This window comes from Halostella pelagica, from assembly GCF_004762015.1.
GTDB classification, from domain to species: Archaea; Halobacteriota; Halobacteria; order Halobacteriales; family Natronoarchaeaceae; genus Halostella; species Halostella pelagica.
Genome location: NZ_SJES01000007.1, coordinates 1 through 115,343, shown reverse-complemented (window position 1 = coordinate 115,343; position 115,343 = coordinate 1). Strand labels below are relative to the sequence as shown.

Annotated in this window: 106 protein-coding genes and 3 tRNA genes; 73 read left to right on the top strand and 36 right to left on the bottom strand. The window is 59.3% G+C overall.

Annotated elements, in window-relative coordinates; genetic code table 11:
* Positions 1-245: 245 nt before the first annotated feature.
* Positions 246-330: transfer RNA gene (locus EYW42_RS15555), tRNA-Leu, on the bottom strand.
* 219 nt (positions 331-549) lie between these two features.
* On the opposite strand from EYW42_RS15555, the gene EYW42_RS15550 reads away from it, so the two are divergent.
* The 5 genes from EYW42_RS15550 (at position 550) to EYW42_RS20440 (ending at position 6,744) form a co-directional block, all read left to right on the top strand.
* Positions 550-2,136, top strand: coding sequence for an ABC transporter substrate-binding protein (locus EYW42_RS15550; RefSeq protein WP_135536220.1), 1,587 nt, complete (start codon positions 550-552; stop codon positions 2,134-2,136).
* Between the two features lie 95 nt (positions 2,137-2,231).
* The gene (locus EYW42_RS15545) at positions 2,232-3,230 is read left to right on the top strand and encodes an ABC transporter permease (RefSeq protein ID WP_202613921.1); all 999 of its coding nucleotides are present in this window, start codon (positions 2,232-2,234) and stop codon (positions 3,228-3,230) included.
* Positions 3,231-3,279: 49 nt separating this feature from the next.
* Positions 3,280-4,317, top strand: a complete 1,038-nt coding sequence (locus EYW42_RS15540; protein WP_135536218.1) for an ABC transporter permease — start codon at positions 3,280-3,282, stop codon at positions 4,315-4,317.
* The gene (locus EYW42_RS15535) at positions 4,317-5,447 is read left to right on the top strand and encodes an ABC transporter ATP-binding protein (RefSeq protein WP_135536217.1); all 1,131 of its coding nucleotides are present in this window, start codon (positions 4,317-4,319) and stop codon (positions 5,445-5,447) included. Before EYW42_RS15540 ends, EYW42_RS15535 begins: the two co-directional genes overlap by 1 nt.
* Positions 5,440-6,744, top strand: coding sequence for an ABC transporter ATP-binding protein (locus EYW42_RS20440; protein ID WP_135536216.1), 1,305 nt, complete (start codon positions 5,440-5,442; stop codon positions 6,742-6,744). Before EYW42_RS15535 ends, EYW42_RS20440 begins: the two co-directional genes overlap by 8 nt.
* 73 nt (positions 6,745-6,817) lie before the next feature.
* On the opposite strand, the gene EYW42_RS15525 is transcribed toward EYW42_RS20440, so the two are convergent.
* Positions 6,818-7,294 carry a hypothetical protein gene (locus EYW42_RS15525; protein ID WP_135536215.1) on the bottom strand — a complete coding sequence of 159 codons (477 nt, stop codon included), beginning with the start codon at positions 7,292-7,294 and terminating at the stop codon, positions 6,818-6,820.
* Positions 7,295-7,296: 2 nt separating this feature from the next.
* A complete protein-coding gene (locus tag EYW42_RS15520) occupies positions 7,297-7,638 on the bottom strand; it encodes a ferredoxin (RefSeq protein ID WP_135536214.1) in 342 nt (113 codons plus the stop codon).
* Positions 7,639-7,806: 168 nt separating this feature from the next.
* Between EYW42_RS15520 and EYW42_RS15515 the strand changes: the two genes are divergently transcribed.
* Both EYW42_RS15515 and EYW42_RS15510 read left to right on the top strand, forming a co-directional pair.
* Positions 7,807-8,235 carry a CopG family ribbon-helix-helix protein gene (locus EYW42_RS15515; RefSeq protein WP_135536213.1) on the top strand — a complete coding sequence of 143 codons (429 nt, stop codon included), beginning with the start codon at positions 7,807-7,809 and terminating at the stop codon, positions 8,233-8,235.
* Positions 8,236-8,368: 133 nt separating this feature from the next.
* The gene (locus EYW42_RS15510; RefSeq protein WP_135536212.1) at positions 8,369-9,157 is read left to right on the top strand and encodes a formate/nitrite transporter family protein; all 789 of its coding nucleotides are present in this window, start codon (positions 8,369-8,371) and stop codon (positions 9,155-9,157) included.
* A gap of 80 nt (positions 9,158-9,237) precedes the next feature.
* Here EYW42_RS15510 and EYW42_RS15505 read toward each other — a convergent pair whose 3' ends face one another.
* Positions 9,238-9,786: a peptidylprolyl isomerase gene (locus tag EYW42_RS15505; RefSeq protein WP_135536211.1), complete on the bottom strand. Its 549-nt coding sequence runs from the start codon at positions 9,784-9,786 to the stop codon at positions 9,238-9,240.
* Between the two features lie 147 nt (positions 9,787-9,933).
* On the opposite strand from EYW42_RS15505, the gene EYW42_RS15500 reads away from it, so the two are divergent.
* On the top strand, positions 9,934-10,893 hold the full coding sequence (locus EYW42_RS15500; protein WP_135536210.1) for a succinylglutamate desuccinylase/aspartoacylase family protein: 960 nt from the start codon (positions 9,934-9,936) through the stop codon (positions 10,891-10,893).
* An 81-nt stretch (positions 10,894-10,974) separates the two neighbouring features.
* Complete coding sequence (locus tag EYW42_RS15495) at positions 10,975-12,093, top strand: PAS domain-containing sensor histidine kinase (RefSeq protein ID WP_135536209.1); 1,119 nt, start codon at positions 10,975-10,977, stop codon at positions 12,091-12,093.
* A 30-nt stretch (positions 12,094-12,123) separates the two neighbouring features.
* Here EYW42_RS15495 and EYW42_RS15490 read toward each other — a convergent pair whose 3' ends face one another.
* Complete coding sequence (locus tag EYW42_RS15490) at positions 12,124-13,188, bottom strand: anthranilate phosphoribosyltransferase (RefSeq protein WP_135536208.1); 1,065 nt, start codon at positions 13,186-13,188, stop codon at positions 12,124-12,126.
* A gap of 243 nt (positions 13,189-13,431) precedes the next feature.
* Between EYW42_RS15490 and EYW42_RS15485 the strand changes: the two genes are divergently transcribed.
* A complete protein-coding gene (locus EYW42_RS15485; protein ID WP_135536207.1) occupies positions 13,432-14,190 on the top strand; it encodes a methyltransferase domain-containing protein in 759 nt (252 codons plus the stop codon).
* 131 nt (positions 14,191-14,321) lie between these two features.
* Here EYW42_RS15485 and EYW42_RS15480 read toward each other — a convergent pair whose 3' ends face one another.
* Complete coding sequence (locus tag EYW42_RS15480) at positions 14,322-15,209, bottom strand: SDR family NAD(P)-dependent oxidoreductase (RefSeq protein WP_135536206.1); 888 nt, start codon at positions 15,207-15,209, stop codon at positions 14,322-14,324.
* Positions 15,210-15,309: 100 nt separating this feature from the next.
* Here EYW42_RS15480 and ahbB point away from each other — a divergent pair, with 100 nt between their 5' ends.
* On the top strand, positions 15,310-16,392 hold the full coding sequence (gene ahbB / locus EYW42_RS15475; RefSeq protein ID WP_135536205.1) for a siroheme decarboxylase subunit beta: 1,083 nt from the start codon (positions 15,310-15,312) through the stop codon (positions 16,390-16,392).
* On the opposite strand, the gene EYW42_RS15470 is transcribed toward ahbB, so the two are convergent.
* Positions 16,389-17,528 (bottom strand): thiolase family protein, encoded by a 1,140-nt coding sequence (locus EYW42_RS15470; RefSeq protein WP_135536204.1) that lies wholly within the window; start codon positions 17,526-17,528, stop codon positions 16,389-16,391. The genes ahbB and EYW42_RS15470 overlap by 4 nt on opposite strands.
* A gap of 434 nt (positions 17,529-17,962) precedes the next feature.
* Between EYW42_RS15470 and EYW42_RS15465 the strand changes: the two genes are divergently transcribed.
* The 5 genes from EYW42_RS15465 (at position 17,963) to EYW42_RS15445 (ending at position 23,257) form a co-directional block, all read left to right on the top strand.
* The gene (locus EYW42_RS15465; RefSeq protein ID WP_161972967.1) at positions 17,963-19,798 is read left to right on the top strand and encodes a flippase activity-associated protein Agl23; all 1,836 of its coding nucleotides are present in this window, start codon (positions 17,963-17,965) and stop codon (positions 19,796-19,798) included.
* 202 nt (positions 19,799-20,000) lie between these two features.
* A complete protein-coding gene (locus EYW42_RS15460; RefSeq protein WP_135536202.1) occupies positions 20,001-21,371 on the top strand; it encodes an ATP-binding protein in 1,371 nt (456 codons plus the stop codon).
* Positions 21,371-22,195 (top strand): MBL fold metallo-hydrolase, encoded by an 825-nt coding sequence (locus EYW42_RS15455; protein WP_135536201.1) that lies wholly within the window; start codon positions 21,371-21,373, stop codon positions 22,193-22,195. Before EYW42_RS15460 ends, EYW42_RS15455 begins: the two co-directional genes overlap by 1 nt.
* Positions 22,192-22,383 (top strand): hypothetical protein, encoded by a 192-nt coding sequence (locus EYW42_RS15450; RefSeq protein WP_135536200.1) that lies wholly within the window; start codon positions 22,192-22,194, stop codon positions 22,381-22,383. Before EYW42_RS15455 ends, EYW42_RS15450 begins: the two co-directional genes overlap by 4 nt.
* 97 nt (positions 22,384-22,480) lie before the next feature.
* On the top strand, positions 22,481-23,257 hold the full coding sequence (locus tag EYW42_RS15445; protein WP_135536199.1) for a DUF7537 family lipoprotein: 777 nt from the start codon (positions 22,481-22,483) through the stop codon (positions 23,255-23,257).
* Positions 23,258-23,311: 54 nt separating this feature from the next.
* Here EYW42_RS15445 and EYW42_RS15440 read toward each other — a convergent pair whose 3' ends face one another.
* From EYW42_RS15440 to EYW42_RS15420, 5 genes are all read right to left on the bottom strand, one after another.
* Positions 23,312-24,277 (bottom strand): DUF5787 family protein, encoded by a 966-nt coding sequence (locus EYW42_RS15440; protein WP_135536198.1) that lies wholly within the window; start codon positions 24,275-24,277, stop codon positions 23,312-23,314.
* Positions 24,278-24,347: 70 nt separating this feature from the next.
* Positions 24,348-25,571: a ZIP family metal transporter gene (locus EYW42_RS15435; RefSeq protein ID WP_135536197.1), complete on the bottom strand. Its 1,224-nt coding sequence runs from the start codon at positions 25,569-25,571 to the stop codon at positions 24,348-24,350.
* Positions 25,572-26,822: a multicopper oxidase domain-containing protein gene (locus tag EYW42_RS15430; protein WP_135536196.1), complete on the bottom strand. Its 1,251-nt coding sequence runs from the start codon at positions 26,820-26,822 to the stop codon at positions 25,572-25,574.
* Between the two features lie 225 nt (positions 26,823-27,047).
* Entirely contained in the window at positions 27,048-27,347 is a 300-nt protein-coding gene (locus EYW42_RS15425; protein ID WP_135536195.1) for a hypothetical protein, read from the bottom strand.
* Positions 27,348-27,441: 94 nt separating this feature from the next.
* Complete coding sequence (locus EYW42_RS15420) at positions 27,442-28,413, bottom strand: ArsR/SmtB family transcription factor (protein ID WP_135536194.1); 972 nt, start codon at positions 28,411-28,413, stop codon at positions 27,442-27,444.
* Positions 28,414-28,682: 269 nt separating this feature from the next.
* On the opposite strand from EYW42_RS15420, the gene EYW42_RS15415 reads away from it, so the two are divergent.
* The 14 genes from EYW42_RS15415 (at position 28,683) to EYW42_RS15355 (ending at position 40,290) form a co-directional block, all read left to right on the top strand.
* Complete coding sequence (locus tag EYW42_RS15415; protein WP_135536193.1) at positions 28,683-29,921, top strand: translation initiation factor IF-2 subunit gamma; 1,239 nt, start codon at positions 28,683-28,685, stop codon at positions 29,919-29,921.
* On the top strand, positions 29,922-30,305 hold the full coding sequence (locus EYW42_RS15410) for a PIN domain-containing protein (RefSeq protein WP_135536192.1): 384 nt from the start codon (positions 29,922-29,924) through the stop codon (positions 30,303-30,305). It abuts the gene before it with no gap.
* A 3-nt stretch (positions 30,306-30,308) separates the two neighbouring features.
* Positions 30,309-30,878, top strand: coding sequence for a DNA-directed RNA polymerase (locus tag EYW42_RS15405; protein ID WP_135536191.1), 570 nt, complete (start codon positions 30,309-30,311; stop codon positions 30,876-30,878).
* Between the two features lie 2 nt (positions 30,879-30,880).
* Positions 30,881-31,078: a transcription elongation factor subunit Spt4 gene (gene spt4 / locus EYW42_RS15400; RefSeq protein ID WP_135536190.1), complete on the top strand. Its 198-nt coding sequence runs from the start codon at positions 30,881-30,883 to the stop codon at positions 31,076-31,078.
* Between the two features lie 4 nt (positions 31,079-31,082).
* Positions 31,083-31,628 (top strand): GTP-dependent dephospho-CoA kinase family protein, encoded by a 546-nt coding sequence (locus EYW42_RS15395; protein ID WP_202613920.1) that lies wholly within the window; start codon positions 31,083-31,085, stop codon positions 31,626-31,628.
* A gap of 81 nt (positions 31,629-31,709) precedes the next feature.
* Entirely contained in the window at positions 31,710-31,874 is a 165-nt protein-coding gene (locus EYW42_RS19920; RefSeq protein ID WP_168192993.1) for a hypothetical protein, read from the top strand.
* A 220-nt stretch (positions 31,875-32,094) separates the two neighbouring features.
* Positions 32,095-32,409 carry a 30S ribosomal protein S24e gene (locus EYW42_RS15390; protein ID WP_135536188.1) on the top strand — a complete coding sequence of 105 codons (315 nt, stop codon included), beginning with the start codon at positions 32,095-32,097 and terminating at the stop codon, positions 32,407-32,409.
* Position 32,410: 1 nt separating this feature from the next.
* Positions 32,411-32,545 (top strand): 30S ribosomal protein S27ae, encoded by a 135-nt coding sequence (locus EYW42_RS15385; RefSeq protein WP_135536187.1) that lies wholly within the window; start codon positions 32,411-32,413, stop codon positions 32,543-32,545.
* Between the two features lie 64 nt (positions 32,546-32,609).
* Positions 32,610-34,193 carry a bifunctional N(6)-L-threonylcarbamoyladenine synthase/serine/threonine protein kinase gene (locus tag EYW42_RS15380; RefSeq protein WP_135536186.1) on the top strand — a complete coding sequence of 528 codons (1,584 nt, stop codon included), beginning with the start codon at positions 32,610-32,612 and terminating at the stop codon, positions 34,191-34,193.
* 69 nt (positions 34,194-34,262) lie between these two features.
* A complete protein-coding gene (locus tag EYW42_RS15375) occupies positions 34,263-34,532 on the top strand; it encodes a DUF5808 domain-containing protein (RefSeq protein ID WP_135536185.1) in 270 nt (89 codons plus the stop codon).
* 1,862 nt (positions 34,533-36,394) lie between these two features.
* Positions 36,395-36,691, top strand: a complete 297-nt coding sequence (locus tag EYW42_RS15370) for an ArsR family transcriptional regulator (protein WP_135536184.1) — start codon at positions 36,395-36,397, stop codon at positions 36,689-36,691.
* Between the two features lie 60 nt (positions 36,692-36,751).
* On the top strand, positions 36,752-37,873 hold the full coding sequence (locus tag EYW42_RS15365; RefSeq protein WP_135536183.1) for a pyridoxal phosphate-dependent aminotransferase: 1,122 nt from the start codon (positions 36,752-36,754) through the stop codon (positions 37,871-37,873).
* Positions 37,874-38,001: 128 nt separating this feature from the next.
* Positions 38,002-39,429, top strand: coding sequence for a sodium-dependent transporter (locus tag EYW42_RS15360; protein ID WP_135536182.1), 1,428 nt, complete (start codon positions 38,002-38,004; stop codon positions 39,427-39,429).
* An 81-nt stretch (positions 39,430-39,510) separates the two neighbouring features.
* On the top strand, positions 39,511-40,290 hold the full coding sequence (locus EYW42_RS15355) for an IclR family transcriptional regulator (protein ID WP_135536181.1): 780 nt from the start codon (positions 39,511-39,513) through the stop codon (positions 40,288-40,290).
* Between the two features lie 127 nt (positions 40,291-40,417).
* On the opposite strand, the gene EYW42_RS15350 is transcribed toward EYW42_RS15355, so the two are convergent.
* Positions 40,418-41,392, bottom strand: a complete 975-nt coding sequence (locus EYW42_RS15350) for an NAD-dependent epimerase/dehydratase family protein (protein ID WP_135536180.1) — start codon at positions 41,390-41,392, stop codon at positions 40,418-40,420.
* A 113-nt stretch (positions 41,393-41,505) separates the two neighbouring features.
* Positions 41,506-43,203 (bottom strand): thiamine pyrophosphate-binding protein, encoded by a 1,698-nt coding sequence (locus tag EYW42_RS15345; RefSeq protein ID WP_135536179.1) that lies wholly within the window; start codon positions 43,201-43,203, stop codon positions 41,506-41,508.
* A gap of 746 nt (positions 43,204-43,949) precedes the next feature.
* On the opposite strand from EYW42_RS15345, the gene pdhA reads away from it, so the two are divergent.
* Together pdhA and EYW42_RS15335 are read left to right on the top strand one after the other, a co-directional pair.
* Positions 43,950-45,098, top strand: a complete 1,149-nt coding sequence (pdhA, locus tag EYW42_RS15340) for a pyruvate dehydrogenase (acetyl-transferring) E1 component subunit alpha (RefSeq protein WP_135536178.1) — start codon at positions 43,950-43,952, stop codon at positions 45,096-45,098.
* A complete protein-coding gene (locus EYW42_RS15335) occupies positions 45,095-46,111 on the top strand; it encodes an alpha-ketoacid dehydrogenase subunit beta (protein WP_135536177.1) in 1,017 nt (338 codons plus the stop codon). Before pdhA ends, EYW42_RS15335 begins: the two co-directional genes overlap by 4 nt.
* A 508-nt stretch (positions 46,112-46,619) precedes the next feature.
* Here the strand turns inward: EYW42_RS15335 and EYW42_RS15330 are convergent.
* A complete protein-coding gene (locus EYW42_RS15330; protein ID WP_135536176.1) occupies positions 46,620-46,832 on the bottom strand; it encodes a DUF7576 family protein in 213 nt (70 codons plus the stop codon).
* 544 nt (positions 46,833-47,376) lie between these two features.
* Between EYW42_RS15330 and dgoD the strand changes: the two genes are divergently transcribed.
* The 6 genes from dgoD to EYW42_RS15305 all read left to right on the top strand — a co-directional run bounded on the left by dgoD (position 47,377) and on the right by EYW42_RS15305 (position 52,666).
* A complete protein-coding gene (gene dgoD / locus EYW42_RS15325) occupies positions 47,377-48,528 on the top strand; it encodes a galactonate dehydratase (protein WP_135536175.1) in 1,152 nt (383 codons plus the stop codon).
* A 32-nt stretch (positions 48,529-48,560) separates the two neighbouring features.
* Complete coding sequence (locus EYW42_RS19545; RefSeq protein WP_161972966.1) at positions 48,561-48,707, top strand: hypothetical protein; 147 nt, start codon at positions 48,561-48,563, stop codon at positions 48,705-48,707.
* A 351-nt stretch (positions 48,708-49,058) separates the two neighbouring features.
* Complete coding sequence (locus EYW42_RS15320) at positions 49,059-49,757, top strand: PIG-L deacetylase family protein (protein ID WP_135536174.1); 699 nt, start codon at positions 49,059-49,061, stop codon at positions 49,755-49,757.
* Between the two features lie 130 nt (positions 49,758-49,887).
* A complete protein-coding gene (locus EYW42_RS15315; RefSeq protein WP_135536173.1) occupies positions 49,888-51,009 on the top strand; it encodes an ABC transporter ATP-binding protein in 1,122 nt (373 codons plus the stop codon).
* 7 nt (positions 51,010-51,016) lie between these two features.
* A complete protein-coding gene (locus tag EYW42_RS15310; RefSeq protein ID WP_135536172.1) occupies positions 51,017-51,391 on the top strand; it encodes a Rid family detoxifying hydrolase in 375 nt (124 codons plus the stop codon).
* Between the two features lie 78 nt (positions 51,392-51,469).
* Positions 51,470-52,666 (top strand): aminotransferase class V-fold PLP-dependent enzyme, encoded by a 1,197-nt coding sequence (locus EYW42_RS15305; protein ID WP_135536171.1) that lies wholly within the window; start codon positions 51,470-51,472, stop codon positions 52,664-52,666.
* Between the two features lie 162 nt (positions 52,667-52,828).
* Here EYW42_RS15305 and EYW42_RS15300 read toward each other — a convergent pair whose 3' ends face one another.
* A complete protein-coding gene (locus EYW42_RS15300) occupies positions 52,829-53,848 on the bottom strand; it encodes a zinc-dependent alcohol dehydrogenase (RefSeq protein WP_135536170.1) in 1,020 nt (339 codons plus the stop codon).
* Positions 53,849-54,157: 309 nt separating this feature from the next.
* On the opposite strand from EYW42_RS15300, the gene EYW42_RS15295 reads away from it, so the two are divergent.
* The 5 genes from EYW42_RS15295 (at position 54,158) to EYW42_RS15275 (ending at position 59,256) form a co-directional block, all read left to right on the top strand.
* Positions 54,158-55,480 (top strand): ABC transporter substrate-binding protein, encoded by a 1,323-nt coding sequence (locus EYW42_RS15295; RefSeq protein ID WP_135536169.1) that lies wholly within the window; start codon positions 54,158-54,160, stop codon positions 55,478-55,480.
* Positions 55,477-56,490 carry a carbohydrate ABC transporter permease gene (locus EYW42_RS15290; protein WP_237561352.1) on the top strand — a complete coding sequence of 338 codons (1,014 nt, stop codon included), beginning with the start codon at positions 55,477-55,479 and terminating at the stop codon, positions 56,488-56,490. Before EYW42_RS15295 ends, EYW42_RS15290 begins: the two co-directional genes overlap by 4 nt.
* On the top strand, positions 56,487-57,347 hold the full coding sequence (locus EYW42_RS15285; RefSeq protein ID WP_135536168.1) for a carbohydrate ABC transporter permease: 861 nt from the start codon (positions 56,487-56,489) through the stop codon (positions 57,345-57,347). The genes EYW42_RS15290 and EYW42_RS15285 overlap by 4 nt, the downstream gene beginning before the upstream one ends.
* Positions 57,348-57,395: 48 nt before the next feature.
* Positions 57,396-58,391, top strand: a complete 996-nt coding sequence (locus tag EYW42_RS15280) for a hypothetical protein (RefSeq protein ID WP_135536167.1) — start codon at positions 57,396-57,398, stop codon at positions 58,389-58,391.
* Between the two features lie 82 nt (positions 58,392-58,473).
* Entirely contained in the window at positions 58,474-59,256 is a 783-nt protein-coding gene (locus tag EYW42_RS15275; RefSeq protein WP_135536166.1) for an IclR family transcriptional regulator, read from the top strand.
* A 48-nt stretch (positions 59,257-59,304) separates the two neighbouring features.
* Here the strand turns inward: EYW42_RS15275 and EYW42_RS15270 are convergent, their stop codons facing one another.
* From EYW42_RS15270 to EYW42_RS15260, 3 genes are all read right to left on the bottom strand, one after another.
* Positions 59,305-59,781: a hypothetical protein gene (locus EYW42_RS15270; RefSeq protein ID WP_135536165.1), complete on the bottom strand. Its 477-nt coding sequence runs from the start codon at positions 59,779-59,781 to the stop codon at positions 59,305-59,307.
* 201 nt (positions 59,782-59,982) lie between these two features.
* On the bottom strand, positions 59,983-61,974 hold the full coding sequence (locus tag EYW42_RS15265) for a hypothetical protein (RefSeq protein ID WP_135536164.1): 1,992 nt from the start codon (positions 61,972-61,974) through the stop codon (positions 59,983-59,985).
* Between the two features lies 1 nt (position 61,975).
* Complete coding sequence (locus EYW42_RS15260; protein WP_135536163.1) at positions 61,976-64,255, bottom strand: ATP-binding protein; 2,280 nt, start codon at positions 64,253-64,255, stop codon at positions 61,976-61,978.
* 203 nt (positions 64,256-64,458) lie between these two features.
* Between EYW42_RS15260 and EYW42_RS15255 the strand changes: the two genes are divergently transcribed.
* Together EYW42_RS15255 and hpt are read left to right on the top strand one after the other, a co-directional pair.
* A complete protein-coding gene (locus EYW42_RS15255; protein WP_135536162.1) occupies positions 64,459-64,998 on the top strand; it encodes an XTP/dITP diphosphatase in 540 nt (179 codons plus the stop codon).
* A gap of 184 nt (positions 64,999-65,182) precedes the next feature.
* A complete protein-coding gene (gene hpt, locus EYW42_RS15250) occupies positions 65,183-65,761 on the top strand; it encodes a hypoxanthine/guanine phosphoribosyltransferase (protein WP_135536161.1) in 579 nt (192 codons plus the stop codon).
* Here the strand turns inward: hpt and EYW42_RS15245 are convergent.
* The 4 genes from EYW42_RS15245 to EYW42_RS15230 all read right to left on the bottom strand — a co-directional run bounded on the left by EYW42_RS15245 (position 65,758) and on the right by EYW42_RS15230 (position 69,077).
* Positions 65,758-66,228: a DUF7384 family protein gene (locus EYW42_RS15245; RefSeq protein WP_135536160.1), complete on the bottom strand. Its 471-nt coding sequence runs from the start codon at positions 66,226-66,228 to the stop codon at positions 65,758-65,760. The two genes, hpt and EYW42_RS15245, sit on opposite strands and share 4 nt — an antisense overlap.
* 131 nt (positions 66,229-66,359) lie before the next feature.
* On the bottom strand, positions 66,360-67,439 hold the full coding sequence (locus tag EYW42_RS15240) for a putative sulfate/molybdate transporter (RefSeq protein WP_135536159.1): 1,080 nt from the start codon (positions 67,437-67,439) through the stop codon (positions 66,360-66,362).
* Positions 67,440-67,839: 400 nt separating this feature from the next.
* Positions 67,840-68,496 carry a potassium channel family protein gene (locus EYW42_RS15235; RefSeq protein WP_135536158.1) on the bottom strand — a complete coding sequence of 219 codons (657 nt, stop codon included), beginning with the start codon at positions 68,494-68,496 and terminating at the stop codon, positions 67,840-67,842.
* A gap of 35 nt (positions 68,497-68,531) precedes the next feature.
* Complete coding sequence (locus EYW42_RS15230; protein WP_135536157.1) at positions 68,532-69,077, bottom strand: thermonuclease family protein; 546 nt, start codon at positions 69,075-69,077, stop codon at positions 68,532-68,534.
* A 278-nt stretch (positions 69,078-69,355) separates the two neighbouring features.
* Here EYW42_RS15230 and EYW42_RS19540 point away from each other — a divergent pair, with 278 nt between their 5' ends.
* Positions 69,356-69,829, top strand: coding sequence for a hypothetical protein (locus EYW42_RS19540; protein WP_161972965.1), 474 nt, complete (start codon positions 69,356-69,358; stop codon positions 69,827-69,829).
* Between the two features lie 137 nt (positions 69,830-69,966).
* On the opposite strand, the gene EYW42_RS15220 is transcribed toward EYW42_RS19540, so the two are convergent.
* Complete coding sequence (locus tag EYW42_RS15220) at positions 69,967-71,457, bottom strand: Hvo_1808 family surface protein (RefSeq protein WP_135536155.1); 1,491 nt, start codon at positions 71,455-71,457, stop codon at positions 69,967-69,969.
* A gap of 194 nt (positions 71,458-71,651) precedes the next feature.
* Between EYW42_RS15220 and EYW42_RS15215 the strand changes: the two genes are divergently transcribed.
* Positions 71,652-72,422: a YihY/virulence factor BrkB family protein gene (locus EYW42_RS15215; RefSeq protein ID WP_135536154.1), complete on the top strand. Its 771-nt coding sequence runs from the start codon at positions 71,652-71,654 to the stop codon at positions 72,420-72,422.
* 1,689 nt (positions 72,423-74,111) lie between these two features.
* Here the strand turns inward: EYW42_RS15215 and EYW42_RS15210 are convergent.
* Positions 74,112-74,183: transfer RNA gene (locus EYW42_RS15210), tRNA-Thr, on the bottom strand.
* 50 nt (positions 74,184-74,233) lie between these two features.
* Complete coding sequence (locus EYW42_RS15205) at positions 74,234-74,905, bottom strand: DUF7114 family protein (RefSeq protein ID WP_135536153.1); 672 nt, start codon at positions 74,903-74,905, stop codon at positions 74,234-74,236.
* A 60-nt stretch (positions 74,906-74,965) separates the two neighbouring features.
* Between EYW42_RS15205 and EYW42_RS15200 the strand changes: the two genes are divergently transcribed.
* Complete coding sequence (locus EYW42_RS15200; RefSeq protein ID WP_135536152.1) at positions 74,966-75,652, top strand: enoyl-CoA hydratase/isomerase family protein; 687 nt, start codon at positions 74,966-74,968, stop codon at positions 75,650-75,652.
* Between the two features lie 26 nt (positions 75,653-75,678).
* Entirely contained in the window at positions 75,679-76,290 is a 612-nt protein-coding gene (locus EYW42_RS15195) for a hypothetical protein (RefSeq protein ID WP_135536151.1), read from the top strand.
* A gap of 30 nt (positions 76,291-76,320) precedes the next feature.
* Here the strand turns inward: EYW42_RS15195 and EYW42_RS15190 are convergent, their stop codons facing one another.
* The gene (locus EYW42_RS15190) at positions 76,321-77,118 is read right to left on the bottom strand and encodes an NAD+ synthase (protein WP_135536150.1); all 798 of its coding nucleotides are present in this window, start codon (positions 77,116-77,118) and stop codon (positions 76,321-76,323) included.
* Positions 77,119-77,352: 234 nt separating this feature from the next.
* Here EYW42_RS15190 and EYW42_RS15185 point away from each other — a divergent pair.
* Positions 77,353-77,423: transfer RNA gene (locus EYW42_RS15185), tRNA-Gly, on the top strand.
* 188 nt (positions 77,424-77,611) lie between these two features.
* On the top strand, positions 77,612-78,730 hold the full coding sequence (locus tag EYW42_RS15180) for a tyrosine-type recombinase/integrase (protein WP_135536149.1): 1,119 nt from the start codon (positions 77,612-77,614) through the stop codon (positions 78,728-78,730).
* A 117-nt stretch (positions 78,731-78,847) separates the two neighbouring features.
* Here EYW42_RS15180 and EYW42_RS15175 read toward each other — a convergent pair whose 3' ends face one another.
* Positions 78,848-79,297, bottom strand: a complete 450-nt coding sequence (locus tag EYW42_RS15175; RefSeq protein ID WP_135536148.1) for a hypothetical protein — start codon at positions 79,295-79,297, stop codon at positions 78,848-78,850.
* 99 nt (positions 79,298-79,396) lie between these two features.
* On the bottom strand, positions 79,397-80,113 hold the full coding sequence (locus tag EYW42_RS15170; protein WP_135536147.1) for a rhomboid family intramembrane serine protease: 717 nt from the start codon (positions 80,111-80,113) through the stop codon (positions 79,397-79,399).
* 194 nt (positions 80,114-80,307) lie between these two features.
* On the opposite strand from EYW42_RS15170, the gene EYW42_RS15165 reads away from it, so the two are divergent.
* From EYW42_RS15165 to EYW42_RS15135, 7 genes are all read left to right on the top strand, one after another.
* A complete protein-coding gene (locus tag EYW42_RS15165; protein ID WP_135536146.1) occupies positions 80,308-80,658 on the top strand; it encodes a hypothetical protein in 351 nt (116 codons plus the stop codon).
* A 336-nt stretch (positions 80,659-80,994) separates the two neighbouring features.
* The gene (locus tag EYW42_RS15160; protein WP_135536145.1) at positions 80,995-81,471 is read left to right on the top strand and encodes a hypothetical protein; all 477 of its coding nucleotides are present in this window, start codon (positions 80,995-80,997) and stop codon (positions 81,469-81,471) included.
* Positions 81,464-81,889, top strand: coding sequence for a hypothetical protein (locus EYW42_RS15155; protein ID WP_135536144.1), 426 nt, complete (start codon positions 81,464-81,466; stop codon positions 81,887-81,889). The genes EYW42_RS15160 and EYW42_RS15155 overlap by 8 nt, the downstream gene beginning before the upstream one ends.
* A complete protein-coding gene (locus tag EYW42_RS15150) occupies positions 81,886-83,304 on the top strand; it encodes a 7-cyano-7-deazaguanine synthase (protein WP_135536143.1) in 1,419 nt (472 codons plus the stop codon). The genes EYW42_RS15155 and EYW42_RS15150 overlap by 4 nt, the downstream gene beginning before the upstream one ends.
* A gap of 91 nt (positions 83,305-83,395) precedes the next feature.
* A complete protein-coding gene (locus EYW42_RS15145; protein ID WP_135536142.1) occupies positions 83,396-83,617 on the top strand; it encodes a hypothetical protein in 222 nt (73 codons plus the stop codon).
* A gap of 12 nt (positions 83,618-83,629) precedes the next feature.
* Positions 83,630-84,604, top strand: coding sequence for an MvdC/MvdD family ATP grasp protein (locus EYW42_RS15140; protein WP_135536141.1), 975 nt, complete (start codon positions 83,630-83,632; stop codon positions 84,602-84,604).
* Positions 84,605-84,606: 2 nt separating this feature from the next.
* Positions 84,607-85,257, top strand: coding sequence for a hypothetical protein (locus EYW42_RS15135; RefSeq protein ID WP_135536140.1), 651 nt, complete (start codon positions 84,607-84,609; stop codon positions 85,255-85,257).
* Positions 85,258-85,526: 269 nt separating this feature from the next.
* Here the strand turns inward: EYW42_RS15135 and EYW42_RS15130 are convergent, their stop codons facing one another.
* The 6 genes from EYW42_RS15130 to EYW42_RS15105 all read right to left on the bottom strand — a co-directional run bounded on the left by EYW42_RS15130 (position 85,527) and on the right by EYW42_RS15105 (position 93,510).
* A complete protein-coding gene (locus EYW42_RS15130; RefSeq protein WP_135536139.1) occupies positions 85,527-86,330 on the bottom strand; it encodes a hypothetical protein in 804 nt (267 codons plus the stop codon).
* 62 nt (positions 86,331-86,392) lie between these two features.
* Positions 86,393-87,013 carry a hypothetical protein gene (locus tag EYW42_RS15125; protein WP_135536138.1) on the bottom strand — a complete coding sequence of 207 codons (621 nt, stop codon included), beginning with the start codon at positions 87,011-87,013 and terminating at the stop codon, positions 86,393-86,395.
* Positions 87,014-87,073: 60 nt separating this feature from the next.
* Positions 87,074-89,173 carry a TraM recognition domain-containing protein gene (locus tag EYW42_RS15120; RefSeq protein ID WP_135536137.1) on the bottom strand — a complete coding sequence of 700 codons (2,100 nt, stop codon included), beginning with the start codon at positions 89,171-89,173 and terminating at the stop codon, positions 87,074-87,076.
* Positions 89,170-90,111 carry a hypothetical protein gene (locus EYW42_RS15115; protein ID WP_135536136.1) on the bottom strand — a complete coding sequence of 314 codons (942 nt, stop codon included), beginning with the start codon at positions 90,109-90,111 and terminating at the stop codon, positions 89,170-89,172. Before EYW42_RS15115 ends, EYW42_RS15120 begins: the two co-directional genes overlap by 4 nt.
* A 42-nt stretch (positions 90,112-90,153) precedes the next feature.
* Positions 90,154-92,511: a helicase HerA domain-containing protein gene (locus EYW42_RS15110; protein WP_135536135.1), complete on the bottom strand. Its 2,358-nt coding sequence runs from the start codon at positions 92,509-92,511 to the stop codon at positions 90,154-90,156.
* Between the two features lie 3 nt (positions 92,512-92,514).
* Positions 92,515-93,510 carry a hypothetical protein gene (locus EYW42_RS15105; RefSeq protein WP_135536134.1) on the bottom strand — a complete coding sequence of 332 codons (996 nt, stop codon included), beginning with the start codon at positions 93,508-93,510 and terminating at the stop codon, positions 92,515-92,517.
* A gap of 513 nt (positions 93,511-94,023) precedes the next feature.
* Between EYW42_RS15105 and EYW42_RS15100 the strand changes: the two genes are divergently transcribed.
* The 15 genes from EYW42_RS15100 to EYW42_RS15035 all read left to right on the top strand — a co-directional run bounded on the left by EYW42_RS15100 (position 94,024) and on the right by EYW42_RS15035 (position 114,008).
* Positions 94,024-94,575, top strand: coding sequence for a hypothetical protein (locus EYW42_RS15100; protein WP_135536133.1), 552 nt, complete (start codon positions 94,024-94,026; stop codon positions 94,573-94,575).
* A 293-nt stretch (positions 94,576-94,868) separates the two neighbouring features.
* Entirely contained in the window at positions 94,869-95,699 is an 831-nt protein-coding gene (locus EYW42_RS15095) for a DUF932 domain-containing protein (protein ID WP_237561351.1), read from the top strand.
* A complete protein-coding gene (locus tag EYW42_RS19535; RefSeq protein WP_161972963.1) occupies positions 95,699-95,854 on the top strand; it encodes a hypothetical protein in 156 nt (51 codons plus the stop codon). Before EYW42_RS15095 ends, EYW42_RS19535 begins: the two co-directional genes overlap by 1 nt.
* A gap of 9 nt (positions 95,855-95,863) precedes the next feature.
* Positions 95,864-96,646: a deazapurine DNA modification protein DpdA family protein gene (locus EYW42_RS20165; protein WP_135536131.1), complete on the top strand. Its 783-nt coding sequence runs from the start codon at positions 95,864-95,866 to the stop codon at positions 96,644-96,646.
* Positions 96,647-97,211: 565 nt separating this feature from the next.
* On the top strand, positions 97,212-97,973 hold the full coding sequence (locus tag EYW42_RS15085; RefSeq protein WP_135536130.1) for a hypothetical protein: 762 nt from the start codon (positions 97,212-97,214) through the stop codon (positions 97,971-97,973).
* Positions 97,966-98,547 carry a hypothetical protein gene (locus EYW42_RS15080; RefSeq protein WP_135536129.1) on the top strand — a complete coding sequence of 194 codons (582 nt, stop codon included), beginning with the start codon at positions 97,966-97,968 and terminating at the stop codon, positions 98,545-98,547. The genes EYW42_RS15085 and EYW42_RS15080 overlap by 8 nt, the downstream gene beginning before the upstream one ends.
* A gap of 1 nt (position 98,548) precedes the next feature.
* Complete coding sequence (locus EYW42_RS15075) at positions 98,549-99,460, top strand: hypothetical protein (RefSeq protein ID WP_135536128.1); 912 nt, start codon at positions 98,549-98,551, stop codon at positions 99,458-99,460.
* A complete protein-coding gene (locus EYW42_RS15070; RefSeq protein WP_135536127.1) occupies positions 99,453-101,510 on the top strand; it encodes an AAA family ATPase in 2,058 nt (685 codons plus the stop codon). Before EYW42_RS15075 ends, EYW42_RS15070 begins: the two co-directional genes overlap by 8 nt.
* Before the next feature lie 882 nt (positions 101,511-102,392).
* Complete coding sequence (locus EYW42_RS15065; protein WP_237561350.1) at positions 102,393-104,141, top strand: ATP-binding protein; 1,749 nt, start codon at positions 102,393-102,395, stop codon at positions 104,139-104,141.
* A gap of 403 nt (positions 104,142-104,544) precedes the next feature.
* Positions 104,545-106,095 carry a hypothetical protein gene (locus EYW42_RS15060; protein ID WP_135536126.1) on the top strand — a complete coding sequence of 517 codons (1,551 nt, stop codon included), beginning with the start codon at positions 104,545-104,547 and terminating at the stop codon, positions 106,093-106,095.
* Between the two features lie 200 nt (positions 106,096-106,295).
* The gene (locus EYW42_RS15055) at positions 106,296-107,852 is read left to right on the top strand and encodes a hypothetical protein (RefSeq protein WP_135536125.1); all 1,557 of its coding nucleotides are present in this window, start codon (positions 106,296-106,298) and stop codon (positions 107,850-107,852) included.
* A 203-nt stretch (positions 107,853-108,055) separates the two neighbouring features.
* Positions 108,056-109,603, top strand: a complete 1,548-nt coding sequence (locus tag EYW42_RS15050) for a hypothetical protein (protein ID WP_135536124.1) — start codon at positions 108,056-108,058, stop codon at positions 109,601-109,603.
* A 343-nt stretch (positions 109,604-109,946) separates the two neighbouring features.
* Positions 109,947-111,485 (top strand): hypothetical protein, encoded by a 1,539-nt coding sequence (locus EYW42_RS15045; protein ID WP_135536123.1) that lies wholly within the window; start codon positions 109,947-109,949, stop codon positions 111,483-111,485.
* Between the two features lie 350 nt (positions 111,486-111,835).
* Positions 111,836-113,089 (top strand): tyrosine-type recombinase/integrase, encoded by a 1,254-nt coding sequence (locus tag EYW42_RS15040; RefSeq protein ID WP_135536122.1) that lies wholly within the window; start codon positions 111,836-111,838, stop codon positions 113,087-113,089.
* 478 nt (positions 113,090-113,567) lie between these two features.
* Positions 113,568-114,008: a hypothetical protein gene (locus EYW42_RS15035; RefSeq protein ID WP_135536121.1), complete on the top strand. Its 441-nt coding sequence runs from the start codon at positions 113,568-113,570 to the stop codon at positions 114,006-114,008.
* On the opposite strand, the gene EYW42_RS15030 is transcribed toward EYW42_RS15035, so the two are convergent.
* On the bottom strand, positions 113,991-115,052 hold the full coding sequence (locus tag EYW42_RS15030) for a Cdc6/Cdc18 family protein (RefSeq protein WP_135536120.1): 1,062 nt from the start codon (positions 115,050-115,052) through the stop codon (positions 113,991-113,993). The genes EYW42_RS15035 and EYW42_RS15030 overlap by 18 nt on opposite strands.
* Between the last annotated feature and the right edge of the window lie 291 nt (positions 115,053-115,343).

Genomic DNA, 115,343 nt, shown 5'->3' with positions numbered 1-115,343 from the left:
CCGCCTCAATGAACTAACGGCGGTATTAGTAGTCAGGAAACGGTTTACACGCTGATCGAATCGCTGTCAAGCGATCCGGTGCACATTGGGTTTCAGTGACTACTATACCACCGGTTCGATGGGATAAGTGGACGGACCACTCCCGGGTCACGTCGGACGGTTTCGCGATCCGTCGAACGGGACCCTAACCTATCTGTCGTCGGTGTTTTTCAGCCGAGAAACCTGGCCGAGTGTGCCAGAGAGAGTGCGAGGGATGCGATTCGAACGCATGAACCCCTACGGGAGCGGGTCTTAAGCCCGCCGCCTTTGGCCTAGCTCAGCCACCCTCGCGCACCTGTATCTTCCCGTCTGCAGTGAAGTTGTTTACGGTCCGTCAGTCCGACACGGTCGACCGGCCGGCAAAAATCCAATGAGAAATATTATATTATAAGCGGATGCAAAACAATATCGTAGAATAATCTCCCCATACTATAATTAATCGTTTTGTATAGTCGGTAGTTTTTTGGACGCGTGTGTAATATTGAGATCAACCCTGGGTGGGGTTCACTAATGACAGAACGTACGCTTTCGGGCCTGAGCCGACGACGGTTTCTTGAGAGCATCGGTGCGGTAGGTGCGCTCGGTCTGGCCGGCTGTTCCGGTCTGGGTGGTGGGCCGGGCGGAAACGGGGGCGACGGGAATCGCCTGACAATGGCGCAGGTGAAATCACCGATCGAGTTCGACCCGATCGTCCTCAACGACGTCCCATCCGATCAGATAACGAGTCAGGTAGTCGAGGGGCTGTACACCTACAACCAGGAGGGGACCGACATCGTTCCCGAACTCGCAGCGGGCGATCCCGAGCAAAACGACGACGGAACGCAGTGGACGGTCGAGCTAGACGAGAACGCGACGTTCCAGAACGGCGACCCGGTCACGGCGGAAGACGTGAAGTACTCCTTCGAAGCGCCGGTCAAAGAGGAGACGGAAAACGCCGCGGAACTGAACATGATAGACAACGTCGAGGTCGTCGACGAGCGGACGGCCAGGTTCAACCTCTCCTTTCCCTTCGCGCCGTTCAAACAAGTGCTGACCTGGTACGTCATCCCGAAGGCGGTACGGGAGGACGATCCGGACGAATTCAACCAGAACCCGGTCGGCTCCGGGCCGTTCGAGTTCGACGATTGGCAGGAGGGTGATTTCGCGCGGATCACGAGATGGGACGACTACTGGGGCGACCCGCAACCGAACCTCGAACAGGTGGAGTTCGTCCCGGTCGAAGAACCGACGACGCGGGTGACGAGCATCACGACCGGCGAGAACGACGTGATAGAGGAGATCCCGCCGAAGCTCTGGGACCAGGTCGAAGGCGAGGACAACATCTCTATCGAGGAAGTCAACGCGATGGGGTACTTCTATCTCGCGTTCAACTGTAACGAAGGGCCGACCACGGACCGGGAGGTCCGCGAGGCGATAGATTACACCTTCTCGATGGACCAGGCGGTCGAGAACTTCGTCGAGCCGACCGGCGTGCGCCAGTACAGTCCGCTCCCGGACACCGTTGCCAAGGACTGGGACATGCCGATAGAGGAGTGGCAGGGCATTCCGCACGACAAGGACATCGACCAGGCGAAAGACCTCCTCGACGGCAACGACAACGTGCCCGACGACTGGACCGCCAGAATCATCGTCCCGCCGGACGACAAGCGCGAACAGCTCGGAATCACGGTCGCAAACGGTATCGAGGAAGCCGGATACAGCGCCAACGTCCAGCGCCTCGACTGGGGCGCGTTCCTCGACCAGTACATCAGCGGGGACCCCAGCGACTACAACATGTACACGCTCGGGTGGTCGGCGGCTATCGACCCCGACGACTACCTCTACTACTTCTTCGCCGAGGAGTCCCACGGCGTCACGGACGGGACGTTCTACAACGAGATCAGCGACCAGGTGATCGAAGCCCGCCGGACGCCGGACCGGGACGAGCGCAAGCAGATGTACGAGGAGGCGATAACGACGATGTTGGAGGACAGGCCGCACCTGCCGTCGTACAACCTGAAAAACAGCTTCGGCGTCAGGGACTACGTCAGCGATTTCGCGGCGCATCCGATCAACAGCTTCAGTCTGGTGAGTGACTGGAACAACGTCTCGCTGTAGCAGTGACGCTCACCAGCTTTCGTATCGGGTTCGATCGGTGGGAACCAGTCGTCCGTCACGCGCGACGCGGACGCCGTAGAGCGAGGTGATCCCCCGTGGGAATGCTCCGGTACACGGTCCGACGACTACTGCAGGCGATCCCGGTACTGCTCGGCATCGTCACTATCACGTTCCTGCTAACTGACGCCATCCCGGGCGACCCGGTGAGCATCATGCTCGGGCCGTCACCCAACGCCGAGCAGGCGGCCGCGATCCGGGCGAAGTACGGCCTCGACCGGCCGCTGTACGTGCGATATCTCAACTACGTCGCCGACGTCGTTCAGGGCGACCTGGGTCACAGCCTCTACTACGGGGTGCCGGTCACCCAGAAGATAGCGGAACGGATGCCGGTGACGCTACTGCTTCTCGTATCGAGTTTCACGTTCGCTATCCTGACGGCGGTCCCGCTGGGTGTCATCTCCGCGAAGCGACGGAACCAGCCGACCGACCACGTCTCGCGGGTCGTCGCTCTGATCGGCGTGAGCACGCCGTCGTTCTGGATCGGCCTGTTGCTCATCATCGTCTTCTCGTTTCACCTGAACCTGCTTCCGGCGACGAACCTGATCATGCCGTGGGCGGACCCGGTGAACGTCGACGGGGCCGGTTCGCGCCTCGACGTACTCATGATGGCGGGAGAACACCTGCTCATGCCGACGATAACGCTCGGAACGCTCCAGATGGCGGCGATCACCCGCATCGAACGCTCCGCCATGCTGGAAGTGCTGTCCGAGGAGTACGTCAAACTCGCCCGCGCCTACGGCGTTCCCGAAGGAACGATCCTCCGGAAGCACGCGTTCCGAAACGCGCAGCTACCGGTTATCACCGTCGTCGGCCTCCAGTTGACGGCCGCACTCGGTGGCGCGGTGCTGACGGAGACGGTGTTCAGCATCAACGGGATGGGCCGGTTGATCATTACGGCGATCAACAACCAGGATTACGAGCTCGTGATGGGGACGACCCTGTTTTTCGGGCTCACGTTCGTCATCGGCGTGATACTGACCGACCTCTCGTACGCGTACATCGACCCGCGAGTGACCTACGGAGAACGAGAATGATGGCGAGACAACCACGACCGATACGACCGAGACGCGGGGGAGACGACTAATGGCAACGACGAGCGACACGCAATCAGACGAGATGCTCTCGTCGGGGCGCGAAGAGGGCGGCGTCGAGGAAGAGGAGATCGAATCGCGAGTCGGCATCAGCTACACGCTGTGGCAGATCCGGCGCGACCCGACGGCGCTGGCCGGGCTGGCGATCATCTCCGTGATGACGGCTATCGCGGTGTTCGCCTACATCGACGCAGTCATTTTCGACCGCCTCTCGGACTACGCTTTCTTTGCCAACATGGGCGTCGAACAGTACTGGTTCGCGAACAACTACTGGGTAAACCCCGAACACGACCCGGCGAGCGTCCGGAGTCTCCTCCCGCCGGCGTGGATGGAGAACACGTTCGGCCAGGGGACCTGGGACCACCCGCTCGGCACCGACCACCGCGGCCGCGACATCCTCGTCCGCCTGTTCTACGGCACCCGGATCGCCATCCAGGTCGGGTTCATCTCGACTGCGATCGGGATGGTCGGCGGGACGCTGGTCGGAGCCGTTTCCGGCTACTACGGCGGGTGGATCGACGACGCGCTGATGCGGGCCGTCGAGACGCTGTACGCCATCCCGTTTCTGGTGCTCGTCATCGCGTTCATGACCGCGTTCGGCCGCGACCTGACCTACGCGATGATCGGCGTCGGGATCACGACGATCCCGGTGTTCGCCCGACTCATCCGCTCGCGAGTCGTCAGCGTCCGCGAGGAGGATTACGTCGAGGCTGCCCGCGCGGCCGGCGTCCGCGACCGGAACATCATCCTCAGACACGTCATCCCGAACAGCTTCGCGCCCGTTCTCGTTCAGGCGACCCTGCAGATCGGCGTGAGCATCCTCATCGTCGCCGGTCTCTCCTTTCTCGGGTTCGGCGTCCAGCCGCCGAAACCGTCGTGGGGGCAGATGCTCTCGCAGTCACGCGGGTACATGTTGCCGAACCCCTGGTTCAGCGTCTGGCCGGGAGTGGCGATACTGATCACCGTCGTCGGCTTCAACCTGCTCGGCGACGGCCTCCGAGACGCGCTCGACCCGAGGGTGAACAACTGATGAGCGGAACCGACCCGCTGCTCGAAGTCCGCGATCTGAAGACGCAGTTTTTCACGGCGGAGGGGACCGTCAGAGCGGTCGACGGCATCTCCTTCACCGTCGAGGAGGGTGAGATAGTCGGCATCGTCGGCGAGTCCGGAGCCGGGAAAAGCGTCGCCGCGAGTTCGATACTGCGACTCATCGAAAACCCCGGAGAGATAGTCGGCGGCGAAGTCCGGTACAGAGGCGAGACCCTCGTCGGGTTCGAGCAACGCGACGGCGAACTCCGTGAGCGCGACGACATGCTCTCGAACGAGGCGGTCCGAAAGCGGATCCGGGGACGGGAGATAGCGATCATCTTCCAGGACCCGATGGAGAGCCTGAACCCGGTGTTTACCGTCGGCGGACAGCTTCGGGAGTTCATCGAGATCAACCGCGACCTCCCCGAATCCGAGGCGCGCGAGGAGGCAGTCGACATGCTCCGCGAGGTCGGCATCCCGGAGCCGGTGAAACGGTTCGACGACTACCCGCACCAGTTCTCCGGCGGGATGCGCCAGCGCGTCCTCATCGCCATGGCGCTCGCGTGCGAACCGAGTCTGATCATCGCGGACGAGCCGACGACGGCGCTCGACGTGACGGTCGAGGGCCAGATCTTGGACCTCGTCGAGGACTTACAGCAGAAGTACGGGACGAGTTTCATCTGGGTCACACACGACATGGGCGTCGTCGCGGAGATCTGCGACCGCGTCAACGTAATGTACCTCGGCGAGATAGTCGAACAGGCGTCCGTCGACGACCTCTTTCACGAGACGAAACACCCCTACACCGCGGCGTTGCTCGACTCGATGCCCCGCCCAGACGAAACCGTCGAGGAACTGAACCCGATAGAAGGCGTGATGCCCGAGGCGATCAACCCGCCGAGCGGGTGCCGGTTCCATCCGCGCTGTCCCGACGCCCGGGAGGTGTGTGTCAACGTCCACCCGGAGAATCGCGCCGTCGCGGAGGGTGAGAGCCACCCGCACCGGGCGGCCTGTCTGCAACACGAGGAGGTGTTCAGGGCCGGCTACTGGGAGAGCCAACCGCTCGACGACGCGGAACGGGCACAGAGACACCGGGAACTGACCGCCGACGGAGGTGGCGCGGATGAGTGACGCGGACGACGTGGCGTTCGGTGACACGCTGCTGTCGGTCGACGGCCTCACGAAGCATTTCACCGACGACGGCGGATTTCTCGGAGGGCTGACGATCGACATGGACGACGGGTTCTCGGTCGCGTACGACCGCGATTCCGTGCGGGCCGTCGAGGAGGTGAGCTTCGATATCCGGAAAGGCGAGACGCTCGGGCTCGTCGGGGAGTCCGGCTGCGGCAAATCGACGCTTGCCCGGACCATCCTCCGTCTCCTCGAACCGACCGACGGAAACGTCTACTTCAAGGGGCGAAACCTCGCGGAGATCGGCGGTGAGGAGCTGCGCAGCCAGCGAAAGGACATGCAGATGATCTTCCAGGACCCGCAGTCGTCGCTGGATCCGCGCATGAAGGTGGGGCGCATCGTCGAGGAGCCCATGAAGGCCCACGGGCTGTACGGCGACGCCGAAGGCCGCGAGGAGCGGGCAAAGGAACTGCTTGAGAAGGTCGGACTCGACCCGCAACACTACAACCGCTATCCGCACGCGTTCTCCGGCGGTCAGCGTCAGCGTGTCAACCTGGCCCGGGCGCTGTCTGTCAACCCCGACTTCATCGTCTGTGACGAACCCGTCTCGGCGCTCGACGTCTCCATCCAGGCGCAGGTGCTCAATACGATGAACGAACTGCAGGCGGAGTTCGGTCTGACCTACCTCTTCATCGCTCACGACCTCTCGGTCATCCGCCACATCAGCGACCGCGTCGCGGTGATGTATCTCGGCCAACTCGTCGAACTGGCCGACAAGGAGGAACTGTTCGAGAACCCGCAACATCCCTACACCCGCGCCCTGCTGTCGTCGATACCGGTTCCGGACCCGCGGGCGAAGGGGACGCGGGGCGTCCTCGAAGGTGACGTTCCGAGTCCCATCGACCCGCCCAGCGGCTGCCGGTTCCGGACGCGATGCCCGGAACTCATCGCGCCGCCGGAGTACGACCTCACGCCCGCCGAGTGGGAGAATATTCGGACGTTCACCCGCGCCGTCGACCGGCGGGCGTTCGAGGCGGCGAGCGTCGACGCCGTGCGCGAGCGGTTTTTCGACGACGCCGTCCCGTACGGCGAGGCGGGGACCGTCGTCGACGAAGCTATCGGTCTGGTCTGTACCGACGACTGGGAGTCGGCGGCGACGCTCCTTCGGGAACGGTTCGCCGAACAGAGCATCTGCGCCCGGGAGGAACCCGCCTACGAAGTGCCGACGGAACACGGCGACAGTCGGCATTTCGCGGCCTGTCACCTCCACAAGACGGACCTCGACGAGGTTCACTGATCCGCGTCATCGAGCGAACCGTCGCGGACAGCGGACACTTCGTGCATCACGCACCGACGCGAACGCCGCGCTCCTACTCGATTCGGACGGTCGTGGAGTCGGCCGGGCGGTCGCCGTCGATAGCGAGGAACGCACCTATCTCGTACTCACCGGGGTCCGCGGGAACCCATCGGGTCCGGTCGTCGACTCGCTTGAAGCGACCGTCCCACGTCCGGGTTATCTCCTTTCGCTCCCGGGGGGAAAACGCGAGGCTCCCCCCATCGGAACTGCGTCGCCGGGGTTCGTCGCTGGCTTCGAGTTCGCCGTCGACGGTCCACCCCCAGAGGCGCTTCCCCGGCGTCCGGACCGTGAGGGGGACGGGGAGACGGTTCCGAAACTCGACCGTGATCGGGATCCGGTCACCGACGGTGTACCGGTCTGCATCGGTGGTCACGCTGACGGCGACAGCGCGGCGCGCGACCGGTTGTGGGACGAACGACCCGAAAAGTCGACGCAGGTGGTCCCGGGTGTCGTCGAGGCCGTGTCTGTGCTCGCGTTCGTCCCGCGGCATCGTCACCAGTCGACAGAAAGCGTCCCGTCGTCCTGCGGGTCCGGCGCAATCTCCTCGTCCGTGCGCCGGTCCACGACGTGGATACAGCCATCCCCCTTCTTCGCCGGGCACACCTCCGCAGCCCGGACGTTCTCGTCGACCTCGTCCTCGTCTAAGAAGTACGACTGCGGTTTCGCCATCCCGCTTTTCAGATCCATCTCCCAGTTGGTCGCCACCTCGGCGCACTTGCCCGCGCCGAAGCACTTGTTCGCCTCGAAGATGATCTTGTACGGTTTCTCTGCCATCGGCGGGGCGTCGCTCTCGCCGACGTCGCTCGCCGCGAGGACCTCGTCCGAATCGCTCATTACCAGAACTCTCGGTACGGACGGACTTTCGGCTTACGGTTCCCGGCACCGGCGTTTCACCCGACGGCCTGTTATCCGCGACGGTTCTCGGGATCGGAATAGCAACTCCCGCCGCCACAGAGCGCTTGAATAATAACTCTTAATACGAAACTCCCCGCCGGTTAATACATGACAGTCGTCAGCGTTTCGATGCCCGAAGCCCTGCTCGAACGAATAGACAGGTTCTCCGAGGAACACGGCTACACCGGACGAAGCGAAGTCATCCGCGAGGCCAGCAGGAACCTGCTCGGCGAGTTCGAGGACAAGCGTCTGGAGGACCGCGAACTGATGGGCGTCGTCACCGTGCTGTTCGACTTCGAGACGACGAGCGTCGAGGAGAAGATGATGCACCTCCGGCACGAACACGAAGACGTCGTCGCGTCGAACTTCCACAGTCACGTCGGCGGCCGCCACTGCATGGAGCTGTTCGTCCTGGAGGGCACCCTCGAAGAGATATCCGCGTTCGTCGGCCAGATCCGCGCGACGAAGGACACGCTGAACATCGATTACTCGGTCATTCCTGTCGACGACTTCACCGCGCTCGCCGACACGGAGTGACGGCTGGGTTCGGTCGAGTACCGGACGTCTGGATCCCGGAACTCGGGACCGCTCTTTACCTCAGATCTGCCGCCTAAGTCGTGTGAGGGCGCTTATGAGCGTGCTTTTCACCGCTCCCGTTGACGCTCGACACATGGGTGCAGCTCCGTCCCCGTCCGAGATCTTCGACCGCGCGGCAGCGGAGGGACAACGACGACTCGACCAGTCGACGCTTGAACTCGCCTCGACCAGTGTCATCGCCGGGTTCACGATCGTGTTCGGCCACATCGCACTCGGGATCGTGGAGGGACTCGTGGAACCGGAGTTCGGCGAGGTCGGCAAAATCGCGGGCGCACTGGCGTTCGGGTTCGGGCTGGTGTTTCTGGTCGTCGGCCGGGCGGAACTGTTCAACGAGAACTTCTTCGACCCGGTCGCAGCGGCGGTCGAACAGTCGGGGTCGTGGCTGGTCTCACCGATCCTCCGTCTCTGGGCCGTGACGTTCGCCTTGAACCTGGTCGGGGGCCTCCCCTTCGTGCTTCTCCTGTCGGTCGAGGGCGCGCTACCGCCGAGCGCAGCGACGGTATTAAGCGAGACGGCCGTAGAACTCGTCCACCGGACGGCCGTCGGCGAGTTCGCGAAAGCGTTCACGGGCGGCGCGCTCGTCGCCCTCTTGTCGTATCTCCTGCAGGGCGTCGACAGCGTCGGAAGCCGGATCGTCCTCGCCTACATCGTCGGCGTACTGCTGGCGCTCGGGCCGTTCGACCACGTCATCGTCACCGTGTTGCACGTCGTGTTCGGCCTCTTCCTCGGGGCGGAGGTCGGCCTCGCGGCGTTAGCCGAGACGACGGCCGTGACTACGGCTGGTAACCTCGTCGGCGGACTCGGTCTGGTCACGCTCACCCACGTCGCGCAGTGGAAAGGAGCGAATGAGACGAACGGGTAACCGCCACGAACTCGGTAGTTCGTGGCCGTTGCGACGGCGAGGCTCACCGCCTCGTTTGCGGCGAGAGGACGCTCACCGCCTCAGTCGCGGTGGACGGTCACCGACTCCAGTACGACCTCTTCTTTCGGCTGGTCGTTCGGACCGGTTTCGACGGAGCCGATCTCCTCAACCACGTCCATTCCTTCGGTCACCTTCCCGAAGACGGCGTGGCGGTCGTCGAGGTGGGGCTGAGCGTCCAGCGTGATGAAGAACTGCGAACCGTTCGTGTCGGGGCCGGAGTTGGCCATCGAGAGGATTCCGGCGTCGTCGTGGCGGAGTTCGTCGTGGAATTCGTCCTCGAACTCGTAGCCGGGACCGCCCCGCCCCGACTCCGTCGGGTCGCCGCCCTGGATCATGAAGTCCTCGATGACGCGGTGGAACGCGACGTCGTCGTACAGCGCGTCGCCGCGCGTTTCGCCGCTCTCGGGGTCCGACCAGGTGACGGTGTCGGGCGCGGGGTCGGCGTCCGCGGCGGGGTCGTGTTCGGCCAGGTTGACGAAGTTCTCGACCGTTCGGGGGGCGCGGTCGTCGAACAGTTCTACGTCGATATCGCCTTCGCTCGTGTGCAGCGTCGCAGTCAGATTACTCATACGCTTACTGGGAGCGCCCGGGTGAAAACCCTGCTGACATTCCTCGAGTCGGAAAGAGGTGTCCGCCGACGCACGACCCCGACACCGAACGAACACGAGACCGTACACACCGCACGTACAAGGGACCGCGCACCCACCACTGAGTATATGCACACTGCCGAGCGCGTCACGCTCGCTCGTCTCCCGTCCGGCGTCGCGGTGACGACGACGGTACACACCTACGAGGGATCGGCGGACGGTCCGACGGTCTACCTGCAGGCGGCACAGCACGGCCGCGAGGTAAACGGGACGGAGGTACTCCGGCGCGTTCACGACACGCTCGCCGACGCCGACCTCGCCGGCCGCGTCATCGCCGTCCCGGTTGCGAACCCGCTCACGTTCGACCGCGTCTCCTACACCACGCCGGAGCAACTCGACAGCGTCCACTCGAACATGAACCGCGTGTGGCCGGGCAACCCGACGGGCACGCTTCACGAACGGCTAGCGGCCGGCCTGTGGGAGTTCGCGAGCGACGCCGACGCCGTCGTCGACCTGCACACGGGGAGCCCCGACATGCACACACACGTCGTTTTCAAAGACGGGGACGAGCAGTGCCGCGAACTGGCGGCGGCGTTCGGAACCGATCTGCTGCTGGCGGAGCCCGCAGGCGACGACGCGAGCGAGGAGTGGAAACGGCGGAACTTCTCCGGGAAGTTCCGCGTCGCCGCCGCCGAAGAGGGCATCCCGTCGATCACGCCGGAACTCGCCCACAGCAAGCAGATAGTCGAGGAAGCGGTCGAGACCGGCGTTTCGGGCGTGCTGAACGTCCTCCGGTATCTCGGCGCACTGGGCGGGACGCCGGACCGCGACGGCGAACCAACGGTGGCCCGGAACCACCTCGGCCGGGTCAACGCAGCGGAATCCGGCCTCTTCAGACCGAACCCGGACCGCGCCCTCGGGGAGCGGGTCGCGGCGGGGACGCCCCTCGGAACGGTGTACGACCCGACGACGTACGAAGTCCTGCAGGAACCGACCGTCGAGCGGAGCGGGATCCTCTATTCGCTCACCCGCGAAGCGACCGTCGTCGGCGGGGACAAACTGGCGAACGTGGCTATCCCGCGGGACTGAGACGGGCGTCGGTATCGAACCGCTCTCGCAACGACCAGAACTGGCCGAACGTATCATAAACCTGAATCGCTAATACGGTGTATGAACCGATCCGTCTCGCTCGAAGGAGTCGCCCTCGTCGCTTTCCCCTCTCAGGTAGCGATCCTGGACGCGGACGGCACCATCGTCTACACGAATCAGGCCTGGGAGGAGTTCGGCGCGGAGAACGGTATGCAGACGGATTCCATCGGGATGAACTACCTGAACGTCTGCGACAGCGACGAGGAAACCCGCGAAGCAGGCAACGGGATACGGGCCGTTATCTCGGGCGAGCGCGAGTCGTTCGAACACGAGTACCCCTGTCACTCTCCGAACGAGCGCCGCTGGTTCATGATGCGTGCGGTCCCGTTCGACCGCGGTGACACCGCATATGTTCTCGTGATGCATATGGACATCACCGAGAGGAAATTGGCCGAAGAAGCCGTTGCCGACCGCAACGAGCGCCTGAAAACGGTCGCCAGCGTCCTCTCGCACGATATCAGAAACCCGCTAACCGTGGCGATAGGAGAGTTGGACCTGCTGGCGACGGAGAACGACTCCACCCACGTGTCATCACTCCGACACTCTCTCGATCGGATCGGATCCATCGTCGAGGACTCGCTCGTGTTCCTCCGCCGCAACGAGATCGACCTGGGACCGGTCGACCTGGGTGCGGCGGTACGAACAGCGTGGGCCGCCGTCGACACCGAGGATGCGACCCTCGCCATCGACGACGCGCCGACCGCTCGGGCGGACTCCGCAGTGGTTTCTCATCTACTTGAAAACCTCATCAGCAACGCGGTCCAACACGGCGGCGACGACGTCACTGTTCGCGTCGGACGGATAGACGAAGCCGACGGGACGAACGGGTTCTTCGTTGCCGACGACGGCCCCGGGATCCCCGAGAGCGAGCGAGACAAGGTGTTCGACTACGGCTACACCACCGCCGGCTCGGGTCTCGGTCTCGCTATCGTCGACCGGACGGCCAAGATGCACGACTGGTCGGTCAGCGTGACGGAGAGCGAAAGCGACGGCAACTCGGCGGTAGAGGAGAGAGCCGGTGACTCAGCGAAGGGTAGGAATGACGGCGAGACGGGAGAGAGCGGAGGGTCCGAGTCTCGCCGGGACGACAGGTCCGGCGGCGCGCGGTTCGAGGTGACGGACGTAGAGATGCTCGAATGAGCCGGAATCCGGCGGGAAAGTCCGACAGTGTCAGAACGCGCGGAGGTCGTCGAGGACCGCCGCGGCGCTCCCGTCGTCGATGGCCTCGCGAGCTAGGTCGAGACCGTCCTCCAGCGTCTCCGCGTCGCCGCGGGCGTAGATCCGGAATGCGGCGTTGACGGCGATGGCGTCGGCGAAGTGGTCCTCACGGTCGCCGGCGACGACCGCCTCGGTGATGCGTGCGGAGTCGGCAGGCACGTCGTCGACTTCGAGGTCCTCCTCTTCGAACTCCATGCCGTACTCGGGAGTCTCTATCTCGTAGTCCTCGAAGTCGCCGTCGCGCCATTCGGCAACTTTCGTGTACCCCGGCCGGATGTCGTCGTACCCTTCCATCCCCTGAAACATGATGACGCGGTCGGGGCTCTCCGTCTCCATCTCGGCGAACGTATCAGTCACCTTCTTGGCGAACGCGAGGTGGTAGAAACTGCCGAGGTGGACGTTCGCGTTCGCCGGGTTCGCAAGCGTCTCGACGGTGTTGACGAACGTGCGTACGCCCATCTGGTCGCGGCGCTCGTACAGATCCTGAATGCCGGCGTTGAACTCGGGCTGGTAGTAGAACCCGAACCCGGTCGCGTCGACCATGTCCGCGCTCTCGGCGCGGTCGAGTTCCGTTCGGACGCCGAGTTCGTCGAGGACGTGTTTGTACGCGCAGGCCTTGTGCGTCGGCACTCGGTCGCCGCTGTGGGCGACAACGGGGGTGCCCGCGCCGGCGGCGACGACGCCGGCGGCGACGCCGAGCAGCGCGCTGTCGTTTTTCCCGTCGTAGTTCGCGCCGCAGTCGACGGGGTCGGCGTCGGGTTCGGCCCGCTCGACGGACTCCTCGACCATCACGTCGGTGTAGGCCGCCAGTTCCTCGGGGTTGTTCCGCTTCCAGCGGTTCGCCAGCCAGAACGCCCCGAGCGTCGTCGGGTCCGGTTCGTCACCCAGGATCCGCTGGAACGCCTCGCGGGCCTGGTCGCGAGACATGTCCGCAGCGGATTTCGGCCCGGAGCCGACGACCTCAGTCATCAGACGCTTCAGGGGCCACTCGCCGTACGTCTCGGTTGCCTCGGCCATACGCCCGGGTTGGGTCGCGCCCCGCAAAAGCGTCCCGTTTCTCGGAACCGTTCAGAGGCTGTTGTGATTCGTGTCGGTGTTTCGCCGACGTGGGATGGCCGAACACCGGCACACAGTGCCACCAGTCTGGCTCTGTTGAAACTCCCGACAGTTCATCGGACGTAGTGTGATAGGTAGGGCTGCGGACTTGACAGATGGAGCGGAGACGATATGTTAAGTTCTCCCGTGACGATCTGACCTCGTATGGACGACACCGGTTCGTTCTTCGACACCTTTGCGGCGGTGCAGGACGCCAGGTTTGATCAGCAAAACGGGAATTCTCCACCGGAAGACGTCGGCTTCTATCGAGATCTCGCAACCGAGGCCGACGGTCCCGCACTCGGAGTTGGCGTGGGAACAGGTCGTGTATACCTCGAGTTGCTTGACGCTGGCCTCGATGTGGATGGGTTTGACCTCTCGGAAGGGAGTTTGAACCGTCTCCGGTCGAAAGCTACCGACCGCGGCCTCTCACCGACTGTATGGGTCGACGACGCAACCGACTTCGATGTCGACCGTGAGTACGGATTCATCTATGCGCCGGCCCGAGCATTCAATTTCACACATACGCTTGAGAAGCAAAAACAGGCACTACGAAGCATCCGAGATGCGCTCGCTCCCGAGGGCCGCTTTGCGTTAAACACGTTTGTCCCTCGGTTCGACGCCGTCGAGGAGTACGGTGAGCCTCAAACCGACGAGGTAACCATCGACGGCGAGCAGTATCGGGTCGTCCAGACTACGTACTTGGACGACGAAGTGGAACAGGTAACCAGATATCAGCGAGAGCTATACCACGATGGAGAACTCGTAGCGAAGCGGGAGACGCCATTCGCGTTGATTCCGAAGCGGCAATTCGAACTCTTGTTCGAAGTCACTGGTTACAGTGACTGGACAGTCACAGGAGATTTCGAGGGAGCCTCGCTGGACTCTGCAGAGCAGGAGATGGTGTGGATTGTCGACGCATAGGGTCGAGAATGGAGTTGGTACCGGACTACGAGTCCTACTCTCCGAACGTATCGGTTCGTTTTCCCACTGCATTGACCTCAGTCCGTTCGAACCTACGTCTCTAAGGATCTCAACGAGGCCAACGATCCGCCTCAGACCTTGCGTTGCACCGTCGGCCACGCCGGGTCGACGCCGACCAGTTCAGCGCTCCGGTCCCACAGCGCCCGACGGAGGTCGGCGTCCTCCGCGGCGGGTGCCGGGTCGGCGGGGTCGGTGCCGTCGAAGTAGTGTCCGGGTGCGTCCGCGACCTCGTCGGAACAGGCGACGTGAGCGAGCGCCAGACCGCCGTCTTCGACGCTTTGCCCGATCGGGAGGATAGAGAGAAAACGCATGACTGCACGGACCCACACCGAACTGTCGCGGTAGAGGCCGCTCGACGGGATGAACCCGGGATGGACCGCAGCGGCGGTGATATCCGTCCCGCGTAGGCGGTCGGCGAGTTCGTAGACGAACAGCACGTTCATCAGTTTCGTCCGGGCGTAGGCGTCGAACCCCTCGTACGGTCCCGTGAGGTCGAGGTCAGTCCTGTCGAGGGAGGCCCGTTCGTGGACGCCGGACGCGGTGACGACGACTCGGGAGGGCGCGCTGTCGGCGAGCAGCGGCATCAGTTCGTGAGTCAATAGGTACGGCGCGAGGTGGTTGACGGCGACCGTCGTGGGGACGTTCTCCTCCGTCCTGCTCCTGTTCCCCCGCGCTAACCCCGCATTGTTCACCAGCGCGTCGAGGCGGTCGACGCGGTCGCGAACGTCGGCCGCGAGGTCCCGAACCGCCGACTGGGTCGCCAGGTCGTACCTGAGAAACACAGCGTCGGCACCCGCCCGCCGCATCCGCTCGACCGTCGCCTCGCCGCGTTCGGCGTTCCGGCCGACCAGCAGCAGCGTCGCCCCGGCCGCACAGAGTTTCCGCGCCGCGAAGCGCCCGATGCCGCGAGTCCCGCCGGTCAAAAGCACCGTTCGTTCGGAGCAATCGGGGATGTCCATGTCCGATCCACGGGCTCACGAAACAAAGAAATCGGGGCGTGAACGGAGAGGACCGGAGCGACCCGAAAAAGGTACCTTCGCCCAACCCTCATATCGATCAATGAGCCTCCAGTCGGGCGACTGGCGCGAGCGTATCGACGACTGCGACGCCAAACTCGTCGACGGATTCCAGAGCGAGTTCCCCGTCGAGCGGCGACCGTTCAGGGCCGTCGGCGACGCTATCGGTACGGACGAGACGGACGCGCTGGCCCGCGTCGAACGCCTCGCTGAGGAGGGCATCTTCCGGCGGTTCGGCCCCGTCCTGAACCCGCCGGTGATCGGCAGTTCAACGCTCGCGGCCGTCCAGGCCCCCGAGGACCGCTTCGACGAGGTGGCCGAGACGATAAACGGGTATTCGCAGGTGAACCACAATTATCGGCGCGACCACGAGTGGAACGTGTGGTTCGTCGTCACGGCCGCTTCGCTGGATCGGCGGGACGAAATCCTCGACGAGATAGAGGAGCGGACCGGCTGTGAGGTGTTGAACCTCCCGATGTTGACGGACTACTACATCGACCTGGAGTTTCCCGTGATGAACCGCGACCGGTTCGCCAGAGAGAGCGGCGAGGAGCCGCGCTCCGCGGGATCCGCAAGCGGAGAGACTCCGCAAGCGCTCCGGGGGACGTCGGTCGACGCAACCCGGATCAGCGAGAGCGCTGCCGGCGACCTGAGCGAATTCGAGGGGAACCTCCTCCTCGAAATACAGGACGGCTTCCCGTTAACTGCGACGCCGTACGAGGACGTCGCGGACGCGCTGGACGCCGGCGTCGACGACGTTCTCGCGGCCATCGAACGCCTGCGCGATGACGGCTGTATCAAGCGGATCGGCTGCGTCGTCAACCACGTCGTCACCGGGTTCGACAGCAACTGTATGGTCGTCTGGGACGTGCCCGACGAGGACCTTGACGACCGCGGTACCGCCGTCGGCAGCCTCCCCTACGTGACGCTGTGTTATCACCGACCGCGCCGCGAGGAACAGGGGTGGCCCTACAGCGTGTTCACGATGATACACGGCCGCGACCCCGACGCCGTCGACGAGAAGATAGACGAACTCGCGGCCGAACATCTCCCCTACGACCACGAGCGCCTCTACTCGACGGAGACGCTGAAACAGACCGGGGCGCGCTACGAGGACATCGTTTAACGCTGGAACTCGATAGCAGCGCCCTGGCCGAACCCGACACAGAGCGTCGCGAGGCCGCGGTCGCCGTCGCGCCTGATGAGTTCGTGGATCAGCGTTACCGGGAGGCGCGCGCCGCTGGTCCCCAGCGGGTGACCGATGGCGATGGCACCGCCGTTGACGTTGAACTTGTCGTCCGGGACGCCGAGTTGGCGCTGGCTGTACACCGTCTGGCTGGCGAACGCCTCGTTCAGTTCGACGAGGTCGTAATCGTCGATGTCGCGGCCGGTCCGCTCCAGCAACCCTTCAGTGGCCGGAACGGGACCGACGCCCATGATCCGGGGGTCGACGCCGACGACGTTGTTCGCGCCCACTTCGGCCATGATGTCGAGGCCGTGGTCCTCTGCGAACGCCTTGCTCGTCACGAGCGTCGCCGCCGCCCCGTCGCTGATCTGGGATGCGTTGCCCGGCGTGACAGTCCCCTCGCTCTTGAACACGGTCGGGAGTTCGGCGAGTTTTTCCTTCGTCGTGCCGGGCCGCAGGCCCTCGTCCTCCTCGACCAGGCCGTCCTCGGTCTCGATGGGGATTATCTGGTCGTCGAAGCGGCCCTCCTCGGTCGCCGCGCAGGCGCGCTGCTGGCTCCGAGCGGCGTACTCGTCTTGCTCCTCGCGGGAAACGTCGAACCGCTCGGCGACTTCCTCCGCGGTCATCCCCATCTGGAGTTCGCCGACGTTGTACTCCTCGGCCATCCGGGGGTGGATGTAACTGTGGCTCGCGCCCATCTCGACGCGGGACATCGACTCGACGCCGCCGGCGATGATGGCGTCGCGCTGGCCCGCGCGGATGGCGTCGGACGCGGAGATGATAGTCTGCATCGACGACGCGCACCAGCGGTTGATCGTGGTACCGGGAACGTCCTCGCCGAGGTCCGAGAGCAACGCGATCACCCGTGCGAGGTTGTTGTCCTGTTCCTCGCGCTGCTGGGCACAGCCCCACATCAGGTCGTCTATCTCCTCCCCGGAGAGTCCGGTGTCGGCGAGTATCTCGTTGATCAGCGGGATCGACAGGTCCTCGCTCCGCACGTCGGCGAAGACGCCGTCCTCCTTGCCCTGCGGCGTTCGGTACGCCCGCACGATGACGGGCGTCGTGTCGCTTGCCATGCGCGAATCGACGTTCCTCACGAACTTAAATGGGCATAAAACCAGCAGGGTTGCGAAAGGAGTTTGACTGCCTACGGACTGTTTCGGGATCCTCCCCCGTATCTCGTCTGAGCTATCACCCACCCCACGAAGAGCAGCGTCAGCGCGATCCCCCACAACAGGTCGTGGTTCCCGGAGAGAAGTATCGCAATCGCCCACAGGGGCGACTCGAGGTCGTGAAACGTTCCCAATGACCGGAAATAGAGACGACGAAGAACGCCAGGACAGCCAACCCCCTAGAACAGACTCGGTAGATGGGTGGATTCGATCAGTACGGATCGCTTGGTGCGCGTTTTATCCAGTCCGGGAGAGCTTGTATTTTCCTTTTTCGGTGGTTCGCCGAGAGCGCATCACAACACACAAACCATTTATCCGCTACTGATCTCGGCACGATCATGACCGACCGGTTCTCGCTGCCGGACGCCCTCTCGGGTCGCCGCGGGACGGCGGTTGCCCTCCTCGCCGTGACGCTCGGCGGACTCGTCGTCCGCCTCTACGACCTCGGCGCGCGGGTCACCCATCAGGACGAGGCCCGCGTCGCCTACTGGACGGTCCGGTACGCCGTGACTGGGGTTCACGAGTACCGCCCCATCGTCCACGGGCCGTTTCTGCCGCTGGTCAACAGCAAGGTGTTCGCCGCGCTGGGGGCCAACGACTTCACGATGCGGCTCTCGACCGCGCTGATCGGGGCCTGCCTGCCGCTGTCCGCGTGGCTGTTTCGCGACCGCCTGCGCGACAGCGAAGTGGTCGCGCTGGCCGTCGTACTGGCGTTCAACCCGATCCTCCTCTACTACTCGCGGTTCATGCGGAGCGACGTTCCGCTCGCCGCGTTCACGTTCATCGCGCTGGGGCTGTTCGTCCGGTGGTACGACACGCGCAAGCACCGCTACCTGTTCGCGGCGACGGCGTCGTACGCGCTGTCGTACACCACCAAGGAGAACGCGCTGGTGTACGCGCTCTGTCTCCTCGGCGCTGCGGTCCTGCTGCTCGACCACAGGCTGTTTCTCGCCCGCGTTCGCAACCGGAACCCGTACGGCGAGTTGCGACGGTACGCCGCGGCGGCCCTGACGTTCGACCCCGTCAGCGCTCGCCGTCGTGACGACCGCGGGCGGCTACTCGCCGGACTCCCCGACGCCGTTCGCGCCCGGAAGACGAAACTCCTCCTGAGTCTCGCCGTCGTCGCCGAGTTCTTCGCGGTCGTCGTGTTCTTCTACGCGCCGCGGAAGGGGAGCTACCCGGACTATCCGACCCACATAGCGGGGGGCACCGAGGGGATAGGCCTGTACTGGTCGCTGGAGGAACTCGCCGCCGGCCGACCGGGCATGTTCGTCGCCGTCGTCGAGGACGCGCTACTCGTCAGTTGGCGGAAGTTCCAGCATCAGTGGGGGACCAGCGAGGACCACGAGTTCCTCTACTACTGGAACGACTACGTCAGCACGATGGAGGACGGCGCTGTTGTCCTCCTCGCGCTCGCAGTCGTCGGGTTCGTCGCGGACCGGTACTCGTCGCGGGGACCACGCGACGTGGTCGCCCTGGGCGGCTACATCGGCGCGGTGAGCGTCTTCGGCTACCCGATCATCACCGACATTCCCGCGCCGTGGGCGACCATCCACGCCCTCGTCCCGCTCGCTCTGCCCGCCGCGGTCGGGCTGGCACTGATCGGGCGCTGGGGCGTCGACGCGTACGCTGACGGCGACGGGGTGGGCGTCTCCGCGGCGGTCATCCTCCTGTTGCTCCTGACGGCGCAGGTCGGCGGGGCGGTGATGGAGACGAACTACCGGAACCCAACCGACCCCGACAACGAACTCGTCCAGTACGCCCAGTCGTCCTCGGACCTGAAGCCCACGCTGAACACCGTCTACGAGATAAGCCGGGAGAACGAGGGCGTCGACGTGATGTGGTACGGGTCCGAGTTCAACGCGCGGAACGAGTCCATCAACGACCAGCCCCCGGCTCGACCGAGCGGCTGGTTCGACAGGCTGCCTGTCGCGTGGTATCTCGAGGCCGAGCAGTACAACCGGGACGAGACCGACGCCGAACTCGTCGTCGAAAGCACGACGAACGCGAGCCAGTTCGACGAGGACCCGCCGCCGGTTATCATCTCGTTACGGAACGACGCCGGAGCCTACGAGCGGAAGCTAGACGGCTACCGAGCCCACCAGTTCCAGCGCTACTTACACAGTAGCCCGTTCGTGATCTTCATCGACGAGGCGTATCTCGACGAGGAGTAAAGCGGTATCGAGTACGGAAGAGAGCAGCGGACGACCGCGAGAGGGGAGAGTTTCTACCGGACGACCGCACGGAGAGAGCCGACGGACGACCGCGACGCAGGACGGGCCGACTGCTGGCGCGAACAGCCTGACGCTGTCCGGCGGTTCAGTGGCTTGCGCGCTTCGACGGCCTTAAGATTCCCCCGTCCCAACCCTTCGGGGAATGAAGGACGGGGCGCTTGACGTCGTCGAGTTCCTGTTGACGACCCGGGTGTACGACGACGAACGAAGCTTAGACGAGAACGACCTGCCGCCGCGATACCGCAAGGTGTTCTGGACCGGCGGCGACGATGAGGACGAACCGGGCGGCATCGAACGGCCGCTGTCCGTGACCAACAATACCGCGCGGTCGGCGACCGGCATCGAACGACCGTGGGACGCCGTCTCCGACCTCATGTTTACGGAACGTGACGAGTTCACCGGCTCTATCTCGCTCAGCGAGTCGGAGATGGCCGAGGAGTGGTTTCTCGACCGGGCAGACGACGCCCGGATCCGGAGTAATCCGACGCTCGCGTACTACTTCGAGGGAGCCGACGGCATCGATGTCGAGTACGAAAGCGCGCGGGAGGCCAACCGACCGATCCAGGCCGACCGCGTGTGGATAGATAGCCTGCTGGAGGAGTACTTCGACGACGAGGAAGAGGAGGAGATGTTAGACCTCGTCGACATCCGCGCGCCGGAGGAGATAGAGATGACGCTTGACGACCTGGTGCTGACGGAGGACCAGGAGGCGGAGATCAACAAGATCGTCAAAGCCATCGAACACCGCGAGTACCTCGCGAAGATCGGCCTCCGCGAGATAGGGAAACTGCTGTTCGTCGGCCCGCCGGGGACGGGGAAGACGTCGTCCGCCCGGGCGCTGGCGCACAACCTCGACCTGCCGTTCGTCGAGGTGAAACTGTCGATGATCACAAGCCAGTATCTCGGCGAGACGGCCAAGAACGTCGAGAAGGTGTTCGAGGTAGCGAAGCGGCTCTCGCCCTGTATCCTCTTCATGGACGAGTTCGACTTCGTCGCCAAAACCCGCTCGTCCGACGAACACGCCGCTATCAAGCGGGCCGTCAACACCCTGCTCAAGAGCATCGACGACATCAGTCTCATCCAGGACGACGTCTTGCTCATCGGCGCGACGAACCACCCCGACCAGTTAGACGCCGCGGCATGGCGGCGGTTCGACGAGATCGTCAACTTCCCCAAACCGGACCTCGGGATGCGGGCGGACATCCTCAGAGTGATCACCCGGGCGATGGACATCGACGAGTTCGACCCCGAGGGGATCGCCGACCTGACGGAGGGACTGACCGGCAGCGACCTCCGGATGGTGCTCCGCGAGGCGGTGCTCGACGCGCTGACCGAAGAGCGGACGACGCTCACCCAGCAGGACCTCGAAGACGCCGTCGCCGACTTCGAGGAGCGCGACACGCTGAAAAACATGGACATGATCGAGGGCGACCACGACGCGCTGGTCGCCGGCGGCGACATCGGCGGGTCGAGTGATGGAGGCAGCGGACACGACCACTCTCACGACCACTGATGCGAGTCACCCTGCTCGGCACCGGCGACACGACGGGGACGCCGACCCCCGGGTGCGACTGCGAAACGTGCGAGCAGGCCTCGGAGATGGGAGTCGAACGAACCCGGTTCTCCGTCCACGTCCGCAACGACCGAACGGGCGAGTCGCTGCTGGTCGACGCCAGTCCGGACTTTCGGCACCAGTTTCTCACACAGGACGTCGACCTGCCCGACGGTATCCTCGTTTCACACGTCCATTTCGACCACCTCGACGGACTCGGCAACGCATACCGCCTGCTCGACGACGTACCGGTGTACGCCGCCGACGAGACGGACCCGGAAACCGGCGAGAGCGTCGCGGAGACGGTCGAGCGGAAGTACGACTATCTCGACGCCGTGACAGTCGAACCGCGGTCGCCGCTGTCGACGTTTCGGGCCTGCGGCTTCGACGTGACGCTGGTTCCCGTCGACCACCCGCCGCTGGTCTGTTACGGCGTCGTCGTCGAGGACCCCGATACGGGCGCGAAGCTATCGCTCTCGGGTGATACGAACTACGCTATCCCGGACGAGTCCCGGGAGCGACTCGCGGACCCCGACCTCCTGCTCGCGGACGCTATCGTTCCCGCCAGTCTCTGCGAGCATCACCCGCTCGGCGGCCGTCACGAGGGGGCGGACGGCGTCCCGCGGACGTTCGGCACGAAACACATGACTCGCGAGGGGGCGCTGGCGCTCGCCGACGACCTGGACGCCGCCCGGACCCGACTGGTCCACCTTGCACACTTCTATCCGGCCGCGGAGGCGTTCGAGGAACCGCTCGCGGTCGACGGAGAGGTGTACGAACTGTGAGCGGCCTGCGGGAGGGATCGCGGCTGGTCGGCCTCGTCGCTGTAGTCGCCGCCGGCTACGTCCTCGGGTCGCTGTTGTCGGGCGGCGGCGTCGACTGGTTCGGCCTCGGCGTCGTCGTCACCGGTGCGGCGATGGTCCTCGCTCTGCTGTGGTACGTCAGTGAAGAGTTCGCGGCCGAAGAGACGTGAATCGTGCCGTCTCTCCCGCCGATCTGGGGCCGAGTTCGGTACGTCCGTCCGGAGGAAAAACCGTCAGTATAAAACCGGGCTAAATGCCAATCAGATTATGAAACGCTCGAAAACGCAGTCCGTTCGACGAATCCTCGCGACGCTTTTCGTCACCGTGATCGTCCTCACGGCCGGTTGTTCCGGCGTGACGGGTATCTTCGGGAACGACGACGGGGATAGCGGGGTCGAACCGTACACCGAATCCGGCGATGAACTCACCGGCGAAATGCTAAACGAGAGCCACCGCGACACGCTCCGTTCGGCCGGATCGTACACAGCCGAGGTCAACATTTCACTGACGAGCGACGAGTCCTCGATCACGCAGGACACCCGGGGGAAGGTCGACCTGGAAAACGACCGTCAGTACGTCGTCCAGTCTGCCAGCCTGTTCGGCAACCGGACTACCTACCGGTACATGGCCGATAATGTCACCTACGAGAAGGTGGTCCCCGAGGGCGGCGAAACACGGTACGAGACGACTCAGAACGCGGAGACCGCGTCTGCGTCCGTCAACACGGACAACATCGACGCCTTCGAGTGGGAACAGCGCGGCACCGAAACCCACGAGGGCGTCGGTGTCACCCGGTACGAGGCGACCGGCGTCGCCAACTACAGCGCACTGCCGACCGACGCCAGCGAGGACAACATCAGTGACCTCTCCGCGACGCTGCTCGTGACCGAAGACGGCGTGATGTACGAGTACACCGTCGATTACACCCGGGAGTCCGACTCGACCCAGGAACTCTCACTCCGTTACGCGACGCGAGACATCGGGTCGACGACGGTCGAAGAGCCGGACTGGCTCGACGAGGCACAGAGCAATAGTAGTCACTGAAACGATTTACACGCTGATCGCATTGCCGTCGTGCGATCAGGTGTGTATTGATTTTCAGTGACCACTATAAGAGAACCAGTCGAGACCCGCCTGTCGCCGCGCGACGCCGTCGGGATCGTCGACCCACGGTGACCGGTCCGCGCGTTCGGCGGCGGCGTCGACAGTGGGGCCGTCGTCGGGTGCGTACTCCGGACAGTCCGGTCCGCATTCGTTTCCCGGGTCGACGACGCGGCCGTGCCAGTCACAGCGCGGAACGCCGCCGCGCTCGACCGTGGCCCGCCGGCAGGCCGGAAACTCGTCGGGTCGCCACCCCTTGCCGTAGGCGCGTTCTGCCAGGCGGCGACGGTACTGAGATTTCTCTGCGGCGGTGACTGGCCGTATCTCGGCGCGACCTGGGTGTTCTTCGACGAGTTCGATACCGCCCGCATCGACGGGGAGCGGCGTCGGCGGTTGAACCACCTCGACGCCGTCGGGGGGGTCGAACCGCCAGACGCCGACCTCGTCGGGGATGCGGTTCAGATGCGCACGGGTGACGTGGCTCTCGGTCGCGAGGACGACTTCGTCCGCGAGAGCAAGGCTGACATCCGTCCGTAACTGGCGACGGAGCGCGCCCGGCGAGCCGAGATCGGGTTTGTTTTCGATGGCTCGGATCCGGCCGAACCAGTCCGGATACCGGGCGACCTGTCGGACGTAGTCGCGGTTGCCCCGTCGCTCTCGCTCGAAAAAGCCGACATCGACGGCGCGGTCGACCACGTCGCGGGCGCGGTCCGGGTGGCAGTCGAACGCGTCCTTCCAGTACCGGAAGCGGCCGGGCCCCACGTCGCTCTCGACGGCGAGGGCGGGGATCCGTGCCGGCGTTATCTCCGTTCGGGCGTCGAACTCCGGGCCAGGGGTCACGGTAACGACATCGAGGATACGGTTTCCGGGAGCGGCGACACCGCCGCCTAGCTGTCGGGCGACGAGCGTCTCTGGGTCCTCCAAGTGGGCACACAGCGCCAGTTCAAACCCGAACTCTCGCACGACTGGAGAGAGGGGCGCGGACGAAAAAAGGGTCGCGGTCAGTCAGCGTCGGCCTGCCGTCGAACGGCCGTCAGATCATCACTAACAGGTCAGTTGCGTACATCACGACGAGGCCGCCGAGGAACGCGATGGCGTTCGTCGCGCTACCGAGGCGACCACCTCGGTCGCGGACCATGTCGGCTATCTCCCAGACGACCTGCGCGATAGCTCCGACGCCGAGTGCGAGGAAGAAGGCACCCAGGGTCGGCGAAAAGGCGAATCCGCCGATCCAGCCGCCGAGGATGACCGGCGCACCGGCGATCGCGCCGATGGCGACGAAGTGCCCGAGCGCGGGGCGCTCGCCGCGGGCCACCGGTGCGACCACGGCCGGTCCCTCCGTGACGTTGTGGATCATGAACCCCACGACGAGGAACGCGCCGAGGGACATCCGACCGAGCGCGAACGCGCTACCGATCGCGAGTCCCTCTGCGAGGTTGTGTAGGCCGATACCGACGGCGATCATGTACGCAAGAGCGAGGCCGCTCCCTCGGTCGTCGGCGCTCCAGGCAGTAACGGATTGGACGACGAGCATCGCTCCGAGGACACCGAGGACGACCAGCAGGTGGCCCTCGTAAGCGCCGGGGATATCCTGCGCCACCTCGAACGCCTCGAAGCCGCCGTCGAAGCCGAGGAAGGCGAGGACACCCGCGGAGAAGGCGAGCACGGCGTGGAGCCAGCGGTCGCGCATACCCTGCATGAACGGGAACCAGAGCATGCCGAGCGCAACAGGGATCACGCCGACGAACAGTCCCACCAGCGCGAGCGTCCCGAGCGTTCCCGCCGTCATTCCGGGCGTCGGTTGCGGTGCTTCGATGTCGTGATGGACCGTCGTTCCGTCGGAGAGGACGAGGGCGACGTCGAGATCCCATCCCGGTTGCCAGTGGTAGGGGACCCGCACGGTCGCGCCCTGTCCGGGTGCGAGCGTTCGCGTCTCTTCGCCGCCGCTCGTCACCGTGTGTTGCCAGTACGCCTCGTCGACAAGCACCTGCGAGACCGTCACCGGTTCGGGACCGTTGTTCACGACGTGTAACACGACGGTGCCGTCGTCCGGTAGCGTCGCGTGGCTCACCGTCACGTCCGGCAGCGGTTCGCCGGACTGGACGCCGCCTAACGGCGGTGCGACCAGAAACCATCCCACGATGAGCGCCAGTAGCAGCAACGGCACCGCTGCAGCCACCCATCGGGGCAGACCGAAAGGCACGTTCACGCGGTCCGTCGCGGTGCCGCCGTCCGTGGAAGCGTCTGCGTCCGTCATTCAGACCACCTCGAAGAAGCTCATCCAGCCGAGTTCGGCGAACTCCGACTGGTGGGCGTGAAACATGTACAGACCCTGCTCGTGGTCGGAGTAGTCGAGTTCGAGTATCCCCCGCTGAGCCTGACACTGCATGACGGTGTCGACGGTGCTGTGAGTGGGTTCTAGCGTCGTCCCGTGGTCGTAGTAATCGTAGAACTGCGAGTGCGTGTGAAAGGAGTTGATCGGGTCGAACTCCGTCGCGTTGAGCAAGTACACGCGCTGGCGCTGGTTCTTGTCGATCTGGATGGGACGGATCGTTTCGCCGGCTTCCCACTCACCGTTGGCGTCGGTCGACCCGACGCCGTAGGCGAATGCGCGCGTGTTGGCGGCGTACACCTCGTTCTCGCCATCGAAGTTGGTGTCGAACCCGTTCATCACCATCACCATTTCGTCGTAGCGGGCGTTCTCGGAGTACTCGTGGTTGCGCGTTTTGGCCGTCTCGACGAGTTCCGCGGCGTATTCGTCGGAGACGGGACGGTTTCCGGAGACGTACTCGCGTGGATTTTCGCGGACCCGATCGGGGTCCGGGTCGACGACGATAACCCCGTACAGGCCTCGGTGGAAGTGTTCTTTCAGGGGGAGCGAGTGACAGTGATAGAAGTGCAGGCCTGCCGGTTGGGCCTCCCACTCGTAGGTGAATTCCTCGCCGGTTTCGAGGACGCCGGGGCCGTTCTGCGGGGTACCGTCCATCCGCGGATCGACGTTTTTCACGTGCGGATGGATGGTGTGAGCGTGTGAGCTCCCGTTGACGAACGTCACTCGGATGGTGTCGCCCTCCACGACGCGGAGCGTCGGACCGGGGACCTGCCCGTTGAACGTCCATGCGTCGAACTCGACGCCCGGCGCGATGGTGATCGTCGTGTCCACGGCGGTGAGCGTGAAGTGTCGCACCGTTTGTCCGTCCTCCTCGTAGACGCTCTCGTTCACGTTGTCCTGGCCCTCGCCGCCCGTGTTGAACGTCCGTAAGAAGTCGTGCGGGTCGAAATTCTCGTCCCCATACTCGCCGTTCGGGCCGAAGTTTCCGTGTTCATCGTCGTCGTGGTCGCCGTCCGCCGCGCCCGTTCCGGAGAGGCCGAGGGCGGCACTTCCGGCGACGCCGATACCGCCGAGAACCGACCGGCGACTGACGGTATCCGGAGCGAGCGTCGCTGTCAGGCGGTCTTCCAGCGCCGCCGTAAGCGTCTCGGCGTCGTCGTAATCGATGCCTGTCATGATCTCTCTCCACATCGAGGATCCGTTCTCGAATCGATACTGTCGTTGACAGTCCGTCGAGTCTGTGCCATGTCGAAATTAGACTGTTCTAAATATTATATTCATGAGTCCTAACTAGATGTTGCCGGTGCTCAAAACTCCGGGCTGCGCTGTGATGTAAGCGAAAACCGCATCTACCGGAACGTTGGCGAGAAAGCGCGAAAACGGCTGATATCAAGCAGGGAGTTAGCTCTGCGAGCGAGACAGCGCGGCGACGACGGCACGGACAGCGACGAACGGGACGGCGGCGATGGCGACGAACAACACGGCCGTTCCGACGACCATGGCGAACGCGCCAGCGCCCTCGAACGAGGTGATGACCGCGACGCCGCCGGCGACGGTGAGCGTGGCGACGGCGGCCCAGAACAGGCCGACCAGCGCGCGGTTCGCTCGGCGGACTATTTCGCCGACGCTGCTTACTGGAACGCCGGTTCGGACGGCTCTCGAACTGTGGTCGCGTCGTACTGAAGTGTGTTTAGCAGGCATCGGTCTTCACAGATGGATAGAGAACCCCCAACGACTAAAGTATAATCTGAAGAACATTTCTGTAGCCCGGCTTACTGAAAATCCTTTCAGTAGTTCAGGGCGTCGTCCGGACCTCGTCGCCGACCGGCGTTCGCTCGACTTCCGTGACGGTCAGGTCGTCGTCCACCGTGAGCGAGAGCGTCTCGCCGCTTCCCGAACTGGGCGCATCACGGCTGCTGGCTGGGCCTTCTTCGTCGCATTTGACCGGGACGTCGAGTCGGATCCGCCAGGGGTCCTCGGAGATGACAGTCGTGTACTCGTCGTCTGTACACCACGCGAGCGTCCAGAACGGAACCTGATTCAGATCGATGCCGTGGTCGCGGTAGAACGAGACTATCTCCGCGTGGTCGAGCAGTACCTGACCGATAGAGGTCGTCAGCTGATGTCGGCAGCGCTGGCACTCGTGGCGGACCGCCACGTCGAGTTCGAGGGTCGCGGGGTCGCGTTCGACGGTCGTCTCGACGGTGCCGCTGCACTCCGGGCAGACGCCGTCGGCCATCAGGCAGTGTAGGTGCCGGACGCGCTGGTTGAACGCGGCCATCACCTCGCCGGTCGTACGGTCGTCGAGACCGCCGGGCGGGAACGGGTAGTTGGCGTGAATTCGCCCGCACTCCTCGCAGTCGACTACGATCCGCTCGTCGTCGTAACTGGCCTGCAGTCCCGCGCCGCAGTCGACGCAGTCGCCCTCGACGCCGAACGGTTCGATGCGTGGATGCTCGTTTATCGATCCCGCCTGCACGGCGTGAATGACTGCCCAGCCGGCGTGTCGGAACCCGTAGCCGTCCTCGGTCTTTCGCACGAACTGGCCGCGGAGCTTGTCGAGGTGGTAGTTGAACTGCGCGCTGTCACGCATTCCGACGCGTTTCCGCAGGTCGGAGAACGACACCGGTCGCTCCTCGGCCGTCCAGAGGGCTTCGAGGATTTCCAGTCGCGTCTCGTTTCCGATGACGGAGAACGCCTCGGCTGGAGTCATACAGTCGTCGCAGTCCTGCAGGACAGTTTCGCTCGCTTCGCTGGCCTCGCTCATACGGGGGTGATCTACTGCCACCGCCTAAAACGTTCGCTAAATTACATTCATGTAATGCTGGTTATTGTTTCTGCCGCGTTCGACGCTCCGGAAACTGAATTCGACCGGACGGAGCCAAGACTGGATCGGCCCAGCCAGCACTGAATCGTATACGGAGGCCCGGTCGGACGTAACGGGACGGACGAACGGCCCGCCGCGACCCGCACGAGAACAGTAGGTTTATCAGTCGTTCGGGGCGAAATCACTACAAGATTACTTCAGGAGGTCACATGCCAGGAACACACCAACAACCGGAGGTGAACATCGGACTCGTCGGCCACGTCGATCACGGTAAGACGACGCTAGTCCAGGCGTTGAGCGGAGAGTGGACGGACCAGCACAGCGAAGAGATGAAGCGGGGTATCTCTATCCGTCTCGGCTACGCGGACGCGACGTTCCGCCGCTGCCCGGAAGGCGAGGAGCCGGAAGCGTTCACCGTCGAGGAGACGTGTTCGGAGCACGACGTCGAGACGGACGTACTCCGTACCGTCTCGTTCGTCGACGCGCCGGGCCACGAGACGCTGATGGCGACGATGCTATCGGGTGCCGCGATCATGGACGGGGCAGTCCTCGTCGTAAGCGCGAGCGAACCCGTCCCCCAGCCCCAGACCGCGGAACACCTGAGCGCGCTGGACATCATCGGCATCGACAACATCGTCATCGCACAGAACAAGGTCGACCTGGTCGACGCGGACCGGGCACGCGAGAACTATCAGGAGATACAGGACTTCGTCGAGGGCACCGTCGCGGAGGGCGCGCCCATCGTGCCGATCAGCGCCCAGCAGGAGGTCAACGTGGACCTCCTCATCGACGCTATCGAGGAGGAGATCCCGACGCCCGAACGGGACCCCGACGTGGACGCGCAGATGCACGTCGCGCGGAGTTTCGACATCAACCGCCCGGGAACGACCTGGGAGAAACTGTCCGGCGGCGTACTCGGTGGAAGCCTCGTCAAGGGCGGTCTGGAGAAAGGCGACGAGATCGAGGTCCGCCCCGGACGCGAGGTCGAAACGGGCGGCCAGTCGGAGTACCAGCCGATCACGACGACCATCCGCTCGCTGCAGGCGGGCGGCGAGACGGTCGACAAGGTGACTCCCGGCGGACTGCTGGGCGTCGGTACCGGTCTCGACCCGAGTCTGACGAAAGGCGACGCGCTTGCCGGGCAACTCGCCGGGCCGCCGGGTTCGCTCCCGCCGACGTGGGACTCTTTCACTATGGACGTCGACCTGCTCGACCGCATCGTCGGCGACATGGACGGCGGCGAAGTCGACGACATCAGCACCGGCGAACCGCTGATGATGACCATCGGGACGGCGACCACTGTCGGGTCGGTGACGAGCGCCCGCGGCGACGAGGCCGAGGTGCAGTTGAAACGGCCCGTCTGCGCTCAAGAGGGCGCGAAGATAGCGATCAATCGCCGTATCGGCGCGCGGTGGCGGCTGATCGGCATCGGGACGCTAACCGGGTAGATGACGACCGTCGCCCTCGATACGAACGCGCTCATGATGCCCGTCGAACTCGACGTGCGGCTGTTCGACGAACTCGATAGGCTCCTCGACAGCTACGACCCGGTTGCGCCACAAGCCGTCGCGGAGGAACTCCGGAAACTATCGGAGACGGGCGGCGAGGAGGGCATCGCCGCGAGCGTCGGACACGACCTGGCGACGGACCGCTGTCTGCTCGTCGATACGGAAGAATCGTACGCCGACGACGCCATCGTCGAACTCGCCCGAGAGGACACGACCGACTACGTCGTCACGAACGACCGGCCCCTGCGGGACCGCGTCCTCGACGCGGACGTGCCAGTAATTGGTTTAAGGGGCAAGAACAAACTTGCGATCACTCAACCATAACATATGTACAAACGGGTCAGGCTCAAGGACACCGTCGAGGTACCACCGGAAGAACTCGCAGACGTCACGCCGCGTCTCGTCAAGCGTCTCCTCCAGGAGAAACTGGAGGGGCGCATGGACGAGGACGTGGGAAGCGTCGTCAGCGTCGTCAACGTCCACGATATCGGCGAGGGGACCGTCCTCCCGAACCGTCCGGGCGTCTACTACGAGGCGGATTTCGACGCCGTCACGTACGACCCCCAGATGCAGGAGGTCGTCGACGGCAACGTCGTCGAAGTCGTCGAGTTCGGCGCGTTCGTCGGGATCGGTCCCGTCGACGGGCTACTCCACGTCTCGCAGATCTCGGACGAGTATCTGGCGTTCGACGCCGAGAACCAGCAGCTCGCGTCGAACGAGTCGAACCGCACGCTCGGCGTCGACGACGCCGTCCGAGCGCGCATCGTCACGAAGAGCATCGACGAACGCAACCCTCGGGACAGCAAGATCGGGCTGACAGCGAAGCAGGTCGGCCTCGGGAAGCACGGCTGGCTCGAAGAGGAGCGCCAGCGGCGACAGGCGACCACGGGTGAGTAACGATGGCCGAGGACCGACTCGTCTGTCGCGAGTGTCACCGCGTCGTCGAACCGAACGTGGAGACCTGCCCCTCCTGCGGGTCGAGTAGTCTCACCGAAGACTGGGCGGGGTACGTGTACATCGCCCATCCCGAAGTGAGCCAGATCGCCGAGGAGATGGAGGTCGAGGAACCGGGAGCGTACGCGCTGAAGGTCCGATAGCGTGGTGCCAGAGGAGTCCGACCCGCTCTTGCGGCTGCCGGACGAACTCCGGAGTGCGTTCAAAGACCCGCTCGGCCCCGTCGAGACAGACCCGGAGCGCATCCTCGCTGACGTGACCGGTCCGCTGGTCGCCGTCGGGGATATCGTTACCTACCACTTCGAGCGCGTCGGCCGCACGCCGGACGTCGCCGTCATCGACGGCCGCACCAAGCGCCAGGCGGTCGAACAGGAGGTCCGTGAGACGATCCGGGAAGACGAGACCGTCCACGTCACCAATCCGGCAGCGACGCTCACTGTCGACCTACTCACCGCGCTACGTGACGCCCTGGGCGACGAGCGCCGGACCACTATCGTCGTGGACGGCGAGGAGGACCTCGCCACGCTTCCGGGGGTCGTCGCCGCCCCCGACGGCGCGAGCGTCGTTTACGGTCAACCCGACGAGGGGATGGTCCACGTTCGCGTCGACGCGGAAACCCGGGCGCAGTTCCGCGACCTGCTGACGCGGATGGACGGGAACCACGTGCGGGCGCTGGAACTGCTCGACGGATAGCGTGTGGGACCCGGTTCGCGCTCGCGCCGTCGGGAGGCAGAGATAGACAGATCTATTATCACTCGCGAACGGTACGGATATATGGAAGAGCCCGCCCTCCGTCGACGGCTCGACGCCGCCCTCGCGCTGTTGGTCGCGAACTTCCTGCTCCTGCTCGCGCTCGCGTTTCGGTACGTCCCCGAAACCGCGGTCGGGCTGTTAGCGGTGACGGGATTGGTCGGCTACGGACTATTACGGGAGAGTTGACGACCCGCCGCGCTAGAACTCGATGAGCCACTCGGTCCGCGTCGGCCGTCGTAGACAGTCCTGTGGGCCGGTTTCGCCGCGACAGCGTCCGCGAGTGATCAGGTCGCGAGCCAGCGAGAAGAGAGCGGCTGGCGGAGCGGGGCTGGGGAAAACGGTCGCAGGGGTCGTTCGAAATCCTTTTACCCGTTTCGAGGAGAAGTAAGAGGTAACTGATCACACCATGGATGTCGACATTATCGACGAAGACGAGAACCCGATGTTGCACCGTACCGACGTGACCTTCGAACTCACGCACGACGAAGCCACGCCGTCCCGACTGTCCGTCCGCGACAGTCTCGCGGCGAAGCTCAACAAGGACGCCGAGGAGGTCGTCGTTCGCAACCTGGACACGAAGTTCGGGATGCGCAAGACCGTCGGCGAGGCCAAAGTGTACGAGACGGCCGACCACGCCCGCGACGTCGAGCAGGACTACATGCTCAAACGGAACAAGATTGTCGCCGACGAGGAGACCGCGGAAGAAGCGGAGGAAGCCTGAGATGGCGCGACACGAACTCTACAACGACGACGGGTCGACGGACCGCGAGATGTGCCCGCGCTGCGGCGACACGTTCCTCGCGGACCACGGCGACCGCCTGCACTGCGGCCAGTGCAGTTACACCGAGTGGGAGTAAGGGCGATGCGCCGAGCGGAAGCGAGGCGCACCGCGGACGGCCGAACGACGACCGCAGGTGAGCCGTGAGCCGCGGCACTCGCGTTCTCGGTATCGAGGGAACAGCGTGGGCCGCAAGCGCCGCAGTACACGACACGGCGACCGGCACCACGTTCATCGAAACCGACCCGTATCAGCCCGAGAGCGGCGGCATCGACCCGAGCGAAGCCGCCGAACACATGTCCAACGCGATTCCCGACGTGGTCGGGACGGCGCTGGATGAGGCGGACGGCCCGATAGACGCCGTCGCGTTCTCCCGCGGACCCGGACTCGGCCCGTGTCTCCGGACCGTCGGCACGGCGGCGCGGGCGCTTGCGCAGGCGCTCGACGTCCCCCTGATAGGCGTCAACCACATGGTCGCGCATCTGGAGATCGGCCGCCACCAGTCCGGGTTCGATTCGCCGGTCTGTCTCAACGCGAGCGGTGCGAACGCGCACGTCCTCGGCTTTCACAACGGCCGCTACCGCGTCCTCGGCGAGACGATGGACACGGGCGTGGGCAACGCTATCGACAAGTTCACTCGTCACGTCGGGTGGTCCCACCCCGGCGGGCCGAAAGTCGAAGCGCGCGCGGACGGCGGCGAGTACATCGACCTGCCGTACGTGGTCAAAGGGATGGACTTCTCCTTCTCGGGGATCATGAGCGCCGCGAAGCAGGCGTACGATTCGGGGGAAGCCATCGAGGACATCTGTTTCTCCTTACAGGAGAACGTCTTCGCGATGCTCACCGAAGTCGCCGAGCGCGCGCTGTCGCTGACGGGCAGTGACGAACTCGTACTCGGCGGCGGCGTCGGCCAGAACGACCGGCTTCGAGAGATGCTCGCGGAAATGTGCGAATCCCGGGACGCCGACTTTTACGCGCCCGACCCGCGCTTCCTGCGGGACAACGCCGGAATGATCGCGGTGCTGGGCGCGACGATGTACGGGGCCAGCGACACCGTCGCGGTCGACGAGTCCCGCGTACGCCCGGACTTCAGACCGGACCAGGTTCCAGTCACCTGGCGCGCGGGCGAGAGCGTCCGTCGGCGAGCGCCCGAGGGCCGCAAGCGCCAGGGTGCCGAGGCGGTCGTCGAGATGGGAGAGGAAACGGTGACGAAACGCCGCGTTCCCAAATCCTACCGCCATCCCCAGTTAGACGCCCGTCTGAGGCGGGATCGGACGGTGCTCGAAGCGCGCCTCACTAGTGCGGCCCGGCGGCAGGGCGTCCCGACGCCCGTCGTTCGGGACGTAGACGTTGCCGAAGGGACGATCGTTTTCGAGTACGTTGGAGACGCCGACCTTCAGACCGATCTCACCGAGATGCGAGTCCGCGACGTGGGGCGTCATCTCGCGACCATCCACGCCGCCGGGATCGTTCACGGGGATCCGACGACGCGGAACGTCCGGGTCGACGGCGACCGGACGTTCCTCATCGACTTCGGACTCGGCTACTACACGGACGACGACGAGGACTACGCGATGGACCTCCACGTGTTCGAGCGGAGTATCGAGGGCACTGCGGAGCACCCTGAACGACTCCGAGAGGCGTTCGAAGCAGCCTACATCGACACTGGTAACAAAAGCGTCCTGACCCAGTTACGCGCGGTAGAGGGTCGCGGCCGGTATCAGTGAACTGGCTCCGCCCCGTCGAACGATGAGCCACTAGTAACGTTCTTAATCCAGCCCGTCGTAACGTCTCGTATGGCCGACAAGCCGAAGTCAGGCGAACTTCTCGGCGTACCGTACAACTTCGAACGCCCCTCAGTCAGTCGCCTACTCTCCTCGTACTGGCAACCCGGTGACGGGATGTTAGTCGAGAAGCCGTTCGGGATCGGATACACGCTCAATCTGGCTAGCTGGCGTTCCTGGGTCGTTCTCGGGATCGCCGGTGTCTTGCTGTGGAACGAGCAAAGCGACGGTACCGCGGACGAGACAGACGAGGACGAACCGGTCGAAGTCGTCGTCGACTGATACTGTCGGCTGTACTCCCATGAAGAATATCGGACCCCGAGGTCCGAGCATCTTTACGAAGGTACAGCCGACAGTATGAGACAGCACGTTTTCGAGCGGTCGACTGCAACGACCGAAATATATCTGCACGGACGAGGGTGCCGACAGCGACAGGTCCGGTACGGACCGTCGGGGACGACGAATTACAACAGCGAAAGATATCTTCTGTAGAAGCGAAACTGGTGAGGGTCGATAGAAGCAAAACTGACGGAAGGCAAATGGATAGAACTTATATATAGTTTATTCTAATATATCGGTGCCAGTCATAAGAGATATAACTATTGTATAATAACAGGAAAAAACACAACGATTCCAATTCCTGACCAACTGACAACGTCTCTGGACGCAAACCGATCTCGAACTCAGAACAGCACCTTACAGCACGGCTGGAGTAAACTGGCCAATCGAGGCGAAATACAGTAGTCACGGAAACACTTCAAGCACTGATCGAATCGCTGTCGTGCGATCAGATATGGATTGGCTTTCAGTGACAACCGCCGCTCTCGGAGCCGAGGGTTTGGCGCTAATATAGCGAGAGAACCAGTATATCCGCGATGCCGGCCAGATGACCGGACCGTGGCGGGCCTGTCGTGTATCGGGAATAGTAACGCTGTATCCGTCGTCTGAGATAAGTCAGCTGAAAGAAAGAGGATTTCTTGAGAGATCCCGAGTTCGGGCTGGGAGAACATGAGTTGAAACGTCACAGGTAGTATAATAATATTGAACTGAGCGTCTAATTGTTTACTTTCATAATATCATACACTGCCATATAGTAAACACAAGAACTGTTTATCCTACAGAGCCAACTGGACAGAACTCCCGTCTCTCGTCGCCACTGGCGATCTCTGAACGCGTTCTTCCTGCCATCACAGTCCTTTACACCCATAGGCCTGTGATAGGGTGACAGATCGAAAATCCCGCCAATCGCGACGGAAAACGTATCGGGCAAGGGAGAACACGTCGACTCACTCAACAGCGGCCACGGACGTACCTGAGGAGAGGAACGGCGATAGTGGCTTGCTGAGACGGCGTACAAGTAACTCGGACAGAGATGCGATACGAACTCCTGGTTTCGAATCCACCATGGAAGACCGAACAGAGATACCAGATCTGCACCAATAGCCACTCCAACCCTCGTTTTTCCGGGTATCAAAAGTGGCGGGACGAGAATATCGGTGAAGGAACTCCTCTCGTGCCCCCCGGTCAGGCGAAGAGGCGGAGGTTCCGAGCGCGGTATCGACTGGAGTTTCCGTTGACGGAAGCGAAACAGGACCGGACCCACCCCCAGTACAGATCGATCCCGTCGAATTCCTACGTTTAGCCGGGTTTCTGTTCGTTCGGCGTCTCTCGTTATTCTTCTCAGTTCCGTTCGAGGACACCATAACCAGAGCGTTTTGTACACTACTAGTGACTGATGTGCACTACTGTACGTTGTATTCTACTAATTCGGATCTCGATTGTTATTTCGGCGGTGAAAGTGCTAATCTTAACGGTCTCGAATGTACATGATTGTTAGTCAGAGTGTGGATCTCATTCGTTTCCAGAGTACCCTCCGAGTGACGCGCTAAAACCACCGGATAACCGAACGTGTTCTGGTAGCTGGTGATTCGCAAAATCCTACTTGCTTGGATATCTGTTGCTACAATGGTCTCAAGGACGTGTTTTGCCTACCAAATCCGGTAGTTGGCGGCTGAGGCGGTCATACCACCGCGTTCTCCGAACTGCCTCGATATCTCTTTTCGGTTGCTTACGGGGACTTGCGAGTTCCACCTGTTCGATCACAACGGATTTAACCACCGAAAATGATATTAGTGCTGTACATCATGGAAGGCAATGCGCAGCAGAGAGACCAGTCGTGGGACGACGCGGCAGCACAACTGGAAGAGTATCCACCGAGCGTGAAACTCGTCGCGAAAGTGCTGGACATTCACGGCGAACTGGGCCAGCAGGCGATCATCGAGGAAACCCTGCTGCCGTCTCGTACCGTCCGCCACGCCGTCAGCCTGCTAGACGAGAACGGACATCTAAACAGCAGACATTGCTGGAAGGACGCCCGCAAACGGCTGTACAGCTTAGAGCTCGACCAGATAGAAACCGAGCAGCAGTCGATCGCACAGTGATGGCCCACCCGTTGCAGGGGTCGACAACGGACATCGATACGGATCTAACGGAGCACGAACATGAGTAAATTCGCCACGCGCGTAGAAGAGATGGATATCAGCGGGATCAGGGAAGTGTTCGAGGCGGCGAGCGAAGACGCCATCAACCTCGGAATCGGACAGCCGGACTTTCCGACGCCCGAACACGTCAGAGAGGCGGCGCTCTCCGCGATAGAGGACGAACTCGTCGACTCGTACACGTCCAATAAAGGGACACCCGAACTTCGCCAGGCCATCAGCGAGAAATACGAACGGGACAACGATATCGCCGTCGATCCGGACGACATCATCGCGACCGCCGGGGCCAGTGAGGCCCTGCACATTGCGATCGAAGCCCACGTCGGACAGGGTGACGAAGTAATCTATCCGGACCCGGGTTTCGTCGCCTACAACCAACTGATACTGCTTGCTGGTGGCACGCCCGAGCCCGTCGGGCTGAGAGACGACCTCACTCTCGATCCCGCGACGGTCGAGGACGCGATAACCGAAGACACCGCGATGTTCGTCGTCAACAGCCCTGCGAACCCGACCGGTGCTGTCCAGTCGGAAGCGGACATGCGGGAGTTCGCCCGTATCGCCGACGAGTACGACGTAGTCTGTCTGACTGACGAAGTGTACGAACACATCGTCTTCGAGGGCGAACACCGCAGTCCGATGGAGTTCGCTACCACCGACAACGTCGTTCAGGTGAACGCCTGTTCGAAGTCGTACTCGATGACCGGATGGCGGTTAGGCTGGGTAGTCGCGTCCGAGGAGCGGATCGAGCGGATGCTCCGTGTCCACCAGTACATACAGGCGTGTGCGAGCGCACCGTCACAGTACGCCGCTGAAGCCGCACTGTCGGGGCCTCAAGACCCGGTCGGCGAGATGGTAGCCGCGTTCGAGAAGCGGCGCGACGTGGTTCTCGACGGACTGAACGACATCGGGCTGGAAACACCGGAACCGAAGGGTGCCTTCTATGCGATGCCGAAAGTTCCGGATGGCTGGGCGACTGAAATGCTGGAAAACGACGTTGTCGTCGTTCCCGGTGACGCGTTCGGTGAAAACGGTGCCGGGTACGCGCGTCTCTCGTATGCAACCAGTATCGAAGAACTGAAAGAGGCGTTAGAAGTGATGAAATCTGTCACTCGGACATCCTTTTAACGGTAGAACGGCGTCGGTTTCCGCCCACGGTTCGTTTCTCCTACAGCGGTTCTTTTTTCAATCGTCCCATATCTGTTTTTGTGTCGAACAGAAAGGTTTTTATTGGATGTGATGATGGGTGGCTTTGTATGGCACGGGATACATGGACAGGTCGTATCGGCTTCATATTAGCCGCCGTCGGAAGTGCTGTCGGTCTCGGGAACATCTGGCGGTTCCCCTGGATGACTGCCGAGAACGGGGGGAGCGCGTTCTTGCTCACCTATCTCGTCATCGTTCTCGGCGTGGGCGTGCCGGGACTGGTGGCGACGTTCGTCATCGGTCGGCGTTCGAACCTGAACCCGGTCGGTGCATTCAAATCCCTTGGCGGGTCACGCGCATGGTCGTTACTCGGTGGACTGTGCGTTCTGACCTCTCTGGCACTGATCTCGTTCTACAGTGTCGTCGGAGGCTGGGTCCTCCGCTACTTCGTTGGCAGTTTCACCGGAGCGTACTTTGGTGATCCGGCAGCGTACTTCGACGCGATCAACTTCGGGCTACCGGCGTTTATGTTCCAGATCCTCTTTCTGGGGATAACCGCCCTCATCGTTGTGGCGGGTGTCAAAGACGGTATCGAGATGGCGACGAAGTTCATGATGCCTGCGATCGCCATCCTTCTCGTCGGTCTGGCGGTTTGGGCGTCACAGCAGGCGAGCGCGATGGAGGGGTATCAGTTTTACCTCTCCTTTGACGCGGATTATCTCGCTAACAACTTCCTCGAAGTCGTCGGTTCGGCCGCGGGACAGGCGCTGTTCACGCTATCGATCGGTGCCGGGACGATGCTCACGTACGCGTCGTACATCAACGACGACCGGTCGCTACCGTTCGACGCTTCGCTGATCGCCATCCTCAACCTGGCTATCGGCGTTGTTGCGGGGCTCGTCGTGTTCCCCCTGCTGTTCACGTTCGCCGACGGTCCGACCGGCGGCGGAGAAGGCGCACTCTTCGTGAGTATCGCCGGCGCGTTCGCTGATCTGCCCGCCGGGCGTCTCATCGGGATCGCATTCTTCCTGGTTGTGCTGTTGGCTGCACTGACCAGTTCGATCAGTATGCTGGAGATCCCCGTCTCCTATCTCGTCGACCAGTTCGACATCGACCGGTCGAAAGCTACCGGGGGAATGTTCTCTCTCGTCTTCGTGACGGGTGCGATTAACGCGTTCAACGCCGAGGTGTTCGCGCTCATCGCGGGTCCCATCGTGAGCCTGCTCATGATCCTGGGCCTCATGGGATTCATGTTCTACGCAGCGTGGGTTCTCGGCCCGGACGCCGTCGACGAGTATCTCTCCGGAGCGGGTCCGGTTTCCAGCGCAGTCGCCGTCCCCTGGCGGTACGCGATCGGGACGGTGTTCCCGCTGTTCCTGCTGTTCTCGTTCTACAGTGACGGCCTGAGTGTGGCCGGCTTCTCGCTGTCCACGACGGCGATACTCGGACTCACTCTCGCAACCGGCATTCCGTTCATCCTCTACCTACGCATGTCCGGCAGCGCAGTCCCCTCGGAAAGCGTCGAAACCAGCGACTAACCCCTTTCTGCGGTATTCTTCGGGCGGGGATGTGATTTTCTCACAATAAGAATTATACGGCGAATAGCTGTACTGTTCGGCATGCCCGGAGAAAATCGGAAGAATCGCCCGGTCACCACGACCGAAACCTCGCTGGAGATCCTCGAAATCGTCAAACGAAACGACGGCGTCACGCTGTCTGACCTGAACCGAGAGCTAGATGTCGCTCGCAGCACGATCCACCGACACCTCCTGACGCTCGAAGACAACGATCTGCTCGTACGGGAGGACGGTGGGTACGGTCTCGGCCTTCGATTTCTGGATTTCGGTATGCGGTCTCGAGAGCGGATCGAGTTCTACGATATCGCGCGAGACCAGGTCGACAGGCTGGCAGAGGACACTGGGGAGAAAGTCTGGCTCGTCGCGAAAGAAGGCGATTACAGCGTCCATCTGTACAAGGCCCACGGTGCAAACCCCCTCGAAACGTCGGCCAGGGTCGGTCAGTACCGGCATCTCCATCAGTTGGCCGCCGGAAAGGCGATCCTCGCGCACCTCCCGGACGACGAACTGGAGGGCATCATCGAGAGACAGGGGTTACCGGAGAAAACCGAGAACACGGTCGTCGACATGGACGACCTGTCCGAGGAGCTAAACACGATCCGGGAACGGGGTTGCGCGTTCAACCTGGGCGAGTCGATCGCGGGCCTCAACGCCGTCGGTGCGCCGCTTCGGACCGAGGACGGCTATCCGATCGGCGCTCTCAGTATCTCGGGGCCGGCGAATCGCGTGAAAGGCGACCTCCTCCGCGAGCAGTTGCTCGATAAGTTACTGGCGGCTATCGACGAGATCCAGATTCATCTCCGATACTCCTCTACCGACTAACTCCGGCCGTTGCTTCTTTCGTTTCTTTTCGCTTCTCTTTCCGTTCTGTTCACGGATTGCGACGCAGGAAGCGTCACAAAAGCTCACGAACGGTAGGCGAAGAAAAACAGCTACACTCGGGACGGATTCAGACGGGGTCGAGTCCGTTCTCCTCGCGGAGGACGTTGATGTACTCGCGGAAGCCCGTTTCGAGGTCGTACTCGGGATCGTAGCCAAGGTCTTCCTGTGCCTTCGTCATGTCGAGGCGCTGGGTCCACGGGAGTTCGCCGTCGTCGCTGACCTCGATGTCGGCGTCCGGAACGATCCCTCTGACGGCCTCGGCCGCCTCGCGGACGCTCGCGAGTTCGCCGCGGACGTTGTACACCCGTTGCGTGAGGTCGGACTCGTCGGCGAACGCCGCCTTGCGGAAGCCCTGCGCGATGTCCTTGACGTGCTGCCAGTCGATCTCCTGGTCGCCGTAGTCGACGCTGAACGACTCGCCGAGCGCGGGCTTCTCGATGATGTTGGCGAGGAACGCGCTCCCACCGGTTTCGCGGTACGGCCCGTACGCGACGGTCGGGCGGATCGCCACGTCGGAGACGCCGTACTCCTCGCGGTAGACGCGAGCCTGGTGCTCGTTGTACTCCTTGGTCGCACCGTAGAGGGTGTCGGGCGAAACGAGGTCGTCCTCGGTGACCCACCAGTCGCCGCCGTCGTCGTAGTTCTCCGGCGGGGCGTAGATAGCGGCGGAGGACGCCCACGCGACGCGTTCGACCTGGTCGTCGAGCGTGCGTGCGGCCTCGAAAATGTTGCTCGTCCCCTCGATGTTCACTTCCAGTGCGGCACGGGGGTTCGACTCAGCGGTGTTCGTCAGTAACGCCGCCAGGTGGACGATGTGAGTCGTGTCCGTCTCGGCGACGGCGCTTACGACGTCCGTCGGGTCAGTCACGTCACCGCGGCGGATCTCGACGTCGTCTTCGATCCCGAGTTTCGAGAGGATCCGGTCGTCGGTCGAGAGGTCGTAGGCGACCACGTCGTGACCGTGTTCGACGAATGACTGTGCGACGTAGGAACCGATGAATCCGGTCCCCCCGGTTACGAGAACTGTAGCGTTTTCAACCATCACGTTGACACTCGTGCGAAGAGCAAAAAAGCGTTGTGCTGTCCGCTGTACCTGACTGTTTACCCGAGATTCGTGCGCTAACACCAACTCACAGGGAGTAGAGAGGAGACGGGTTACTCGTGGAGGCCGCCGACCTCTTCGTAGAACGACGACTGGAGCGACTCGACCATGTTCTGGTCTCTGTCGATACGCACGTCGACGACTGTGGGGATATCTGCTTCCTTCGCCGCCTGAAGTTCGTCCTGAAGTTCGTCCGCGGAGTGAACGTGAACGCCCTGTGCGCCGAACCCTTCAGCGACCTGAATGAAGTCGGTGTCGTGGAACTCGACGCCGGGGATCTGGTCGTCCATCTGTCGGACCATCCCGAGACTCGTGTCGTTGAGCACGACGAACGTCGGAGCGACATCGTACTCCACGGCGGTTTCGATGCAGGTCATCGTCATCGTGAACCCGCCGTCTCCGGCGACCGCGACGACGTCTTTGTCGGTCGTGACTGCGGCAGACACGGCCGCCGGCCCGGCCCATCCCATCCCGCCGACGCCGCCGCTGCCGAAGTACGTGCGGATGTCCGGCGTCTGGAGGTAGTTCAACAGCCAGAAGCGGTTGTTTCCGGAGTCTGCGGTGACGATCGTGTCCTCGTCGACGATCTCGTTTATCTCCGCGACCGCACGCTGCGGGAGGATCGGCTCGGCGTCCGACTCGCACTCGGACACGTGGAACGATTCCCGGGCCGTTTCGGCCCGGTCGCGGGCCCAGTCGTTCCCCGGCGTGTGATCGGATGCGGCCTGGTCGAGGAGCTGTAAGGTCTGCTCCGCGTCGCCGATCAGACCGACATCGGCGGGATACACCCATCCGGCGTTCCGGGTGTCGATGTCCGCGTGGAGTATCGTCTGTTCGTCCGGTCGGATGAACGACTCCGCCTGCCAGTTCGTGTCCATGGGGTTCATCCGACAGCCGACGATGAGGAGGGCGTCCGCCTCGCTCACCATCTGGTTCGCCCCTTCGTGTCCGAACGAGCCGATGACCCCCGCGGCGAGGTCGTGGGTCTCGGGGATCGTGGATTTGCCGAGATACGAGGTCGCGACGGCCGCGTCGTACGTCTCGGCGACGGATTCGAGTTCGTCGTACGCCTGAGAAACGTGGACGCCGTTTCCGGCGATGATCACCGGTCGTTCGGCGTCCGAGAGTTCGCTTGCGGCCTGTTCGACGTCGGACGCTGTCGGGCTCGGGTCCCAGTTTTCGGTCTGTTCGGATGCCGACCAGAGCGGTGGGAACTCCTCGTCCGAAACGTCGTCCGTGACGGCCTCGCCGTCCAAGATGACCGCCGTCGGTCCCGGGCGTCCGGCGGTAGCGTGTTTGAATGCCAGTCCCAGCGTTCGGAGCGTTTCGTTCGCCGTCCGGGGGAACCACCACTCCTTGGTCACGCCGTCTAAGATCTTCGGGAGCGAGAATCCCCCGTAATCACCTCGGGCCTGCTGATACGGCGCGAGCGTGGAGTAATCCCCGCGCTCCGACGCCTCGGTGATAGCGACCATCGGAGACGATCCGAGTCGCGCTTCCATCTGGCCGATCGCTCCGATACTACCGATCCAGGGGCCCTGTCCGGTCAAGACCCCCGGTTCCTGATGCAGTCGACCGTACATCTCGGCCATCACACTGGCTTCGCGTTCGTCGCGTGGACGAACGACGGTGATGTCCGAGTGTGCGAGTTCCTCGAGGAGTTCTATCGCACGACCGCCGGGATATCCGAAGAGATACTCTACATCCAGGTCTTCTAGAGTGTGGACGAGTTCCGTACTTACCTTGGTCATAGTTATGCGCTTACTGTGTTGGCTTACACGCAGTGAATCGATCTGGCGAGCGAGTCAGGTGCCCGGGGTCAGATCTCCTGTCTGTGTGCAAGGCGTAATACCAACGACTCCTCGCGGTAACTTTGTTCTGTCGGTAGATCCGAGTGGTGCCCGGACCCGGCCACTGCTGTCGGTTTCCACGAGACACTCTCGCACTGACGAGCCCGCGGATGCCGGATCTGCGGTTCGTGACCGGATACTGTCAGCTGTTCCCGTTCGTCCGTTTTCGCGATCCGTCCATATCGCTACTAGTTGTACGCTCGCGCGCTGGCGGAAACGCCCGACGGTACAACCGGACACGTTGCAACCGATCCGACCGAAGAGGACCGAGGATTTCCGAAAATCCGACCGTCTTTCGCCGTCTGTTCCAGTTTCTTCGCCATCACTGAAACATGTGAACGGGAGCCACGCAACAACTAAGTAATGGGACGGAGTTTATTCGCTTATGGCTTCCGCCAGCAAAAGAGAGATTCGCGCGGCCACTAAGTCATCCAGGCGCAGTGGCGCCATGCGAAGCGTGATCGCTCTCTTTACATTTACACTGGCGGAACTTGCTTCTCTGCGTCTCGCCACGCGGACACGCGAGAAACACGCTCTCTGGGATTAGTCCACGGACCTCGCTACCACCGAGCCCGGGGGCGCCCAGACCGCCCGCCGCACTGCCTGCTAAACAGATAGAAGCCGACCAACGGAAAACGGAGACACCAATGAGTGCACAAGACGAAATCGAGCAACAGACTATCAGCAACACGCCGCAAGCGAACGCCGAACCCATCCGGATCTTAGACGAGAACGGCAACGTCCTTCCGAACGCGGAAGTTCCGGACCTTTCGGACGACGAGCTACTGTCCATGTACGAGGACATCAAGCTCGCACGCGAGTTCGACCAACGCGCGATCAGTTTACAGCGACAGGGACGGATCGCGACCTACGCGCCGATGACTGGACAGGAGGGCTCACAGGTCGCGACGAGCTACGCCCTCGACGACCAGGACTGGTTGTTCCCGACGTACCGCGAACACGCGGCGAAGTACGTCCACGGCGTGGACCTCGCATCGATCCTGAAGCCGCTTCGCGGATTGAGAGAAGGGTACGCGGTGCCCGACGACGTCAACGTCATGCCGGAGTACATCCCGATCGCCACACAGGTTCCGCAGGCGATGGGAATGGCCTGGGGGTTCAAGCTCCAGGGCCGGACCGACGAGGCGGTTCTGTGCCATCTCGGGGACGGAGCGACCTCGGAGGGCGACTTCCACGAGGGGCTGAACTTCGCCGGTGTCTTCGACGTCCCCGCGGTTTTCGTCTGTAACAACAACCAGTGGGCTATCTCGGTTCCCCGCGAACGCCAGACCGCAAGCGAGACGATCGCACAGAAGGCTCGCTCGTACGGCCTCGAAGGGATTCGGGTGGACGGACTCGACCCGCTCGCCGTGTACAAAGTCACGCGCGACGCCATCAACAAGGCGAAAGACCCCGCCGGAGACGAACTCCGGCCGACCTTCATCGAGTCCATCCAGTACCGGTACGGGGCGCACACGACCGCCGACGACCCGTCCGTTTATCGGGAGGAGAACGAAGCGGAGGAGTGGCGGGAAATGGACCCGATCGACCGCCTCGGGAACTATCTGCGCGGCGAAGGGATCCTTGACGACGAACTGGAAGCGACGATCGACGACCGGATCGAGGCCCACATCGACGAGGCCCTGGGCGAAGCCGAGAACGCGGAAACCGAGCCCGAGAAGATGTTCGAACACGTCTACGACGAGATGCCCGCCCGTCTGCAAGAGCAGATGGACGAACTGAACGCACTTCGCGAGAAGTACGGGGACGAAGAGTTCTCCGAGGTCTTAGAATGAGTTCAGCGACGAACCCCGAAACGGAGACCAAGACGGACCGCCTGACGCTCGTCGAGGCCGTTCGCGACGGTCTGTACACGGAGATGTCACAGGACGATAGCGTCATCGTCCTCGGTGAAGACGTCGGCAAAAACGGCGGCGTCTTCCGCGCGACCGACGGACTCCACGAGGAGTTCGGCGAGAACCGGGTCGTCGACACGCCGCTCGCCGAGGCGGGGATCGTCGGCTCCGCGATCGGCCTGGCGATGACGGGTATGAAGCCGATCCCGGAGATGCAGTTCATGGGCTTCATGTACCCTGCGTTCGACCAGATCGTCAGCCACGCCGCCCGGTTACGGAGTCGTAGCCACGGCCAGTACTCGGTTCCGATGGTCGTCCGCGCGCCGTACGGCGGCGGTATCCGCGCGCCGGAACACCACTCCGAGTCGAAGGAGGCGTTTTTCGTCCACGAGCCCGGTCTGAAGGTGGTTTCGCCGAGTACGCCGTACGACGCGAAGGGGCTTCTCACGGCGTCGATCCGGGACCCGGACCCGGTCATCTTCCTCGAACCGAAGCTCATCTACCGCGCGTTCCGGGACGACGTCCCGACCGAGTCGTACGAGGTTCCGCTGTCCGACGCCGCGATCCGTCGGGAGGGAAGCGACATCTCGGTGTACACCTGGGGCGCAATGACCCGGCCGGCGCTCATCGCAGCCGACAACCTCGCAGAGGAGAAAGGCGTCGACGTGGAAGTCGTCGACCTCCGGACGCTGTCGCCGCTCGACACCGAGACCATCGTCGACTCGTTCAAGAAGACGGGTCGGGCCGCTATCGTCCACGAAGCCCCGAAGACGGGCGGGCTAGGGGCGGAAGTGGCGTCGACAATTCAGGAGGGTGCGCTACTCCATCAGGAAGCACCGATCAAGCGGATCACTGGATTCGACGCGCCGATGCCGCTGCACTCGCTCGAAGATTACTATCTGCCGCAGGCGGTCCGGATCCAGGAAGGCATCCTCGAAACGGTCGACTTCTAACGACGACCCCACATTCGACCTGCACTGTTCTCGCGGAGATGTACGTTGGTAACAGAGCTGAATACGCAGGCAACACAACATCCAGTGCGTTCTGGCGGCAAGAACTACGTCTCGCCGAGAGTCCCATCGCTGTCCCCACGCCGTCTGATGGGCCGCTCGGAAACGCGAGCGTTCCGAACGACTCGACGGCCGGACGGTGGTTCCCTGTTTTACCCGGCTTCTACCTGATGCTGTCGGACGGCCCTGTGTGAGCTATGGTAGCCAGTGAACGTCAGTATGCACTCGATCACCTGTTATCTGGCGACCACTGTGGAAACCGTTTCACTGGCTACTACAGTTCCCAGAGAGGCCTGCGAGACGCTTCACTGACGTCGGTTCGTCATACTGACGGACGGAAGTCAGTATCAGTATCACTGGCCCCGCCACCGCTTTCCCGGAGTCGCGGTAGTCGTACCGCTAACTGGGGGCGACGACCGCGTGGTCGCCGTCCCGGGTGTAAGTGTGGGGGTTAAAATGTCTCGCCGAAGCAGTCCTCGTCGCAAAAGGAGAACTCTGTGAACCGACCGGAGGAGCCCTGAACCGTGACGTACTTGTACTGGACGCGCTGCTCAATGCTTTCACCACAGCCATCGCACGTGGTGGAGTTCTCGGTAAGCTGGATGCGGGTAGAGACGCACTCTACTCGCTCCGACTTGCTTACCTGTCGGACGTTTTCGGCCATTACGATAGCATCGTAACGCCGGGACCTATTTAATCCATGGGTTAGCGGCAGGTTCACGTAGCATCGAACGAACCGCCCGGTTATCGCGGGACGGGAGATGATTTCCGAGTAATCCGAACAACGGAAACTACCACGACGCGGACTGCGCTGACAGTCGCCGACCATCGGTCCAGGAACCAGCGGCCGCAGTACGGCGGTTTCCGCGTTTAGATTGGATTGCAGGCCTCGGGAATAGGACTCGAAACTGACGATACCGATAGATTAAGCGGGAGAAATGTCCAATTTACTCGGATGGAGAATTACGAGCATAGGCGTGTAATGCACCCGGTGGTTTTCACTGATACACCGGGTCGAACAGTACAATCCGTCACTCTGAGGGGAAAACACACAGATCGAGCCGGCAGAGACCGGTCGATTAAGGGATTCTTCACCGGAACGAACACGCGCCGCTGGAATTCACCGGGGGTGTCCGAGCCTTTCGGATATATTCGGCGCGAACTGGTGGACCCTCAACCATTATTATCTCCGGGGAGGAGATGTAACTATGAAAATCGTTAACTACGAACTGTACGAGGTTCCGCCCCGGTGGCTCTTCCTCGAAGTTACCACCAGTGACGGCCTCGTCGGCTGGGGTGAGCCGATAGTCGAGGGGCGGGCGAGTACAGTCCGCGAGGCCGTGGAGGATATCTTCGAGAACTATCTCCTTGGGAAAGACGCGTCTCGGATCGAAGACCACTGGCAGGCGATGTACCGCGGCGGGTTCTACAGGGGAGGTCCGATCCTGATGAGCGCTATCGCCGGCATCGACCAGGCGCTCTGGGACATCAAGGGGAAGCGACACGGACTGCCGGTGTACGAACTGCTCGGTGGACCGTGTCGCGACCGGGTACGCGTCTTCCAGTGGATCGGCGGCGACCGGCCGGAGAACATCGCAGAAGAGGCGGAACAGCTCGTCGACACGGGGTACACCGTCCTGAAGATGGATGCCGCGGGACTCGTCGATTTTATCGACACGCCGTCGACGGTAAACCGCATCGTCGACCGGGTAGCGGGCGTCCGCGAGGCCGTCGGCGACACGGTTGACATCTGTCTCGATTTCCGGGGCCGCATCTCGAAGGCGATGTCGAAGCGCCTCGTCGCGAAACTCGAACCGTACGACCTGATGTTCGTCGAAGAGCCGGTTCTGCCCGAGCACAACGATTCGCTGTCTGCGATCGGAAACCACACCACCACGCCGCTCGCGACGGGCGAGCGAATGTACTCGCGATGGGATTTCAAGCCGCTACTCGAGGAGGGAGCGGTCGATGTCGTCCAACCGAACCTCTCACATGCAGGGGGGATCACGGAGGTGAAGAAGATAGCGGACATGGCGGCCGCATACGACGTGGCCGTCGCACCCAACTGCCCCGTCGGACCGATAACGCTTGCCTCGTCGATCCAGATGGCGATGTCCGTACAGAACTTCCTCGTGCTTGACCACGGGTTCGATATCCAGATGTCCTCAAAGGATATGGCCTACAAGTACCTCTCCGACGCCAGCGTGTTCGACCTCGAAGACGGCTACATCGAACCGCCGGACGAACCGGGTATCGGGATCGCGATCGACGAAGAGACCATTCGGGCCCAGTCGGACAAGGAGATCAGCTGGCACAACATGATCTGGCGGCACGCCGACGGGAGCATCGCCGACTGGTGAAAGTTCACGTTGTATGAACTTCTCTGATGGCGATGGCTCGTATCGGACCGGAGAGTGAGACGCTCTCTACGTGTCCGGACGAACCTGACCGCACCGGCAGCGTTATCGACCGAAATCGGGGGCTGGAGGGGAACCCCGCGCGGGTCGCGTCGACGCCGTCCGAAGCGAACACGCAGTGAACCGGAAGACTTCCAGAGTCCGATTACAGCCATACCTCTGTAAAACACGAACCGCTGTCGCTGTTCGGGTACCACCCGATATTCACGTTGACGAAACATCGACGAACGGTACTCGCTGCGGTGGTGGACTGGGCGAACCTGGACTATCAGGATCTGTCGTGAACTATCCGCCGTCTCTCGCCGGCCGGCCGGAGGCAGGCGTTCATTCAGCATGAACAAATAGCGCTCTATCCCGGACACACGGTCCCGGGGCCAACCAGTCGCGTGAACCGTTGGACGGATCGCTATCCGCATCTTTCATCCCGTTCGTCCCACAATTTTATTACAGTCCCACCGGGAGATGGAGGTACAATGGATCTACTAGCCATTGTGGCACATCCTGACGACGCAGACATCTTCTGCGGTGGCACACTCGCAAAGCACGCTGACCGGGGCGACGACGTCGTCGTCGCCCACATGACGCGGGGGGAGTACGGCGGGTTCGACACGACCGAGTCGGATATCGCCGCGACCCGGGAGGCGGAAGCGACGGAAGCGGCGGAGGTGCTTGGCTGTGACTGTACGTTCTTGGGTTTCGAAGACGGACGGATTACGTACTCGCTTGAGAACCGACGGCGCATCGTCGAGGTGATCCGACAGTACGAACCCGCGGTCGTCCTCACGCACTACGAGGACGACATGCATCCGGACCACCGCACGACTTCTGAACTGGTTACGGACGCATACTACATGGCGTCGCTTCCGCTCGTCGAGACGGAGTCCGACCCGCACGACCCGGACAACGTCTACTTCTTCGGCAAGCCCACGTCGTCGTTCGACCCCGAGGTGTACGTCGACATCGCGGAGTATCAGGAGACGAAAGAGCGAGCGATCGAACGCCACAAGTCCCAGGTGAGTTTCCTCCAGGAACACGGCGGAATCGACGGGGAGTTCGACGACCTCGTCGACAGCACTCGTGCGGAAGCACGCGTCCTAGGAACGGAAGCCGGCGCGCAGTTCGTCGAGGGGTTCGTACCGTTACACCAGCCGACGACCGACTACCTGCGATGACAGACAGTATCCGCGTCAGATCCGCGTCAGTCGAGCGTTTCAATCCCTCTCCTGGCCACTCAGGCTTGACTGTATCGAAGTCACCTGGGGAAAATACTTATGTGGTGGGCATGGAATCAAGGGATAGGCTATGAGTACCGTATCGATCCAGGACCTGAAAAAGGTCTATCGGAGCACCGACTCCCCAATCGTCGCCGTCGAAGGACTCGACATCAGTATCGAGGACGGCGAGTTCCTCGTGTTGGTCGGCCCGTCCGGCTGTGGCAAGTCGACCACGCTCCGCTGTATCGCCGGGCTGGAGACAGTCACCGAGGGCGAGATCACCTTCGACGGGAAACCCGTCACCGACGACAAGCCGAAAGACCGGGACATCGCGATGGTATTCCAGAACTACGCGCTGTACCCGCATTTCACCGCTCGGGAAAACATGGCGTTCGGCCTCAAGATGACGACTGAGCTCTCGGACGCCCAGATCCGCCCCAAAGTGGAAGAGGTAGCACAGATGATGGGGATCGAGGACCTGCTGGAGAAACAGCCCGGCGAGCTATCGGGCGGCCAGCAACAACGGGTCGCTCTCGGTCGAGCCATCGTCCGCGACCCGAAGGTGTTCCTGATGGACGAACCGCTCAGCAACTTAGACGCAAAACTGCGCTCGGAGATGCGCACCGAGTTACAGAACCTCCAAGAGCAACTGGGCGTGACGACGGTGTACGTCACTCACGACCAGACCGAAGCGATGACCATGGGCGACCGCGTCGCGGTACTCAACGACGGCGAACTCCAGCAGATCGGCACGCCGCTCGAATGTTATCACGAACCGGAGAACATCTTCGTCGCCGGGTTCATCGGCTCGCCGGAGATGAACCGTCTGGACGTGCGCCTCGACGGCGACCGCCTCGTCGACGAGGAACTATCCTATCGGATCCTCGAAGGGACCGCGAAACGCATCAACAGCTCCGAACTGACGCTGGGAATCCGGCCCGAACACATCCGGGTGTCGGACGACCTGGCGAACGCGGACCTCACTGCGGGCGTCTCCGTCGTGGAACCGATGGGCCAGCAGACCAACCTCTATCTCGAGTTCGGCAGCGAGACGTTCACCGCAACCGTCACCGGCGAGACGATGTTCGAATCCGGCGACACCGTCGGGATCGAGTTCCCGCACGAATCGGTCCACCTGTTCGACCGCGCCACCGGCGAGGCACTGGTCCACGGGATGGAACAAGCCACTTCACCGGATCAGACGGCCTGATAACTCCATGGACTCTATCACAACTGACGACGCACCGGAAAGCATCGGACCGTTCTCCCAGGCAGTCCGGGACGACGGGACTATCTACGTCTCCGGACAGGGGCCTGTCGACCCCGACACCGGACAGATCGTCGACGGGGGAGCGGGTGACCAGACCAGACGGACTCTCGACAACGTGGCGGCCATCCTCGAAGCCGCCGACTGCGACTTCGGCGACGTGGTGAAAGTGACAGTGTACACCCGCGACATGGAGGCCTACGACGAGATCAACGACGCCTACGCCGAGTACGTCGACCCGCCGTATCCCGCCCGTTGCGCCGTCGAGGTCAGGGACCTCCCGATCGATATCGACGTCGAGATCGAGGCGATCGCCCATGGGTGAAGCGCCTCGGTCATCGGCGAGAAGAGCCAGACAACGACTGTACAGATGACCGAACCACCGACAGACGCACACACTACGATGACAACAGAGAACGTATATCAGCGACTCGGCGTGGAAGAAGTGATCAACGCGGCAGGCACCAAAACTCGCATCGGCGGAAGCCTCATTCGGCCGGAGGCGGCGGACGCGATGCGAGAAGCAGCCAACGGCTTCGCGGAGATCTCCGAACTCCAGGCACGAGCGTCGGAACTGATTCGGGACGTAACCGGCGCGGAGGCCGGATACGTGACGTCCGGAGCGAGTGCCGGACTGACGATGGCCGCTGCGGCCTGCATCGCTGGTGACGACCCCGAGAAGATGCGTCAGTTGCCGTCGACCGACGGGATCCCCGACCGGATAGTCGTGCCTCGAAGTCACCGGAGCAGTTACGACCACGCCTACCGCGTCGCCGGGGCGACGATAGCAGACGTCGGCGCGAACGACCACCGCCTCGGAACGGGCGCGGAAAACACTAAGCTCTGGGAGATCGACGCCGCGATCGACGAGGAGACGGTCGCCGTCGGCTACATGCAGAAGCCGTCCACGGACCCGCCGCTGGCGGAGGTCGTCGAGGTTGCCCACCGCCACGACGTGCCGGTCATCGTCGACGCCGCCGCCGAACTCCCGCCGGTCGAGAACCTACGGCGTTTCGTGGACGCAGGTGCCGACCTCGTTGCGTTCAGCGGCGGGAAAGCGATCCGGGGGCCACAGACTACGGGGATCCTTGCCGGTCGGAAAGACCTGATCCGGTCGACCGCGCTCCAGCATCTCGACATGCACGAACACCGGGCCATCTGGGACCCGCCGGCCGGCCTCATCGACAGCGACGCGGTGGACGGCATCCCCGGCCAGGGCGTCGGTCGCGGGATGAAAGTGAGCAAGGAGGAACTCGTCGGCCTGATCACGGCACTGGACCTGTTCGTCGAAGAGGACTTCGCCGCGTCGTCCCGCAAGTGGCGAGCGCAGGCCGAGGGGATAGTCGACGACGTGGACTCTCTCGACTGCGTATCGACGCGAGTAGACGGCGGTGACGTTGCGACCGTCGTCGTTACGGTGGACGGAGCGGCTGCCCCGGCCTCCGCGACGGACGTCGTTCGACGCCTTCGCACGGGGTCCCCGCCGATATTCGTCGGGAGCGACGACATCGAACGGGATCAGTTCACCATCAACCCGATGTGTCTCGCCGACGGGGAGGCTGACGTTCTCGTCGACCGACTCTACGAGATCCTCTCTTGACCCGGTGGCGAATCCGGCGACTGGCAACCTCTCCACACTGGCGGTCTACCGTTCAGAGCGTTCGCCGGAGTCGTCCGCGAATCGCTTCGATGACTTGCGTCCGGATGAGAGAAAAGCAGCGAACGTCAATGTCGCCCGTTGTTCACGAGAACGAAACTCCGCTCAGGGGCGGAGAACCGCTTTGATCACGCCGTCACGTCGCTCGGTCACCGTCTCGAACGCTTCCTCGTACGCCGCGAGCGGGAACTCGTGAGTGACGATGCCGTCGACGCTCAGGTCCCCTCGGCGGAACAGTTCAGCGCATTCGTCGACGGCGTGGGCGGCGGTCACACCGCCGACTACCTCCAGTTCCTTAGCGACGATGTCGTTCGGATCGACCTCCCGTAGACCGTCGAACACGCCGGTGAGAACCACCGTCCCGCGCTTTCCGGCGGCCTGCAAGCAGGTGTTCACCACGTCGCCGGCACCCGCCGCCTCGACGCAGATGTCCGCGCCGTCGCCGTCGGTGTGGTTCCGGATGGCCTCGACCGGGTCTTCCTCGCGGACGTTGACCGTCCGGACAGCGCCGTAGTCCGCTCCCACGGAGAGCCGTTCGTCGCGGGTGCCAGTGAGAACGATATCTCGGACGCCGCGGGCGCGCAGAAGCTGGACGCCGAACAGGCCGAGCGACCCGGGGCCGAGGACGACGGCGGTGTCTGTCACTGACGTTTCGACGCGTCGAAGCGCGTGCTGGGTACAGCCCGCGGAATCTATCTGCGTCGCGGCGACATCGGAGATGTCGTCCGGCAGGGGCCGAAGCGTCTCCTCGGGGAAGGCGGCGAACTCTCGGTATCCTCCGTCGATCGTAAAGCCGATCTCCTGTAAGTCGCGGCACTGGTAGTAGCGCCCGTCCCGGCAGTGGGTGCAGGTACCGCAGTAGACGAACCCGTGGAGCGAGACGCGGTCGCCGACGGAAAGCGACGTTACGTCGTCGCCCAGTTCGACCACCTCGGCACACACCTCGTGTCCGGGGACCAGCGGATACTCCGTCCACGGCGGCCCCTCGCCGTGGATCAGACCGACATCGCTGCCGCAGATGCCGACGGCACGGACCCGCACCAGAGCCTCGCCCGGTTCCGGTTCCGGCCGGTCGCGGTTCTCCTCCCAGATGGTACCACTCCCATTCGTGACTAGCGCTCGCATTGATTCGGTGTTTCCCGGGTATCAAAATAAACCTGTTGCCGCGGTCAACACTCACTCCATGGTGTCCGTCAGGAAGGCTCGCCGCCGGCCCGGACGTACTCGACTGGCCGACCAGCAGCCGGAACTGGCGGGCGAACTCAGTCGTCTGGGAGAGCAACTCAGTCGAGCAAGCGACCTCAGCCGACCGGAAGAGCGTCCGCCGGTTTGATCGGACGAACGTCGACGGTTGATTGAGCGGCAGTTACTTGCATTCGTTAAAGATTTCTTACGAAACATTTATGAACCGGCCAATGCTCGGTAATTTCTGTCATGGCAGACAGCCATAGCCAGCTAGACGTACATAGTAGTCGGAGAAGCGTTCTGAAAGCGACCGGACTGACGGGGACAGTCGGACTCGCCGGCTGTCTCGGCGTGCTGGGCGACGGCAACGACGGCGACGTAACGCTCCAGATCCGGCACATGGACGCACCGGGACTCGAAGACCAACTCGACAAACACACCGCGGATTTCGAGGACGAAACCGGGATCGCAGTGGAGTACGAACTCATGGGCTGGGGCGAGGCGTCGGAACAGCAGATGGCGAGCATCACGAGCCAGAGCGGCCCGGACGTCGAGGAGATCGCTTCTTCTTGGATACCCCAGCAGGTCGAAGCGGGCGGCTGGATGGACATGCAGGAGATAGACGGGTATCAGGAACTGGACCCGTTTTTCGACCCCGTCCAGGACGTTGCGATGTACGACGGCAAGCAGATCGGTGTCCCCTGGTACTGGGGACCGCGCGGACATCTTCAGTACGACCCGCTTCTGGAAAATGCTGGCCTCGACGGATCGCCGTCGACGTGGGACGAACTCGCCGACATGAACGAGCAGTTCCAGTCGGAGTATCCGGACAAGAACCTCTTCGGGCTGACCGGCGTCGTGCCGGACCTCGGCCACCACTTCGCGACGCTGACCTGGCAAAACGGCGGCCAACTGCTCTCGGACGATAACTCGGAAGTCACGTTCAACAGCGACGCGGCCGTCGAAGGGATGAACTACTGGGCGAGTCTGATCAGCGAACACGACGCCATCCCGTCCAGTTCCGCCGAGTGGGGACCGAACGAGATCAACAGCGCGTTCATTAACGAGCGGATCGGAAGCCTCTGGGGGTCGCTGACTGCCGTCGAGCGCTTCGAAGAGGAGCGAGACGACGTCTCCCGCGAGGACTTCTCGATCCACGAACTCCCCGCCGGACCGAACGGCGACAGCGCGACGTTTTTCGGCCTCGAACTCGTCGGAATTCACCCCTGGACGGACCACCCCACGGAGGCCGCCAAGTGGGTGAGTTACCTCTCAAAACAGCAGGTCAACGGCGAACTCTCCAAATCCGTCGGATTCCTACCGACTCGCGAGGACAGTTTCGAACTGGACATCTACGAGGGACACCTGTATGACAGTTTCCAGGAGGAGATCCTCCCGACCGGGAAAACCTTCCCCGCCGTCCTCGGCTGGGGGCAGGTCGAAGAGTCTATCAACAACGCAGTCGGCGAGATCCTCACGTCCGTCGCCACCGACAACTGGGACGAGAGCGTCACTCGTGAGGAACTCGACGACGCGGCCCAACAGGCCCAGAACGCCCTAGACAATCAATGAGCGAGGGCCCCTCCGACACGACATCGGGACACGCCGTCGGCGATCCGGAAAGCCGTGATACCCACGGGGTGAGCGGATGGATCCGACAACGGACTCGCCTGACCGAGGAGAACAGGTACGCCTACAAGCTCATCCTCCCGGCGATCGCCATGATGTTCATCATCCACTTCGTTCCGATCGTCTGGGGGTTCGCGATCAGCTTCATGGAACTCGACGCGCTGTACATCGCTCGGTGGACGGAAGCGCCGTTCGCCGGCCTCAGCAACTACACGCGGGTACTCGACCCGGCGACGATAGTCGGCCAGCGCTACTGGTTCTCGCTCCGCCAGACGCTCATCTTTACCGTCGGGAGCGTCGGCGGTGCCTACGTTCTTGGACTGATCACGGCGCTGATCCTGAACCGCGGGTTCCGGGGGAGCAAGGTGGCCCGAACGCTGATCCTCCTTCCCTGGATATCCCCGATCGTCGTCGTGTTGCTGACTTGGCGGATGATGCTCCTCTCGGACACGGGGATCATCAACCACCTGCTACAGACGGCGGGGATCATCGACGAACCGATCCTCTGGCTGCTCGGAAGCAAGACGATCATCTCGGTGACGCTCACCAACGTCTGGATCTACTTCCCGTGGGCCACGATCATGCTGTTTGCGGGGCTGAAATCGATCCCCAACCAGTTGTACGAGGCGGCATCGATCGACGGTGCCGGTCGGTGGGGGAAGTTCCGCTACGTAACGCTCCCGCAGTTGAAACCGGTGTCGGCCGTCGTCGTGCTGTTGATGGTGCTCTGGTCGATGATCAACTTCACAGTGCCGTTCGTGCTCACCGGTGGCGGGTCTGGCCGACACGGTGAAGTGCTGATGCTGTTCATCTACAACTACGCGTTCCAGAACTACGAGTTCGGGCTGGGTGCGGCGATGAGCGTCGCTCTCTTCCTGGTCGCGATGGTGTTAGCGATGGTTTACTACCGGAGAGTTATCGACGACAGCTTCGGCGGAGGTATCGGCGGATGAAGATGAAAGACGAACACCGGGACATGCTGTTCGACCTGCTGGCCAAGTCGGTACTCGTCTGTATCCTCATCTTCGCGTTGTTCCCGATCTACTGGATGGTCATCACCAGCTTCCGTACCTGGTCGGACGTGACCCAGACCGACCCCAGCCTGCTACCCACGTCGTTTTACTATCAGAACTATCTGGACATGTGGGACCGCTTCCCGCTGATCGACTACTTCGTGAACAGCCTCGTCATCTCGCTGACGACGACGGCGCTCGCGCTGTTCATCGGGAGCCTCGCCGCGTACGCGTTCTCCCGTTACGACTTCCCCGGCAAACAGCTGTTCGGCGGCGCGATCCTCGGGACCCAGATGATCCCCGGCGTGTTGATCCTGTTGCCGATGTATCTGCTGTTCGTCTGGGTCCAGACGAACGTCGGGATCCCGCTACGGAACACGTATCACGGAATGATCTTCGTGTACACGACGTTTACCGTTCCGTTCGCGATCTGGATGCTTCGAGGCTTCTTCGACACGATCCCCGCGGCACTGGAAGACGCCGCGCGTATCGACGGCTGTACGCGTTTCCAGGCGCTGATACGGATCGTGTTCCCGCTTGCGGCACCGGGTATCGCCGCCACCGGGATGTTCGTGTTCATCGCCGCCTTCAACGAGGTGTTGTTCGCGTCCATCCTGGCGTCCAGCGACGTGACGCCGTTCGCGATCGGGATCACTCGGTTCGAGGCCCGTTCCCAGACCTTCTGGGGACAGATGATGGCCGCTTCGACGGTGGCGACGATCCCGCTGTTGGCGCTTTTCATCCTCTTCCAGCGCCCGATCGTCGAGGGACTGACGTCGGGGAGCGTGAAGCAGTAGCACACACCGAAAGTTCCTTATCCTCTCTTTGCGTGGCTACTGTTACCGATGGTCGAGACTGGCACTAGTTACTTCGGCGTCCGGAGCGAGAGCCACGTCCGGGAAGACCTGGACCGGTTCCGCGAGCGCGGCCTCGACGCCGTCTTACACACGTTCAGCGAACGCGACCGGGAGTACTATCAGGAGACGATGGCGGATATCGTCTCGGCGAGTCACGAGCGAGGGTTCCGGGTGTACGTCAACCCGTGGGGCGTCGGACGCGTCTTCGGCGGCGAGGCGCTCTCGGAGTTCATCGGTCGTCACCCGGAGGCCTGCCAACAACTATCGACGGGACAACGCCTTCCAGCGGCGTGTTTCAACCACCCCGAGTTCCGGGAGTACATGCGAGAGTGGTCCCGCGATGCGGTCGCGACCGGCGCTGATGTCGTCTTCTGGGACGAGCCACACTGGTACATTCCCGAATGGCACGGCGACGAGATACCCCAGGGTGCCTGGACCTGCCGGTGTTCCGCCTGCCAGGACCGATATGAACAGGAGTACGGCGAGGAGATGCCCGCCGAGCGGACCGACTCGGTCGACGAGTTCCGGGAGGAGTCCCTGCTCGATTTCTTCGAGGAGATGACCGGCGTCGTGGCCGCCGAAGGGGCCGAAAACGCCGTCTGCGTTCTCCCCAGCGACGACTGGGACCACGGCCTCTCGGACTGGGACCGACTCGCGGGCCTCGAAGCCCTCGACGTGTTCGCGACCGACCCGTACTGGGCGATCCACGACCACGACTGTGCGGAGTTCGTGGCCGACAGCACGGCACGCGTCACCGACCTCGCGGACCGGCACGACCTCGAAAGTCAGATCTGGGTGCAGGGCTTTCGGCTCGACGACGAGGCGGCGACGGTCGAGGACGTGGCGACCGCGACGCGGGCCGCCCTCGACGGCGACGCCGACAGCGTGTTTATGTGGGGGTACGATGCCTGTGAGTCCATCTCAAGTATCGCCTGCGAGGACCCCGAGGCCGTCTGGGAGTCGTATCTGATGGCGCTGCCCTGACTGGATACCGGCCCGTGAGCCCGATAGGTGGTCCTGACGGGGGTGGGCAAACTATATTTATTCGGCCGCCGACTGCACTGGTATGAACGATTCGCGCGGCGAGACGGTCGACGCGACGCGGACGGCGTTCGACATCGTCGAGACGCTCGCGGCGGTAGACGGCGCGCGACTGACCGACATCGTACAGGAACTCGACCTCCCGAAAAGCACGTGCTACAAGCACCTTCAGACGCTTCGGTCGCTCAACTACGTCTACCGTGACGGCTACGTGTACCACGTCTCCCCCCGTTTCGTCGAGATCGGAAACGCCGTCACGTCGAATCGGCAGGTACCCGAGTTCCGCTCGGAGATAGACCGCCTGGCGGAGATCACACAGGAAGTCGCCGGTGTGTACGTCGAGGTCGGCGGTCTCGGCACCGACGTCTACCAGACCGTCGGAGAGAGCGCCGTGGAGGATATCGGCGAAGTCACGAACAGTGCGTATCTCCACTGCACGGCCCCGGGAAAAGCGATCCTCTCCGGACTCGACGAGGACCGAGTGTCCGAAATAGTCGAGGGACACGGAACGCCGACGTACACCCAAAACACCATCGCGGACGCGGAGGAACTGTTCGACGAACTGTCCCGCATTCGCGAACGCGGCATCGCCTTCGAGCGCGGAGAGCAAGACGAGGCGGTCCGGAGTCTCGCGATGACCGTTCCGGACGCCGTGACCGATAGCAACGTCGCGGTGTACGTGGCCGGGCCGGCAGACCGTATCACCGGCAAGCGCTTCGAGCAGGATTACCCGGGCATCCTCGCCGACATGCTGAACCAGATCGAACGCGACTACGCCGATGAGCAGTTCCCGTCGAGCACTCAGTGAGTCGTCACACGTTCAATCGACGACCGCGGTAGGGGCGAACGCCCCGTTTCAGTCGGGGGTAGAGAGGTCGAATCCAGACGCAAGGTCGTCCGCATAATCGGGGTTTAGCCGGTACTCGTTCTGTTCGCCGGTCCAACGCTGCTCGTCGACGTCGAACTCGCCGCTGTACTTGCGAGTGAATCCCGCGCGGATCCCGGAAATGCCCTGCGGTCCGCCCGTTTCGACGCCGTACTCGTCGGCCATCCGCTCGCGTACCGCCGCGTTCGTCAGCCAACCGTCGCCGTCGAGCAGGGTTCTGACGTACGCGTCCTGCTTTCGGCTGAGGCGGTCGAAAAAGTTGCCCGGAAGCTCCACAGCGTTTCTACGGTCCGTATCGTCCGCCGCGTCGGGCACATCGACTTCCCGATCACTGTCGGATTCGGCATCACCGGTCAGAGCGATAGAGACGATTTTAGCCGCCTTCTCCTCCGAAACCTCGCGTTCGAACTCTATCCCTGTTCCAGTTATCGTCACCGTTATGGTCATGTCCAACTATTGTCCCTCAAGCTCTTAAAACGTTACGAGAACTCCAGAGTTTCTACAGCCCGTACGCGGAACGTCGCGCCTGGGCATGTCTCCGCACGGCGTTTCGGCGGATGCCTGATACTGTCGGATAGTGGTCCACGAGAACTGTCAGCACACCGAGGTCTCGACTCTCGTCAGGACGGTCCGTCCGACAGTATGCGCTCAAGTGATCGGATAGAGGGCACTGGTTTCGTGAGGTGAGTAGACCCCATCGTCGAGGATCAGAAACGTCTGTTCGTTCGCCAGTAGCCGCTGAAGTTCGGACGCGTTGACGATGAACTCCAGGGTCGTCCCGACCAGCTTTTGGGCCGGATCGGAGATGTCCGGCGACCACAGAAACCCGTTGTCGGGGAGGACCGGATGGCCGGTAACCTTGAACCGGTGCCCGTCGATCGGTTCGATCTCGTAGCCGATGGGGTATATCCCGTCCATCGTCGCGAACGGGGTCAGTCCGTCACCGACGACGATAGGCCCCGTTCCGGACCCTCCGTACCGTCGGGCGTACTGGGCCGCCTGTTCGACTGCCGCGCCGCCGCCGAGGAGTTTGAGGAACGCCTCGCGCCCCGCCGTATCCAACGTCTCCCCGTCGTCGTATCGCCCGACCACCGCGGCGGATCCTCGCTGGACGAGCAAGTCACACGCCTCGACGGACCCGTTCGCGTCCGCGAAGACGATCCGGACGTTCGACTCGGGGATCTCGTCGGGAGCGAGCGTTCCGTCCGCGCAGACGAACCCGTCGTCGTACTCGCCGACGTAGTGGAGGAGGTTAGCGGACGCGGCAAACCGGTCACGGAGTTCCGCCGTCGAGAGGTCGCTGGCGACCGAAACCTCCAGCGACTTGGTGGAACACGTCCGGAGGATATCGCTGAGCCGATCCGCCTGTGAGCCCGAATCTGAGGAGTTGTCGACTACGACGGCCCGAGCGGTATCCTCCGCGCTGACGCCGTATTCGAGCGCGTTCTCGAACCCCTGTCGCCGGGCGCGGAAGGCGTTTGTCGGCGGGTCGTCGTCCGCCCATCCGACAAACGGGAAAGACTCGGTGTCGCGGTCGCGCGCTCCCTCGGACGAGCGCGGCGCAGCGTCCGAGAGCATTACCTGTCCCATGTGGGCGGTCACGTACGGCAGGAGTCGCGCGTTGCGGACCGTCGGGTCGAGATACGCGCAGTAGTGCCACGGCGGCAGGACCGGTTCGAGTCGCTCGTACGGCAGCGACAGGTACGTCCGGAGGCGCTCGTCGATATCCGCACGATACACTCGGTCGAAATCCGGCGGCAGTGACCGCAACACGTCTAACTCGCTGAGTCCGGCCCCCTCGTGCTTGAACTTGACCAGCGTGTCGAGCAGGAACACCCGGCGAAGGAGATCAGCCACCTCGAACTGGAACGTCGGCATCGGCTCGAACTCGTGTGTGAGGTCCACGTCCGGCGCACGCAGGATCGGGGATCCCCGCTCCTCGATAGTCACCTCGGCGTCGAGGTAGTACGCGAGCGGTGCGACGGGGAGTAACGATTCGATACTGTCCGGAACGCGGATCGCTACGCTCGTGTCAGGAGCGCTCTCGCGAACTGACTCGGGGATCGCGGTCTCGTCGCCGAACTCGACCCGCGGTGGATGCCGTCGGCTCATCGGACTCGTCACCGTCACACCGCCGGAGGGGTGAGAGACCGAGAGGGCGCTGATAGCCGTCGCGACGCCCGCCGTCGTCCGGGGGACGGTGACAGTCTCGGTCGGGTACCTCGTCATCGACTGGAGGCCAACAGTGACCGCTGTCGGATGCTCGAAGGAGAGGACCGTCCGATTGGCAGAGTCACGGTGGACCGTTGCGGACCCCTCGAAATTGACGAACACGCGCATGTCCAGGTCGAACAGCACGTTGTACCGACCCCGGTCGAGCGAGATCGATTCCTGGTCGTTGGTGAACTTCTGTCCCTCTATCGGTATCTCGTCGTCCCCGAGTTCCGAGATCCAGGTGTGAGTCCACGGGGGGAAAACGAGCTGGCGCGTCCGGCCCGAGACGGCGGCGTCGACCGGCCGCTCGAACTCGGTCTCGGGGGCCGGCTGGTCCCAGCCGAACAGGTCGACTTCGACCTCGTTACCGCTGACATCCACGCCCCGGATCGTCGTCCCGACCACTGACAGTTCGACTAGATCCACGTCAGATCTCGCCCCCGGACTCGGTGTGGAACTCCAGGCGCGCGCCGCCGGACTCGGATTCGGTTACGCTCGCCGACCAGTCGTGGGCGTTCGCTATCTCCTCGACGATGGCGAGTCCGAACCCAGTGCCGCTGTTCGCGGTGGAATAGCCGTACTCGAACACGGTCTCGCGCTCCGCTTCGGGGATGCCGGGACCGTCGTCCGCGACGTAAAATCCCGCCGTCCCGTCCAGTCCACCGACAGTTACCGTTAGTGTCTCGCCGGCGTGGTCGTCCCCGTCGGCGGAAGGGGAGCCGTCGTCAGCCGCTGTCTGACCGCTCGCGGACCCGTGTTCCACGCTGTTTCTGAAGCAGTTCTCGAACAGTTCCGAGAGTCGGTCCGAGTTGGCCTCAATCGACGGGAGGTCGTCCAGTTGCAGGTCCGCACCCTCAGTCTCGACGTGCGTCCAGGCCTCGGTCGCAACAGCGCCCACGTCGACCGTCTCCGTTTGACCGATGATCTCCCCCTCACGGGCGAGCGTGAGCAGTTCGCTGACCATCCGGTCCATCCGGTCGAGTTCCTCCGCTGTCTCCTCGGCGTAGGTCATCTCGCCCGAATCCAGCATCGTCTCGACGTAGCCCGTGGCGATGGACAGTGGGTTGCGAAGGTCGTGACTGACGATGCTCGTGAACCGTTCGAGCCGCTCGTTTTTCCGCTCGAGGAGCTGCTCTCGCTCCTTCAGGTCCGCGATATCCGTGTAAATGAGATACCCTTCAGTGCTGTCGGCATCGCTGAACGGGACGTTACGGAGCAGGAAGGGGCGGCTACCGTCCACCGTCAGCCGTTCGACTTCGCGGTCGAGTTGAGCGCCGGCAGCGATCGATTGGTACTGCTCTGCGGCGCTCTCACTTTCGCTGTCAGGAACGAGTAGGGACTCGACGGGTCGGCCTATCGCGTCGTCCGGGTCGTACCCGAACAGCCTGACGAACGCCGCGTTCACGGCTTCGATCCGGGGAACTCCATCCTCGAGGACGTACCGGACGGCCGCGTCGGGGACGTTCTCGAACAGCGCGGCGAACCGGTCCCGTTCCTGGGTGAGAAGCGATTCGAACTCGACGCGTTCGACGGCGTGCTGGACGTGCGTACAGAGCAACTCCGCCAGTTCGCGGTCCGTCTCGGTGAAGGCACCGACGTTCGTCGAGATGGCCTGAAAGACGTTGTCGTCGCCCAGCGGGATAGACAGCACCGACTGATAGCTGTCCTCGGTCGGCCGCGCCTCCGGATGGTCGCCGATGTCGTCGACGAGAAACGTCCGGCCCTCGCGTATCGTGCGACCGGCGATCCCGTCGCCCTCGTCCAGCACCTCCGCACCGACCTGGATGTCGGACGTCGCCGCCGCCCGCAGAACGATGCGGCCGTCCGACCGCTCCGAGATCGAACAGGCGTCGAACTGTAGGACGCGGTTAGCCGAATCAACCGCGAGTTCGAGGATCTCTGTCACCGAATCGAGGGTGTCTAACTCCGAGGTGATGTCGTGAAGCCGTTCGACCTTCTCGTTGGTTTCCGCCTCGGACGGTGTCGTCTCCGACACGCGTTCGAGTTCGGTAAACCGGACGAGTCCACCAACGGTGCGCCCGTCTCCCGCGAGTGGCGTCGTGTCGATCCGGTAGAGAGTGTCCTCGATAGAGCGCTGTCGCGACCGCGATTCGCCGTCGAGCGTAGCGCGGTAATCCGATTCGAGGTAGGCTCCGGCCGCCCCGCCGGGGATATCGGTCACCCGCTCGCCCTCCATCAGGACGCTCTCGCCCGCCACGAACGTGTGTCGAAAGTCCTCGTCGAAAACCGCGACGGCGTCGGACTCGTCGAGTCCAGTCAGTGCGCGTAGCGCCGTCGAGCCGTGTCGGTCGACGTGGGGTTCCTCGGCAGAAACGAGAGCATCGATGCGCCGGGCGAGCAGTCGATACGCGTCGTCGGTTCGCTCGTCCCGGCCAGTGACGACGTCGTCAGCGCCGGCGTCGAGCGCTGCTTCGACGGACGTATCACCGTCAGAAAATAACACGACCGGCGTTGTCGGTGCAGTCGACCGGAGGTCCGCAACCAGTTCGAGTTCGTCGGACTCGGACCCTCCACTTCCGCAGACGACGCACCCGACGTTCGGTTCTCGTTCGACCGTCGCCCGGGCGTCAGCGACTGTATCAACCGGTATGACCTCCCCGTATCCCAGTTCACCTGTAACGCGCGTCGTCGCGGGGACTGTGATTGCTGGTTCGTCGACGATAACTATCACCGGCGGATCCGTCATTGTGTGTTAATAACACCTCAGAGTAATTATACTGTTGGCTGTGGTGGTACGTTCCGGTAGACTCGCCGAAAGATCCCTGCGAACGTTCAGCGGTGACAGCGCGGTAGCAGGCGTCCGGCTATTTGCCGGCGTGGTGGCGAGCATCCGGCGGCCACGGGAACCGTACCGACGCCTATTTTCCCGCGGGGTTCGCCTCTCGAAGTATGATCCGGTTCGTCACTGGAAACGAGGGGAAAGTCCACGAGGCGCGCGAGTACCTCGACGAGAGCGTCGAACAGGTCGACTACGACTACACGGAGATCCAGGGAGAACTGAAAGATATCGCCCTATACGGTTCACGGGAGACGTTCGCGGAGACGCCCGGCGACGGGCCGGTTCTGGTCGACGACACGGGACTGTTCGTCGAGGCGCTGTCGGGGTTTCCCGGCCCGTACTCTGCGTTCGTCGAGGACACGCTGGGGATCGAGCGGGTCTGGGAGATCGCACAGCGGGAGGAGAACCGCCGTGCGACGTTCCGAACGGTACTTGCCTACTACGACGGCGAGACGGCCGAGACGTTCGAAGGGAGCGTTCGCGGCCGGATCGTCGCCCCGCGCGGCGACGACGGCTTCGGTTACGACCCCATCTTCGCACACGACGGCCGGACGTTCGCGGAGATGAGTACGGCGGAGAAAAACGCAATCAGCCACCGTGGGCGGGCGTTGGCGAAGTTCGCGGACTGGCTCGCCGAGCGGAACGAGTGATACTGACGGACGGAAGTCAGTGACGAATTTCGCGGGGACGTTCCCGCGAAATATCGGAAAACAGGGACGTCCGACAGTATGAGTCCGGCGCGTCGACGGTCTGCGCTCTGAGTTCTCCGCTGTTGTCCTGCTCCGCGCGGTGCAGGGATCAGTACCTTTTTTTCCGCTGTCGAGTACACTCGGCATGGAAAAACTCCGAGAATCCCTCCACGACGCCCCGATCATCGAGAAGGAGGGCGGCTACGAGTACCTCGTTCATCCTATCAGCAACTGCGTTCCGATGCTCGAACCCGGACTGCTCCGGGAAGTCGTCAACGAGATCATCCAGAAGGCGGACCTGGAAGACGTAGACAAGATCGTCACCCCCGCAGCGATGGGGATCCACATCAGCACGGCGGTGTCGCTGATGACAGACATCCCACTCGTCGTCATTCGCAAGCGCCAGTACGGCCTGGACGGCGAAGTGGCGCTGTTTCAGGAGACGGGGTACAGCGAGAGCGAGATGTACATCAACGACGTCGACGAGGGCGACCGCGTGCTGTTGCTCGACGATATGCTCTCGACTGGCGGCACGCTCAAGGCGATCATCGAGGCGCTCGACGATATCGGCGCTGACCTCGTCGACACGGTGGTCGTGATGAAGAAAGTCGGCGGCGAGAACGCGCTGGCCGACGGCGACCACGAGGTCAAGACACTCGTCAACCTGCGGGTAGAGGACGGCAGCGTAACTCTCGTCGACGAGCAGTCAGTGACGCCGACCTAGGCTCGCGGGTCGCGGTCCGGTCCCGGGTACTCGCCCTCCTGTGTGGCGTCGTAGAGGCTCTCGGCGTCGAACACGGTGGCGAAGGCGTCGGGCGTGCGAACGGACAGTCCCTGATACGGCTGGATAGAGAGGCCCGTCTTCGCGGAGCGAAGCGTCTCGTCGAACGAGAGCATGTGCGCCGCTCCGGACTGGTAGGCGCTGGCGAGGCCGGGGTGGTCGTCCGGCGGGTGGTCGACGGCGACGCGCTCGTCCTCGATCCGTTCACGCCAGTCGCTCGCCAGACCGTCGTCGGCGAGCGCCGCTATCGCGGCTTCGGCGTCGGCGAGCAGGGCGTCGCTGGCGACGAGATCGACCCACGAGTGCCGGCGGACGTGGTCCAGCGCCTCGCGGGCGGGACCGCCGACCAGGAGATCCGCGACGAGTACGTCCGCGTCCGCGACGACGTGGGTCGGGTCGGGGTCAGTCATCGCGGCGCTCACCGAGCGTGTCACGGATAGCTTCGACGTCGGCGTCCGTCCGGTCGGCGCGGTCGAACAGGTCGGCCCAGGTGTGACTCATACGAGACAGCAGGGACCGACGAGCAAAAAACCGGTCGACGCTACCGCAGGTAGCGGTAGGCGAGCGCGCCGGCGACGAACGCGACGCCGACGTTGACGAGGAGGCCCGCGACGCCGACGGCGGCCGTCAGGAGCGCGTCGTCGGTGTCGGCCGCTGCCCGGCCGAGTTGGACGGCGACGACGGCGAGCAAGACGCCGAGCAGTGCGGTCGGAAAGGCCATTACGAGACCGCCACCGGCCACCAGCGCCACCGCGGCGTACAGCACGCCGAGAATCAGGTTCGCGCCGCCGGTTCGCGCGCCGAACGCGTACTTGCCAGCGAGGCCGCCGCTTCCGTGACACATCGGGAGGCCGCCGAGCGGGACCGCGGCCAGCGTCATCGCGCCCATGCTCGTCGAGAGGTCGTCGGGGGACACGTCGCGGTCGAACAGGTCAGCACAGAGAACGGCCGTCGCGACGGCGGCGTTGCCGACGGTCATCGCAAGTTGCGCGACCGCCCCCTCGACGACCGCGACCGAGAGCGTCGGCGCGCCGCTGGGAAACGCCGTGAGCGCGGGAACCGCCGGCGACGGGACCCCGGTTTCGGCGACGGCGAGGCCCGCCCCCACCGCCAGCACGACCAGCGCGCTCGCCTGTCCGCGGCGCGCGAGCACCGCCGCGGCGGCGACTCCCACCCCGAGAGCGGCGAGCGCGACGTTCGCCTCGCCGAGCGAGATGCCGGTTTCCAGCAGCAACAGGGCCACCGCGAACTGGACGCCCCGAACGACCGGTCGGCCGACGACCGACTCGACCCGGTCGAGCGCGCCGAGTGCGCCCATTGCGAGGAGGACAACGCCGGCGAGCAACCCCGCCGCGGCGAGTTCACCGGCGGTGAGCGCGCCCGCTATCGCCAGCCCCGCGAGCGCCTTCATCGGTTCGACGGACAGCGGTAAGCCGTAGGCCACGCCCCAGACCACCTGAAAGACGCCGAACAGAAACAGGACGTGCGGGAGCGACACCGCCGTCGTCGCCCCTAGTGCGACGACTATCGGTAGCACCGTAACCGAATCCCCTAACGCGCCGGTCAGCTCTCCCGCGGAGAACGACAGTCGGGCGCGGAGCGACTGCACCGCCGTGGCCATTTAACCACCGTACTGCGTGAAGGCTCATTACCGTTCGGAGAAATCAGAATCGGTGGCGCGAATACGTTCGGGTAACTATTACTGATTTCCCCTCACCGCCACAGATTTCCTCGTCATTCCGTGCAGGTCGTCGTCGAACGGTGTCGGCAGTGACACGCCGGTGCCGTCCGAACGGCGTCGAGGACGGCGACGAACAGGGTGTACGCGACACGGGTAGAACGGAGCAGAGACTCGGAACACGGAGTCATGCGTCCGTCTGACGGGTGTTTATGCCCGCACGGTCACGAGATACCGCCGGGCGCGCCGCAAGGCCTCAGTTCCCATCCTCCCGACAGCGCGCCCGGCACACCGCTATCTCCCACCCGCACCTTTTGCGCCCGTTACCCGTCGCGAGACGGACTTACGACGGTAGGACGGACGTTCGAACCTCTTCGACGGCCTCGGACTGAACGATGACGGCGATCCGGTCGTCCGCCTCGATCCGCGTCCCGGGAAGCGGGATCGTCAGCGATTCGTGTGCGCGACCGTGCGCGTAGATGCGAGCGGTCGAGGGCAGGTCGACGCTGCTGATCCGCTCGCCGATGAGCGGTGACCCGTCGCGAATGGTAAACACAGTCAACTGGAGTTGTTCGGTGAGGTCAGACACGACGTTGAAGTCCCCGCCCAGCAGCGCGGTTTTCGCGCCGGCCGCACCGAGCCGCTCGGGGTAGATTATCTCGTCAACGTCGTCCGCGTACTTCTTGTATATCTCTTCGCGGTAGTCCTCGTCGATGCGCAGGACGGTCCGACAGCCGTAATGCTTGCCCACCATGCAGGCCGCGAAGTTGACGTTCAGGTCGCCGGTCAGTCCACCGATGGCGTCCGCGGTGTCGAGCCCGGCCTGTTCGAGAACCTCCTCCTCGGACCCGTCGCCTTCGACCGTTTCGAACCCGTCAGTTATTGCGCGTTCGGCCTTTTCCGGGTCGTTTTCGACGACTATCACGTCGTGGCCCTCCTCCCGGAGGATACGAGCGGTCCGGATACCGACCCGGCCGTACCCGACGATGACGAACTTCATAAGGAGTCATACGAAACCGGGGGTGAAAATAGTGACTACGAACCGTCGGCACACGACCAGAGGCCCGTCCCGTTCGCCCGGGCCCGTCGCTCCGCGTCGGCGTACTGGTCGCGGTCCGCGAACTCGGTGTCGTAGAGGCGCGCGTACCCCCGGTCGACGAGTTGCCGGTTGAAGCGGCCGCCGTCGTACTCGACGTACGCGAGCAGTCGGCCGTACCCGCCGCGGCGGTCGGACTCGGGGTCGACGACGAGCGTTACTTTCTCGCCCGCCAGTTCGGTTCGGGCGAACTCGCTGGACCGGTGACCCCAGTCTCGCAAGCAGTCCCGTCCTGCCTCGGTGTCCGGGACGCCCTCGAACTCCGACGGGTCGTTCTCTGCGTGGACTTCCGGCGTGTCGACGCCGAGTAACCGCACTGTCTCGCGCGTGCCGTTCGGATACTCGACCTCGACAGTGTCACCGTCGACCACCTCAACGACCGTCACGTCGTGACGTTCGGTCGTCCGCGGGTCGTCTCCGACGACTCCGCCCAGACAGCCGGCGAGCAACAGAACGAACAGACACGACAGGAGGACGCGGCGCATCGGTGTCTCATGAGAGCGGACGCCACTTCATAGTCCCGGGACCGGACGAACGGGCGAGCAGACACTGACGGATGTGCGTCAGTGTGGTAGCGTGTGCAACTGTTTACACACCTGATCGCACTCGCCTAGGATTCCAGATATGTGATAGCTTTCAAACGCTACTGTATTTTGACCCGAGTAAACTCGGCTGAACCGTCGCTAACTACCGGGGAAATCGGGTGAATCCGGTGTGACGCTCTCGACGGTTGAAGTGGGTGTACCTGCCAGAACCGAGTGCAATGCGCCTAACCAAGATCGCGGCACTCGGACTCGCGGTACTGCTGCTGACCACTGGGGTCGCGGCGGCCGCGTCCGGCAGTGCCTCCGTCGACGTACAGCCCGCGAACGAGAGCGACTCCGCACAGGGTCCGCCCGCGAACGCGGGGAACGGAACGGCGTCCGACGCCGACGGCGAGCGCGGCCCCCCAGTGGAGCTCCCGGACCAAGTTCCTGACCACGTGAGTGACATCCACCAGGCGATACACGGGTTCTTCGACGGGACGATCGACTCCCTCGGCGACGCGGTCAGCGACCTGACGCCGGGCGAGGAGAACGACAGTGAGGCTGAAAACGCCGACGACGATGCCGAGAACACCGACGGCGATACCGAGAACACCGACGACGATGCCGAGAGCGACGCCGACGAGGACGCTGACGGTAGTTCCGAGAACGACGCCGACAGCGATACCGAGCGTCGGGACGGCGGCCGATAACCGGTGTTCCGATAGACCGACTTCCCGCTGAATCGCAACGGCTCTCCGCCGCACTCGCGGACGGATTTTTCCTTCGTTTTACAGTCCGGCTTCGAACCGGTACATCTCCGACCGGAACTTCGCCTCCCACCGGCGTCTCAAGCGGAGGGAAGCGGCGCCGCGGGCTTCCGCTTCCCCGCCGCGCCGTCTCCGCGCACGTCCGTCGGGATGGCACCGGTCGCCGGCGGATGCAGTGTCACCAGACCGTCCGCCGACGGCGCGCTCGCGATAGTGACCGTATCGCCGTTCCGCTCGACGTAGTACGCGTCGGCGAACGGTCCGTCGTCGAGGACCCAGTGGCCCGCGCGTCGCTCCGCGCCGTGGTACGACAGCAGTCGCTCGTACCCGTCGACGAAGGTGCTCGCGTTGTCCGCGTCGTCCCAGCGGATCTGCCAGACGTAGCCGGCGTCGTCTCCGTTCTCGTAGGCGTACAGCCGGTCGTTGCCCCAGCCGTTCGAGTAGTTGAGGTCGTAGTCGAGCGCCGCGCCCCCGCCGCGCTCGCGGACGAACGCCTCGCTGTCTATCACGGACCCCTCCCGGTCGTCGTACAGCGTGTACGCGAACATCGTCGCCAGACCGGCCTCGCCGACGGTCACCGTTCCGGACCCGTCGCTCCGGCGGACCCGCTCCCAGTCGTCAGTGCTATGGTCCCGGCTGTCAAGCGGGAGCGGCCCCGCAACGTCCGGTCCGTGGATGATCTGCTCGGTGCTGACGGGCGGGTCGTCGTACTGGTCGGAGACCCCCTCCCATCCCTCTCGGCTCCGCACCGATTCGACGTAGGACTGTCCTTCGGCGTACGGGAAGTACGACAGGATGTACAGCCCCATGTGGATGTCGGGGGCGGCGACGTCGGCGTCGCCGCCGGTCCCGCCGGTTGCCCGCGGCCGAAAGCAGTCCCACTCGGCCTCGCAACGGGCCTCGTACTCGCCGTCGACGAGGTTCGCATCACCCTCGATCAGCGAGAGCAACGCTGTCACGCGGTCGTCCGACGCCGAGGGCGGCGCTCGGATCTCCACGCCGTTTCCGTACCGGAACTGGTAGGCGTGATACAGTTCCTGCGAGAGCGTGATCTCGTCGATACTGGGCTGTTCGGAGTCCGAGACGATCACGATACGGTCCTCGGGAATGCTGTAATAACCCAGGACGGACGACTCGCTGTTTTGCTGTGCGACGGATGCGGAGTCCGCGTCGTCGCCGACCAGAAACAACGCGCGGTGGTGCACGTTCTCGTACACGCGGTCCCCGCCCGCGGCGGTCTCACCAGGCGTCTCGTTTCGATACTCGTCCCGCCTGACGACGGTTACGTCGACGTCTTCCCGGAACTCGACCCCGCGGATACGTTCGACGCGAGCCATTGACCGGGCCACCACGGCGTCCAGTTCGCTGTTGTTCAGTCCGTCGTCGGAGTCGACTGACAACGAGGCGTTGTACCAGTGGCCGTTCTCCCACCCCTGAACGTCGGTCCGTGATTCGTTCGAATGAGTTGTGGGATCGTCGGTGTCGGCAGGACCGAACCCCGTGGGAGCGGCACAACCGGCGAGGGCAACGAGAAGGAGGACGAGTAACAGTGACGGACGAGACGGTCGCATCCCCCGAGTGTACGGTCGCCGAGAAAAAAAGCCACCGGGAAACGCGGCGTTCCACGATCACCGCCCGGCCGACGGATCGTCGGCCGCCGTCGCCCGGCCCACCCGATCGGCAGTCGTCACACACGGACGCCCGGGTAACTGATACTCGGGCGACAGATATCGAGCGTTTTGGTGCTGATAGCCGTATATCCCCTATGGCGCGACTGGCCAGGGTACTCGACGTCGTGATCACCGTAGTCAGGTCAAGCTACGAACACGACGTGAGATATCCGGCGGCGGCGCTCGCGTACTACGCCTTCGTCTCGTTCGTCCCGGTCCTCCTGCTGGCGTTTGCGGTCGTCGGCGAGCAGTTCGCCGCGGAGATCGAACGGGCAGCGCCGCAGTTTCTCACGCTGGAAGCCCGCCGGTTGATCTCTCAGGCGACGACGACCGCGTCGGGACAGACCGGCGCATCGGTGCTCGCTATCGCCGTGATCGGCTGGAGCGGGGCGAACGTCGCCATGGACTTCCAAACAGTCGTCGAACGCATCGAAGGCGTCGAGGAGCAGCCGTTGCGACAGCAGTTCCGCAACTCGGTCGCCGTCCTCGGGTCGCTCGGGCTGGCGATACTCGCGGTGCTTTTCACGAGCACGCTCTTTACCCTCCCGCCGGCGGGGTCGTACGCCGGTCTCGTCATGCTGTTTATCGTGCTGACGGTCGCGTTCATCCCGCTGTATTACGTGCCGTCCACCGTTCTCCCGACGCCGTCGTCGGCGCTTCCCGGCGCGCTGACGGCCGCGTTGGGGTGGACGACGATCCACACGGGCATCCTCTTCTACGCCGCAAACGCCGGTAAGTACGCTATCTACGGCGTTCTAAGCGGGATCATAATCATCCTCACGAGTCTCTACATCGCCGCCGTCGTGCTCCTGACCGGGGTCATCGTCAACGTGACGCTGGTGGAGAAGGGGTACGTCATCGCGTAGCGAGTCGGTCAACGAACTGGCCCGACAGCGCACCCAAGCAGTAGCCGCCCGGACGACAGCGCGTCCCCGATGACGGAATCGGGAAAGCAAAAAGAGGATCTGTCCGTACTCCCGGCCAAGTACTCGTGAACGGGGCGTTATGGGCGAAAAGGAGCCGTTAGCGTTTCCGATTCTCTTTCCGAGGGGAGACGGTTCACGCTCGAACCGCGCGAATTACTCCGCTGTTGAAACTCCAAGACCAGCGACCGCAAGAAGAGCCTAGGCCGGAATTTGAATCCGGGCTCTCGTCGGCATTCGTTGACCAATCTGCGCGGGCTTTTGCTCCAGATGGAGACGAGCCTATTGAGCGTGTCTGGTATGAATGGTTCCGCCATTTCGATGATGACATCAGTGATTTACTGCTACAGAATCTCCAAGAGTATTATCAATGGTGTAAATCAAACTCGAATTCTCTACAGTATTCTAAAGAAGATATAAAAGATCACCAAGACAAAGCAGAACAGTATCTGTCAGATTAAGTCCTATCGCTGTCCTTTGCATGAAAGGACTGAGGTGAGTTTACTGTCCTTTAGGCCCTCAGAGCAACGAATTATAGCTCACTAAACAAACCCCATGAAGTTACTGCTGCGGCTGTGGTAGGAAAACCGACAGCACATAACAGCAATAAGCTCCCGACCCCAACAGCATGCCTCCCCTGGATATCAAGGGTTGGCGAGAACTTAGGTAGTGGTTCAAAGGCAGTAAGAGCAAAGAAGAGAATCATGAATAGGATAATACAAAGGAAACTTCCGAGAACCGCGAGATACGAGGCCCTGGCGTGCTTCTTGGCTCGTTTATCTGACAGCACAGCTTTTGCCCTCGGTAGTAAGTGGTTGAATTGGATCGATAGTGGGGTATAAATAAAGGCTGCAATACCGAGTAACCCAAATGCAAACCTGAGTATGCCAATTTCTGTCATTAAACTAATTTCTATCCTCGCTCTACTGTTTTGAATGTTTTCACTTTCACGGGGTGCCTCTTTTCATGAGAAGGACTGCTGTGTTCTGATAAAAAGAAATTCAATAATCTCTCACAATCGGGATTCTCGTTATTAATTATGTTCCAAATGTCAGGTACTGACTGCTCAATGAATTCACCTTCGTATCGCCAGCAGTACTCGTTGTAGTCAGACCACTCGACAAAGGGGAGCGGTTCCGAGACAGAGTTACCACTTTTCGTTGCTTTGACACTCATGATTTACTCTTTAGTTCTCCAGACAAGCAGGTATCCGATTGGGCGCTATTTTTAGGGGGACAGGGGTTTCTGTCGCGCCGCTCAGAAGGGAACTCGTCGGAGAACTTCCTCACAAGAGTAGACTCAATCTATTCGTATATTAGTTTTATCCCAAGTTTGACATTTGGCTCGATAGCGGATTTGATGAGAAATTTCTGGTAGAGTAACATTTGTACGCGAGTGCCAGAGAGGATTGATGTTCTAACCGGGTGGCCCGTTCTCGATGATGCCCTGTTTGGAACCGTAATTCTTCAAAACCGAAGCACGACGTACGGTGACCGCGGGCGCGGGTGTCCTTGACGACATCGATCCAGCGACAAAACCCTCCGCGAGACGGGTGGAATTCTCGTTGCTAATCGGGGAAATACTAAATGAGAGGGGCGCTATCTGCGAATTACAGTCTGCGCCGCAGGCGTAAGCCTAGGCCGGAATTTGAATCCGGGCTCTCGTCCTTACCAAGGACGCGCTTTACCGCTAAGCTACCCAGGCGCGTCTGGTGATTGGCGGTTGCTGTCTTTAGGCGTTTCGATTCCGTTCGGTCATCGGTCGGACGCCGATTTCGGGACGCTATCGGTGCCGCTACCGTCGGTTGCGGTGGCTTCGATGCCGAGAGCGCCGGGCGAGTCCGGGAGCACGGCCTCCGCTGAGGAGAACGAAGAGCCGCGGCCGTCGGCGAGCGCGGCTGCGGTGTCGAGCGTGGCGGCGGAGGGTGTGACGCCGACGGCGGACGTACCCGCGATGACCGCCAGTTCGAGAACGTTGCGTTCGAGGGAGCCGTCGAGCGCCGGCGCGTCGGCGTCGGGCGCGCGTCGCCGCGTCTGGTCCCGGCCGAACGCCTGAACGGTGGCGACGGCTTTGTCGGCGGCGTCGGTCCGGGCCAGCAGGTAGAACCCGCGGGAGACGAGGACGTCCGCGGCGAGAACGTCGAGGTTCGGTTCGGTGTGGTCGTCGCTCTCGGCCCACGGTTCCGTGCGGGCGAGCGTGCGGGTGAGACGAAGCCCGTCGTAGATCAGTTGGACGCCAGCAGCGCGATTCGAGATGCTGGCGAAATCGATGTTCTCGTCGGCGGCCCGCGCGGAAAGCAGTGCGAGTGCACCCGGCGTCATCGAGGCCTCTCCGACGTAGTCGTCGATGACGTCGTGGAGTCGGTCGGGCTCGATGTCCCGAACCGCTTCGCGGGCGGCGCGCCGGCACGTGGCGGCCTCTTCCATTATCGCGAACTAGCGGTGGGAGGGGCAAAGACCTTTGGAAACGGAACCCGACATCGGGACGTGATCGAATCGAGCGACGACGGGCGGATCCGGACGGTGACGCTCGACCGACCTGAGCGCAAGAACGCCCTCACCCCCGACGGGTTGGACGCCCTTCGAGACGCAGTTACCGAGGCCGAGACGCCGGTGGTGTTTCTCAGGGGCGCTGGCGACGCGTTCTGTGCCGGTGCGGACTTGAACGTGGTCGACGACCTCGACCGAGAGACGGCGAAGGAGTTCGCCCGCCGGGGTCAGCGAACCGCCACCGCCATCGCCGAGGCGGACAGCGCGGTCGTTGCGGGCGTCGACGGCGCGGCGCGGGGAGGTGGTGTCGAACTGGCACTGGCCTGTGACGTCCGGGTGGCGACGACGGACGCGACGTTCGGCGAACCGGGCGTCACGTTCGGCCTGTTCGGTGCCTGGGGCGGGACGGTGCGGCTTCCGGCGGTCGTCGGTGAGAGTCAGGCGAGAGACCTCGCGCTCTCCGGACGGGTCGTCGACGCCGCCGAAGCCAGGCGGATCGGGCTGGTCTCTCGCGTCGTCGCGGACCCGCGGGACGTGGCGGCGGAGATAGCCGCGAACGACCGGGCGGCGCTGTCAGTCCTCACGGAGCGTCTCCGCGACAGGTCGGACCGGGAAACCAGAGAGAAACGGGAGGCGACCGCGTTCGGCGAACTTGTCGCTGAACGGGACAGTCGCAAGGGTTAGGTACGCGGTAGTTCCCATTCATACCTATGACCGAGTGCGACCACTGTGGGGCCTCATTCGACGGCGAGGAGGAGTACCTCCGTCACCTCCGCGACGAGCACGCAGGGGAGTTGAGTCGGATCGAACAGCGCCGGGTCAAGGGACTGACGGAGAGCGAGGATTCAGATGGGATCCCCACTGTCGCCGTGTACGGCGTGACCCTCGTCGGCATCCTGATCGCCGGTGCGCTCGCGTACGTCCTGCTCGCAGGCGGAGGGAGCGCGGCCGAGGACGTCAAAACTGAGCCCCACTCATCGGGTAGCGTTCACGAACACGGCACGATGAACGTGACCATCGACGGTCGAACCCTCGATTTCAGTAAGGACAGGTTCCAGATGCAGGACCGGAACTTCTTCCACTACGAGGCCGGGAGCGGCGAACGGTGGCACGTCCACGGCCAGCGAGTCACTCTGGAGTACGGCCTCTCGACGCTCGGTATCCAGGTGACTAAAAACTCGGTGACGTTCGAGGGGACGACGTATAACGACGACGACGAGGGCACCAGCATCACCTTCGAGGTCAACGGCGAATCGGTCAACCCGCGCGATTACGTCCTGCAGGAAGGCGACCACGTCCGCGTGATCGTCACGACGGAGTGATCCCTGTCCGTGACAGAACGTCGGTAGTCGCTACGGCGACGGTTCCGCCGGCGCGGGCGGCATCGATCGCTTGTGCTTGCTCTGCTCGTACAGTTCTCGGACTCTGTCGATAGTGTCGCGGTCGATGTCGAGCGTGCGCTGTGTGGCCGCGACTGACAGCGTCCCTTCGACGTGCAGCGCCAACACGGCGTCGAGCGTGTCGTAGTCGACGCCCATCTCGTCCTCGTCGGTCTGGTCCTCCCACAGTTCGGCCGTCGACGGTTTCGTGACGACCCGTTCGGAGACGCCGACGTCGCTCGCCAACTGGCGCACTTGCTGTTTGTACAGGTTACCGATGGGGTGGCAGTCCACCGCGCCGTCGCCGTACTTCGTAAAATAGCCCGTCAGTGACTCGCTCTTGTTGCCGGTGCCGAGCACCACACGGTTCTCGTGGTTGGCGACGAGGTAGTTCAGGACGCCACGGACGCGCGCTCGGCTGTTCCCGACGGCCGTCGTATCGTCCTCCGCCGCCGGGTAGGCGTCCAACAGGTCCTCGACTATCGGGTCGATCTCGATCACGTCGTGGGAAATCCCCAGGTTCTCGGCGACTCGCTCGGCGTCGCTCATGTTGTCCTCGCTGCTGACCGTCGCGGGCAGCACCAACCCGTACACGCTGTCGGTTCCGAGCGCCTCGACGGCTAGATACGCGGTCAGCGCGCTGTCTACGCCGCCGGAGAGCCCCAGCACCGCTCCGTCTGCCCCCGCGGCGTCGACGGTGTCCTCGATGAACGACGTGATGTTCTCCCGGCGCACCTGCAGTTCCGACTCCGAAAAGCGGAGATCGAGCATCAGACTGTGGTACGGGGCGAACGGCCTAATAGTCACTCGTTATCCGCGAAAACTGGACGAATGACGAGTGTCCGGTTCGGTGAGCCGAAGCGCTACGTTGAAGTACGCTGACCGGAAAGAACGGAGTGAGTTGGATCCTGACCGAGCAGTGCGAGGGCAGGACCGACGCATGAAGCGCGCCGGTGGTGAGCAAATCCGGAGGATTTGCGAGCCTCGGCGCGAGTAAGCGAACGAGCGCCGGTGGTCTAGTGGTAGGACATGAGCTTCCCAAGCTCATAGCCCGGGTTCAATTCCCGGCCGGCGCATAATACAGCCCTTCTCTCGCAGGTTTTCCGGGTCCTCAGCAAAACGTACATGACCCGAATCCAAGCTTACAATGCGGGTTGGCGTATCGCACCCCGAAGCCGTCCCCGAGTTATAAAAAGTTTCAGGCTTACTAGAACTAGAGACAGCGGGGCCGCGAGGTCCGCGTTCTGGGAGGTGAAAGCTTACAATGCAGAGTCGTGACCAAGTCGAAGATATCGTTGTCGTTCCTGAAGCGTCGGAGCAGTACCTGAATCAGCGGCAGTTGGAGGACTACCGTGAGCACCGCGTCAACCTAATCAAGTGGCTCCGGCATCTGGGGAAGGACCCTGAGAAGGCCGAGGGCTACGCGTACGATACCGCACGTCAACGCTGCTACAAGATCGATCAGTTCTACCGGTGGATCTGGGACCGGGAAGGATACACACTCCACGCCACAGTCGAGCACGCGGACAAGTTCACGAAGGAGTTGGTGTATGAGGAACATTCGAACACGCACAAGGCGGCGGTCCAGAAAGCGGTCAAAACCCTGTTCAAGTACTTGAACCACGAGAAAGCCAGGAGTATCGACTGGGAGCCGGATATCAAGTTCACGAACGGGGGTTCAAACACTCATCAGGTGCGGGACTTCCTTACTGGGGATGAGCGCCGCCGGCTCAAACAAGCCGTCCTGGAGTACGGTTCGATCCCGCATTATAACAGCGTTGAACCCCGGGAACGCAGCCGGTGGAAAGCGTACCTCGCGCAGCGGTTCGAGAAACCGAAACAGGAAGTGACGAAGGAGGACTGGAACCGGGCGAACGGCTGGAAGTACCCCTCGATCGTCTACGCATCGATGGATGCCGGCTTCCGACCGAAAGAAGTCGGACGTGCCAAAGTGAGTTGGCTCGATCTCGAAAACAACCTGTTCCGCATCCCGAAGGAGGAGTCCACCAAGAACACGGAGAACTGGCACGTCGCACTAAGCGACCGGGCATCGAACATCCTCCGGAAGTGGCTGTCCGAACGCGAAAACTACGACAAGTACCGTGGAACGGGCGCATTGTGGCTGACACGGTACGGTAACCCCTACGGCTCAGAATCACTCAACCGACTACTCAAAAAACTGTGTGAAGAAGCCGGAATACCCACCAAAAACCGGGATATCACCTGGTACAGCATCCGCCACTCGGTTGGAACACAGATGAGCCGAGACCAAGGACCCGCAGCCGTCCAACAACAACTCCGCCAACGAAGCAAAGAAATGGCTGTACGCTACGATCAAGCACCAGTCGAGGATCGACAGGACACGGTCAACAAGTGGGACTGATTCGGGCAATGTACTTTCCCTCCTTCCTTCTCTCTGTAAATCACTGTATAGTGTATAGTCGCACCTGTTTTCAAACCCGTTTTCTAACCTGGTTCTAAGGAGGGTAGAAGAATCTCGTTATTCCAATGTTGCCGTGGGGAGGGTCTCAACAACCCGCTTTCGAATCTGCTTCGGGATTTCCTTGACAAAGAGCTCCTCATCCTCTGTATTCACTGCAATATCCGGAGCACGAAGGGTTAGATAGTCCAATTCCCTCTTTTGTTCCGTGGACAGCTTCTCGATGTAGAGGCCTGAGGGATTCATATCTATCTCATATTTTCCGTCCCTCGACTGGCCACGGATCTCGATGAAGTACCGTTCACTGTTTATCTGCATCACAGGCGGCTCCTCGATCTTGTACTGTGAGCCGTGATCCCAACTTCCGGCCTTCCATTCAACCTCTACACTTGCATACCCCTCGACCGTGTCAAAGAAGCTATCCACGACCTCGACGACAACTGATTCAAAATTATCCTCGTCGATAGCCTGAATCTCATCCTGATCCCAAGTGACGATCAAGCCCGCCATAGACGTTACATGATAGCTGAGAGATATAGTATTTGCTTCGACGTACTTCTCCTACTTGAAAGTCCACCGAAAAGACTGGGATAAGGAGGCCTGGATACGCTAACAGGGTTTAAAATCGAGATACTTTCTGCCGAGTGCCCAACTTGCTCCAAGCAGGAATCCGATCGCGTGTCCCATCACGTTTTGTTGTCCTACCGGGATAAGGCCAACTGCTTGTCCGAGGAACAATACAAGCAATGCCGGTGGGACGAGAATCAATATCAATTCTCTGTAGACACGTACTGACTCTTTATTGGTCGGGAGAACACGGAATTTCTCGGACCTGAATGCGGTGTTGTCTCGGTGAATAAGAAGCATGTGTACCGGATAGAAGGCAGCATAACCATAGACAGCGACGCTTGATCCCAACGTACTACTTGATTTGATTGCCGTGCTCAGGAAAGTGGCTGCATACCCGACGACGAGGAGGAAACTGATGTACTCCTTCGCGGACATATGTCGTTCACTGGCTCCGCCGAACACAGTAAGAACTACCAAGTTACTGAGGATATGGCCGGTGTTCGGGAAGAACGCGTGTGAGAACAACGCGAATATCATTCCCGGAGTCGGATCCATAGAGGCGTTTGTTGCAAACCAGTAACCTAGCTTGGTACTATCCCAGCCAGCAAACAGAGCTGCGGTCTGGACTATATACCATGCCATGAGAACAAATATGAGAGACAGGGTTAGCCGGGAAGATCCTGCCCGTTCACACATCACCCGGTAAAGACGGGCGCAGCCAACACGGATTCTGGAAGCCTTCTCGCTCTCCAACATCAAACGACCACCTCGTTACTTCTAGCCGGACCGGTCCCACGATCAGTTCTAACACATACGGTGTGATGCGTTCGAAGCATCACCTGCATTGAATACCCAGGTTTGCATTATACCACGACGAAGAGAGCATATCGCCAAATGTAGAGCGTCTTCCCACGAATCCAGAACACCATTTGGCGAATGTAGAACCAGCTATGACAACTCTTGAAAACGAACTACCGGACCGGATCGAATCGAAACTCCTCCCTCCCAACAACAGAAACAACCTCACGAAACAGCCTGTGGCATTGGAGCTGTACCACGGTGACCGGCCCTATTATAGCGTCACCCAGATGCAGGCCGCACTCGACAGCAAACACAGCGAAGATACCGTCCGAGACCGGTTGAACGACCTAGTCGAACTCGATATCGCTGAAACCGATCAGGTGAACAACGGAGAGATCTACTACTTTGACCACGAGGATTCAGACTGGCCCGTGCCGACCGACGCGGAAGTTGAACCTGAGCGGACGGAACCGACCGTCACGGAGTTTCTCGGCCGGTGATACGGCAAGGCCGCCATCTTCAGCGTTGCACTTTCCTTCACCTCCGGGTTAGTCATCCTGGTCGGAGTCTACACAATCGCCGGCGAGATCACACTGCCGATCTTGGGAACGGATCTACTTGCCTCCGGGCTTATCGGGAATATGGTTTCGTGGGTCCTCTTCGTGTGGGCGGGGCTCTTCTGGGTTCTAGATCTCTCGGACAACAGTTTCTTCAACTGAGACGTCCTGCCGACTTGGCTTCAGTAACATAATTCGGTACTGGGCAGCAGTATTGCAGCTCCGGGAGTGTACAAAAGACAACAGCTTTGTGTTTAGTTACCAATATTTATACTGAGTATGGGAAGTGCAACCTCCACGTCCTCCGCTGCATCCAAAATCGGATACGAGGATGCAAAGAGGGGGATGAACCAAGCCCTCGAATCGGATAAAACGAAAACCGCCGTCGACATCGCTGTAACAGGTGCATTAGCCGTACAGCCTAACGGCCCCGCCAAAGTCACGACATACTCCCACCTCAAACATACGAATACCTTCCTCCAAGCAACCAGCCAGGACGGAATTCAAGCAGGGATACAGGAAACCGGGAAGAGCATGGTTCAAAACGAGATCGCGGGTCGTGCGGCCGGAGGTATCGTCGAAACATCCCAACAGACAGTCACCACAGCAGCTGAGAACGACACCGTGGGAAGAGGTGTAGATGAGGTAAACAGCAACCTTGGGTCCCCTTCCGAACAAGCCTCCAAGGACACCCTGGGAGCTGTCCTCTCAAACGGTGCAGACGCACTCAAGACAGAGGGACCCGACAATGAGTGACGATCCATTCGTTGATGAAAACCAGGCACAACAGAAAGTCAACGAGTTCATCGAACAACACGGGACCGAAGGCCTCTTCGTCCTATACTTCCGCCAGTTCATCTATCGATTCATCAAACAGGAGCTGAAGTCGGCTGACGAAGAAGTCGAAGATATCGGCACCCAACTACACCTCGACCAAGACGGCGACGACATCCTGAAGAATCGACGTGAGGAAATGAAAGAACAGTGTGAGTACTGGGCACGGGACTTGGTGGATCATTTGAAGAAGGATGAAGTTGTCTCAGAGGTCATCGAATCCGGCGATCTCGGCCGGCTTGAGGAAGAAAAAGTCGAGGAACGGGTGAAAAAGGGTTTAGACGAAAAGTTCGACGAGTGGGAGGAGCAGCTTGAGGAGTTCTTGGAGGACGTAGAATGACTGTCGCAAGGTACTACGTGGATCGGCACCCTGAGTTTCACGATCGTGCAAAGCGAGAGCTCCGAACTGAACCTTCCGACACAGATAACGACGATTACATTGCGATCACCCCCTATGAAGGCCCAGAGTTCCCGGGAGAGAACGAGTACCAGAGGGAGGCACCTAGTGAAGCGGATGAAACAATCAAATACGACCACTCAATTGTCTCCCACGAATTTCAGGGAGCAGTCCCCGATATTGTTTTAGATCTTGTGGAGATTGCGACCGCTACGTTCGCTGTCGACAAAATCGTTGACAGGGAAATCAAGGTCCTGGAAGATATTGACGAGAGCCGTCTAGAGACTCGGAATATCAAGCTCAAGATCCCGGTCCTTACACCGGAAATGGAGTCAGAAGAGATGGAACAACTGTACTCTGAGATGGTGTCTCATATAACACGAGACATCATTGAGTACGAGTTCCTCCATGCTGAACCTGAGAAAACCACTGATCATACTGCAAAAACAGCTGATGCAGACGTTGTAAGTCTGCTTTCGGATGGGCTGGATAGCACTGCCGGGATCTACCACAACCGGTCCAATGAGGTGGATTCACACTATGCCACCATTAGCTACGGAGGCGGGATCAAGTCCAAGGTGGAAGAGGTCGCCGAGGGAGCGGGGATTGATCACACGTCATATCGAATCACATATCCTGATGACGGGGAACTCACCCAGTTTTCCCGGGGACTGCTTCATCTCACCTTCGGAGCCGTGGATGCCTCAGCCAAGGGAATACAAAAGCTCCGTTGTTTCGAGAACGGGATCATGGCCCGTTTTCTAATTCTTTCTGAAGGTTGGATGACCACCCGAACCGTATCCCCTCGGTTCCTGGTCTACTTCAACAAAATCCTGGAGACCGTGCTACCACAGCCGGTTGAAGTGGAAAACCCGTTCGTGGACAAAACGAAGGCAGAGATAATCAACAAGATCCCGGAAACCGGATTGGTGAGGAACACCATCTCCTGCCCCCACAATACCGGTTACGGAAAGAAAAACTGCGGGCTTTGTGTGCCCTGTATTATCCGGAACATCGGGATCATCGCAAGCGACCACCAGATTCCGTTGGATGAACAGTCCGCTTATAACGGATTATTATTAGGTGATTTCGAAGACCAGACATGGGAAAGAGAGATCGCCGGACGAACAAGCCCTTCTGCAAGCTCTCCTGAAATCTTCTATAGAGGATGTGCAGAGGTCGCGTACTTCTGTCGACGTATACTGGAGGAAGAACCACGGGAACTTGCAGACGAATATCCCGAGCTTCTCGATAAAGCTGTGTACGAACAACACCGCCGGTTTGCGGACAACTTCATGAATGCTATTGACCAGGTAGCGGAACAAAACCCCAGCATCCAGCTTCTACAGAGAACATAGCCTCTCTATCATCTACTGCTCCATATAGAGTAGCGGTACAGTTAAGTTAGTTATCTACGATTTTTTATCTAACAAAGGTGTATTTATCAACATGAAACCGTTTCTGTTCCAGTTTTCCGAAAAGGCCGGATCACCACCGGAAGCCGAACTGAACTCGGACTACTACTTCGATGAGGAGGACGATCTGCTGTATCGGAAGGACCAATCAGACAACCTGCCTGCAATCGAAATCGAGGGGGAAGAAGGTCCGCGGACGAAAAAGCACGATGTTGAAAAAGGGGATGATAATAAGGACGATGGAATGTGGCTGTAACGGGAGAACTCGATGATCTTAATTCTCTCTAACAAGTGGGATGTGACGGTCGATTTCGTTGTAAAAGAACTTCAGAACCGCGGTCACCCGTACCTCCGGATAAACACCGAAGATCTGCCGGAAGTAGATGTGACCACAGAACTGCCCAACTTTTCAATCACTGTCGAGAAACAAGGCGAGAAAACGGAGCTGAGCGAAGAGATCGGATCTATATGGTACCGGCGACCCGGGAAACCCTACGAATTCGCTGATGAAGACAAGAAACCAGATCAGGCTACAGTCGAGTACATCCGGGAACAGTGGGAGGCCTGGTTAAACTCGCTTCAGACACTTTCGGGAGTTACCTGGATCAACCATCCGGAAGACAACCGGCGTATGGAGTCCAAGATACACCAGCTCCGGCTCGCCGATAAGCTTGGATTCCGGATTCCGGAAACGACGGTCACCAACTCAGGTCCAGACGTGTTGGAAACGTTTGACCGCCATGGAACCGTGATATCGAAGGCGCTTTCATCGCCGTTGATTACGGAGACCGAACAGGACGAGTTCGTCTTCTCCGTCCATTTGGAGGACCCGCCTTCGGTGGACGATGAGAGCCTGAAGGTCTGCCCCACGATCTTCCAAGAACCCTTTCTACCGAAGACAGACTACCGAGTCAACGTGATCGGCGACACCGTCATCCCGGTAAGGATTGAGGCCAAGGCCGGGGAACAGGTTGCTGTGGATTGGCGGACTGAAAAGGAAGCTGTTCGGTTCGTCCAAGACTCATTACCTCAGAAGATCGAGGATCTCTGCCGGGACTTTGTTGATGAGGCAGGACTGATCTTTGGAGCAATTGATCTCGTGGAGGTTGACGGCGAATACGTGTTTCTGGAGATCAACCCTAACGGTGAATGGGGATGGCTTCAGAAACCCTGGGACATCCCGATCGCGGAACATCTCACTGACCATCTAATTGAACACGATAACGAGGCGGAGGTACAGTGAGTATGAAAAGGGTGAAATACTGGCTTCGGAAGGGGTGTACGGCAGTATTCCCTGCTTTGAAATACTATCGGACCGCCAGGTCGATCGACAGGGAGAGCCGGGTTTCGGAGTACAGCGATAAGATAGAGAACACTATTGACAGTTCTGAAGGTGACTTTGACGACCTTGTCGATCAGGCGGAGGAAGCACACCGATCTGAAATCGATAGGAGCACAGATCTTGACTCCAAAGCAGGGAACTACCTCGGTAACGTTGGAGTGGTACTCAGCATTCTCAGCCTTGCAGTCGCAATCGGGATAGAACAGTACAGAAACCTCGAATGGCCGGAAACACTAGTACTGCTCTCCTTCGGATACGCCGTTATAGCACTGCTCTGGTCAGCATACTACTCCTCCAAGGCGTTGAAGATGCGTGGGTACAGCGCCTACTTCACAGCCGACGAAATGCAGGAATGGATAGAGAACGGAATCCCCGACAACACAGAAACAGTCTCCGAACTCCTCGTATGCAAAAAGCATAACGAGCAACACAATCTTGAGAAGAACAACGCAATATCCGTCGCTGAATCCTTCTCACGGAACGGGCTTATCGCAATTGGGATCGGTTTAGGACTGGTTATCCTTCTCGCACTTCCGACCGAGACCATCCTGTAGAGTGTGAAACTCAAAGGCGGTGATCCGGATCAGAGCACATCATAGCCAACTGTATAGCATCTCCACTTTCATTTTGGTCGGGTTAGTTATATGTTCTACTGGGATCTTACCCTGAGGCAGCCATCCCCGGTTGTCACACATTCCTTTAATTCCACCTCTCTCACTCAGGATCCAGAGAAGGAAACCAAGAGACAGAACATACCGGATGTCCGAAACCGGTTCCACTGGATCTTGAAGCCTGTCTATGCTGCCAAACCATCAACTGCTATCTATTCTGTCTGTGCGGAACGGGCGTTGGATCTCATTTCAAGAAGGATTTTAATCATTCGTGTGGCCGCCGAGGATTGGTCTGCAATTTCTTTTTTAGAAATATGGATGTTCACACTGTGTGCTTGGCTATTCGCTCGTTTTGCGAATTTATCTAAATCATCGCTAAAGTCTTGACCAGTATTGTCGATAGCGGTGGTATAGTTTGCTAACTCGTCAAGATGGTTCTCGAAAATACGGAGTAGTTCACCTAACCGTTTGTGTCGCCCTGAAGATGGGACATAGTATTTGTGAATATCGTCCTCGCCAAAGTGAGCACGGTACAGGTCAATGATGAGATCTTCAATCAGTCTTCGTGTCATCACAAGGGTGGCACTGTAGGCACCCACATTGTAGCAGAGATTGATTTCCTGAATCGCATCGGCATGAAAGCCATCGGCCTCAACTTCCAAGAATCGATTGTTTGGTGCTTCTTCATCAGGTAGCGGGCGGTCTATCTTCGATTCTATATGCTCATACCCTTCTTCCGACAGCTTATATCCGGTTTTCCCTACGGCGTCAATTACTAGATCTCGCCGAACAAGTGCTTTTACAGGTTCAATTACAAACCTTGAGTGTGATGTCACAATCCCTGTCGAGTTTTGGGAGCTCAAGATAACGCCAGCACTTCTGAGTACATCACCTAAATCGTCGTAGAGTGCGTAGTCTACAGATTCGTATTCGTGCAGGTACCAAAGTGCTAGACCAACTATTTCTGCATCAGTAGTACAAGAGGATGACTCCAGTAGATCCTGAAACTGAACCATTCAGTTAACCGGGATGAATCGTAGGGATATCAACCTAATGTGGTTCCTCCACAGACTCCCCCTCACTTGTCTATTGATTTAACTAAGTCCTTGAGAGACGGTAAGTCCTTGTCTGCAGCGAAAGCATACAGGTAGACACTGGGAATAAACGTCGACAGAAAGATCACAATCGCGTTATGAGTAGTTGAAGTCGGATAATATGAACCACGGATAACGAAAGACAGGATAATTGCAAAGAAACCAACACCGTATATCAAATACGTCACTCTGTCACCGTCAAGAATCTCCCACGGATCACCGGTGGCATGTACATTCACAAACATTCGGCTGATTACCGCGATGATAGCCAAGAGTTGCACCACTGCCAAGGGGCCGAACTGCATCTCAACCCAGTTCCGGAACAGTATTGAGGTGAAGACTAAACTACTGACCCCGAATAACAGAGAGAGCTGTGCACCGGTACGGCCGAATTCTTCTCCAATCCAGATGAAGACCTCTAACAGATCTATATCAGCCCCAATTGAAGTCCAGACCTCATAGATCAACCCGAAAATCAGCAGCAAAGAGATGGTCTCGATCAGATAATAATAATCAGTAATCACCGCTCCAAGATACCTTGAGAGAAGGTACCAGAGAACTATAACTGCTCCAGCAAAGAGAAGGTCCTCTAATTCACCGTCCATATCACCGGAAGAAGAAGTCGTTACAAAAATGTCTTTCCCGGCAAGCTACCAATGAGATTCCTAGTCGGCCCGTTCGAGGTACTCTTCGGCTTCTGTTGTCAGCGATACTGGTTTAACCTTGAACACTCGTTTTTGACCGTTGCTCATCCGTTCGACCGGCCCTATCGGGTCCTCAACGTTGATTAGTCCAAGCTCCTCCAATTTGGTGAGGCTGTAGTTGACTTTGTGGTTGGGAAGGCCGGTGGACGAGGTTATTCGGTGGGTGTCGTCCTTCCCTTCCTTGATACGAGTGAGAATGGTGTGGTCCACTTCGCGAACTTCCTCGAAACGTTCCTCGCTCCCATTCTCCTCTTCAGAACCATCTTCCTCTTCCGGTTCACTCCCTGGTTGGTGGAGAACGGCGTCGCCGCCTCGCACTTCCAGAATTCTGTAGTCGGCGTCTTCCAACCGGTCAACACTAGTGAACGGTTCTCCCTGGGAGTCGGTGTAGTAGCTGAAGCTTCCTTCGCCGTCGCTATGTTCTGAGTCGTGCCGGTTCACCGGGTCCGAGACGATGCTTTCCAGCTTCTCGGCGTTACCCTGTTCGACGACGAAGATGCAGTCTCTTCCCTGTTCCACCGCTCTCAATAGGTTCTCAAGGACCTTCGCGGGTTTGGATAACGTGGTGTGCTCGGCTTCAAGGTGTGCGACCGTTCCGTCCGGCAGGTGTGCGTGGCCGTCGGGCTTGTCGTCGCCAGTTCCCTGATACAGGAGGTCGACCTGGATACCACGGTCCTCTAATCCATCCTTGGCGGTTGTGAGAAGCTCCGTGTGTTTTTCTCCGCCACTGTTGGTTCCTTTCCCGAGCGATGGGGCGATCCCCATCCCCGCGGGCTCCGGTTCCGGCGTCCGTCGCTGTTTGATCTTGTCGATGTGTCCACGGTCGGCGTTCCATGGCGGGTACGTGTCGATGAAGACGGCAGATCCCAGGCTGGTTTCAGCGGGGCGTTGGACCGCGGCCCGGTACTTTCCCAGCCTTTTCAGCTCCCGTTTCTCCACCCCCTGAAGCATTCCGGCAATACGGGTTTCATCCTCCGACCCACGGGGATTGAAGCAGATCTTGGTTCGGCAGTTGTTGGTGACCGACCGCTGCATCGTCCCGCCGAGCTGGTGGAGGTACTGGGTGGCCAGCCAGCATCCTAAACGGTACTCACGTGCCTCGGACAGGATCTTGGCGAAGTTCCCAGCCTCCCCGGTGAAGTTCTGAAGCTCGTCGACGAACAGATAGAACGGCTCCCGCTGGTCGATGGACTGGGTGACCCGGCTCTGTGCGGCGGCCCAGACCTTGGTGATGACGATCGAGCCGATGATCTGCGAGGCGGTGTCTCCGAGTTCGCCTTTCTGGATGTCGAGCAGAATGATTTTGCCCTGGTTGACGGCGTCACGGAAGTCGACTCCTGACTCGCCTTCGATCACCCGTCGGACCGTGGAGTTCATCACGAAGTCGTTCAGCCTTCGCTGGAGCGGTTCCAGCTCCCGGCTCGTCATGTCCTCCTTGATCCTGACGAGTTGCTCACAGATCACCGGGTCCCGGGTTCGGTCGATTAGCTCGGTCAATACGTCCGGATTGATGATAGAGCGGTAGACATCGACCAACGTATTCGACTCCCCGTTTTTGATATTGAGGTCGAGAAAGGCCCGGAGAACTGTTTCGAGGATTCGTCCGAACCTGTCTCCCCAGTTCTCGCTTCGACGTCTGAACAGGTCGATGAGGTCGGAGACGATGATCTCCTTCTGGTTTTCCTTCTGAGCCTTACTCATCCGACCGTTGGTGTACGTTTCCAAGACGTTGATCGAGGCCACTCCGTCCCGGGAAGGGTTGATGTAGATAACGTCGTCCCACCGTTCCTCGGGGAGTTTGGCGAGGAATTCGTCGATGAGGCTGCCTTTCGGATTGACGAGACAGAGCCCGTGGCCTTTCTCCGCATCTTGGAGGGCGGTGTGAAGGAGGAGCTGTGATTTCCCTTCGCCGGTCTGCCCAAGGTTCAGGACGTGTGTGAGCCGTTTCTCGTCCAAGATACCGACGTGTTCCTCGACGCCCAGCCGCGATGTCCGGCTTCCAAAATACGTTTTCCTGCTATCAGGGTCTTGTATCCGTTTTCTAGCTGTCTCTGGGTTCACGGTCTACTGTACTGGATGTTCTCCTGGTCATGGTCGGGGAGCGATACCAACGCCGCGAGCTCATCCTGGGAGAGCAGGAACCGCTTGGAAGGCGACCGGTCCCGTACCGCCTTCACCAGCTTCAGGATCGGTGTCTTCCGGAGGCTTCGAACCGTGGTGGTTCGGAGCGACTGCCCGGTTTCCGTGTTCGCGTAGATGTTGAATCCCCCTGTTATCTCCTTTATCCGGCTCGCGGTGTACTTCCCGGCTCCTATCACGAGGACCCGTATCGAGGCCTCGAAGCCACGGGACCCTGACTTCCGGTCGATTTGCCGGGCCTGCTGTTTCTCACGTGCCGTCGCATCACGGTCACGTCCCGGAGCAATACCAACCTTGCCCTCCCGGAGTCGTTGACTTTCTTGAGACGCCTGTCGGCGTCGGAGCCGCCTCCTGACCGGTCCGCCGGCCAACGGCTTGAAAACCATCTGCACAATCACACGGCTGTCACGCATCGCATGGCGGTGAAGCGCGGAGACCACCGAGTTGATGGGCGGCCGCTCGAACTCGGTCCGCAGCGGATACTCCGGTTTCCGGCGGAGAGTGAGCACGCCGACACCGACCGTGTCTCCCTCGGAGACAGGTAATCCAGGTGTTCCTTCGTCGAACGCTACCGATGGGACGTTCTCGGAGAGATGAGTACGGACTTTTCTCTCCAACCGGATCGAGGGGACTGCGAACTGGAGCCGAAGCTGGGAGGGTTTGAACCGCCGGATCTCATAGCCGATGACCGGCGAACTGTTTTTCACCCCGAGCAGCTTGGTCTGGTACTCAGTTATCCCCCGCAGGAACCTGTCGAGTGTCGACGGAAGTTCCATCTCGGGTGGAGGCCGAACTTCCACAGCCCGAAACGCGGTTCTGGGATGCGACAATCTCTCCGCCGTGGATTCGTCGACAGTCACATAGCTTCGCCCGAACCGAGAGAGAATCCCCATTCCGTTGATTCACCCCGTGTACTGGGTCAGCCAGTTAGCCAGTGTCAGGACCACTATCCAGATAAGCTCAACCGCTATAATGCCGATTCCAATACCGGCGAGAACATCCATCTCTGTCTGGAGAGGTAAGACCCCGACCTCGGAAACTGACCACGCTCCAAGTAACGTAAGTAACACCCCTGCCGAGGCCAAGGTGAACGTCCCGGCCTCAAACAGGCGGATTGGAGCACGGGAAACCAAGTTGAGGATGGTTATTAGTCCGTGCCTTTCGTTCCTGGTTTCGGAGTCACCATTCTCTCGGCCGCCGTCTGTCTGCGCTTCCACCGCGGTCTGTCCCTGACCTGGGTTGACCTCAGGCTCCGGGTTGAGTCGACCGTTCTCGATAAGCCGATGTTCAGTTTCCGTTGCATCGACCTGTACCCGTGTGTTGATCGGTCCTTCGATGAGTGCTTCGCTAAACGGGAGCTCGGTTCCGGTCCGGAGCTTCCGCAGCTCGCTTGATTCAGTTTCGGACAGGTTGAAGAACTCGGCGACTTCGCTCTTCGTTTCTTTCTGTTTGAAGAACAGGTTGCAGTCAACGTTTCGTAGAATGTTCCCTCCCTCGTTGGACCGAGTGAACTCGTCGGCGTTCTGCGTAACGAGAGTCGCTGCAACGTTCCTGTCACGGCTCTCCCGGACAAGCGTTGAGACTGCTTGTAATCCGTCTTGATAGACTTGGTTACCCTTGCTGATGATCCGGTGGACCTCGTCAATCACGACCAAGCTTTTCGAGTCGGAGCTTGCCGCATTCCTGTAGACGTGACGGACCGCCTCCGCCAGCTCCTCGGTGTTATCCCGGGACGGATCCTCGACCGTGTACCGCACAACATTCCTCGAACGTGTTTCGTCGATTTCCCCATCGTCGAGCACAACTGTATCACCGCCTAACGCGTCGATAATATCGCCGTAGTCGCGTTTCTTCGGGTCGATAACGTAAATTTCGAGATCGTCGTACACTTCCGCGGAACGGAGCAGTGTGAGACCGGTCCAGTAGCTTTTGCCGGAGCCGATCTTCCCCATCACGGTCATATGGCCAGCCTCCCAGGAGAATCGGTCAAGGACGACCGGCATCCCGTTTCTCTGGTCGCGGCCGATTTCAACTCCGCCAGGCTCCACCGTGTCGTACGCGCCGAACGCGAATCCGGCAGCTGCGGAAACACCAGGAACAGTCTTCGTTTCGCCCAGCCAGTCAGGATGGAACGGTGATTCGGCTTTCACACCCTGTGACAGCCTCAGCCTCGGTACGCTGGTGTCAACGCGGCGCTGTCTGAGGAAGGATTTGACGGTGTTCAACGTCTCTTCGGCTTCTTCGGGTGTCCTTCCATGGGCGACGAAGTAGACACCGTAGTTGACGACGGGTTCTCCAGCGGCGTCGATACCGATTAAGTCTTCCAGATCCTGTTTTTGTTGTTCGAGGGTCTTTCGCCGAGACGATCTTTTTGCGACTCTCTCTTCGACGTTGATCCGGGCGAGTTTCCTGTCCATCCTGTCACGGTCCCTGTCCGAGATTGGGCCAACCGTCTGGACCGCGTCGACAAGCCCAGGGGTGTCGGTGTTCAACACGTCGGCGATCCAGCCTATCGGTAGCTGTTCGGGGAACTCGGAGACGTACAGGAACCGATGGAACGGCCGTCTGTCCCCTTCGACTTCATACCCGGTCCATGAGAGTTCGGCCTCCTCGAAGTACAGCCGGTTCACAGCGGCTTGGAGGTCTTTTCGGGTCAAACGTTCGGCGTGTAGGTCGGCAGCGGTCAACGTGTTCCGTATCTCCGTGCACCGGTCCGTCACCTTCCGATGGTTCTCCTCCACCGACCCGCTTGAGGCCCTCACCACAACGTAATGGTCCGTCGTGACAGCGGTCGTTCCTGTACCCGGCGATCCGGATAGATCGGTTGTTCGTTGCCGTGAATGTATCTCAACCGGCTGTTTCAGCCCGGCTATCATCTCGGTCACGGTGTCACGATTCGCTCTCTGGTCCGTCTCCGGGAGCCGCTCGATGTCGCAGGACGACACCTCCACGATCCCGATTACGGTGTCGTTTTCCAGTACCGTGGAGCCGTCCACGATCTTCGACAACTGGGGCGACGATACGCTCGATGACCCGGTGAGTATCCGGATCCCGTCGGCGAGCTGTTCATCCAACCGTTTGTCGTCCGGTGTGAACTCGGCCGCAACCAAGCCAAGAACCGCTCCCACGATCGGCCCGGTGGGGGTGGTAATTGCCCATCCACAGACAACGAACGCTGCCGCCAAAACGACGTCTCCAACGGTGTACCGGTCCAAGAACTTGACTTTGGCGTCGATCGGAACGGGGAACTCTGCGTCCATTGGTTACCCCCTCCTCCGGAACCTGTTCTCCCGGTTTCGGGAACCACGTCCCTCATATCTGTTCGGTTCGTCTCTGTCACGGCCGTCATTCCGTCGCTGGTCGTCGACGTACTGGTTGATGACTCCGCTGGCTTGGCCGGCAAATCGGAGGAGTGGCGAGGCCATTAGCGTCCCGGCACCCAGCAGGGCCAGTGGCAGTCCGAACAGGACTCCGAGGCCGCCGAACGCCCAGATGTAGTGTGGGATCTCGCCGTTCGACTCCAGCAGCACCAGTATCAGATCCAGTACGGTGGCGTTCAACGGGCCGATGAGGAGGCACGCTATCCAGGCGTTGACCAGCATCGAGGTTGCACGTCGGAATCCGGGTGTCACCGCTAACAAACCGAGCAGCGGCGAGAGCGCCGCCCCGAGCATCAGGATGACATCCCGGGCCACGAAAATCATCACGGTACCCAGCAACAGGAACACGTCAAGCAAGGCGACGATAAACAGCTCTGTCGAAAGCCGGTTGACTGCGAAAGGGCTGGGGTTGGTAGGGACCAATGCTTCCGTGGTTAGCCGGGAGAGTTCTACCGGATACTGTAGCAGCCAGGGAGCTACCGCCCCGAACGCTACGGACCCAAGCACGTACATCAACGGTCGCACACCGTCGATCCGCCCGGTCATCGACAGGAGGCCGATCCAGACCACCGCAGCCGTCGCCAACGCCACCGACACCTGGAACATCTTCTGATGTATCTCTAATACCTCAGGATTCGTGACATCCGGGTAGCTGGCGAGTATCCGGGTCAAGATCCCGGTCAACACTTCAGCCGGAACACGCACCAGCTCGAACAAGACCCAAGTGACCGACTCCCAGAGCTTATCCAAGACCCCGTTCTCACCCACTTCCGGTTCCTCGGGTACGGTCGTCTGTTGAGCAGCTACCGAACCAGGTCCCAAGGCTAACCCTGAGACAACCAGGAAGACCACGACGACCGCTCTGGCTATAAACTTCATACTCCACCCCCGCAGAGAGGACCCTGGATAACACCCACGAGAGGTCCGGCGAGAAGGACGATGATCAATCCGATTGTTACACGGATAAACATCGTGCGGGCGGTTCGCTGATACTCAGGTAAACCGGAAAGCCACATTAAGCCCGCAATGGTGTAGCCTAATCCTGCACCAGGAATTGCCAGGGCGACACCGTCTGCCTGAAGCTGAGCGATGAGCCCGATCAGCCTTCCGACCGCCGCGGAACCTCCCTGGTCACAGCTTGGACCAGCAGCTTGACGAGCAACCAGGGTTGAAACGGGGAGTATGAAACCCGGAATTCTACCCGGCTCCTTTACTAGTAACCTATACTTAGACCGTGATCTGATCTTCACCCACATGGGTTCCAGAAAGAGGAACACCCCCTACAGAAATCAGTGCTCTGTACAGAGTTATGGAGAAAAACGGCGTTAGAAGGACTCTAACGACCCATTAGATACTTCATTACAATCTGTTTAGCAGTAAGCTGTTTCTACTATGGTCTCAGACCAGATCTGGGAACACGAGGTAACGTACCATCCTGAGGACGTTCAGGATCGAAGCACCAAGCGCTACCAGCACTACCGGGTATATCTGCCGGACACCATTGAGAAGCTGGGGCTGGAGGACGACGAACACGTAACATTAGAAAAGAGGATCGAGAATGGAGTGCCGTTTATCCTTGGGGAGAAACACCAGGGGGACCCATCTCTGGACTGTGTATACCAGATATTCACTGATGGATCATCCCGGTACAGAGTCACGCTTCCAACCGAATGGATCGACGACTTCATCGAATACGAGGGAGACGATATTCTGATCGTGGAGGTGAACACGATCGACGACGAGTTCAGGATCTACAAGAATATCGACGACGACTACAGCCAGAGAAAAGCTGAGCTTGATAATAACGACCGCTACCCCCGGCTCGGAAAATCGGTTCTCGCTCCTGCGGCCGTCGCCTCATCAGACTCAGAATCCAAAAGCAGCCTCCGTGAAGGATTCGGCGACGACATCGACGATGAAGGACCTGCAGAGAAGAATCCATGATCGGTTAGACGGCTTTATCGTTTTTTCCAGAATTCACAAACGAAGGTTTTCAACCGAAACACGGTGTATCCGTGGGTATATCTTGGTTTCTTGACCCCTGTGTCAGGTAAGGGTGGTACACAATTTCAGAAGAACTCTACAGTTTTGACGATCTCACCGAACTCTACAAAACCAGCGAAGATCTTCCAGAAGTCAGCCGTCACGACGTCTACGCATACCGCGAAGATGAAGACCGGTGGGAAGAGATTCCGTACAGGGACTCGCTCTGGACGGATGATCTACGTGCGACCGGCGTGGTCTCCTCCTCGAAGGAGTTCTACAACATCATCCAGTACGGCAAGATTCTGGAAACCGTGGGCGACGCCATAGAACAACACCAGGTGGACGTGGACGGTCAGGTCTCAGTCTCTCCGACAGCCCACAAGATGAGCGCGGAGATCGATTTCGACGGAACCACCGTCTACCCCGTTGAGAACGACCCGGTGGAACTAGGATTGAAAATCCGCTCCGGTCACAGCGGTTTCCACGGCCTGAAGTACGATATCGGAGCAGAACGCCAAGTCTGTAGCAACGGAATGACCGCGTTCATCTCCGACCTCAGTTTCAGCCAGACACACCAAGACCCGTTCCAACCCGGACTCGCATACAACGCTGTCGACGCAGTAGTCGAAAGCCCCTCGAAAGTAGAGAAACGGTTAACTGAGGCACAGAACCGGGAATTGATGAACCAGGATGAAGCCTTGCTGGTCCTAATGGAGTCCGGTATCGACCGGTTCCTTGAACAGCCGGTACCAGACCTCCTGAACGCATTGTACGACGAGGTAGATGATCCTGAAGCACCGACGCTCTGGGAGACCTACAACGCAGCCACACGCGCACTCACACACTACACGGAGGACATCCCCGAATACGATCTGGACACCGGTTTTGAACAGGCCGCACAACTCCTGGAAACCGGCGCAAACGAAATCCCGGAACCGGAAACATTGGGAAGACAAGCCGTCAACCAGCGGAGCCGAGAACTAATCGAGAACGAAGACACAGAGCCGTATTGGGAGGATGAAAGGGAATCATTGAGAGATCTCATGGAGCGCCATCAAATTCAATCTCAAGGTGGAACCTGATGCTCAATGTCGACAAAAATCCGAGGGAGACAGGCTTTGTCGTGAGTAAGGGTGATCCGGTGATTTCTGAGAGGGATTCGGCTGATTCGACGGTTGAAGTCAAACTCTACGAAGTGGAGCTTGCTGCCCTTTCCGGAAGGACTCGGAGATGGTGACAGTATATAATGTCAGGTAACAGGTTCCGGTTCTACTTCGGCTGTGCCTCTGGTAGTGCACGGAAAGCCTTGCGGAAGATGGAGGTACCCAATGTGATGATCAGCTATGCGACCGCGAACAACACTCCTTTCGATACCATCGAACACCTCTTCATCGATTCAGGCGGCTACAGCCAACTGCACACCCATCAGGAGTACCAAACCTCAGATCAGGACTACCTCTCGTATATCCGGGAACACGACCCGGAACTGTTTGCCCTCAGAGACTATCCATGTGATCCGGGGATCCGAACACAACTGGATAGGACCGTAGAGGACCGTCAGAAACGGACCGCCCAGAAGCATCGCAAACTTCTCAGTATGTACGATGACTCCAATCTCGATTCGCAGGCTGTAGCGGTCCTCCAGGGATGGACTCCCCAGCAGTATCTCTCCCATATCGATATGCTTCGGTCGGAAGGCGTCCTCACACGGTACGTAGCGATCGGCTCACTCAGCAATCGTCGTCCTCAGGAAGCTGCCAAGATAATCCACAAGGTCCGGGATGCGCTCCCGTCCAGACACCGGTTACACGGTCTCGGGGTCAGTACATCCGTTCTCCGGCAGCCACGGATTATCCAATCATTAGACTCAGCGGACTCAGCGGCTTACGACTTCCGGACACGGATGGAAGAAGACCGTCAATCTTGGCAGAGACAGGTCTACCACTACCTCCGGATGAAACGCCGAGTCGACGCAATGATACAGAAGTCAGGCAATCAGCAGTCGCTTTTCCAGACGCTCCAGAAATAGGGGCTCTGTTAAAATCCATCGGAGAAGACACCGATCTGCTAAATACAGAGGATATAGTCAGCAGGTGGCTATTATTCGTTTCACATCCTGAGCGGTGGAACCGCCAGTAAGTGAGTATACGTACTGAACACGCTTCGAGGGAGGGAACTGTGTGATATTCGGCTTGTCTGTGTTTTCCAGTAGTTCTATCATCGTTGGTCGGGAAGTGACGGGTAGGTAATGAGACGGCGGACATTCCTCCGAACCGGCATCACTGCAGGACTCCTGGGTGGGATGACTAGCTGTGATAGTGACTCCAGCAACGAATCGAGGACGAGTCCATCCTTGAACATCTTGACGAGAGTGGCTGGTCGACACCCGCACTGATGGCGCAGTATCCCCGTTTCAAGGACTTGGAAGTCTCTTGTGGTCACATTCGAGAGCGGTGTCAGATGTTTGTAAACAATGATTTGGCCTATCGAGAGCATCACGACATATACGAGATTACGACGTGGCGGCCACTATATTTGGAGGGTGAGATAGATGCCGAGAATCAGCTGAGGCTGCGGTCCAGTAGGATTTACTAATGAATTTGAATAGCATTTCTGCGTCCGACTATCTCACATTTGGTCGGCCAGTAGAATTTGTGCTTGTACTTGTAGCACAGGTGTTCACGATACTATTCGCTATTATTCCAAGCGCACCACCAGTCGTCAAACTCCCAGGATCCGAAGAGGTAGTGATGTGGTGCTTGGGAGGAACTATCCTTCTCCTATTCGGAGGGCTATTTTACACAACCGGGTGGGTGAGTAGGCAGACCTACTCAATTACTCTCCAGCAAACCCGCCACCAACTAATATCATTCTTAGCATACGCAATTCTCGGTATATCTGCCGTCCTATTTGCGTACGTGGTGTTCATTCTCCCGTATCCAAATAGCTCTCTCGGGGTTGTGGATATTGGAGCAGGTCTGGTTTACTCAGCCATATTTGCTGAATCGATTTTAGTGCTGCTAGGAGGGCGGATTTGGCGTACGACAGATACCGAATCGCTCAGGCTGGATATCAAAGAGTTCGTCCAGGCCTTGCACTCATTTAGAGACGATCCCGTCTCTTCGACAGATAGTGTTGAGGTGATTTCTACGCGGGGGGAAAGAATAGTTGACCGTTTAGCGGCATCAAAATTCAAAGAATCTCAAGACCTTTCTCAGGAATTTGAAGAATGGCTGTCTGATTTCGACGAAGCCTCTACCTTGCCTATTCACGAGGATATTGCTACTGCTGAGACCATATCTGAAATCACCAAGAATTTATGTAGTCTTGTTCCTGAGTTGGAAAGTAATGGATGATAGTGTCCTCATAGAAAAATATCCCCGAGACGAGGATCTCGATGAACACACAGAGAGTATTGCTATCCTGTGTGAGTCAGGAGCTAATTGCTTCCAGGAGCCGGTTACCTCCGTTCTTGAGGCTGCATTCACTGAAACGCAAGGATATGGCGATTCAGTTAGTGCTTCACCTAACGAAGATGCGATTGATTATCTACGGAAGTCCTGCCCCGAAAACGGCGGGAGCCGCGAAGAGCAGGTTAACGCACAAAAGTATCTGCTCAGCCACAGCCTGTGGCTGCTGAGCCATGAGACAATTCTAGAAGAGGATCTGCGACTTTCCCTGAATATGCAGATTCGATTACTTCCCCGACAGGCCTGTGTTCTCAGTTGGGTCAATCCGTCGGAAGACCAAGAAGCAATTAAGCGCGAAATAGAAAGCATCTATCCAGACGCAGTAGTAGCAACCTCTCCAGGAGAGTTAAAACAGAGTGTGCAGTCCTATCTAGGTTGGCAGGTGAACCCCAATGGCAGCGCTCAGACTGTTATTGAGTGGAGTCATGAAGCCGCTGAGGCAATAGATGTGATTGGATGATATGAGCGTGGAATGGCTTGCGGTTCGTAGGGTTGGTGAGTGGGCGGGTCTTCGAGAAGAATCTTTAGAAGATTATCTATTGCTCATCGATCCGATTCATGAGAACGCGATTGAGAACCCAAACTCTCCAGTGGATGGGGTAGACGATAGCCAGTCCAATTACTTCGATTTATTGAATACGTATGTATTCTCTTCTGTCGAAGTAGTTGGGTTCCTTAAAGAAAGAGGGGTTGAACAAGAAGTCGTAGCCAAATTCGAGAAGGGCAATGTCCCAATACAGGAAGCATTTAACCAGTACTCTGTGGTGGATTACGGCCTTGATGAACTCGTTGACCTTATCATGCTCATAAAATTCTTTGATGAGTACCAAGACCGGACTGGGGAAAGTGCCGTTCAGCCTCTTGAGAAGGTACACACGTTAATATATCTGGTGAATCACAGGTTATCCGAAGAAGACAGTAATTCGACCACCTCTCTCGGGTTTGGGATGCTGGAAAGGACGGGGTTCAGATACACATTCAGGAAGAGAGAGGGGTATGTTTGGTCAGATAGTCTCCAACGAGATATTGACCGCTTGGTCGCTTGGAGTGTCCTTGACAAAGAAATTGTGGAGGACCCCCAGCAAGAGTGGGATCTTTCATACGCCATTTCGTCAGGTAAGGCAGCAGAGATGTTCCTCATAAGGTTCAGAAGTGAGCTTGACAGCTTTGATAGCCTGCTACTGAACGAATGGGAGTTCAAGCAAAATGATGTTCTACGAGATTTAGCAGACATCTCCAAGGTTGGCCTTACTGACCATCTGAAAACAATCTCGAAGTTTGCTGATTGCCCCGAAGGCCGAATTGTGCTCAACGGTCGAGCGAAGCGTTTCGAAAACAAAGACGACAACACAGAGATTGCCATCAATGCCTGAAACTCCACCCGTATTCAACGAGGTTGAAGAGAAAATTGACCGTGAGACAGAGTTCTCCGAAGAAGAGCAGGAACGCTTTAAGAGATATTTTTTGAAACATTATGGTGAGGTATCCTTTTCTACCCAAGATGTCCGCCTTGACAGGATTTCCGCGGAAAACTTCCGAGTCTTGAGTCAGGTGGATGTTGATTTCGACCGTCAGGACACAATACTCTATGGACAGAACTCAAAGGGTAAAACCAGCTTAGTCAAATCTCTATTGTACAATATTGCTGGTCTCCCTGAAAACCCCTCAGCCTACGATATGACGAATCTTGTTAAATCTGATAGGTCAAATCTGAGCACAAAGGGCTATTGGACAATCGATGACTCGCCATACAGTCTTGAAAGAACTCTTAGACAGAGTGGCCAAGGAAGTTCGCTAAGCGGTGATGATGAACCATATCTCTTAGAGGGGCATTCAAAAGAACCAACGATCTCGACGGAATTTACTGATCCGTCGGATGTACTTGAGAAATTCGGGCTGCAACAGCTTCGGCTGAGGGGTCACGACCCTTACGAGGTATTGTCACTGTTTTTCTTGATGTCCGAGGATTTCACGCGATTCCTTGGAGAAAAGCACTCTGACCTGCTTGACTTGCTTTTCGGAATAAACATAACAACGGTAGTTCAGGCTGTAGAGGCTGAGATTGAAGAACTTGAACTACAGGACGAAGAAGAGAAATCAGCTCAGAAGCTTCGGGAGTATCAGGCTGAGAGAGATAATTTAGAGGATGAAAAGACAAATCTTGAACAAAAGAAGTCACAACTGACGAATAAACTCTCGGAAAAGCAGGAGCGGCTTGAATCTATTGAAGATGCTCTATCGGGGAAAAATGAGTTGGACAGCCTCCGACAGCGGAAGAACGAATTAGAGAGTCGTAGAGCAGATGCGAAAGTAAAACGAAGTGATGTTGTCGAAGAACTTGGCAGTGTTCGGCGTACTATTAAGCGATATGAAGACACGGAGTTGTTGGATGATGTTGAGGATGTAGGCGAAGAACTCCAGAACTTCCTGACTATCCCTGACCGTTGTCCAATTTGCACTAACCGCGTTGATCAGGAACAGCGAGAGCGCCTTCTGGAAGAGCATGACTGTCCTCTCTGTGCTAAGAAGATGCCTGATGATCGGTATCGAACTGAAGTAGAGAATCTTGATTCAGACAAGGTCTCCGACACGACTTCCAAGAAGCACACTGATGAATTAAAAGAGCGCCGTGAGAAAGAGCAAGAGCTTGTGGGTCAGAAAAACCGCTTAGATCAAAAGATTTCATCTATCAAATCTGAGATAGAGAGGGTTACAAAGGATATTGAGGACCATGACTTGGCCGAGTTAGCTGACGAGCAAGATGGTCTACGCCGCGAAGTACAGGATTTACGCGACTCAGCAGTTGAAACCGAAGTGAAACTTGGTTCTGTCAAAGAGAGATTGGAAATACTGGAATTCGAAATAAAGGCACAAAAGCATCTCAAAGCGAAAGCCAAGGAAAAGGTGGCACGGAAAGATGGCCTCAAGCGTTTCAACGATCTCTTATCAGAAGCGCGTGATTCCCAGAGACAGGAAATTAAGAGAAAAATTGCTAGTCAAATCCAAGAGTTGTTTGACCACTTTGAGGAGGGCAGTCTAAAGAACGCACACAACGTCGAGTTCAAGTCTGGGGGTTCGTATCACTTCGAAATCAAAACCACCGATCAGATTTTGGACTCTTATATAGCAGACGAAAACACCGCGGAAATAAATCTACACGCTCTTCTCTTCCACACGGCGGTACTCAAGCTACTGAGCGAATCTATCAATAGTCCACCATTACGGCTTTTCATTATTGATTCTCCATTCGATAATGAAGTGGACGAGCAGAACGCGAATGATATCTCTAATTATCTTAGCCATCTACCAGAAATCCTCCCAGAATATCAAATTGTAATTGCTTCGGCAGACACAGACACGTTTAATCCCACGGAATATGAGGACACTTTTGAAATGAAAGAGTTCGAAGGTTCGACGGCATAATAAGAATTCCATCCCCGAGAACCGCTCTCACGCCCCACAGGACCTTTCGACTGACCTCAGAACGCGGGCTATTTCTGTACGCGGGAAATCGTATGCGTCGATGTAGACAACCTGTCACGCACCGCGTCTAAACGCTTGACACGTGGGATTTCACCCTAATCTCCAACGGTTTGCTGCCACTAGGTTTACGCTCTCAACGAGACCATTCCTCGGTGTAATTGCGCTGATTTCTACGCTAATAGCTGGACCAATTTTAGATCAACAGAGCTGTTGCTTCCGCTTTCGATGCCAGACTGTTAGAAGTAGCAGTTGTTCTGGAGGATAGTGTGGCCGACAGCGGTCACTCGGTCGCTTCAACGAAATCCCGAGCGGTATCGATAACTTCCGCATCTGTATTTAGTGATTCCTCGCCAGCGGTTTCAGCGGTAATTACATGACTGATCCGCGCTGTCTATTCAGCATAACGGTCAGAACCTATCACTGTCTGATGGTTTCAACAGAGCCGAAGTAGTATCTCTCTACATCCGAATCGGAAACACGGTGAGGCCTTAGCAACGGAAATAGACCGTATCCGATCATACTCGAATCTGTAGACACCCACAGTCGGGGTGTATGTCCTCCAATCGTTCGATAGACCGGACTTCAGTCCTCCAGGCACTCAGAGATGATGAACTATCGGATCCACGTATCCGTCGGCTTGCCTTGTTTACAGCCCTTTCCCCGGAAACACTCCAGAACCAGAGCCGCCGAATGCTCGCAGCAGCTCTAGCACAGCATCGAGCATATCCGTTTGAATCACCCGCTACATCCCAGACTCATTCCTCAGGGAACCTCCGTATAGGGACAACCTCGTCGGGTCAACCCCACAGACTTCCTGAATCCGTGCTCTCGAAACATCTCCTGGTTATCGGGCAGTCCGGAGCCGGGAAAACGAGCTTGTTCTACAACCTTCTTCCCCAGCTGGATGTGCCGTTCTGGAGCTTTGATCTGAAACAGGACTACCGCCACCTCACCACACAGATGGACGATCTACTGGTCCTTCCATGGACCGAACTCAAGTTCAACCCGTTGGTTCCACCTCCAGGAGTTCGGCCGCGGCGATGGGCACAGGTAGTCAGCGAGATCTTTGGCCACGCCACATCGTTGTTGTCCGGGTCGAAGAACTACCTCGTGAAGTCGATCCTTGAGCTCTACCGGTTGTACGATCTTTTCGAGGAGGATTCGTCGCCGTACCCCAGTTTCCACGAGCTCGAGCAGTCCCTTACCTCCGACCCGATCAACTACATGCGGAAGAACTCGAACTACCGGGACACGGTCCTCAACCGTGTTGAAGCCATGAACCTGGGTTCCGGGACCGTCTTCGACTGCAGCCAGGGCTACAGCTTAGAGGAACTGCTCACACGGAATGTCATCTTTGAGTTCGACGGGTTGAACCGCGACACCCAGAACTTCCTGATGGAGATCCTCTTCGCCTATGTCTACGAATACCGACTAGCCCAGGCCCACCGAAGTCAAGATCTAAACCACGTCTTCGTCTTGGACGAGGCCAAGCAAGTTTTCAGCGTCTACAAGGAGCGCCAAGATGAAGCCGGAATCCCGGCTGTCGACGAGTTGACGGCGAAGATGCGAGAGTTCGGCGAAGGACTAATTGTCGCAGACCAAGAGGCTTCGAAGCTGACCGATTCAATCAAGGCCAACACCTATACGAAGGCCCTCCTGTCGACGGGCGACCGGAAGCAGTTCCAAGCACTAGCAGACTCGATGAACCTTACACCCCGGCAGAGATCGGTCGCCCAAGACCTCGGTATCGGGGAAGCAGTCATCCAGACCGGAAACGAGCACCCTGTCCGAGTAACACTTGAGGAATACGAGTTGGCGAAAACGGTGACAGATACCGAATTGCAGCGACACCAAGGGAGGATCTGGAACACGTTATCTTCCGAACCGCGTAAACAGCCACAACGGTTCGAGAAAGCCGTATGGTCCGACAACACCGACCCCGAGGAACCCGGGATAATTGACGATCCACCGTCCAAGATCACTGTTTCCGATGAATCGGAACAGCTGTTGAGGGGAGTGGTGGAGGAGCCGTTCATCCCGTTGACCGAGCGGTACGAAACGTTTTCCAGCCGGTACAAGGGGAATAAGGCCAAGAACGAGCTGGTGGAGACAGGCTTGGTCACGGAACAGTCAATCCGTACCGGAACAGGTGCTCGGAAACTCCTTGAACTGACGGACAGAGGACGCAACTACGTCGAGCAGACGCTGGATATTGATCCACGCCACGAGGGTCGGGGAGGAATCGTCCACCGATACTGGCAGCACAAAGTGAAGGAAATATTTGAATCAGCAGGCTGGGCTACAACACTAGAACTATTCGACGCGGACGTCTACGTGAACACCGGAGAGCTTGAGATCGTCGTCGAGATCGCGATGGAAAACACGAAGCGGGAACGAGAACATGTGGAAAAACATCTCGAACAAGGGTTCGAAGTGGTGTGGGTCGTATGCCCTACAGAAAAGGTCCGAGATGGGCTAAAGCAGCGGGTCGAAAACGCGGATATTGACTCAAACCAGATCGTGTTTCACTTGGCACAGGACGTTTCCGATGCACTCGACGACTGGCACTAGATCCTCACCCATCCAGCTTGATATACTGCCGAACACGGATTCGAAGTCCTAAGCAGCACGAAGAGGATAGAAACGAGGTAGTTCGGCTGGTTCGGCAGAAAAACAGGTAAGATGACCTCGATCAAGAGGGTGTTAGGGGTATTCGGCAAAACGGAAAAGTAGCTCTGTTGACTCCGCTCACAGGAGGAGGATGACGTATTCTGATTCGGAGAGAACAAACTCAAACAATGGTTCTCGGAGTTAGCTATGGGCCGCTAACCAAACTTGCGGATATTCGCTCGTCAACAGAGCTCTTAACGAGCCCGCGGTGGTCCCGGTCAGTTTCTGCCTATCCTATTCAGATGTCCCACCACAAACCATAATAACATTACCAGTCAGTGACAACTATAAGAGGAGTTTCGCCGTGGTCGATAAACAACGACGGAAAATTCTCAGGACAAGCGCCGCAGTACTATCCGCAGGAATAGCCGGCTGCAACTCTGGTTCTGAGTCGCCAAAACAGTCAACCACCAACGACCCAACAACATCTAACTCAACAACACCTGACCCCACCGAACCAAACAGCGACACACAACTCGGAGACTTCCAGCACACCCGCGCGGATATCCTGCCGATCATCACGGAAACGACCCGGGAGAACCAGACCAGGTCTGAGGTCACCGTCACAGACCAAGACGGCCTGAAAACCATAGAAACCTACCTAAACAACCGATCACTGGACGAACCAGTACAAGTCCACCAAGAAAATCTCGGAGGTGAAGTCGAAGCGAACGTCGCCTACGAGTTCCCGCAGAGAATGGTTGCTCCTAGAGAGAACCGGTTCGGCGTACGAGTAACCGATGAAACCGGCCGGACACAGGACTTCACAGAGACCTTCACACCTGATACACGTGAATGGAAGGTTGACACACCATACAGCGAATATTCTACGGAGAGAACGTGGGACGATCTCAACTTCCAGCAAGAGGAGATGGAAGAACAGCGACAGGGATGGCTCCAAAAAATGACCTACAACGACCTAGTTGACGAATTGAAACGAGATACTGAAAGAGTGCGAGAGAAGTACAAGGCCATAGATCACGGAGACACCGAATACCCTAACGCAGAACAGCACGGAGGCGGACGCTGGAACACTAAAGATTTCAGGAACACCAACAAAACACAAGAAATACTCAAATACAGCAACGTAGCACTCCAAATACACGCACTAGAAAACCTTCAAATCACCGCCTGGAGCGGGGAAAACGATCATTTTGCCGCCACACATCAAACATTAGCAAATCATGTGCATGAGGAAGACAGCACACAAAGAAACGTGGAGACTACGCACGTTAATGAAAGCGGTCACGGAACCGTTATAGCATACGCAGACCCTGACAAACTTGACAACGAATATACACACTTGGATGGTGAAACACATGGAGAGTTCTCCTGGTGGTTCGTAGACACAACCACCGACTGGGTACTACCCATCAACAACGAAGAAATAAAAATATCTGCAGGAATAAGAGGAAAATACAACCCGTTCATTGAAGGATACGAAGGAAGCAGACAAGTCAGCGAATTAAACTTCTACAGAACTGAAAAAGGCAAAGCAGTAGCCCCACTAATCGGGTTCGTCGACAGAAGCAACACCGAAGACCACCTAGAATTTGAAAAGTTCTCAATCAGCGACCCAGTACTCGAAGACATCTACAATGAACACGTACCCGAAGGAGAATCAGTCGACCCTATTCTTGATATGGTGATGAAGGCTGGGCAAAAGCAGATTGAGACCGGCGAACACGTCCAAATCTACGGCGACGAACTCGAGTATAACGAGGACGAGGAAGTGTTTGAAGGACTGGGATACGCTGTCAACAACGGCGTGCTACACGAACACAGCATGGAAGAAAAAACCGCAGTCACCGTAGAGCACGTCAACCAATACCTCGAGGGACGAGCAGCCGTATGAGGAGTTTTTCAGTACAACCAATACTTATTGAATCCGGATTATTTCTCCCTATCTCTGAAGAGTTATCCCGTCAGGTTCCAATGTGAACGAAGAACCCTGATCCAGCAAACCAACTGCAACACCAAAGGGAAGAACATCTACCCCCACCACAAACCATAATAACATTACCAGTCAGTGACAACTATAAGAGGAGTTACGCAGTGGTCGATAAACAACGACGAGCAATTCTCAAGAGAACAGCTACAGCCGCCGGACTAATCTCACTCGCAGGCTGCAACTCTGGTTCTGAGTCGCCAAAACAGTCAGCCACCACCGACCCAACTGCATCTAACTCGACAACACCCCAGTCCACTAAATCGAACAGCGACACACAACTCGGAGAATTCCAGCACACCCGCGCGGATATCCTGCCGATCATCACGGAAACGACCCGGGAGAACCAGACCAGGTCTGAGGTCACCGTCACAGATCAAGACGGCCTGAAAACCATAGAGATCTACCTAGACAACCGGTCTCTGGATGAACCAGTACAAGTCCACCAAGAAAATCTCGGAGGTGAAGTCGAAGCGATTGCGGCCTACGAGTTCCCGCAGAGAATGGTTGCTCCTGGAGAGAACCGGTTCGGCGTACGAGTAACCGATGAAACCGGCCGGACACAGGACTTCACAGAGACTTTCACACCTGATACTCGTGAATGGAAGGTTGACACACCATACAGCGAATATTCTACGGAGAGATCATGGGACGATCTCAACTTCCAGCAAGAGGAGATGGAGGAAAGACGACAGGGATGGCTCCAACAAATGACCTACAACGACCTAATAGAAGAACTAAAACAAGATACGGAACAGGTAAATGAAAAATACAGCGATGAAGGGGACATAATCAGCTTCCCTAACGCCACAGAAAACAGCGAAGGACACTGGGATACCGAAGACTTCAGAAACACCAACAAAACACAAGAAATCCTACTATACGGAAACGGAGTACTATCACAACACGCACTCAAAAACCTTCGAATCACCGCCTGGAGCGGGGAAAACGATCATTTCGCTGCCACACACCAAACATTAGCAAACCACGTGCATGAAGAGGATGGCAGACAGAGAAACGTGGAGACTACGCACGTCAACGAAGGCGGTCACGGAACAGTCATAGCATACTCGGACCCTGACAAACTTGACAACGAGTTTGAGATTCTGGGAGAAAACTATGGAGAACATACTTGGTGGTACGTAGACACAACCGACGACTGGGTAGTCCCACTCGGAGTAACAGCCGAAAACGGAAACGGAAACACCATAGCAGAAAACATCCAAAGAGGAACATACAACCCATTCACCCAAGGATACCAAGGAGACGAACAAGCCGCCTTCGACTACGAACGCGAAAAGATCAAAGCCGTAGGTCCTCTGGTGAGCTTTGTTGACAGAAGTAAAGATCAAAATATCGACTTGAACAAAGTCTCCATCAGCGACCCAGTACTAGAAAACATCTACAACGAACACGTACCTGAAGGAGAATCAGTCGATCCTATTATTGATATGGTGATGAAAGCCGGGCAAAAACAAATAGAAACCGGCGAACACATCCAAATCTACGGAGACGAACTCCAATACAACCAAGAAAGTGAAGTGTTCGAAGGCGTCGAATACGCAGTCAACAACGGCGTGCTACACGAACACAGCATGGAAGAAAAAACCGCAGTCACCGCAGAACACGTCAACCAATACCTCGAGGGACGAGCAGCCGTATGAGGAGTTTCAGTACAACTACTACTTTTTGAATCCTGGATTCCCGGATTGGTTTCTCTCTCCCCAGTGAGTTACTCCGCCGGGTTCCAATGTGAACGAAGAACTCGGATCCAACAAACTAACCACAACACTAAGAGAAGAACAGCCCCTCCCACCACAAACAATAATAACGTTACCTGTCCGTAACAAAATACAAGTGATCGATAGTGGTGGACAGACAAAGACGAACAATTCTCAAAGCAGGTGCCGCAGCACTATCCGCAGGAATAGCCGGCTGCAACTCTGGTTCTGAGTCGCCAAAACAGTCAACCACCAACGACCCAACAACATCTAACTCAACAACACCCCAGTCCACTAAATCGAACAGCGATACACAACTTGGAGAGTTCCAGCATAGTCGCGCGGATATCCTGCCAATAATTACTGAAGCCACACGGGAAAACCAGACCAGGTCTGAGGTCACCATCGCAGACCAAGACGGCCTGAAAAACATAGAGACCTACCTAAACAACCGATCTCTCGATGAACCCGTACAAGTCCACCAAGAAGATTTTGAAGGGGAATCCGAAGCGATTGCGGCCTACGAGTTCCCTCAACGGATTATTGCGCCGGGAGAGAACCGGTTCGGAGTACGAGTAACGGACGAAGCCGGAAGGACACAGGACTTCACAGAGACTTTCACACCTGATACACGCGAATGGAAGGTCGACACACCATACAGCGAATATTCTACGGAGAGAACGTGGGACGATCTCAACTTCCAAAGACAAGAGATGGAAGAACAGCGACAGGAATGGCTCCAAAAAATGACCTACAACGAACTAGTAGACGAATTGAAACAAGATACTGAAAGAGTACAGGAAAAATACAGCGATGAAGGGGACATAATCAGCTTCCCTAACGTCACAGAAAACAGCGAAGGACACTGGGATACCGAAGACTTCAGAGAAACCAACAAAACACAAGAAATCCTACTATACGGAAACGGAGTACTATCACAACACGCACTCAAAAACCTTCGAATCACCGCATGGAGCGGGGAAAACGACTACTTTGCCGCAACACACCAAACGTTAGCCAATCACGTGCATGAAGAGGATGGCAGACAGAGAAACGTGGAGACTACGCACGTCAATGAAGGCGGTCACGGAACAGTAGTGGCATACGCAGACCCGGACAAACTTGACAACGAGTTTGAGATCCTGGGGGAAAACTACGGAGAGCATCCTTGGTGGTACGTAGACACAACCGACGACTGGGTAGTCCCGCTCGGAGTAACAGCCGAAAACGGGAACGGAAACACCATGGCAGAAAACATCCAAAGAGGAGCGTACAACCCATTCATCCAAGGATACACTGGAGAAGGAGAGAGAAACTACCAAATAGAGAAAGATAAAGCGGTTGACCCTCTCGCAGACTTCGTAGACAAAAGCCACGAGTTAGAAATTAATACAGACAAAATCTCCATCAGCGACCCAGTTCTCGAAGACATCTACAACGAACACGTACCCGAAGGAGAGTCGGTTGATCCTATTCTTGATATGGTGATGAAGGCCGGACAAAAACAGATTGAAACCGGCGAACACATCCAAATCTACGGCGACAAACTTGAATACAACCAAGAAGACGAAGTGTTCGAAGGAGTCGAATACGCAGTCAACAACGGAACACTAAAAGAACACAGCATGGAAGAAGAAACAACTGTTACCGTAGAGCACGTCAACCAATACCTCGAGGGACGAGCAGCCGTATGAGAAGTTTCAGTACAACCACTGCTTTTTGAACCCTGGGCCCAGCAAAATCACTTATACACTCGAACACCTAGTTTCTTTTAAACTTTCAACACTAGATTTTCTTTGAAAACGCAAATGAAGGAAGGTGAGGTGGTGATGACCACTGAACGGATCTTAGCTTGGACTCTTCGTCCATGTGACAAACCGTTTAATGGACACTAAACGAACCTCAGTTTTCGTCCGCATACGAAACCACGACCCTATTCTTTCCAACTCAAACTCGATTCCATCGGAAGAACAGCCCCTCGCACCACAAACAATAATAACATTACCAGTCAGTGACAACTATAAGAGGAGTTACGCAGTGGTCGATAAACAACGACGAAAAATTCTCAGGACAAGCGCCGCAGTGCTATCCGCAGGAATAGCCGGCTGCAACTCCAACTCACCTAAACAGTCAACCACCACTGACCCAACAACATCTAACTCGACAGCGCCCAACTCCTCCGAACCGAACAGCGACACACAACTCGGAGACTTCCAGCATAGTCGCGCGGATATCCTGCCAATAATTACTGAGGCGACTCGGGAGAACCAGACCAGATCCGAGGTTACAGTGGTAGATCAAGACGGCCTGAAAACCATAGAAACCTACCTAGACAACGGTTCTTTGGATGAACCAGTACAGGTCTATCAGGAAGGTCTTGGAGGGGAGACCGAGGCGACCGCGGCCTACGAGTTCCCTCAAAGAATGGTTGCGCCGGGAGAGAACCGGTTCGGAGTACGAGTAACCGATGAAACCGGAAGGACACAGGACTTCACAGAGACCTTCACTCCTGATACTCGTGAATGGAAGGTCGACACACCATACAGCGAATACAGTACGGAGAGAACGTGGGACGATCTCAACTTCCAGCAAGAGGAGATGGAAGAACAGCGACAGGGATGGCTCCAAAAAATGGCCTACAACGACCTAGTTGACGAATTAACACAGAATACGGAAAGAGTGCGGGAAAAATACAGCGGCGACAACCATGGAGGTGCTCAATTCCCTAATATGGAAGAGTTAGGCGGCGGACATTGGAGCCTTGAAGACCTCAGAGATACAGACAGGGTTCAAGACATCCTGACATACGGGAACGGAGCACTCCAAATACACGCAACAGCAAATCTAGGGATCACCGCATGGAGCGGGGAAAACGACCACTTTGCCGCAACACACCAAACATTAGCCAACCACGTGCATGAAGAGGATGGCAGACAGAGAAACGTGGAGACTACGCACGTGAACGAAGGAGGTCATGGAACCGTTATAGCATATTCAGATCCTGATAAGCTTGACAACCAGTTTATACATCCTGATGGAGAGGAACAAGGAGACTACAACTACTGGTTCGTCGACACCACCACATTCTGGGTACTACCCATCAACAACGAAGAAATAAACATACCCTCAGGAACAAGAGGAGCCTACAACCCGTTCATAGAAGGATACGAAGGAGACGAACAAGCCGCCTTCGACTACGAACGTGAAAAAGGTAAAGCAGTAGCTCCATTGATAGGATTCGTCGACAGAAGCAACACCGAAGACCACCTAGAATTTGAAAAGTTCTCAATCAGCGACCCCGTCCTCGAAGACATCTACAACGAACATGTTCCTGAAAGAGAGTCAGTTGATCCTATTCTTGATATGGTGATGAAGGCTGGGCAAAAGCAGATTGAGACTGGTGAACACGTCCAAATCTACGGCGACGGACTCGAGTATAACGAGGACGAGGAAGTGTTTGAAGGAGTCGAATACGCAGTCAACAACGGCGTGCTACACGAACACAGCATGGAAGAAGGAACAACCGTCACCGCAGAACACATCAACCAATACCTCGAGGGACGAGCAGCCGTATGAGAAGTTTCAGTACAACCACTTCTTTTTGAACTCTGGGCTCAGCAAAATCTCTTATACACCCGAACACCTAGTTTCTTTTAAACTTTCAACACTAGATTTCCTTTGAAAACGCAAATGAAGGAAGGTGAGGTGGTGATGACCACTGAACGGATCTTAGCTTGGACTCTTCGTCCATGTGACAAACCGTTCAATGGACCCCAATCGAGACTCGGTGCAAAAGAAAACCAAGATAACGGTGTGAAGATGTCCAACTGAACCAGAAACTAACAGACAGGGAAGGAATTTACCCTGTCAAACGCAACGAGGTCTCCCACTCTACCCTTCTAACTCACTCGGTGACTCATAGATCTATGACCACAACAGAATATATTGATGTAGACGGTGCCCTTCAAAACCTGAAAGACGATGTTTCACAGCGGAACTATGAAGCAATAAAGCAATTTATCAACCACACCGCGGCCGAAGGGATCGGCGAAAGCCAACAACAGCGCCATATCTACGCCTGGAAAACCATCCTGAAGAAATTCGTGGACGATGAGTTCGCGATCCCGGACACCTCGAAAAATGAAATAAAACACCTAGTTGCGGAACTGAACCGAAGCGACTACGCTGAGGCAACTAAGCACAAGTTCCGGTCAGCCGTGAAGAAGCTGTACACTGTCAGGAACGACGGCAAACAACCAGAAAAGGTCCAGTTCTTCTCTGTACACAAGAACAGTAAGCCAACCTCCGTCTCCCGTGAAGATCTGTTCAGAGACGAGGAACTGAAACGACTACTGCGAAGCTTTGGCAACACACGGGACAGAGCATTCACGTACGTCCTGTATGAGTCCGCAGCCCGGCCCGGTGAACTCATCTCCCGGAACGTCGGCGACTTCACCTCAAACGCCAAAGGAGATTTCATCTATCTAGAAGGGGCAAAGGGGACACCCGACCGCACGAACCAGTTGGTCCGATCCGGTAGGCCTCTCCGTGAATGGATCTCCTCACACCCTCTCGGCGGCGAACCTGGTGACATTCAAGACCCCGGTGCCCCTCTCTGGGTGAAAACCGAGCAACAAGTCTGTAAGACATGTGGAGAGATACCGCACAGCCACGATGACACCGCTTGCAACTATGAATCAGACCTCAGCGACCGGATGAAGTACGCCGGTTTCTACCGCAGGTTCAAAGATGCCTGTAAAAAAGCAGAAATCCCTGAGAACAAGCGGAAACCGTATAACCTGAGACATACCCGGTTGACCGAGGTGGCGACGTTCATGGGATACGAGCAGCTGAACAAGTTCGCTGGATGGAAACCCGGTTCGGATAGAGCAAAGGTCTACGTCCACCTCAACAACGACGACGTCAACCAGGCGATCAGAGACGAGTACGGGATCAGTAGCCAGGATGAGGAGAAGAGCCAGGTTCAGTGCTCGTTCTGCGGAACATCGAACGATGAAATCCATACCGAGTGCCGGAACTGTGGAAGACCGCTCTCACTTGAACAACAGTCGAACCAGGAGGAGAAGCTGGAAGTCTTAGAGAGGCTTGCGGAGCTCGAGGAGAAAGGTATCTTGGACCAATTAGACGCCTTCACAAGGGAAACTGAGACAAGTTCCTGAATTCTCAAGCAGCTACCTATTCCTTCAGGGAAATACAAGGACAGCAATATCTAACTATTCAGCCATATTTTTCCTTTGCTTATTGCTAGAGCATCACCGGGTGTGAGGTACCACTAGTATCGGATTAGGTGAAGGAGATACCGTCATTCAACCAATGAACAAGTTGGACTTAGTCAAAAAGTTCAGTCCATTCGTGACGAGGCCTTAGATATAGATCGGCGAACACCAACCGTAACAAGGGCTTCTGAAGCATAGACAAAGCTGGTCACCGTATCTTTGGCCGGGTGACGATACGGATGACACTTCACAAAGTTGCGGAGGCAGAGCGGTTGCTTGAGAAACTGGAAACGTGGTCGGAAGATGAGATCCAGGCACTCCCTCGGTTCTACCGTGAACGGGCACAGCGATACCGGAAGCTGCGGAAACAGGGTGACTCCTAAGGTCTGAAACAGTTCAGCTACTATCTCCTGTTAGAGGAATGGCCTACGATGAGTATACAAGACTTCTGGAAACCGGTGTACCTAATCCCCTCAGCGGTGGGGGAAGCAGGTTCTCCAGTGATTGGGACGTTAACCGGTTGTTGACTGAGGCTCAGAGAGCAGAACGCGAACGGTTGGAGTCGATGCTGGAGGAGATCGAGGACCAGATAGAGGAGCGGACAACGTTGCATGAGGATCTGGTCCATGACTTGGAGAGGGAGATACAGCAGTACGAAGAGAACTTGGAGCAACTGCTTCGGCAGTTTGCTGAGCGTAATCGAAAGGAATCGCAGAAGAAGCGTATTCGAGAACTTAGCCGTGAGCTCCGAGAGGAGCGTCGGAAGCACTGGCGTGATCGTCAGGAGTTGCTTGCCGAGCGTCGGGAGGCCCGGCGTGAATTAGCTGCCTTGGATGACGATCTGTTAACCGGTCTCCTCTGAACCGGGTCGAGAGTTCCAGTTGACTCGCCTGATTTCCCGTGTTTTCCCTCTGGATCCGCCTCGGTGGTAGGTAGCTTCAATTAGATCGAGGAGTTCTAAATGGGTCAGAAAGTCGCTGATCCGTCGTTCGCTCAGGGAGGCGACCCCTGCTGTCTCACAGCGTTCACTGTACTCTCTGTAGACTGTCCCGGTTGTGAACGGTGGTTGTTCGACCTGTTCGAGACGGCTGATCGTATTATACAGACGACGGTGGTGTGTTGTGAACCGGTGGAGAAGCGTCCTCACGTATTTGTGGTACGCGGCAACCTCTACCTCCTGTGCCAAGCTTTGGGTGACTTGGTTTTCAGCGGTTTCAGCTGCCTCACGTAGCCAGGTAACTGCGATGGCGATGTTCTGGGTGGTCTCGGTGATATAGGTCAAGGCCGCCCGCTCAAGTGACTGTGGTTGGAGGGCTTTCCGTGCCCGGTCGGCGAGTATCTGCCGTGCCTCGTTGGTGGTGTAGTCGTTCAGCGTCAACAACTGGGGCTGGAACGTGCTGTATGTCCGGTCATCAACTGCATCCTCCAAGGTGGACCGATTGGCTGAAACGGTGATGACTGCTGTGTTTTCTAGTCGGGTCAGGTAGTAGAGGAGATCGTCGCCGTCGTTTAACAGCAGGAAGTCGACCTCATCAACCACGACGACTGTAGGTAGGGTAATCTGGTCTTTGATTTTGCGTTGGATATCGGCGACGTGGTGTCCTGTTCCGAGTGATGTCCCGGTCAGGAGCTGATAGAGGCGTTCCAATGCTTTGTACTGGGTGTCGTGCCGGACTCCAGAAACATAGCAGGTGGTGAACGTTGGTGGGAACGTGGTGAGAAACCGTTGAAGGAGATGTGTCTTTCCAGTGCCCCGCCGCCCGTACACATGGTAGTTCTGGAGACGGCTGTCCTCATCGACGCCGAATGCCTCGGTGAGGGCGTCCTGCTCTGCCTCTCGCCCGATGAACTGTGCCGGGAGATGTGAGAGTTGGAGAGGTGTCCGCGTATCAATAGAGTCTGACATAATCAACAGTGGAGTCGAGAAGCTCTACACAGGTTTTGATACACCCGCATTCATTTGGGCCGGTGATGCGAGTGAGGAATGTCTGTGTGTTTATTCTAGACGAGTGTTTTCGTGGATGGATGTGGAATACTGCATACGAAATAGAGTCCACGGTTCGGTTTTTCAACGCGGAGCGGTAGATAAGAGCTAGAGTGTGATGTTGGTATGTTCGATGATACATCCGGTGGTAGGGCACTGTCTAGTTAGGCCAGTTTGAGAAGCGAGCAGGTCGTAGAGTTTGTTTGGGACAAT

What these genes read in the sequence shown, in the direction of transcription:
- EYW42_RS15145 (WP_135536142.1), top strand. Translation starts at nt 83,396, where the DNA reads ATGAAACCGTTTCTGTTCCAGTTTTCCGAAAAGGCCGGATCACCACCG.
- EYW42_RS15195 (WP_135536151.1), top strand. Translation starts at nt 75,679, where the DNA reads ATGACCGAGTGCGACCACTGTGGGGCCTCATTCGACGGCGAGGAGGAG.
- EYW42_RS15490 (WP_135536208.1), bottom strand. Translation starts at nt 13,188, where the DNA reads ATGGCCGAGGCAACCGAGACGTACGGCGAGTGGCCCCTGAAGCGTCTG.
- EYW42_RS15190 (WP_135536150.1), bottom strand. Translation starts at nt 77,118, where the DNA reads ATGCTCGATCTCCGCTTTTCGGAGTCGGAACTGCAGGTGCGCCGGGAG.
- EYW42_RS15370 (WP_135536184.1), top strand. Translation starts at nt 36,395, where the DNA reads ATGGAAGGCAATGCGCAGCAGAGAGACCAGTCGTGGGACGACGCGGCA.
- EYW42_RS15230 (WP_135536157.1), bottom strand. Translation starts at nt 69,077, where the DNA reads ATGCGCCGCGTCCTCCTGTCGTGTCTGTTCGTTCTGTTGCTCGCCGGC.
- EYW42_RS15275 (WP_135536166.1), top strand. Translation starts at nt 58,474, where the DNA reads ATGAACGATTCGCGCGGCGAGACGGTCGACGCGACGCGGACGGCGTTC.
- ahbB (WP_135536205.1), top strand. Translation starts at nt 15,310, where the DNA reads ATGAGCCTCCAGTCGGGCGACTGGCGCGAGCGTATCGACGACTGCGAC.
- EYW42_RS15030 (WP_135536120.1), bottom strand. Translation starts at nt 115,052, where the DNA reads ATGTCAGACTCTATTGATACGCGGACACCTCTCCAACTCTCACATCTC.
- EYW42_RS15205 (WP_135536153.1), bottom strand. Translation starts at nt 74,905, where the DNA reads ATGGAAGAGGCCGCCACGTGCCGGCGCGCCGCCCGCGAAGCGGTTCGG.
- EYW42_RS15270 (WP_135536165.1), bottom strand. Translation starts at nt 59,781, where the DNA reads ATGACCATAACGGTGACGATAACTGGAACAGGGATAGAGTTCGAACGC.
- EYW42_RS15160 (WP_135536145.1), top strand. Translation starts at nt 80,995, where the DNA reads ATGGGAAGTGCAACCTCCACGTCCTCCGCTGCATCCAAAATCGGATAC.
- EYW42_RS15315 (WP_135536173.1), top strand. Translation starts at nt 49,888, where the DNA reads ATGAGTACCGTATCGATCCAGGACCTGAAAAAGGTCTATCGGAGCACC.
- EYW42_RS19540 (WP_161972965.1), top strand. Translation starts at nt 69,356, where the DNA reads ATGCGCCTAACCAAGATCGCGGCACTCGGACTCGCGGTACTGCTGCTG.
- EYW42_RS15280 (WP_135536167.1), top strand. Translation starts at nt 57,396, where the DNA reads ATGGTCGAGACTGGCACTAGTTACTTCGGCGTCCGGAGCGAGAGCCAC.
- EYW42_RS15525 (WP_135536215.1), bottom strand. Translation starts at nt 7,294, where the DNA reads ATGCCGCGGGACGAACGCGAGCACAGACACGGCCTCGACGACACCCGG.
- EYW42_RS15235 (WP_135536158.1), bottom strand. Translation starts at nt 68,496, where the DNA reads ATGAAGTTCGTCATCGTCGGGTACGGCCGGGTCGGTATCCGGACCGCT.
- EYW42_RS15470 (WP_135536204.1), bottom strand. Translation starts at nt 17,528, where the DNA reads ATGGCAAGCGACACGACGCCCGTCATCGTGCGGGCGTACCGAACGCCG.
- dgoD (WP_135536175.1), top strand. Translation starts at nt 47,377, where the DNA reads ATGAAAATCGTTAACTACGAACTGTACGAGGTTCCGCCCCGGTGGCTC.
- spt4 (WP_135536190.1), top strand. Translation starts at nt 30,881, where the DNA reads ATGGCCGAGGACCGACTCGTCTGTCGCGAGTGTCACCGCGTCGTCGAA.
- EYW42_RS15460 (WP_135536202.1), top strand. Translation starts at nt 20,001, where the DNA reads ATGAAGGACGGGGCGCTTGACGTCGTCGAGTTCCTGTTGACGACCCGG.
- EYW42_RS15170 (WP_135536147.1), bottom strand. Translation starts at nt 80,113, where the DNA reads ATGTTGGAGAGCGAGAAGGCTTCCAGAATCCGTGTTGGCTGCGCCCGT.
- EYW42_RS15290 (WP_237561352.1), top strand. Translation starts at nt 55,477, where the DNA reads ATGAGCGAGGGCCCCTCCGACACGACATCGGGACACGCCGTCGGCGAT.
- EYW42_RS15150 (WP_135536143.1), top strand. Translation starts at nt 81,886, where the DNA reads ATGACTGTCGCAAGGTACTACGTGGATCGGCACCCTGAGTTTCACGAT.
- EYW42_RS15345 (WP_135536179.1), bottom strand. Translation starts at nt 43,203, where the DNA reads ATGACCAAGGTAAGTACGGAACTCGTCCACACTCTAGAAGACCTGGAT.
- EYW42_RS15330 (WP_135536176.1), bottom strand. Translation starts at nt 46,832, where the DNA reads ATGGCCGAAAACGTCCGACAGGTAAGCAAGTCGGAGCGAGTAGAGTGC.
- EYW42_RS15495 (WP_135536209.1), top strand. Translation starts at nt 10,975, where the DNA reads ATGAACCGATCCGTCTCGCTCGAAGGAGTCGCCCTCGTCGCTTTCCCC.
- EYW42_RS15175 (WP_135536148.1), bottom strand. Translation starts at nt 79,297, where the DNA reads ATGGCGGGCTTGATCGTCACTTGGGATCAGGATGAGATTCAGGCTATC.
- EYW42_RS15085 (WP_135536130.1), top strand. Translation starts at nt 97,212, where the DNA reads ATGAATTTGAATAGCATTTCTGCGTCCGACTATCTCACATTTGGTCGG.
- EYW42_RS15125 (WP_135536138.1), bottom strand. Translation starts at nt 87,013, where the DNA reads ATGGACGGTGAATTAGAGGACCTTCTCTTTGCTGGAGCAGTTATAGTT.
- EYW42_RS15165 (WP_135536146.1), top strand. Translation starts at nt 80,308, where the DNA reads ATGACAACTCTTGAAAACGAACTACCGGACCGGATCGAATCGAAACTC.
- EYW42_RS20440 (WP_135536216.1), top strand. Translation starts at nt 5,440, where the DNA reads ATGAGTGACGCGGACGACGTGGCGTTCGGTGACACGCTGCTGTCGGTC.
- EYW42_RS15100 (WP_135536133.1), top strand. Translation starts at nt 94,024, where the DNA reads ATGGTCTCAGACCAGATCTGGGAACACGAGGTAACGTACCATCCTGAG.
- EYW42_RS15295 (WP_135536169.1), top strand. Translation starts at nt 54,158, where the DNA reads ATGGCAGACAGCCATAGCCAGCTAGACGTACATAGTAGTCGGAGAAGC.
- EYW42_RS15335 (WP_135536177.1), top strand. Translation starts at nt 45,095, where the DNA reads ATGAGTTCAGCGACGAACCCCGAAACGGAGACCAAGACGGACCGCCTG.
- EYW42_RS15520 (WP_135536214.1), bottom strand. Translation starts at nt 7,638, where the DNA reads ATGAGCGATTCGGACGAGGTCCTCGCGGCGAGCGACGTCGGCGAGAGC.
- EYW42_RS15320 (WP_135536174.1), top strand. Translation starts at nt 49,059, where the DNA reads ATGGATCTACTAGCCATTGTGGCACATCCTGACGACGCAGACATCTTC.
- EYW42_RS15435 (WP_135536197.1), bottom strand. Translation starts at nt 25,571, where the DNA reads ATGACGGACGCAGACGCTTCCACGGACGGCGGCACCGCGACGGACCGC.
- EYW42_RS15445 (WP_135536199.1), top strand. Translation starts at nt 22,481, where the DNA reads ATGAAACGCTCGAAAACGCAGTCCGTTCGACGAATCCTCGCGACGCTT.
- EYW42_RS15180 (WP_135536149.1), top strand. Translation starts at nt 77,612, where the DNA reads ATGCAGAGTCGTGACCAAGTCGAAGATATCGTTGTCGTTCCTGAAGCG.
- EYW42_RS15305 (WP_135536171.1), top strand. Translation starts at nt 51,470, where the DNA reads ATGACAACAGAGAACGTATATCAGCGACTCGGCGTGGAAGAAGTGATC.
- EYW42_RS15285 (WP_135536168.1), top strand. Translation starts at nt 56,487, where the DNA reads ATGAAGATGAAAGACGAACACCGGGACATGCTGTTCGACCTGCTGGCC.
- EYW42_RS15140 (WP_135536141.1), top strand. Translation starts at nt 83,630, where the DNA reads ATGATCTTAATTCTCTCTAACAAGTGGGATGTGACGGTCGATTTCGTT.
- EYW42_RS15505 (WP_135536211.1), bottom strand. Translation starts at nt 9,786, where the DNA reads ATGAGTAATCTGACTGCGACGCTGCACACGAGCGAAGGCGATATCGAC.
- EYW42_RS15485 (WP_135536207.1), top strand. Translation starts at nt 13,432, where the DNA reads ATGGACGACACCGGTTCGTTCTTCGACACCTTTGCGGCGGTGCAGGAC.
- EYW42_RS15500 (WP_135536210.1), top strand. Translation starts at nt 9,934, where the DNA reads ATGCACACTGCCGAGCGCGTCACGCTCGCTCGTCTCCCGTCCGGCGTC.
- EYW42_RS15220 (WP_135536155.1), bottom strand. Translation starts at nt 71,457, where the DNA reads ATGCGACCGTCTCGTCCGTCACTGTTACTCGTCCTCCTTCTCGTTGCC.
- EYW42_RS15135 (WP_135536140.1), top strand. Translation starts at nt 84,607, where the DNA reads ATGAAAAGGGTGAAATACTGGCTTCGGAAGGGGTGTACGGCAGTATTC.
- EYW42_RS15355 (WP_135536181.1), top strand. Translation starts at nt 39,511, where the DNA reads ATGCCCGGAGAAAATCGGAAGAATCGCCCGGTCACCACGACCGAAACC.
- EYW42_RS15425 (WP_135536195.1), bottom strand. Translation starts at nt 27,347, where the DNA reads ATGCCTGCTAAACACACTTCAGTACGACGCGACCACAGTTCGAGAGCC.
- EYW42_RS15360 (WP_135536182.1), top strand. Translation starts at nt 38,002, where the DNA reads ATGGCACGGGATACATGGACAGGTCGTATCGGCTTCATATTAGCCGCC.
- EYW42_RS15350 (WP_135536180.1), bottom strand. Translation starts at nt 41,392, where the DNA reads ATGGTTGAAAACGCTACAGTTCTCGTAACCGGGGGGACCGGATTCATC.
- EYW42_RS15130 (WP_135536139.1), bottom strand. Translation starts at nt 86,330, where the DNA reads ATGGTTCAGTTTCAGGATCTACTGGAGTCATCCTCTTGTACTACTGAT.
- EYW42_RS15300 (WP_135536170.1), bottom strand. Translation starts at nt 53,848, where the DNA reads ATGCGAGCGCTAGTCACGAATGGGAGTGGTACCATCTGGGAGGAGAAC.
- EYW42_RS15240 (WP_135536159.1), bottom strand. Translation starts at nt 67,439, where the DNA reads ATGGCCACGGCGGTGCAGTCGCTCCGCGCCCGACTGTCGTTCTCCGCG.
- EYW42_RS19535 (WP_161972963.1), top strand. Translation starts at nt 95,699, where the DNA reads ATGCTCAATGTCGACAAAAATCCGAGGGAGACAGGCTTTGTCGTGAGT.
- EYW42_RS15405 (WP_135536191.1), top strand. Translation starts at nt 30,309, where the DNA reads ATGTACAAACGGGTCAGGCTCAAGGACACCGTCGAGGTACCACCGGAA.
- EYW42_RS15365 (WP_135536183.1), top strand. Translation starts at nt 36,752, where the DNA reads ATGAGTAAATTCGCCACGCGCGTAGAAGAGATGGATATCAGCGGGATC.
- EYW42_RS15385 (WP_135536187.1), top strand. Translation starts at nt 32,411, where the DNA reads ATGGCGCGACACGAACTCTACAACGACGACGGGTCGACGGACCGCGAG.
- EYW42_RS15260 (WP_135536163.1), bottom strand. Translation starts at nt 64,255, where the DNA reads ATGACGGATCCGCCGGTGATAGTTATCGTCGACGAACCAGCAATCACA.
- EYW42_RS15455 (WP_135536201.1), top strand. Translation starts at nt 21,371, where the DNA reads ATGCGAGTCACCCTGCTCGGCACCGGCGACACGACGGGGACGCCGACC.
- EYW42_RS15155 (WP_135536144.1), top strand. Translation starts at nt 81,464, where the DNA reads ATGAGTGACGATCCATTCGTTGATGAAAACCAGGCACAACAGAAAGTC.
- EYW42_RS15035 (WP_135536121.1), top strand. Translation starts at nt 113,568, where the DNA reads ATGGCCTACGATGAGTATACAAGACTTCTGGAAACCGGTGTACCTAAT.
- EYW42_RS15515 (WP_135536213.1), top strand. Translation starts at nt 7,807, where the DNA reads ATGACAGTCGTCAGCGTTTCGATGCCCGAAGCCCTGCTCGAACGAATA.
- EYW42_RS15390 (WP_135536188.1), top strand. Translation starts at nt 32,095, where the DNA reads ATGGATGTCGACATTATCGACGAAGACGAGAACCCGATGTTGCACCGT.
- EYW42_RS15465 (WP_161972967.1), top strand. Translation starts at nt 17,963, where the DNA reads ATGACCGACCGGTTCTCGCTGCCGGACGCCCTCTCGGGTCGCCGCGGG.
- pdhA (WP_135536178.1), top strand. Translation starts at nt 43,950, where the DNA reads ATGAGTGCACAAGACGAAATCGAGCAACAGACTATCAGCAACACGCCG.
- EYW42_RS15410 (WP_135536192.1), top strand. Translation starts at nt 29,922, where the DNA reads ATGACGACCGTCGCCCTCGATACGAACGCGCTCATGATGCCCGTCGAA.
- EYW42_RS15310 (WP_135536172.1), top strand. Translation starts at nt 51,017, where the DNA reads ATGGACTCTATCACAACTGACGACGCACCGGAAAGCATCGGACCGTTC.
- EYW42_RS15550 (WP_135536220.1), top strand. Translation starts at nt 550, where the DNA reads ATGACAGAACGTACGCTTTCGGGCCTGAGCCGACGACGGTTTCTTGAG.
- EYW42_RS19545 (WP_161972966.1), top strand. Translation starts at nt 48,561, where the DNA reads ATGGCTCGTATCGGACCGGAGAGTGAGACGCTCTCTACGTGTCCGGAC.
- hpt (WP_135536161.1), top strand. Translation starts at nt 65,183, where the DNA reads ATGGAAAAACTCCGAGAATCCCTCCACGACGCCCCGATCATCGAGAAG.
- EYW42_RS15070 (WP_135536127.1), top strand. Translation starts at nt 99,453, where the DNA reads ATGCCTGAAACTCCACCCGTATTCAACGAGGTTGAAGAGAAAATTGAC.
- EYW42_RS15430 (WP_135536196.1), bottom strand. Translation starts at nt 26,822, where the DNA reads ATGACAGGCATCGATTACGACGACGCCGAGACGCTTACGGCGGCGCTG.
- EYW42_RS15080 (WP_135536129.1), top strand. Translation starts at nt 97,966, where the DNA reads ATGGATGATAGTGTCCTCATAGAAAAATATCCCCGAGACGAGGATCTC.
- EYW42_RS15510 (WP_135536212.1), top strand. Translation starts at nt 8,369, where the DNA reads ATGGGTGCAGCTCCGTCCCCGTCCGAGATCTTCGACCGCGCGGCAGCG.
- EYW42_RS15245 (WP_135536160.1), bottom strand. Translation starts at nt 66,228, where the DNA reads ATGACTGACCCCGACCCGACCCACGTCGTCGCGGACGCGGACGTACTC.
- EYW42_RS15215 (WP_135536154.1), top strand. Translation starts at nt 71,652, where the DNA reads ATGGCGCGACTGGCCAGGGTACTCGACGTCGTGATCACCGTAGTCAGG.
- EYW42_RS15255 (WP_135536162.1), top strand. Translation starts at nt 64,459, where the DNA reads ATGATCCGGTTCGTCACTGGAAACGAGGGGAAAGTCCACGAGGCGCGC.
- EYW42_RS20165 (WP_135536131.1), top strand. Translation starts at nt 95,864, where the DNA reads ATGTCAGGTAACAGGTTCCGGTTCTACTTCGGCTGTGCCTCTGGTAGT.
- EYW42_RS15040 (WP_135536122.1), top strand. Translation starts at nt 111,836, where the DNA reads ATGACCACAACAGAATATATTGATGTAGACGGTGCCCTTCAAAACCTG.
- EYW42_RS19920 (WP_168192993.1), top strand. Translation starts at nt 31,710, where the DNA reads ATGGAAGAGCCCGCCCTCCGTCGACGGCTCGACGCCGCCCTCGCGCTG.
- EYW42_RS15075 (WP_135536128.1), top strand. Translation starts at nt 98,549, where the DNA reads ATGAGCGTGGAATGGCTTGCGGTTCGTAGGGTTGGTGAGTGGGCGGGT.
- EYW42_RS15375 (WP_135536185.1), top strand. Translation starts at nt 34,263, where the DNA reads ATGGCCGACAAGCCGAAGTCAGGCGAACTTCTCGGCGTACCGTACAAC.
- EYW42_RS15480 (WP_135536206.1), bottom strand. Translation starts at nt 15,209, where the DNA reads ATGGACATCCCCGATTGCTCCGAACGAACGGTGCTTTTGACCGGCGGG.
- EYW42_RS15535 (WP_135536217.1), top strand. Translation starts at nt 4,317, where the DNA reads ATGAGCGGAACCGACCCGCTGCTCGAAGTCCGCGATCTGAAGACGCAG.
- EYW42_RS15110 (WP_135536135.1), bottom strand. Translation starts at nt 92,511, where the DNA reads ATGGACGCAGAGTTCCCCGTTCCGATCGACGCCAAAGTCAAGTTCTTG.
- EYW42_RS15420 (WP_135536194.1), bottom strand. Translation starts at nt 28,413, where the DNA reads ATGAGCGAGGCCAGCGAAGCGAGCGAAACTGTCCTGCAGGACTGCGAC.
- EYW42_RS15415 (WP_135536193.1), top strand. Translation starts at nt 28,683, where the DNA reads ATGCCAGGAACACACCAACAACCGGAGGTGAACATCGGACTCGTCGGC.
- EYW42_RS15105 (WP_135536134.1), bottom strand. Translation starts at nt 93,510, where the DNA reads ATGAAGTTTATAGCCAGAGCGGTCGTCGTGGTCTTCCTGGTTGTCTCA.
- EYW42_RS15540 (WP_135536218.1), top strand. Translation starts at nt 3,280, where the DNA reads ATGGCAACGACGAGCGACACGCAATCAGACGAGATGCTCTCGTCGGGG.